Origin of the sequence: Pseudomonas sp. HB05 (genome assembly GCF_016756915.1) — a bacterium.
In the GTDB taxonomy this organism is placed as follows: domain Bacteria; phylum Pseudomonadota; class Gammaproteobacteria; order Pseudomonadales; family Pseudomonadaceae; genus Aquipseudomonas; species Aquipseudomonas alvandae.
The window spans coordinates 1-113374 of the sequence record NZ_JAESPG010000008.1 but is presented as its reverse complement, the minus strand read 5'-3'; the positions used below and the strand labels follow the sequence as shown (position 1 = coordinate 113374).

General features: G+C 62.1%; 100 protein-coding genes and 1 pseudogene (1 of these 101 cut by a window edge). 56 read left to right on the top strand and 45 right to left on the bottom strand.

Annotated elements, in window-relative coordinates:
* The 3 genes from JMN22_RS09860 to JMN22_RS09850 all read right to left on the bottom strand — a co-directional run.
* Nucleotides 1-522 carry the 5' portion of an oxidoreductase gene (locus JMN22_RS09860; RefSeq protein ID WP_198796710.1) on the bottom strand. 120 nt of this gene lie to the left of the window's left edge, so the window shows 522 of its 642 coding nt (coding positions 1-522); it begins with the start codon at nucleotides 520-522; its stop codon lies beyond the left edge, outside the window.
* A gap of 27 nt (nucleotides 523-549) precedes the next feature.
* On the bottom strand, nucleotides 550-2268 hold the full coding sequence (locus JMN22_RS09855) for a C13 family peptidase (RefSeq protein WP_198796711.1): 1719 nt from the start codon (nucleotides 2266-2268) through the stop codon (nucleotides 550-552).
* A gap of 93 nt (nucleotides 2269-2361) precedes the next feature.
* Complete coding sequence (locus JMN22_RS09850; protein WP_030140387.1) at nucleotides 2362-2817, bottom strand: MaoC family dehydratase; 456 nt, start codon at nucleotides 2815-2817, stop codon at nucleotides 2362-2364.
* A gap of 347 nt (nucleotides 2818-3164) precedes the next feature.
* On the opposite strand from JMN22_RS09850, the gene JMN22_RS09845 reads away from it, so the two are divergent.
* From JMN22_RS09845 to JMN22_RS09835, 3 genes are read left to right on the top strand one after another with little or no spacing between them, the layout of a single operon-like run.
* Nucleotides 3165-3530 carry a CidA/LrgA family protein gene (locus JMN22_RS09845; protein ID WP_198796712.1) on the top strand — a complete coding sequence of 122 codons (366 nt, stop codon included), beginning with the start codon at nucleotides 3165-3167 and terminating at the stop codon, nucleotides 3528-3530.
* Nucleotides 3527-4243: an LrgB family protein gene (locus JMN22_RS09840; RefSeq protein WP_030140385.1), complete on the top strand. Its 717-nt coding sequence runs from the start codon at nucleotides 3527-3529 to the stop codon at nucleotides 4241-4243. The genes JMN22_RS09845 and JMN22_RS09840 overlap by 4 nt, the downstream gene beginning before the upstream one ends.
* 10 nt (nucleotides 4244-4253) lie before the next feature.
* Nucleotides 4254-4844 (top strand): LON peptidase substrate-binding domain-containing protein, encoded by a 591-nt coding sequence (locus JMN22_RS09835; RefSeq protein WP_198796713.1) that lies wholly within the window; start codon nucleotides 4254-4256, stop codon nucleotides 4842-4844.
* Nucleotides 4845-4984: 140 nt separating this feature from the next.
* Here JMN22_RS09835 and JMN22_RS09830 read toward each other — a convergent pair whose 3' ends face one another.
* A complete protein-coding gene (locus tag JMN22_RS09830) occupies nucleotides 4985-6301 on the bottom strand; it encodes a bifunctional DedA family/phosphatase PAP2 family protein (RefSeq protein ID WP_198796714.1) in 1317 nt (438 codons plus the stop codon).
* Nucleotides 6302-6500: 199 nt separating this feature from the next.
* The gene (locus JMN22_RS09825; RefSeq protein WP_030140382.1) at nucleotides 6501-7181 is read right to left on the bottom strand and encodes a DNA-3-methyladenine glycosylase; all 681 of its coding nucleotides are present in this window, start codon (nucleotides 7179-7181) and stop codon (nucleotides 6501-6503) included.
* Between the two features lie 198 nt (nucleotides 7182-7379).
* Between JMN22_RS09825 and JMN22_RS09820 the strand changes: the two genes are divergently transcribed.
* The 13 genes from JMN22_RS09820 to JMN22_RS09760 all read left to right on the top strand — a co-directional run bounded on the left by JMN22_RS09820 (nucleotide 7380) and on the right by JMN22_RS09760 (nucleotide 20655).
* On the top strand, nucleotides 7380-8651 hold the full coding sequence (locus tag JMN22_RS09820) for a glutamate-5-semialdehyde dehydrogenase (RefSeq protein WP_198796715.1): 1272 nt from the start codon (nucleotides 7380-7382) through the stop codon (nucleotides 8649-8651).
* A gap of 1 nt (nucleotide 8652) precedes the next feature.
* Complete coding sequence (nadD, locus tag JMN22_RS09815) at nucleotides 8653-9351, top strand: nicotinate-nucleotide adenylyltransferase (protein ID WP_030140380.1); 699 nt, start codon at nucleotides 8653-8655, stop codon at nucleotides 9349-9351.
* A gap of 71 nt (nucleotides 9352-9422) precedes the next feature.
* Nucleotides 9423-9917, top strand: a complete 495-nt coding sequence (gene rsfS, locus JMN22_RS09810) for a ribosome silencing factor (RefSeq protein ID WP_030140379.1) — start codon at nucleotides 9423-9425, stop codon at nucleotides 9915-9917.
* A gap of 9 nt (nucleotides 9918-9926) precedes the next feature.
* Nucleotides 9927-10394, top strand: a complete 468-nt coding sequence (gene rlmH / locus JMN22_RS09805; RefSeq protein WP_007937439.1) for a 23S rRNA (pseudouridine(1915)-N(3))-methyltransferase RlmH — start codon at nucleotides 9927-9929, stop codon at nucleotides 10392-10394.
* A 10-nt stretch (nucleotides 10395-10404) separates the two neighbouring features.
* Nucleotides 10405-12300: a penicillin-binding protein 2 gene (gene mrdA / locus JMN22_RS09800; protein ID WP_030140378.1), complete on the top strand. Its 1896-nt coding sequence runs from the start codon at nucleotides 10405-10407 to the stop codon at nucleotides 12298-12300.
* 31 nt (nucleotides 12301-12331) lie between these two features.
* Nucleotides 12332-13435 (top strand): rod shape-determining protein RodA, encoded by a 1104-nt coding sequence (gene rodA / locus JMN22_RS09795; RefSeq protein WP_051065975.1) that lies wholly within the window; start codon nucleotides 12332-12334, stop codon nucleotides 13433-13435.
* A gap of 17 nt (nucleotides 13436-13452) precedes the next feature.
* Entirely contained in the window at nucleotides 13453-14463 is a 1011-nt protein-coding gene (gene mltB / locus JMN22_RS09790) for a lytic murein transglycosylase B (RefSeq protein ID WP_198796716.1), read from the top strand.
* Nucleotides 14463-15488, top strand: coding sequence for a septal ring lytic transglycosylase RlpA family protein (locus JMN22_RS09785; protein WP_030140375.1), 1026 nt, complete (start codon nucleotides 14463-14465; stop codon nucleotides 15486-15488). Before mltB ends, JMN22_RS09785 begins: the two co-directional genes overlap by 1 nt.
* Before the next feature lie 167 nt (nucleotides 15489-15655).
* Nucleotides 15656-16813, top strand: coding sequence for a D-alanyl-D-alanine carboxypeptidase family protein (locus JMN22_RS09780; RefSeq protein WP_030140374.1), 1158 nt, complete (start codon nucleotides 15656-15658; stop codon nucleotides 16811-16813).
* 82 nt (nucleotides 16814-16895) lie between these two features.
* Entirely contained in the window at nucleotides 16896-17171 is a 276-nt protein-coding gene (locus JMN22_RS09775; RefSeq protein WP_030140373.1) for a DUF493 domain-containing protein, read from the top strand.
* On the top strand, nucleotides 17171-17818 hold the full coding sequence (gene lipB, locus JMN22_RS09770) for a lipoyl(octanoyl) transferase LipB (RefSeq protein WP_198796717.1): 648 nt from the start codon (nucleotides 17171-17173) through the stop codon (nucleotides 17816-17818). Before JMN22_RS09775 ends, lipB begins: the two co-directional genes overlap by 1 nt.
* A 1-nt stretch (nucleotide 17819) precedes the next feature.
* Nucleotides 17820-18842, top strand: coding sequence for a lipoyl synthase (lipA, locus tag JMN22_RS09765; protein WP_024776648.1), 1023 nt, complete (start codon nucleotides 17820-17822; stop codon nucleotides 18840-18842).
* An 886-nt stretch (nucleotides 18843-19728) separates the two neighbouring features.
* Nucleotides 19729-20655 carry a S66 peptidase family protein gene (locus JMN22_RS09760; protein ID WP_198796718.1) on the top strand — a complete coding sequence of 309 codons (927 nt, stop codon included), beginning with the start codon at nucleotides 19729-19731 and terminating at the stop codon, nucleotides 20653-20655.
* A 106-nt stretch (nucleotides 20656-20761) separates the two neighbouring features.
* Here the strand turns inward: JMN22_RS09760 and JMN22_RS09755 are convergent, their stop codons facing one another.
* The 5 genes from JMN22_RS09755 to leuS form a co-directional block, all read right to left on the bottom strand.
* Nucleotides 20762-22084, bottom strand: a complete 1323-nt coding sequence (locus tag JMN22_RS09755; RefSeq protein WP_198796719.1) for a lytic murein transglycosylase — start codon at nucleotides 22082-22084, stop codon at nucleotides 20762-20764.
* Nucleotides 22085-22156: 72 nt separating this feature from the next.
* Nucleotides 22157-22321 carry an alternative ribosome rescue factor ArfA gene (arfA, locus tag JMN22_RS09750; protein WP_003205882.1) on the bottom strand — a complete coding sequence of 55 codons (165 nt, stop codon included), beginning with the start codon at nucleotides 22319-22321 and terminating at the stop codon, nucleotides 22157-22159.
* 178 nt (nucleotides 22322-22499) lie between these two features.
* Nucleotides 22500-23537 (bottom strand): DNA polymerase III subunit delta, encoded by a 1038-nt coding sequence (holA, locus tag JMN22_RS09745; RefSeq protein ID WP_181289421.1) that lies wholly within the window; start codon nucleotides 23535-23537, stop codon nucleotides 22500-22502.
* A gap of 39 nt (nucleotides 23538-23576) precedes the next feature.
* Nucleotides 23577-24182 carry an LPS-assembly lipoprotein LptE gene (locus tag JMN22_RS09740; RefSeq protein WP_030140366.1) on the bottom strand — a complete coding sequence of 202 codons (606 nt, stop codon included), beginning with the start codon at nucleotides 24180-24182 and terminating at the stop codon, nucleotides 23577-23579.
* 90 nt (nucleotides 24183-24272) lie between these two features.
* Nucleotides 24273-26879 carry a leucine--tRNA ligase gene (leuS, locus tag JMN22_RS09735; protein ID WP_030140365.1) on the bottom strand — a complete coding sequence of 869 codons (2607 nt, stop codon included), beginning with the start codon at nucleotides 26877-26879 and terminating at the stop codon, nucleotides 24273-24275.
* Between the two features lie 302 nt (nucleotides 26880-27181).
* On the opposite strand from leuS, the gene JMN22_RS09730 reads away from it, so the two are divergent.
* A complete protein-coding gene (locus JMN22_RS09730; protein ID WP_198796720.1) occupies nucleotides 27182-27502 on the top strand; it encodes a hypothetical protein in 321 nt (106 codons plus the stop codon).
* A 103-nt stretch (nucleotides 27503-27605) separates the two neighbouring features.
* Nucleotides 27606-28367, top strand: a complete 762-nt coding sequence (locus JMN22_RS09725; protein WP_198796721.1) for a YdcF family protein — start codon at nucleotides 27606-27608, stop codon at nucleotides 28365-28367.
* A 141-nt stretch (nucleotides 28368-28508) separates the two neighbouring features.
* On the opposite strand, the gene lnt is transcribed toward JMN22_RS09725, so the two are convergent.
* From lnt to miaB, 5 genes are all read right to left on the bottom strand, one after another.
* Nucleotides 28509-30032 carry an apolipoprotein N-acyltransferase gene (lnt, locus tag JMN22_RS09720; protein WP_198796722.1) on the bottom strand — a complete coding sequence of 508 codons (1524 nt, stop codon included), beginning with the start codon at nucleotides 30030-30032 and terminating at the stop codon, nucleotides 28509-28511.
* Between the two features lie 27 nt (nucleotides 30033-30059).
* Nucleotides 30060-30899 (bottom strand): HlyC/CorC family transporter, encoded by an 840-nt coding sequence (locus JMN22_RS09715; protein WP_030140361.1) that lies wholly within the window; start codon nucleotides 30897-30899, stop codon nucleotides 30060-30062.
* Nucleotides 30900-30938: 39 nt separating this feature from the next.
* Entirely contained in the window at nucleotides 30939-31397 is a 459-nt protein-coding gene (ybeY, locus tag JMN22_RS09710) for an rRNA maturation RNase YbeY (RefSeq protein ID WP_030140360.1), read from the bottom strand.
* Nucleotides 31390-32400, bottom strand: a complete 1011-nt coding sequence (locus JMN22_RS09705) for a PhoH family protein (protein WP_030140359.1) — start codon at nucleotides 32398-32400, stop codon at nucleotides 31390-31392. The genes ybeY and JMN22_RS09705 overlap by 8 nt, the downstream gene beginning before the upstream one ends.
* 217 nt (nucleotides 32401-32617) lie before the next feature.
* A complete protein-coding gene (miaB, locus tag JMN22_RS09700) occupies nucleotides 32618-33946 on the bottom strand; it encodes a tRNA (N6-isopentenyl adenosine(37)-C2)-methylthiotransferase MiaB (RefSeq protein ID WP_030140358.1) in 1329 nt (442 codons plus the stop codon).
* Nucleotides 33947-34080: 134 nt separating this feature from the next.
* On the opposite strand from miaB, the gene JMN22_RS09695 reads away from it, so the two are divergent.
* Nucleotides 34081-34410, top strand: coding sequence for a DUF1820 family protein (locus JMN22_RS09695; RefSeq protein WP_003185742.1), 330 nt, complete (start codon nucleotides 34081-34083; stop codon nucleotides 34408-34410).
* Nucleotides 34411-34551: 141 nt separating this feature from the next.
* On the opposite strand, the gene JMN22_RS09690 is transcribed toward JMN22_RS09695, so the two are convergent.
* The 4 genes from JMN22_RS09690 to JMN22_RS09675 form a co-directional block, all read right to left on the bottom strand.
* Entirely contained in the window at nucleotides 34552-35106 is a 555-nt protein-coding gene (locus tag JMN22_RS09690; protein WP_030140357.1) for a tetratricopeptide repeat protein, read from the bottom strand.
* Nucleotides 35107-35324: 218 nt separating this feature from the next.
* Complete coding sequence (hemL, locus tag JMN22_RS09685; protein ID WP_030140356.1) at nucleotides 35325-36608, bottom strand: glutamate-1-semialdehyde 2,1-aminomutase; 1284 nt, start codon at nucleotides 36606-36608, stop codon at nucleotides 35325-35327.
* A gap of 26 nt (nucleotides 36609-36634) precedes the next feature.
* Complete coding sequence (thiE, locus tag JMN22_RS09680; RefSeq protein WP_030140355.1) at nucleotides 36635-37261, bottom strand: thiamine phosphate synthase; 627 nt, start codon at nucleotides 37259-37261, stop codon at nucleotides 36635-36637.
* 15 nt (nucleotides 37262-37276) lie between these two features.
* Nucleotides 37277-38074, bottom strand: a complete 798-nt coding sequence (locus JMN22_RS09675; protein WP_198796724.1) for a hydroxymethylpyrimidine/phosphomethylpyrimidine kinase — start codon at nucleotides 38072-38074, stop codon at nucleotides 37277-37279.
* Between the two features lie 404 nt (nucleotides 38075-38478).
* Between JMN22_RS09675 and JMN22_RS09670 the strand changes: the two genes are divergently transcribed.
* The 4 genes from JMN22_RS09670 to JMN22_RS09655 all read left to right on the top strand — a co-directional run bounded on the left by JMN22_RS09670 (nucleotide 38479) and on the right by JMN22_RS09655 (nucleotide 44970).
* Nucleotides 38479-40863, top strand: a complete 2385-nt coding sequence (locus JMN22_RS09670; protein WP_198796725.1) for a hybrid sensor histidine kinase/response regulator — start codon at nucleotides 38479-38481, stop codon at nucleotides 40861-40863.
* 74 nt (nucleotides 40864-40937) lie between these two features.
* Nucleotides 40938-42587 (top strand): acyl-CoA dehydrogenase family protein, encoded by a 1650-nt coding sequence (locus JMN22_RS09665; protein WP_198796726.1) that lies wholly within the window; start codon nucleotides 40938-40940, stop codon nucleotides 42585-42587.
* 177 nt (nucleotides 42588-42764) lie between these two features.
* On the top strand, nucleotides 42765-44264 hold the full coding sequence (amn, locus tag JMN22_RS09660; protein ID WP_187293326.1) for an AMP nucleosidase: 1500 nt from the start codon (nucleotides 42765-42767) through the stop codon (nucleotides 44262-44264).
* Between the two features lie 139 nt (nucleotides 44265-44403).
* Complete coding sequence (locus JMN22_RS09655) at nucleotides 44404-44970, top strand: pseudouridine synthase (RefSeq protein WP_198796727.1); 567 nt, start codon at nucleotides 44404-44406, stop codon at nucleotides 44968-44970.
* Here the strand turns inward: JMN22_RS09655 and JMN22_RS09650 are convergent.
* The gene (locus JMN22_RS09650; RefSeq protein WP_003185724.1) at nucleotides 44965-45174 is read right to left on the bottom strand and encodes a DUF2788 domain-containing protein; all 210 of its coding nucleotides are present in this window, start codon (nucleotides 45172-45174) and stop codon (nucleotides 44965-44967) included. The genes JMN22_RS09655 and JMN22_RS09650 overlap by 6 nt on opposite strands.
* Before the next feature lie 243 nt (nucleotides 45175-45417).
* Entirely contained in the window at nucleotides 45418-45897 is a 480-nt protein-coding gene (locus JMN22_RS09645) for an Lrp/AsnC family transcriptional regulator (protein ID WP_030140349.1), read from the bottom strand.
* 413 nt (nucleotides 45898-46310) lie between these two features.
* On the opposite strand from JMN22_RS09645, the gene JMN22_RS09640 reads away from it, so the two are divergent.
* A complete protein-coding gene (locus JMN22_RS09640) occupies nucleotides 46311-47318 on the top strand; it encodes a DUF6515 family protein (RefSeq protein ID WP_198796728.1) in 1008 nt (335 codons plus the stop codon).
* Nucleotides 47319-47454: 136 nt separating this feature from the next.
* On the opposite strand, the gene JMN22_RS09635 is transcribed toward JMN22_RS09640, so the two are convergent.
* Together JMN22_RS09635 and JMN22_RS09630 are read right to left on the bottom strand one after the other, a co-directional pair.
* Nucleotides 47455-48348 (bottom strand): cation diffusion facilitator family transporter, encoded by an 894-nt coding sequence (locus JMN22_RS09635; protein ID WP_030140347.1) that lies wholly within the window; start codon nucleotides 48346-48348, stop codon nucleotides 47455-47457.
* A 23-nt stretch (nucleotides 48349-48371) separates the two neighbouring features.
* Complete coding sequence (locus tag JMN22_RS09630; protein ID WP_030140346.1) at nucleotides 48372-48791, bottom strand: hypothetical protein; 420 nt, start codon at nucleotides 48789-48791, stop codon at nucleotides 48372-48374.
* A gap of 95 nt (nucleotides 48792-48886) precedes the next feature.
* Here JMN22_RS09630 and hrpB point away from each other — a divergent pair, with 95 nt between their 5' ends.
* The 4 genes from hrpB (at nucleotide 48887) to JMN22_RS09610 (ending at nucleotide 54921) form a co-directional block, all read left to right on the top strand.
* Nucleotides 48887-51403 (top strand): ATP-dependent helicase HrpB, encoded by a 2517-nt coding sequence (gene hrpB, locus JMN22_RS09625; protein ID WP_198796729.1) that lies wholly within the window; start codon nucleotides 48887-48889, stop codon nucleotides 51401-51403.
* A 100-nt stretch (nucleotides 51404-51503) separates the two neighbouring features.
* Complete coding sequence (locus JMN22_RS09620) at nucleotides 51504-52553, top strand: LacI family DNA-binding transcriptional regulator (protein WP_030140344.1); 1050 nt, start codon at nucleotides 51504-51506, stop codon at nucleotides 52551-52553.
* A gap of 181 nt (nucleotides 52554-52734) precedes the next feature.
* Nucleotides 52735-53895, top strand: coding sequence for an L-talarate/galactarate dehydratase (locus JMN22_RS09615; RefSeq protein WP_030140343.1), 1161 nt, complete (start codon nucleotides 52735-52737; stop codon nucleotides 53893-53895).
* A gap of 72 nt (nucleotides 53896-53967) precedes the next feature.
* Nucleotides 53968-54921 (top strand): 2-hydroxyacid dehydrogenase, encoded by a 954-nt coding sequence (locus tag JMN22_RS09610; RefSeq protein ID WP_030140342.1) that lies wholly within the window; start codon nucleotides 53968-53970, stop codon nucleotides 54919-54921.
* 231 nt (nucleotides 54922-55152) lie between these two features.
* Here the strand turns inward: JMN22_RS09610 and JMN22_RS09605 are convergent, their stop codons facing one another.
* Nucleotides 55153-56232 carry an endonuclease/exonuclease/phosphatase family protein gene (locus JMN22_RS09605; protein WP_198796730.1) on the bottom strand — a complete coding sequence of 360 codons (1080 nt, stop codon included), beginning with the start codon at nucleotides 56230-56232 and terminating at the stop codon, nucleotides 55153-55155.
* Nucleotides 56229-56888 (bottom strand): YciC family protein, encoded by a 660-nt coding sequence (locus JMN22_RS09600; protein WP_030140340.1) that lies wholly within the window; start codon nucleotides 56886-56888, stop codon nucleotides 56229-56231. The genes JMN22_RS09605 and JMN22_RS09600 overlap by 4 nt, the downstream gene beginning before the upstream one ends.
* 178 nt (nucleotides 56889-57066) lie before the next feature.
* Here JMN22_RS09600 and JMN22_RS09595 point away from each other — a divergent pair, with 178 nt between their 5' ends.
* The 5 genes from JMN22_RS09595 to JMN22_RS09575 all read left to right on the top strand — a co-directional run bounded on the left by JMN22_RS09595 (nucleotide 57067) and on the right by JMN22_RS09575 (nucleotide 61603).
* A complete protein-coding gene (locus tag JMN22_RS09595; protein ID WP_030140339.1) occupies nucleotides 57067-57822 on the top strand; it encodes a DUF2076 domain-containing protein in 756 nt (251 codons plus the stop codon).
* A gap of 128 nt (nucleotides 57823-57950) precedes the next feature.
* Nucleotides 57951-58430, top strand: coding sequence for a LabA-like NYN domain-containing protein (locus tag JMN22_RS09590; RefSeq protein ID WP_030140338.1), 480 nt, complete (start codon nucleotides 57951-57953; stop codon nucleotides 58428-58430).
* A 21-nt stretch (nucleotides 58431-58451) separates the two neighbouring features.
* Nucleotides 58452-59063, top strand: a complete 612-nt coding sequence (locus JMN22_RS09585; RefSeq protein WP_030140337.1) for a 3'-5' exonuclease — start codon at nucleotides 58452-58454, stop codon at nucleotides 59061-59063.
* 241 nt (nucleotides 59064-59304) lie between these two features.
* On the top strand, nucleotides 59305-60207 hold the full coding sequence (yedA, locus tag JMN22_RS09580) for a drug/metabolite exporter YedA (protein ID WP_198796731.1): 903 nt from the start codon (nucleotides 59305-59307) through the stop codon (nucleotides 60205-60207).
* Nucleotides 60208-60265: 58 nt separating this feature from the next.
* Nucleotides 60266-61603 (top strand): DEAD/DEAH box helicase, encoded by a 1338-nt coding sequence (locus JMN22_RS09575; protein WP_030140335.1) that lies wholly within the window; start codon nucleotides 60266-60268, stop codon nucleotides 61601-61603.
* Between the two features lie 70 nt (nucleotides 61604-61673).
* Here the strand turns inward: JMN22_RS09575 and JMN22_RS09570 are convergent, their stop codons facing one another.
* The gene (locus JMN22_RS09570) at nucleotides 61674-62921 is read right to left on the bottom strand and encodes a TIGR03862 family flavoprotein (protein ID WP_198796732.1); all 1248 of its coding nucleotides are present in this window, start codon (nucleotides 62919-62921) and stop codon (nucleotides 61674-61676) included.
* Nucleotides 62922-63202: 281 nt separating this feature from the next.
* Nucleotides 63203-64123: a histone deacetylase family protein gene (locus tag JMN22_RS09565; protein ID WP_030140333.1), complete on the bottom strand. Its 921-nt coding sequence runs from the start codon at nucleotides 64121-64123 to the stop codon at nucleotides 63203-63205.
* A gap of 73 nt (nucleotides 64124-64196) precedes the next feature.
* Between JMN22_RS09565 and JMN22_RS09560 the strand changes: the two genes are divergently transcribed.
* From JMN22_RS09560 to JMN22_RS09550, 3 genes are all read left to right on the top strand, one after another.
* Nucleotides 64197-64766, top strand: a complete 570-nt coding sequence (locus JMN22_RS09560; protein WP_030140332.1) for a GNAT family N-acetyltransferase — start codon at nucleotides 64197-64199, stop codon at nucleotides 64764-64766.
* A 101-nt stretch (nucleotides 64767-64867) separates the two neighbouring features.
* A complete protein-coding gene (gene tesB / locus JMN22_RS09555) occupies nucleotides 64868-65737 on the top strand; it encodes an acyl-CoA thioesterase II (RefSeq protein ID WP_030140331.1) in 870 nt (289 codons plus the stop codon).
* Complete coding sequence (locus JMN22_RS09550) at nucleotides 65734-66327, top strand: HAD family hydrolase (RefSeq protein ID WP_198798309.1); 594 nt, start codon at nucleotides 65734-65736, stop codon at nucleotides 66325-66327. The genes tesB and JMN22_RS09550 overlap by 4 nt, the downstream gene beginning before the upstream one ends.
* Nucleotides 66328-66471: 144 nt before the next feature.
* Here the strand turns inward: JMN22_RS09550 and JMN22_RS09545 are convergent, their stop codons facing one another.
* Both JMN22_RS09545 and ypfJ read right to left on the bottom strand, forming a co-directional pair.
* Complete coding sequence (locus tag JMN22_RS09545; RefSeq protein WP_198798308.1) at nucleotides 66472-67419, bottom strand: alpha/beta hydrolase; 948 nt, start codon at nucleotides 67417-67419, stop codon at nucleotides 66472-66474.
* Nucleotides 67420-68307, bottom strand: a complete 888-nt coding sequence (gene ypfJ, locus JMN22_RS09540; RefSeq protein WP_030140328.1) for a KPN_02809 family neutral zinc metallopeptidase — start codon at nucleotides 68305-68307, stop codon at nucleotides 67420-67422.
* A 252-nt stretch (nucleotides 68308-68559) separates the two neighbouring features.
* Between ypfJ and JMN22_RS09535 the strand changes: the two genes are divergently transcribed.
* The gene (locus tag JMN22_RS09535) at nucleotides 68560-69438 is read left to right on the top strand and encodes a DMT family transporter (protein ID WP_198798307.1); all 879 of its coding nucleotides are present in this window, start codon (nucleotides 68560-68562) and stop codon (nucleotides 69436-69438) included.
* Nucleotides 69439-69630: 192 nt separating this feature from the next.
* On the opposite strand, the gene JMN22_RS09530 is transcribed toward JMN22_RS09535, so the two are convergent.
* A complete protein-coding gene (locus JMN22_RS09530; RefSeq protein ID WP_030140326.1) occupies nucleotides 69631-70968 on the bottom strand; it encodes an MFS transporter in 1338 nt (445 codons plus the stop codon).
* 265 nt (nucleotides 70969-71233) lie between these two features.
* Here JMN22_RS09530 and quiC point away from each other — a divergent pair, with 265 nt between their 5' ends.
* Nucleotides 71234-73132 carry a 3-dehydroshikimate dehydratase QuiC gene (gene quiC, locus JMN22_RS09525; protein WP_198798306.1) on the top strand — a complete coding sequence of 633 codons (1899 nt, stop codon included), beginning with the start codon at nucleotides 71234-71236 and terminating at the stop codon, nucleotides 73130-73132.
* 101 nt (nucleotides 73133-73233) lie between these two features.
* Nucleotides 73234-73911 carry a TetR/AcrR family transcriptional regulator gene (locus tag JMN22_RS09520; RefSeq protein ID WP_198798305.1) on the top strand — a complete coding sequence of 226 codons (678 nt, stop codon included), beginning with the start codon at nucleotides 73234-73236 and terminating at the stop codon, nucleotides 73909-73911.
* Between the two features lie 149 nt (nucleotides 73912-74060).
* Here the strand turns inward: JMN22_RS09520 and JMN22_RS09515 are convergent, their stop codons facing one another.
* The 4 genes from JMN22_RS09515 to JMN22_RS09500 form a co-directional block, all read right to left on the bottom strand.
* Nucleotides 74061-74912, bottom strand: coding sequence for a shikimate dehydrogenase (locus JMN22_RS09515; protein ID WP_198798304.1), 852 nt, complete (start codon nucleotides 74910-74912; stop codon nucleotides 74061-74063).
* Nucleotides 74913-74917: 5 nt separating this feature from the next.
* Nucleotides 74918-75358 carry a type II 3-dehydroquinate dehydratase gene (aroQ, locus tag JMN22_RS09510; protein WP_198798303.1) on the bottom strand — a complete coding sequence of 147 codons (441 nt, stop codon included), beginning with the start codon at nucleotides 75356-75358 and terminating at the stop codon, nucleotides 74918-74920.
* A gap of 299 nt (nucleotides 75359-75657) precedes the next feature.
* Nucleotides 75658-76737: a tRNA (uridine(54)-C5)-methyltransferase TrmA gene (gene trmA / locus JMN22_RS09505; RefSeq protein WP_030140321.1), complete on the bottom strand. Its 1080-nt coding sequence runs from the start codon at nucleotides 76735-76737 to the stop codon at nucleotides 75658-75660.
* The gene (locus JMN22_RS09500; protein WP_198798302.1) at nucleotides 76734-78029 is read right to left on the bottom strand and encodes an NCS2 family permease; all 1296 of its coding nucleotides are present in this window, start codon (nucleotides 78027-78029) and stop codon (nucleotides 76734-76736) included. The genes trmA and JMN22_RS09500 overlap by 4 nt, the downstream gene beginning before the upstream one ends.
* Before the next feature lie 250 nt (nucleotides 78030-78279).
* On the opposite strand from JMN22_RS09500, the gene JMN22_RS09495 reads away from it, so the two are divergent.
* The 5 genes from JMN22_RS09495 to JMN22_RS09475 all read left to right on the top strand — a co-directional run bounded on the left by JMN22_RS09495 (nucleotide 78280) and on the right by JMN22_RS09475 (nucleotide 83317).
* Nucleotides 78280-78717 (top strand): DUF4879 domain-containing protein, encoded by a 438-nt coding sequence (locus tag JMN22_RS09495; RefSeq protein WP_431144455.1) that lies wholly within the window; start codon nucleotides 78280-78282, stop codon nucleotides 78715-78717.
* A gap of 145 nt (nucleotides 78718-78862) precedes the next feature.
* Nucleotides 78863-79429, top strand: a complete 567-nt coding sequence (locus tag JMN22_RS09490) for a DJ-1 family glyoxalase III (protein ID WP_198798300.1) — start codon at nucleotides 78863-78865, stop codon at nucleotides 79427-79429.
* 176 nt (nucleotides 79430-79605) lie between these two features.
* The gene (locus JMN22_RS09485) at nucleotides 79606-80130 is read left to right on the top strand and encodes a (2Fe-2S)-binding protein (RefSeq protein WP_198798299.1); all 525 of its coding nucleotides are present in this window, start codon (nucleotides 79606-79608) and stop codon (nucleotides 80128-80130) included.
* A complete protein-coding gene (locus JMN22_RS09480) occupies nucleotides 80127-81119 on the top strand; it encodes an FAD binding domain-containing protein (protein ID WP_030140316.1) in 993 nt (330 codons plus the stop codon). Before JMN22_RS09485 ends, JMN22_RS09480 begins: the two co-directional genes overlap by 4 nt.
* Entirely contained in the window at nucleotides 81116-83317 is a 2202-nt protein-coding gene (locus JMN22_RS09475) for a xanthine dehydrogenase family protein molybdopterin-binding subunit (protein WP_198798298.1), read from the top strand. The genes JMN22_RS09480 and JMN22_RS09475 overlap by 4 nt, the downstream gene beginning before the upstream one ends.
* A 138-nt stretch (nucleotides 83318-83455) precedes the next feature.
* Here JMN22_RS09475 and JMN22_RS09470 read toward each other — a convergent pair whose 3' ends face one another.
* On the bottom strand, nucleotides 83456-84694 hold the full coding sequence (locus JMN22_RS09470; protein WP_202334971.1) for an MFS transporter: 1239 nt from the start codon (nucleotides 84692-84694) through the stop codon (nucleotides 83456-83458).
* A 596-nt stretch (nucleotides 84695-85290) separates the two neighbouring features.
* Here JMN22_RS09470 and JMN22_RS09465 point away from each other — a divergent pair.
* The 3 genes from JMN22_RS09465 to JMN22_RS09455 are packed head-to-tail and all read left to right on the top strand — an operon-like array spanning nucleotide 85291 to nucleotide 87927.
* Entirely contained in the window at nucleotides 85291-86730 is a 1440-nt protein-coding gene (locus JMN22_RS09465; protein ID WP_030140313.1) for a cytochrome ubiquinol oxidase subunit I, read from the top strand.
* Between the two features lie 3 nt (nucleotides 86731-86733).
* Complete coding sequence (cydB, locus tag JMN22_RS09460; protein WP_030140312.1) at nucleotides 86734-87741, top strand: cytochrome d ubiquinol oxidase subunit II; 1008 nt, start codon at nucleotides 86734-86736, stop codon at nucleotides 87739-87741.
* Nucleotides 87742-87762: 21 nt separating this feature from the next.
* Complete coding sequence (locus tag JMN22_RS09455; protein WP_080628560.1) at nucleotides 87763-87927, top strand: DUF2474 domain-containing protein; 165 nt, start codon at nucleotides 87763-87765, stop codon at nucleotides 87925-87927.
* A gap of 6 nt (nucleotides 87928-87933) precedes the next feature.
* Here JMN22_RS09455 and JMN22_RS09450 read toward each other — a convergent pair whose 3' ends face one another.
* Together JMN22_RS09450 and JMN22_RS09445 are read right to left on the bottom strand one after the other, a co-directional pair.
* Nucleotides 87934-89058: a methyltransferase gene (locus tag JMN22_RS09450; RefSeq protein WP_030140311.1), complete on the bottom strand. Its 1125-nt coding sequence runs from the start codon at nucleotides 89056-89058 to the stop codon at nucleotides 87934-87936.
* Between the two features lie 180 nt (nucleotides 89059-89238).
* A complete protein-coding gene (locus JMN22_RS09445) occupies nucleotides 89239-89949 on the bottom strand; it encodes an autoinducer binding domain-containing protein (protein ID WP_202334970.1) in 711 nt (236 codons plus the stop codon).
* Between the two features lie 291 nt (nucleotides 89950-90240).
* Between JMN22_RS09445 and JMN22_RS09440 the strand changes: the two genes are divergently transcribed.
* Nucleotides 90241-91017, top strand: a complete 777-nt coding sequence (locus JMN22_RS09440; RefSeq protein WP_030140309.1) for a ferredoxin--NADP reductase — start codon at nucleotides 90241-90243, stop codon at nucleotides 91015-91017.
* Nucleotides 91018-91062: 45 nt separating this feature from the next.
* Here the strand turns inward: JMN22_RS09440 and mscL are convergent, their stop codons facing one another.
* Complete coding sequence (gene mscL, locus JMN22_RS09435; RefSeq protein ID WP_181289472.1) at nucleotides 91063-91476, bottom strand: large-conductance mechanosensitive channel protein MscL; 414 nt, start codon at nucleotides 91474-91476, stop codon at nucleotides 91063-91065.
* Nucleotides 91477-91788: 312 nt separating this feature from the next.
* Here mscL and katB point away from each other — a divergent pair, with 312 nt between their 5' ends.
* The 3 genes from katB to radA all read left to right on the top strand — a co-directional run bounded on the left by katB (nucleotide 91789) and on the right by radA (nucleotide 95321).
* Nucleotides 91789-93303 carry a catalase KatB gene (katB, locus tag JMN22_RS09430; RefSeq protein WP_410002290.1) on the top strand — a complete coding sequence of 505 codons (1515 nt, stop codon included), beginning with the start codon at nucleotides 91789-91791 and terminating at the stop codon, nucleotides 93301-93303.
* 61 nt (nucleotides 93304-93364) lie between these two features.
* Nucleotides 93365-93913 (top strand): ankyrin repeat domain-containing protein, encoded by a 549-nt coding sequence (locus JMN22_RS09425; protein ID WP_030140306.1) that lies wholly within the window; start codon nucleotides 93365-93367, stop codon nucleotides 93911-93913.
* 40 nt (nucleotides 93914-93953) lie between these two features.
* Nucleotides 93954-95321, top strand: coding sequence for a DNA repair protein RadA (gene radA, locus JMN22_RS09420; RefSeq protein ID WP_030140305.1), 1368 nt, complete (start codon nucleotides 93954-93956; stop codon nucleotides 95319-95321).
* Nucleotides 95322-95513: 192 nt separating this feature from the next.
* On the opposite strand, the gene JMN22_RS09415 is transcribed toward radA, so the two are convergent.
* Nucleotides 95514-95870 carry a PilZ domain-containing protein gene (locus JMN22_RS09415; protein WP_202334969.1) on the bottom strand — a complete coding sequence of 119 codons (357 nt, stop codon included), beginning with the start codon at nucleotides 95868-95870 and terminating at the stop codon, nucleotides 95514-95516.
* A gap of 159 nt (nucleotides 95871-96029) precedes the next feature.
* Between JMN22_RS09415 and JMN22_RS09410 the strand changes: the two genes are divergently transcribed.
* The 3 genes from JMN22_RS09410 (at nucleotide 96030) to yjiA (ending at nucleotide 99601) form a co-directional block, all read left to right on the top strand.
* On the top strand, nucleotides 96030-98096 hold the full coding sequence (locus JMN22_RS09410; protein WP_202334968.1) for a carbon starvation CstA family protein: 2067 nt from the start codon (nucleotides 96030-96032) through the stop codon (nucleotides 98094-98096).
* Nucleotides 98097-98111: 15 nt separating this feature from the next.
* Nucleotides 98112-98309, top strand: coding sequence for a YbdD/YjiX family protein (locus JMN22_RS09405; protein ID WP_003182142.1), 198 nt, complete (start codon nucleotides 98112-98114; stop codon nucleotides 98307-98309).
* Between the two features lie 323 nt (nucleotides 98310-98632).
* Nucleotides 98633-99601, top strand: a complete 969-nt coding sequence (gene yjiA, locus JMN22_RS09400) for a GTPase (RefSeq protein ID WP_030140300.1) — start codon at nucleotides 98633-98635, stop codon at nucleotides 99599-99601.
* A gap of 78 nt (nucleotides 99602-99679) precedes the next feature.
* Here the strand turns inward: yjiA and glyA are convergent, their stop codons facing one another.
* Nucleotides 99680-100933 carry a serine hydroxymethyltransferase gene (glyA, locus tag JMN22_RS09395; RefSeq protein WP_030140299.1) on the bottom strand — a complete coding sequence of 418 codons (1254 nt, stop codon included), beginning with the start codon at nucleotides 100931-100933 and terminating at the stop codon, nucleotides 99680-99682.
* Nucleotides 100934-101161: 228 nt separating this feature from the next.
* Nucleotides 101162-105010, bottom strand: a complete 3849-nt coding sequence (locus JMN22_RS09390; protein WP_202334967.1) for a sensor domain-containing protein — start codon at nucleotides 105008-105010, stop codon at nucleotides 101162-101164.
* A 270-nt stretch (nucleotides 105011-105280) separates the two neighbouring features.
* Here JMN22_RS09390 and ettA point away from each other — a divergent pair, with 270 nt between their 5' ends.
* A complete protein-coding gene (gene ettA / locus JMN22_RS09385) occupies nucleotides 105281-106945 on the top strand; it encodes an energy-dependent translational throttle protein EttA (protein WP_030140297.1) in 1665 nt (554 codons plus the stop codon).
* Nucleotides 106946-107125: 180 nt separating this feature from the next.
* Here ettA and JMN22_RS09380 read toward each other — a convergent pair.
* The 4 genes and pseudogenes from JMN22_RS09380 to JMN22_RS09365 all read right to left on the bottom strand — a co-directional run bounded on the left by JMN22_RS09380 (nucleotide 107126) and on the right by JMN22_RS09365 (nucleotide 110564).
* Nucleotides 107126-107616 (bottom strand): annotated as a pseudogene (locus JMN22_RS09380) (GreA/GreB family elongation factor).
* Nucleotides 107617-107686: 70 nt separating this feature from the next.
* A complete protein-coding gene (locus JMN22_RS09375) occupies nucleotides 107687-108043 on the bottom strand; it encodes a hypothetical protein (protein WP_030140295.1) in 357 nt (118 codons plus the stop codon).
* 90 nt (nucleotides 108044-108133) lie between these two features.
* Nucleotides 108134-109987 (bottom strand): Lnb N-terminal periplasmic domain-containing protein, encoded by a 1854-nt coding sequence (locus JMN22_RS09370; protein ID WP_202334966.1) that lies wholly within the window; start codon nucleotides 109985-109987, stop codon nucleotides 108134-108136.
* Between the two features lie 88 nt (nucleotides 109988-110075).
* Nucleotides 110076-110564 carry a DUF3015 domain-containing protein gene (locus JMN22_RS09365; RefSeq protein WP_030140293.1) on the bottom strand — a complete coding sequence of 163 codons (489 nt, stop codon included), beginning with the start codon at nucleotides 110562-110564 and terminating at the stop codon, nucleotides 110076-110078.
* A gap of 274 nt (nucleotides 110565-110838) precedes the next feature.
* Here JMN22_RS09365 and JMN22_RS09360 point away from each other — a divergent pair, with 274 nt between their 5' ends.
* Nucleotides 110839-113277 (top strand): Lon protease family protein, encoded by a 2439-nt coding sequence (locus JMN22_RS09360; RefSeq protein ID WP_202334965.1) that lies wholly within the window; start codon nucleotides 110839-110841, stop codon nucleotides 113275-113277.
* Nucleotides 113278-113374 lie beyond the last annotated feature (97 nt).

The window sequence follows — 113374 nt, the reverse complement described above, 5'->3', positions numbered from 1 at the left end:
TGGAATCAGCTTGGACAAGGGCCCGGCCAGTTGCTCGGCCAAACGCGGCTCTACTCGGTCGCCCAGCAGCAGGGAAGGCCGGCAGAGGGTCAGTTGCGGCCAGTCCTGGGCCTTGAGGGCCGCCTCCATTTCACCTTTGACCCGGTTGTAGAAAATCGAGGACTTGGCATCGGCCCCCAGCGCGCTGATCACGATCAGGTGCCGTGCGCCCAGCTCCCTGGCGCGTTTGGCAAATGCCACCACCAGGTCCAGGTCCACTGCGCGGAATGCCTGTTCGGAGCCGGCTTTCTTGATGGTGGTGCCGAGGCAGCAGAAGGCGATGTCCACCGGGCCTTCCAGCCGCTGCAGCAACTCGGCCGGTTCCCCGACCGGATTTTCCAGGTGCGGATGCTCGGCCAGTGGCCGGCGGGACGGCGCGAGGACCCGGGTGATGGTCGGCTCGTTGAGCAGCCGGTCCAACAGGTGTTCCCCGGTCAACCCGGTCGCGCCGGCGAGCAAAACATGCTGAGGCGTCAAGTACATAGTGTTTCCCCCTTGATACGGTTCAGCTTAGTTGCTCTTTTTGGCCTCGTCGTTCAGTGCAGCACTTTGCAATGCTTTTCGCGCCTGCTGTTTGCGGAGCAGTTGCCAGTGGGACAGGACGGTGCGAGGGGCCCAGATCTGCGGTTCCGAGGCTTCGAAGTTGTCCGCCTGTTCCCGTTCGGCGACGATGCCCTTGGCGCGCTTGAAGGCTTGTTCCAGATCATCGGTCTGGTTCAGCGCCTGGGCGAACAGAGCGTCGCCAAAGTACGTGAAGTTGGCCTCTTCCGAGCAGCCGAAGGACACCCGGTCGGCCCGCGAAGCGGTCATGACCAGGGTCCGTTCGTCCTTGAGCGCCGGAATGAAACCACCGGAATAGCAGGCGGAAATCACCACGATCTTGTCGCGGTTCTTCAGCGGCGACAGCACCGCGGCCAGTTCGTCTGCGGGCAGGTCGGCCAGTTCCATGCGCGGTTGGTCGAGGACCAGTTCATGCTCGCTGGTGCCGTGGCTGGTCAGGTAGATGAACACCAGGTCTTCCGGGCCGCTGCGCTCGGCCAGGGTGGCGACGGCGCGGCGCAGACTTTCGCGAGTGGCCATGGGACGGTCGCCGAGGTGGTCGCGGTGGTTCACCAGGCGGATCTGACCGAAGGCGCCGAAACGGCTGGCGAGCATATTGGCGACATAGTCGGATTCGCGCAGGAACACGCTTTGCTTGCCGTCGCCGCCCAGGGTCAGGCTGTACAGCTCCACCGCTGGCGTCGAGGTCGGGATGTTGGCGAGGGCGTCGTCCAGCAGGCGGCCTTGGGCCAGGATGCCGAGTTCGAGCACATCCGGCAGCAGCCTGCCATCGGCGTCGCGTATCCGCTGGCCCTTCGCCCAGGTGCCACTTTGCACGGTGCCGTCCGTCAGCACCAGGGTGCCGCGGCCGTGGTAGCTGTCGCTTTCGAACTGGCCGGTGTAGAAGCTGCCATCGGGCAGGTTCAGGCGACCCTCGCCGGTGAAGCGCCAATCGTTGAAATGGCCGAGGTAATGGCTGCCGTCGGCGCCGATCAATTCACCCTTGCCGGTCAGTGCGCCATCCTTGAACTGGCCGATCCAGACATCGCCATCGGCGTTTTCGTAGCGGCCTCGGCCATTGAGCTGGTTGTTCCTGAAACCGCCGATGTAGACATCGCCATCGGCGCTGTTGAAGGTGCCCTTGCCTTGGAGTTGGCCGTCGACGAAATGCCCGGTGAACTGGTTGCCGCTGGCGTCGAAGCGCTGGCCTTCGCCATTCGGCTTGCCGTTGACGAACGGGCCCTGGTACTGGCTGCCGTCGTCGAGTTCGAGGCGGCCGAGACCGGAATAACGGTCGGCCTTGAACTCGCCCCGGTAGGTCATGCCGTTTTCCTTGAGCGTCCCTTCGCCGTCCCGCCGGCCCTGCTTGAAGCCGCCGGTGTAGCTGCTGGTCGGCGTGGTCAGGCTGCCTTGGCCGTGGAACAGCCCATGCTCGAATTGGCCGCGATAAACCTCGCCATTGCTGCCGTGCCATTCGCCGGCGCCGTGCCACTGGCCCTTGTCGAACTGTCCGGCGTACCAACTGCCGTTGGGGTAATCGATGCGCCCCTGGCCTTGCAGCAGGCCGTCCACCAGGTCGCCGCGATAGCGCCCACCGTCGGGCAGGCGGGCATCGGGAGGCAACGGCGATTCGCCGTCGCCGCAAGCGGTGAGCAGGAGGGCCAGGGTCAGGGGGACAAGTGCGCGCATAACGGGATCCAAGTAATCAGGCGACGAGTATGCCGCAGCTATGCGCGTTGAAGCGATGCGAAACTGCATGAGCGGTTTCGCGACCGCAAGGGTCTACACGAAGCAGAGCGACAGTGGCTCGGCGATGTAGGCCGGTTTTTCCGACCCTTCGATTTCCAGGGTAGCGGTCGCCTTGAGCAGCCACTGGCCGGGTTTTTTCTCGGTGACGTCCACCAGTTCGACCTTGAGCCGGACCTTCGAGTCGACTTTTACCGGTTGGATAAAGCGCACGCTGTCCAGCCCGTAGTTGACGACCATCTTCACGCCCTCGGGCAAAATCAGGATGTCTTCCATCAGTTTGGGCATCAGCGACAGCGACAGGAAACCGTGGGCGATGGTGCTGCCGAACGGGGTCTGCGCGGCCTTCACCGGATCGACGTGGATGAATTGGAAGTCGCCTGTGGCTTCGGCGAACAGGTTGATGCGGTCCTGATCGATGGTCAGCCAATCGGAACATCCGAGTTCCTTGCCGACATAATCCTTGAGCGCTGTAACGGGAACGTAGGGCATTGAGACTCTCCTTGGTTCATCTGTCCTGCTTTTATGGAACGGGGATCTGCGCCCCCGAGAACCACTGTAGATCAACATGGCGCGCCGGGAAGGTCATCGACCATGCTTTTTACGAATGCCGAACCATAGCGCGGGCGTGCTTATAATGCCGGCGCATTCTTTGCAATTCGGTTCTTTCACGGTGGGTGTTTGATTCCGTGGCGAGGGAGCTTGCTCCCGGTGGGCTGCGCAGCGGCCCCATTTTATGAGCGCTTCGCACTCAAGCGGGAGCAAGCTCCCTCGCCACGGAATCATGCCGTGAACCGAATTGGCGCGTTCATTGGGTCTGTTGTAGAGGGAGAAAGCGGATGTTGCTAAGGGGCCTGACCTGGCTGGTGCTGTTCCAATTGCTGGGCACCGCCATCAATCATTTGTTCCTGCCGATCCTGCCAGGGCCGATCGTGGGCCTGCTGCTGATGCTGGGCTACCTGATCGCTCGCGGCGAAGTCAGCGAACCATTGAACCTCGCCGCCAGCAGCCTGTTGCGCTACCTGCCGTTGCTGCTGGTGCCGCCGGCGGTGGGCGTCATGGTCTACGCCCGGGCGATCGCCGCAGACTTCTGGGCGATTGTCGGCGCGCTGGTGCTGTCGCTGGTCCTTTCCGTGATGCTGACGGGCGTGCTGATGCAGCGCCTGGCCCGGCGCCATATCGTCGAGCCGGAGGACGCGCCATGATGTTCGATTGGCAGGGCGCCTGGACCTCAGTCATCCACCATCCGCTGTTTGGCATCGGCATCACCCTGGGCGCCTATCAATTGGTGCTGGCGGCGTTCGAAAAGACCCGCTGGGTGTTCCTCCAGCCCGTATTGATGTCGATGCTGGTGCTGATCGCCGTGCTGGTCGGCTGCGGCATCAGCTACGCCGAATACCGCAAGAGCACCGAAATCCTCAGCATCCTGCTGGGGCCGGCAACCGTGGCGCTGGCGGTGCCGCTGTACTTGAACCTGCGGCGAATCCGTCAATTGTTCTGGCCGATTTTTACTACGCTGGTGATAGGCGGGGTGTTTGCCACCGGTTCCGCCGTGGTGCTGGGCTGGGCGTTTGGCGCCGAGCACATGATTCTCATGACGATGGCACCCAAGTCCGTGACTTCGCCCATCGCGATGCTGGTGGCCGAGCAGATCGGTGGCGTGGCTGCGATGGCGGCGGTGTTCGTGTTGATCACCGGTGTGCTCGGGGCGATCCTCGGCCCGAGCATTCTGACCCGCTTGGGTGTCCACAGTCCCGAGGCCCGCGGCATGGCCCTGGGCCTGACGGCCCATGCGGTGGGTACGTCGGTGGCGTTGCAGGAAAGCGAGGAAACCGGTGCCTTCGCGGCGCTGGCGATGAGTCTGATGGGCGTGGCCACGGCGGTGCTGCTGCCGCTGGTGGTGTCGATGACGGTTTAAGGAACGAGTTATGAGCTTGCCGCTGTTTCCGCTGAACACCGTGTTGTTCCCCGGTTGCATTCTCGATCTGCAGATTTTCGAGGCACGTTACCTCGACATGATCGGACGCTGCATGAAAAAGGGCGAAGGCTTCGGGGTGGTGTGCATCCTCGATGGCGAGGAGGTCGGCATCGCGCCTGACGGCTATGCGCGGGTCGGCTGTGAAGCGCTGATCACCGATTTTTCCCAGCAGGAGAACGGCCTGCTGGGCATTCGGGTGCAGGGCGGCCGGCGTTTTCTCGTGCACAGCAGCAGCGTCCAGGCCGATCAGCTCACCGTGGCTGAAGTCGAATGGCTGGAAGACGAGCCGGAACAACCGCTGCAGGACGAGGACGCCGACCTGGTGGCGCTGCTCAAGGCCCTGGCCGAACATCCGATGGTCGAGGCGCTGAACATGGGCACCGAAGCCACCGGCCAACAGTCCCTCGCCAATCAACTGGCCTATCTGCTGCCGTTCAACGAACTGGACAAGCTCGACCTGTTGCAACTCGACGATCCGCAACAGCGGCTGGATGCGATCCAGGCGTTGCTTGATGAGTTGCAAGGCGAACTGTTTGCCTGAGGTACATCCATCGAACAACACCGGTCCCCGGTGGGAGCGAGCTTGCTCGCGATAGCGGCGGGTCAGCTTGCATCAGTATTGAATGTACAGCCGCCTTCGCGAGCAAGCTCGCTCCCACAGGGAAACACTGTGTCTCGGGATTAGTAGGCATACCGCAACATCGCATGCGGCAAATGCCGCAAGGCGAAGAAGCTGAACACCGCCACCAACGCCGGCAGAATCAGCCACCAGATTTTCGGCGGCATGGCGCGCAGCGGCTCCTGGCGTTGGCTCAACCACAGCACGGCGGCGCAGACGCTGGCGGCGAGCATGGCGCCGGCAACGACGTCGCTTGGCCAGTGCGCGCCGAGGTAAACCCGCGACAGGGCAATGGCCAACGCCGGCAACGAACCAAGCAACAGCCAGGTCAGGCGCAGGCGTGGTGGTTGGCCGCGACCGGCCAGTACGGCGAGGCTCAGGAACAGGGCAAATGCGCCGGAGGCGTGGCCGCTGGGCATGCTGTAGCTGGTCAAGGGGTCGGTGAGGATTTCCGGGCGCACGCGGGCGAAAAAGTGCTTGGTGCCGGTGTTTGCCAGGGCGGTGAGCAACATGGTGGCCCCGGCAAAAATCGCCTGCCGCCATTGGCGCGCCAATAACAGCAGTCCGGTCAGCAGCGCGCTGAAGATCAGCATGTTGCGAAATTCACCGATCAGCGTGAAGGTCACGGCGATTTCATCCAGCGTCGCGCTGCGATGTTCCTGCACCAGCGCCATCAAGCCCTGGTCGAAGGCGGCCAGGTAGCGGAAACCGATGAACAGACTGATCAGGATCGCCAGGCCAACACCGGCGATGATTGCCGAGGCATGGCGATGACGACGCAGGCTGCTGTTGACGCTCAGGCCGAGCATCAACGCGATACTGCCGATGACAACGCCGGCCTGCGGCCAGAAGCCTTCGGGCAATGGCAGGCGGAACGCCGCGCCGGTGGCCCAACCCGGCAGCAAATAGGCGACGGTCCAGCCTGACGCGGCCACCAGGCTGACGACGGCAAAACGTGGGAACGGCATGTCGCACATCCCCGCAACCATCGGCAGCATCGGTCGCAACGGGCCGATGAAGCGTCCCACCAGCAGGCTGGCGATGCCGTAGCGCTGGAAATATCCTTCCGCAGCGCTCATCCATTCCGGATGATGCCGCAGCCCCGGCAGGCGCCGGATGTTCTGGTGGAAATGCCGGCCCAGGAAGTACGACACCAGGTCCCCCAACAATCCGCCGAGAAGGCCCAGCAACAAGGTTTCACCCAAGGACAACGCACCACTACCCGCCAGCACTGTGATCGCGAACAACAGCACGGTGCCCGGCACGATCAGCCCGGCGATGGCCAGGCATTCAACGCACGCGACGACGAACACCGCCACCGCCAGCCATTGCGGGTTGACGGTCAGCCAGCCGGTGATGCTATCGAGCCATGGGCCCATAAAAACAACTCCATTCAATAGTGATGGGCATGCAATTTTTGCTGTGTGAACGAAAACTAAAGATCACAGAAGCTTCAAGCTGTGGGAGCGAGCTTGCTCGCGATAGCGGTGTGTCAGTCGCCATTTATTTCACAGGCCTGGCGCCATCGCGAGCAAGCTCGCTCCCACAAGGGGCCACAGGGTCATGCAGTGTTTATGTTCAGGACAGCAAAAAATAATCCCGGCCCTCGACCTGTCCGCGCCGCAGCGGGTTGCGGGTGCACCACGGGGCGTAGGCGGCATCGACGAAGCGGTAGGGCAGGTGTTCGTCCCGCCCCAGCGGAATGCCCAGGCGGGTGGTCTGGATCACATTGACCGTTGGTACACCGACGTCTTCCACCAATAACCGTTCCGGGTCGAAGCGCTTGGCGTCCCAATCCGGCACTTTCAGGCCCAGAGCCTTGCACAGCAAGGTCTGGCCGGCACAGAGTTTTTGCGGTGTGCGCGGCCGGCCCTGGGCGTCGGGGTTGTTCAGGAGCATCTGCGCCAGGCTCGCCGGCCCGCTGATGCTGTCCACCCACGGGTACGCGGATTTGATCAGGACCGCGTTGCCGGGGCCTTGGGCACTGAAGTTCAGGGAATCGCCGCCCCGGGCGTAGTACATATAGATGTGCCCGCCATCCAGAAACAAAGCCTTGCGCTTTTCCGTGTAGCCCAGCGAGGCGTGGCTGCCTTTTTCGGCGAAGTAATACGCTTCGGTCTCGATGATCCGCGCGCTGAGCCACAGGTCACCGACCTTGTGGCGGATGACTTTGCCCAGCAGGTCCTGGGCGAGTACCTGGGCGTCGCGGTCAAAAAAAGCGTGGGGCAAGGCGCTGGGCGTTGGAGGCGAATCGGTCATGGCAGTGGACGAGGTCAGGCCAAAGATAGCGCGATGATAACAACGGATAGCTTAATTACCGCTGAACAGTGAACGGAATGTCGGCGGTTTATGCCTGTTTTCAATCTCCGCCGGTCACTGCTGTGAGACCGCGCTGTTAGTCGAGGGTTACGACAGCTATAATCTGCCGCTTTCCTCTTTGCCAAGACCACACAGACCATGACTGAGTCCGTTCTTGACTACATGACCCGCCTGGGTCGCGCCGCCCGCGAAGCGTCGCGCATCATCGGCCGTGCCAGCACCGCGCAGAAGAACCGCGCCCTGCAGGCCGCCGCCAATGCGCTGGACGCCGCTCGCGCCGAGTTGTCCGCCGCCAACGAACTGGACCTGGCCGCTGGCCGGGCCAATGGGCTTGAGCCGGCCATGCTCGAACGCCTGGCGCTGACCCCGGCACGCATCGACGGCATGATCGTCGGTCTGCGTCAGGTCGCGGCACTGCCGGACCCGGTCGGGGCGATCCGCGACATGAGCTATCGGCCGTCGGGTATCCAGGTCGGCAAGATGCGCGTGCCCCTGGGCGTGGTCGGGATCATCTACGAGTCGCGGCCGAACGTGACCATCGACGCCGCGAGCCTGTGCCTGAAGTCCGGTAACGCGACCATCCTGCGTGGCGGTTCCGAGGCGATCCACTCCAACCGCGCCATTGCCGCCTGCATCCAGCGCGGCCTGGCCGAAGCCAACCTGCCGGCCGCCGTCGTGCAAGTGGTGGAAACTACCGATCGCGCGGCGGTCGGCGCGCTGATCACCATGCCCGAGTTCGTCGACGTCATCGTGCCCCGTGGCGGCAAGGGGCTGATCGAGCGCGTCAGTCGCGACGCTCGCGTGCCGGTGATCAAGCACCTGGACGGCATCTGCCACGTCTACGTCAGCGCCCATGCCGAATTGCCGAAGGCCCAGCGCATCGCCTTCAACGCCAAGACCTACCGCTACGGTATCTGCGGTGCGATGGAAACCTTGCTGGTGGATCAGGCGGTTGCCGAGCATTTCCTGCCGTCGATGGCGGCCCAGTTCCGCGAAAAAGGCGTCGAACTGCGCGGTTGCGAACGCACCCGGGCGATCATCGAGGCCGCGGTGGCTACCGAGGAAGACTGGAACACCGAATACCTGGCGCCGATCCTGTCGATCCGCGTCGTGGACGGGCTGGACGAGGCCATCGAGCACATCAACCGCCACGGCTCCCAGCACACCGATGCCATCGTCAGCGAACACCAGGGCGAAACCCGGCGTTTCGTGACCGAAGTGGACTCGGCGTCGGTGATGATCAACGCACCGACCTGCTTTGCCGATGGCTTTGAATACGGATTGGGCGCCGAGATCGGCATTTCTACTGATAAGCTGCACGCCCGTGGCCCGGTGGGCCTCGAAGGTCTGACCTGCGAGAAGTACATCGTGGTCGGCGACGGCCAGTTGCGCGGGCAGGAGCCGGTCTGACTTGGGCGACCTCGACCCACTGGCCCCTGTGACTAAGCCCGCTGTGACGGCGACCGCGCCAAAGCGCATCGGTATCCTGGGCGGCACATTCGACCCGGTGCACATCGGCCATTTGCGCGGTGCGCTGGAAGTTGCCGACGCCCTGGCCCTCGATGAGCTGCGCCTGACGCCCAGCGCCCGGCCGCCTCATCGGGACACGCCGCAGGTTTCGGCCCGGGATCGCCTGGCGATGGTCGAGTGCGCGGTGGCCGGTGTGGCGCCGTTGGTGGTGGATGCCCGCGAATTGCAGCGGGACAAACCGTCCTACACCATTGATACCCTGGAGCTGATGCGCGCCGAACTGGCCGCCGAAGCCCAGGTTTTCCTGCTTCTGGGCTGGGACGCATTTTGCGGCCTGCCCACTTGGCATCGCTGGGAAGAGTTGCTCCAGCATTGCCACATCCTGGTGCTGCAACGCCCGGATGCCGACAGCGAGCCGCCGGATGCCTTGCGCAACCTGCTGGCGGCGCGCTCGGTGAGCGACCCGCTGGCCCTGAAGGGGCCGAGCGGACAGATTGCATTCGTCTGGCAGACGCCGCTCGCGGTATCCGCCACCCAGATCCGTCAACTGCTGGCCAGCGGTAAGTCGGTACGTTTCCTGGTGCCCGACGCGGTCCTGGCCTACATCGATGCGCACGGTCTGTACCGTGCGTCGAACTGAACAAGGCGCGCTCCGCCGACACGGATCAACGTGTACCGAGCGCCCGAACACATGAGCAAAACGAGTTTTTTATGACTGACAAAGACCTGAACAAAGTAAAGCGCAAGGGCACCTTCAAGAGCGCCCCGCTGCCGGTAGAAGCACACACCGGCGTGGCGCTGGCCGGCGAAGAGCTGGTCAAGGTGGCCGTGGCGGCCCTGGAAGACGTCAAGGCCCAGGATATCCAAGTGATCGACGTTCGCGAGAAGCAGAGCATCACTGACTACATGATCATCGCCACCGGTACCTCCAACCGCCAGATCGGCGCGATGCTGGACAAGGTCCGCGAAGCGGTCAAGGCACAGGGCGTCAAGCCGCTGGGCGAAGAAGGCAAGGGCGACAGCGATTGGGTCCTGTTGGACATGGACGACGTCATCGTGCACATGATGACCGCGTCGGCGCGCCAGTTCTATGACCTGGAGCGCCTGTGGGCCGGTGCCGAGCAGAGCCGTTCGGCCAGCGCCGCGCACCACAGCCCGGAAAACACCCATGAGCACTTCACCAAGCTCAACAAAGACCAGCAATAAGGGATCGCTGTGCGACTGCGCCTGATCGCCGTCGGTTCTCGCATGCCCAAGTGGGTGGAAGAAGGCTGGCATGAATATGCCAAGCGTCTTCCGTCCGAGCTGGCCCTGGAACTGGTGGAAATTCCGCTCAACACCCGTGGCAAGAATGCCGACGTGGCGCGCTTTATCCGCCAGGAAGGCGAAGCCATGCTGGCCAAGGTCGGGCCGAACGAGCGCGTCGTCACCCTGGAAGTCCACGGCAAGCCCTGGAGTACCGAGCAATTGGCGGTCGAGCTCGATCGCTGGCGGCTGGACTCGCGCACGGTCAATTTCATGGTCGGTGGCCCGGAAGGGCTGGCGCCGGAAGTCTGTGCCCGGGCCGACCAGCGCTGGTCGTTATCGCCGTTGACGTTGCCGCACCCGCTGGTGCGGATCCTGATCGGTGAACAGTTGTATCGTGCCTGGACAGTCTTGTCCGGGCACCCTTACCACAAGTAATCCTGCTCTCATGCCCCAGCCGATCCGCATCAAGGACCACGAAAAAGACGCCCGCCTGGTGCGGGGCCGCGTCGTGTTCGGCGCCATTACCGTGGTGACGCTGATCGGCGTGCTGATTGCGCGGTTGTATTTTCTCCAGGTCATCCAGTACGAGTACCACTCGACCCTGTCGGAAAGTAACCGGGTGCATGTGCAACCCATTCCGCCGACCCGTGGGCTGATCTTCGACCGCAACGGCGTGGTGGTGGCGGACAACCGGCCCAGCTTCAGCCTGAGCATGACCCGCGAACGTTCCGGCGACTGGCAGAAAGTCCTCGACGTGATCGTCGAAGTGCTGCAACTGACGCCCGAGGACCGGGTCATCTTCGAGAAACGCATGCGTCAGGGCCGGCGCCCCTTCGAGCCGGTGCCGATCATGTTCGAGCTGACCGAAGAGCAGATCGCCCTGATCGCCGTGAACCAGTTCCGCCTGCCCGGCGTGGAAGTGGTGGCGCAACTGGTGCGGCATTACCCCCAAGGGCCGCATTTCGCCCACTCGGTCGGCTACATGGGCCGGATCAACGAAAAAGAGCTCAAGACCCTCGACCCGGTCAACTACAGCGGCACCCACCACATCGGCAAGACCGGCATCGAGCGATTCTACGAGGCCGAGCTGCACGGCCAGGTGGGTTACGAGGAAGTCGAGACCAACGCCCGGGGCCGGGTGCTGCGGGTGCTCAAGCGTACCGACCCGATTCCCGGCAAGGACATCGTCCTGAGCCTGGACATCAAGTTGCAGGAAGCCGCCGAGGCGGCGCTGGGCGGGCGGCGTGGTGCCGTGGTTGCGCTGGACCCGAACACCGGCGAGGTCCTGGCGATGGTCAGCCAGCCGAGCTTCGACCCGAACCTGTTCGTCACCGGCATCAGTTTCAGGGCCTATGCCGAGCTGCGCGATTCCATCGATCGGCCGTTGTTCAACCGCGTGCTGCGCGGGCTCTACCCGCCGGGTTCGACCATCAAGCCGGCCGTGGCGATTGCCGGGCTGGACTCCGGCGTGGTGACCGCGTCGACCCGGGTCTACGATCCGGGCTACTACATGCTGCCCAACTACGACCACAAGTATCGCAACTGGAACCGCACCGGCGACGGCTACGTAGACCTGGAAACAGCGATCATGCGTTCCAACGACACCTATTTCTATGACCTGGCCCACAAGCTGGGGATCGATCGGTTGTCGTCCTACATGAACAAGTTCGGCATCGGTCAGAAAGTCTCCCTGGACATGTTCGAAGAATCCCCAGGCCTGATGCCGTCCCGCGAGTGGAAACGGGCGACGCGCCGCCAGGCCTGGTTCCCCGGCGAAACCCTGATCCTCGGGATCGGCCAGGGCTACATGCAGGCGACGCCGCTGCAATTGGCCCAGGCCACGGCATTGGTGGCGAGCAAGGGCAAGTGGTATCGCCCGCACCTGGCCAAGACCATCGAAGGCGAGAAGCCGGTGGACCCGGACCCGATGCCGGACATCATCCTGCGCAACCCGTCGGACTGGCAGAAGGTCAACAACGGCATGCAGCAGGTCATGCACGGCGCCCGGGGTACCGCGCGCAAGGCAGCCATCGGCTCGCCGTATCGGATTGCCGGCAAGAGCGGTACCGCCCAGGTGGTGGCGATCAAGCAGGGCGAGAAGTACGACCGCTCCAAGGTCCAGGAGCGCCATCGCGACCACGCCTTGTTCGTCGGTTTCGCACCGGCCGACAACCCGAAGATCGTCGTCTCGGTGATGGTCGAGAACGGTGAGTCCGGTTCCGGCGTCGCCGCCCCGGTGGTGCGCCAGGTCATGGACGCCTGGCTGCTGGACGAGCACGGCCAGCTCAAGCCCGAATTCGCAAGCCCCATCAGCGCGGAGGCTACGGCCCGTGAAGAATAATTTCGACCGCATCCTCTCCAGCGAAGATGTGATGCGCCGTCGCGCCACCTTGCTGCAGCGCATGCACATCGACGGGCCGTTGCTGATCCTGCTGCTGACATTGGCGGCCGGCAGCCTGTTCGTGCTGTATTCGGCCAGCGGCAAGAGCTGGGACCTGCTGGCCAAGCAGGCCACCTCGTTCGGCATCGGCCTGGTGTCGATGATCGTCATCGCCCAGCTCGAACCGCGCTTCATGGCGCGCTGGGTGCCGCTGGCCTATGTGGTGGGCGTGGGCTTGCTGGTGGTGGTGGACGTGATGGGCCACAACGCCATGGGCGCCACCCGCTGGATCAACATCCCCGGGGTGATCCGCTTCCAGCCCTCGGAATTCCTCAAGATCATCATGCCGGCGACCATCGCCTGGTACCTGTCCAAGCGCACCTTGCCGCCGCAGCTCAAGCACGTGTGCATCAGCCTGTTGCTGATCGGCATCCCGTTCATCCTCATCGTGCGCCAGCCGGACCTCGGCACCTCGCTGCTGATCCTGGCTGGCGGCGCCTTCGTGCTGTTCATGGGCGGGTTGCGCTGGCGCTGGATCCTCAGCGTGATCGCCATCGCCGTGCCGGTGTCGGTGGCGATGTGGTACTTCGTGATGCACGACTACCAGAAGCAGCGGATCCTGACGTTCCTCGATCCGGAGAGCGATCCGCTGGGCACCGGCTGGAACATCATCCAGTCCAAGGCCGCCATCGGTTCCGGCGGCGTGTTCGGCAAGGGTTGGCTGATGGGTACCCAGTCGCACCTGGACTTTCTGCCGGAAAGCCACACCGACTTCATCATCGCGGTGATGGGCGAGGAGTTCGGCCTGGTGGGTATCTGCGTGCTGCTGTTGATCTACCTGTTGTTGATCGGCCGGGGCCTGGTGATCACGGCCCAGGCGCAGACGCTGTTCGGCAAATTGCTCGCCGGCAGCCTGACCATGACGTTTTTTGTTTATGTTTTCGTCAACATCGGTATGGTCAGTGGCCTGCTGCCGGTCGTGGGGGTGCCGTTGCCATTCATTAGCTACGGAGGAACTTCGCTGGTGACACTACTGTCAGCGTTTGGGGTTTTGATGTCGATCCATACCCATCGCAAGTGGATCGCTCAGGTTTGAATAAGGTGAAGAGTTCAATGCAAGCAATGCGTGGCTGGTCGACGCGATATGCGCCGTGGGTCGGCCTGGTCGGCTTCCTGGGCTGTGCGCCGCATGCCGTGGCAGGCGAATATGAAGGCTCGCCGCAAGTGGCCGAGTTTGTCGGTGAAATGACCCGCGACTACGGTTTTGCCGGCGAACAGCTGATGGGGGTGTTCCGCGAGGCCGAGCGCAAGCAGTCGATTCTCGACGCGATCTCCCGGCCCGCCGAGCGCGTCAAGCAGTGGAGCGAATACCGGCCGATGTTCATCACCGAGGCGCGGATCGCCCGGGGCGTGGATTTCTGGCGCCAGCACGAGGCCGCGCTGGCCCGCGCCGAGCAGGAGTATGGCGTGCCGGCCCAGGTCATCGTGTCGATCATCGGCGTTGAAACCTTCTTTGGCCGCAATACCGGCAATTTCCGGGTGATCGACGCGCTGTCGACCCTGGGTTTCGATTACCCGCCCCGCGCCGAGTTCTTCCGCAAGGAACTGCGCGAGTTCCTGTTGCTGGCTCGCGAAGAACAAGTTGATCCAATGACCCTCAAGGGTTCCTACGCCGGGGCGATGGGCCTGCCGCAATTCATGCCAAGCAGTTTCCGCGCCTATGCTGTGGATTTCGACGGCGACGGCCACATCAATATCTGGACCAATCCGACGGATGCCATCGGCAGTGTTGCCAGCTATTTCAAGCGCCATGGCTGGGAGGCCGGCGAACCGGTGGTCAGCCGTGCCGATGTGCGTGGCGAGCAGGTGGACGAGGGCCTGACCGAGGGCATCGAGCCGACGAAAACCGTCGGGGAGTTGCGAGCGCTGGGCTGGTCGAGTCATGATGCGCTGCGTGATGACATGCCAGTCACCGCAATGCGCCTGGAAGGCGAGCAGGGCCCCGAATATTGGATGGGCCTGAAGAATTTCTACGCGATTACGCGTTATAACCGCAGCGTGATGTACGCCATGGCCGTATATCAACTGTCTGAAGAGCTGGTCAAAGCACGGGGCGTCAAATAATGCGGGCAATGCCTACCTATCAACCCCTGAAAGCCAGGCCCCTCAAGCTGGTGGCATTGGCTGCGCTGTCGCTGTTGGTCGTCAGTTGTTCGACCAGCCGCGCACCGACCCAGAAGAACAGCAACGTCGTGAAAGCCACGCCGGGCCTGGACATCAACCGGGCCCACAAGGACGGCGCGCCGTGGTGGGACGTGGATGTCTCGCGCATTCCCGACGCAACGCCGACCCTGCACACCGGCCCCTACAAGGCCAACCCGTATACGGTGCTGGGCAAGACCTATTTCCCAATGGCTGATTCCAAGCGCTATGTGGCCTCGGGCACGGCGTCCTGGTACGGCACCAAGTTCCATGGCCAGAACACCGCCAATGGCGAGGTCTACGACCTTTATGGCATGAGCGCTGCCCACAAGACCTTGCCGCTGCCCAGCTATGTGCGGGTGACCAACCTGGACAACAACAAGAGCGTGATCCTGCGGGTCAACGACCGTGGGCCGTTCTATTCCGACCGGATCATCGACCTGTCGTATGCGGCGGCGAAAAAGCTCGGTTACGCTGAAATCGGCACTGCGCGGGTCAAGGTCGAAGGCATTGATCCGCAGGAATGGTGGGCCCAGCGCGGCCGTCCGGCGCCTTTGATGCTCAACGAGCCGAAAGTGGCGCAAAATGCCGCGCCGACCGTGACGGCTTCCACCGGTACGGTCGAGCAATGGACCCCACCGCCGCAGCAACATGCGGCGGCCGTGGTGCCCGTGCAGATCGACCCAAAAAAAAACGCTTCTGCAACAGCGTCTGGCCAGTATCTGCAAGTGGGCGCGTTCGCCAACCCGGACGCTGCCGAGCTGTTGAGGTCGAAGCTGAGCTCGATGGTCAGCGCGCCGGTGTTCATCAGCTCGATCGTGCGCAACCAGCAGACACTGCATCGGGTGCGCCTGGGGCCGATCGGTTCTCCGGGTGAAGTCCAGCAGGTGCAGAACAGTGTGCGCCTGGCCAATCTCGGTTCGCCGAGCCTGGTCACGGCTGAGTAGATTTGAAAGGCCCGCTTGCGGTTTGGGCGGGTCAGGTTGTTGGCTCCATCAATAACAAAAGCCCGGCAAGGGTTGTGAGTGAGCAACTTAAATACGCGGCGGCCCGTTAAGAGGCTGCCTGTTTAGTTCTGCCTTCGGGCAGTCCCATTAGCGATTTCGAGAGACGGATGAACATCACCACCTTTGCCAAACGCCTTTGCCTGCTAGTCCCGCTGCTTCTCTCTCCGGCCGCATTCGCGGTCGAGATGATGCCTTCGCCTCCACAACTGGCGGCCAAGGCCTATGTCCTCATGGATGCCAGCAGCGGCAATGTGCTGGTGGAGAACAATGGTGACCAGCGCCTGCCACCGGCCAGCCTGACCAAGCTGATGACCGCCTACATCGCCACGCTGGAGATTCGTCGTGGCCAGATTGGCGAGAACGATCCGGTCACCGTCAGCGAGAATGCCTGGCGCACCGGCGGTTCGCGGATGTTCATCAAGGTCGGCTCGCAAGTGACCGTCAGCGACCTGCTGCACGGCATCATCATCCAGTCCGGCAACGACGCCAGCGTCGCCCTGGCCGAGCACATCGCCGGCAGCGAAGATGCGTTCGCCGACATGATGAACAAAACCGTGGCCGACCTGGGCATGACCAACAGCCACTTCATGAACCCGACCGGCCTGCCGAACCCTGAGCACTACTCGTCGGCTCACGACATGGCGGTGCTGGCCCGGGCAATCATCCACGAAGACCCGGCGCACTACGCCATCTACTCCCAGAAGGAGTTCTTCTGGAACGGCATCAAGCAACCTAACCGCAACCTGCTGCTGTGGCGCGACAAGACCGTCGATGGCCTGAAGACCGGTCACACCGACGAAGCGGGCTATTGCATGGTGTCTTCGGCCGTGCGCGACGGCATGCGCCTGATCGCCGTGGTCTTCGGCACCAGCAGCGAAGTGGCTCGTGCCGCTGAAACCCAGAAGCTGCTGACCTACGGTTTCCGTTTCTTCGAAACCCAGACCTTCTACCAGAAGGGCACCGAACTGGCCCAGGCCCAGGTCTGGAAAGGTTCCACCAACCAGGTGAAGGCCGGCCTGGCCCAGGACCTGACCATGACCCTGCCGAAAGGCCAGCTCAAGAAGCTCGCCGCCAGCATGACCATGAATCCGCAACTGACCGCGCCGATCGCCAAGGGTGACGTCATCGGCAAGGTCGAAGTCAAACTGGAAGACAAGGTGGTGCACAGCGCCGACCTGATCGCGCTGGACGCGGTCGAGGAAGGTGGTATCTTCCGCCGCATGTGGGATAGCATCCGTCTATTCTTCTACGGCTTGTTCAACTGATTCCGAGTGTTGACCTGCATGGCCCCGTTCCTTTCCGGCGCGGGGCCATGTTCGTTACCACGCCTTGCGAGGCCGTTACGCCATGACAGACTCTGAAGTAAAGGCGCCAAAGATCGAATTTCCCTGCGCGGATTACCCGATCAAAGTAATCGGCGACACCGGTGTGGGCTTCAAGGACAAGATCGTCGCGATCCTTGAGAAACACGCCACCGTTGACCTCAAGACCCTGGCTGAGCGCCAGAGTACCAACGGCAAGTACACGACGATCCAGTTGCACATCATTGCCACCGGCCAGGAACAGCTCTACGACATCAACAGCGAGCTGCGAGCGACCGGTTTCGTGCACATGGTGTTGTGATGCCGGGCACGCTGGGCTTTCGCGAGCTGGGCATGATGGCTTACGAGCCGGTCTGGCATGCCATGCAGCGCTTCACCAACGAACGCGGTGACGCGGCGGCTGATGAAGTCTGGCTGGTCGAACACCCACCGGTGTTCACCCAGGGCCAGGCGGGCAAGGCCGAGCATCTATTGCTGCCGGGTGATATCCCGGTGGTGAAGGTCGACCGGGGCGGGCAGGTGACTTACCATGGTCCCGGCCAACTGGTGGCCTACCTGCTGCTGGATGTGCGCAAGCTGGGATTCGGCGTGCGCGAGCTGGTCACGCGCATGGAGACGTGCCTGATCGAATTGCTCGCCAGCTACGGTGTGGCCGCGGCGGCCAAGCCCGATGCACCGGGCGTGTACGTCGACGGGGCGAAGATCGCCTCCCTTGGTCTGCGGATCCGCCATGGTTGTTCGTTCCACGGCCTGGCGTTGAACGTGGACATGAATCTTGAACCGTTCCGACGGATTAATCCCTGTGGCTACGCAGGGCTGGCGATGACCCAGCTGCGCGATCACACAGGATCGATTGAATTTGCCGAGGTAAGTGCCCGGCTGCGCGCGCAGCTCGTCAAACACCTCGACTATGCTGAGCAGACGACCCTCACGGGCGGAATCGACTGATATGACTACTGATGCAGTGCAAACCATGATCCCGACGCAGGACGTCACCGAGCGTCCGGCCCCGCGTGCCAAGGTAGAGGCCGGCGTCAAGCTGCGCGGCGCCGAGAAGGTTGCACGCATTCCGGTCAAGATCATCCCCACCACCGAACTGCCGAAGAAACCCGACTGGATCCGCGTGCGCATCCCGGTTTCCCCGGAAGTCGACCGCATCAAGGCGCTGCTGCGCAAGCACAAGCTGCACAGCGTCTGCGAAGAAGCCTCCTGCCCGAACCTGGGCGAATGCTTCTCCGGCGGTACCGCGACGTTCATGATCATGGGCGACATCTGCACCCGTCGCTGCCCATTCTGCGACGTCGGCCACGGTCGTCCGAAGCCATTGGACGTCAACGAGCCGGAAAGCCTGGCGATCGCCATTGCCGACCTGAAGCTCAAGTACGTGGTCATCACCTCGGTGGACCGCGACGACCTGCGTGACGGTGGTGCCCAGCACTTCGCCGACTGCATTCGCGAAATCCGCAAGCTGTCGCCGAACGTGCAGCTGGAAACCCTGGTGCCGGACTACCGCGGCCGCATGGACATCGCCCTGGAAATCACCGCTGCCGAGCCGCCAGATGTGTTCAACCACAACCTGGAAACCGTGCCACGCCTGTACAAGGCCGCGCGTCCGGGTTCGGACTACCAGTGGTCGTTGACCTTGCTGCAGCGCTTCAAGCAGATGATGCCGCATATTCCGACCAAGTCTGGCTTGATGCTGGGCCTGGGTGAGACCGATGAGGAAGTTATCGAGGTCATGAAGCGCATGCGTGAGCATGACATTGATATGTTGACTCTCGGCCAGTACCTGCAGCCTTCGCGTAGCCACTTGCCGGTGCAGCGTTTTGTACACCCGGATACCTTTGCCTGGTTTGCCGAGGAGGGATACAAGATGGGCTTCAAGAATGTGGCTTCGGGGCCGTTGGTGCGGTCTTCGTATCATGCTGATGAGCAGGCTAAGTTGGTCAAGGCTGAGCTTTTGGGTAGCTGATCCGTTTTTTGCGTAACGGCGGCTGATGGTTCCGCCCTTACGGCGGGTCACTTTTTTCAGACGCCAAAAAAGTAACCAAAAAGGCTTTGCCCCACCACTCGGTGCCTCGCCTAGGCTCGGCATGCCTGAACGAAGGCATCGCTCCGTGGGCCCGCCGCGATGGGCCATCCATGGCCCAGCGCGGCTAACCCGGCATCCATGCCGGGTTACCCACTGCGCAATACCTTCGTTCAGCCATCGTGGTTAACGGGGCGCTTCAGATCAAAAGCAAAAGCAAAAGCAAAAGCGAGGTGGCCTTAAGGGTCGACCTGGTTTCTGGTGGATTGCATATCTCCTATGGGAGCGAGCCTGCTCGCGAAGGCGGTGTGTCAGTTTGCGCTGATGTTGGGTGTACCGGCCTCTTCGCGAGCAAGCTCGCTCCCACCCGGGTTTCGCGGTGAATGTGCATTGGATGGCTGCCGAAAATCCAATGTGGGAGCGAGCTTGCTCGCGAAAGCGGTGGTTCAGCCAAATAAATCCTGGCTGATGCCCCGCTCTTGCTCTTGCTCTTGCTCTTGCTCTTGCTCTTGCTTTGGATCTTGATCTTGATCTTGGCGCCCCGTTAAACCACGCTGGCCGAACGCAGGCATTGTGGAGTGGGCATCCCGGCATGGATGCCGGGATAGCCGCGCAGGGCCATGGATGGCCCATCGCGGCGGGCCCACGGAGCAATGCCGGAGTGAGGGCACACCGAGCCTAGGCGAGGTGCCGAGTGGTGGGGCAGAGCGTTTTTGGTTACTTTTTTGGCGTTTGAAAAAAGTGACCCGCTGTAAGAGCGGAACCACCAGCCGCCGTTACAAAAAAACGGATATACACACGATCAGACGATCAAAAACCCGGAAACCCCATGACCCCACACCACCCCGTCCCAGCACTCCCGCACGAAGGCCTGATCGCCGTGATCGCCCCCGCCGGCCCCGCACCCCTGGACACGGAAAAAGCCATCCAATGGATGCGTGCAAGGGGCCATGAACTGCGAATCTTCCCAGGCGTCTACGAAAAAGACGGCTACCTCGCCGGCCCCGACGAAATCCGCCTCAATGACCTCCACGCCGCCTTCGCCGACCCAGAAATCAACGCTATCATCTGCCTACGCGGCGGCTACGGCACCCCCCGGCTGCTGGATCGCATCGACTTCGACCTCATACGCCGCAACCCCAAGCCATTCGTAGGCTACAGCGACATCACCGCCCTGCACCTCGCCATCAGCCGCTACGCAGGCTTCGTCACCTTCCACGGCCCGCTGCTAAACGCCGACCTCCTGGGCGACAAGGAACCCCCAACCGTCACCTCGTTCTTCAGCCTGCTACGCGGTCAATTGAAGGCCGGCGACGTCCTGAGCCATCCCGCAGCGTACCCGCTGACCACCGTCGAGCCGGGCATCGCCCATGGACGTCTGCTGGGAGGCAACCTCTCGATGATCGCCGCGACCATGGGCACGCCTTACCAGATCGACGCCGAAGGTGTGATCCTGTTCATCGAAGACGTCAACGAACCCCTGTACCGCATCGATCGCCTGCTGACCCAATTGCGACTCGCGGGCACGCTGGCGAAGTTGCGCGGTGTATTGGTGGGGGACGTGGCCGGGGTGGATGTCGAAGCGTTGAACCGGTTGCTCAAGCAGACCTTCGCGCCGTTGCGCATCCCAGTGTTGTCTGGCTGGCGCAGCGGGCACTGCGATCCGAACCTGACCTTGCCCATGGGGGCGTTGGTGACGCTGGACGCGGGGGAGAAGAAGTTGATGTTGGAGCAGGATGTGGTGGTCAGTCTTTAGTTCTTTATTGCCTGATAGTCAGTCATCGCGAGCAAGCTCGCTCCCACAGGTTGACCGAGAACACCTGTGGGAGCGAGCTTGCTCGCGATGGCATCAGCCGCCAAATTCAACGGCTACGCAACGCCTCCAGCAACTGATGGGTCGGATACCCATCCGCCGGCCAGCCAAACGATTGCTGCGCACTGCGGATCGCCTTGCGGGTGTTGGCGCCGATGATGCCGTCGGGGTTGCCCGCGTCGTAGTTGTGCTTGCCGAGCAGCACCTGCAATTCGATACGTTCGCTGCGGCTCAGCGGCAGGTCTTCCTTGGGCCACTGACCGTAGACCAGGCCTCCACCGGTGAAGCGCTCCGACAACAGCCCAACCGCCAGCGCATAGGACGACGAATTGTTGTACTTGAGGATGGCGCGGAAGTTATCGAAGATCAGGAACGCCGGGCCACGATGGCCTGCCGGCAGGAGGAGGGACGCCGAGAGTTGCTTGTCATCCGGCGTTATCGGCAGGCCACCATATTCTGAAACGCCCAGTCGCTCCCATTCAGCGACAGGCTTGCGGATCGTGCCATCGGCCAGCGTGTAGTCGAAGCCCTCGTTGAGCGAGACCTCGAATCCCCATCGTTGGCCACGCTGCCAGCCGGAGCTCTGCAGATAGTGCGCGGTCGACGCCAGGGCATCGGTTGAGCTGCCCCAGATGTCGCGGCGACCGTCGCCGTCAAAGTCCACCGCATGGGTGTTGTAGGTGGTCGGAATGAACTGGGTCTGGCCCATGGCCCCAGCCCAGGAACCGAGCATTTTTTCCGGTGTGATATCGCCCTGTTGCAGGATCTGCAGCGCGGCGATCAGTTGGGCATGGGCAAAGGCCGGACGCCGTCCCTCATAGGCCAGGGTTGCCAGGGAGTTGATGACGGACTTGGTGCCCTGGAACTGACCGAAGTTGCTCTCCATGCCCCACACCGCCACCAGCGCCGCGCGATCGACGCCATAACGCTGCTCGATGTTTTGCAGGACCTGGGCGTTCTGTTGGATCAGGCTCTTGCCTTTATTGACCCGCAGCGGCGACAGCGCGCCGTCGAGATATTCCCACACGGGGCGGGTGAATTCCGGCTGGCTGCGATCGGCCTTGATGACGCTCATGTCCGGGCTGACACCGATGAACGCGCGATCGAACAGATCACCGCGGATCCCGGCGGCCAGCGCCTCTCGGCGAAACCCGGCCTGCCATTCGGCGAAGGTCTGGGTCGGTACGATGTCCAGGTCGTCACTGGTCGGCATGACCGGCGGCACGATGGCGGGGGCGGTCACGGCGGGTGCGGGCTGCAGCGGTTGGGCGTCGGCGGCGGTAGGTTTTTCGGCGCAGGCGACAAGCAGGGCGACGCTTGTGGCAACAATCATTTGGCGCAGTGGCCAACGATGGGAAAGACAGAAGGGCATGCACGGGTCCAGAAATACAAATCAGGTGCCGACCTTAACATGCGAAAGGGGCGTAGGGCTTGTCTGGGTGTTTCAAGCCGCCAGAAAGCAAGAAGCCTCCCAGTTATCAGACTGGAAGGCTTCGCGGCGGTAGCTGCCCTTGCCCTTGGCGGGTCGTTCCTGGCGGCTGCGGAACAGGGGTTGGGCGACGATGGACTTGGCCTTGTTGGGGCCATGCTTGGATGGCTTTTTGCTCATGGTCGGATCTCTCGTGGGGTGGTTTTGCGGGGGAAATCATGGGGCAGGACTGGGGCGTTGTCCATAGGGTAAATGGAGGCAATATTTGTAGGATCAAGGGCGGAAAAGATCGCAGCCTTCGGCAGCTCCTACAATGAAATGCATACCTCTGTAGGAGCTGCCGAAGGCTGCGATCTTTTTATTCAGCGGGTAGTGGCAGTCGTTGTCCGGCCATCAACAACGACAACCGACTGAGGCTCATCCACGGCGAGCCGGCAGCCTGGCCCTTGATCTGCGCATCGATGCGCTGGGCTTCCAGCAGCAGTTGTGCCCAGCGTGACGCCGAGTACCGCTGCAGGGCTTTGCTCATCAGCGGTTTGCGTTTATCCCACACGGGCGGACGGGCCTGGCTGAAGGCCTTGTCCAGGGGCACGCCCTGGCTGTATTGCAGCGACAGGTTGGCCAGCAGCCGCAGCTCCCGGGCCAGGGCCCAGAGGATCACCGGTGGCTCGACGCCTTCGCCCCGCAGGCCTTCGAGCATGCGCAAGGCATGGGCGGCTTCGCCGTTGAGGATCGCATCGGTCAGCCCGAAGACGTCGAAGCGGGCGCTGTCGGCTACGGCGGCCTGGACCGTTTCCACGGTGATCTGCCCGCCTTCGGCCATCAGCTTGAGCTTTTCGATTTCCTGGGCGGCGGCCAGCAGGTTGCCTTCGACCCGGGCGGCGATCAATTCCACCGCGTCCTGGCTGGCCGACAGCCCGGCCTGGGACAGACGCTGGCGGATCCAGCTCGGCAACTGGCTGACGTCCACCGGCCAGATCTGCACGAACTGGGTCTGCGGCCCTTCGACCAGGGCCTTGCCCCACTTGGTTTTCTGCGCACTGCCGTCGAGTTTCGGCAGGCTGATGAGCAGTACCGTGTCTTCGGCCGGTCGCGAGCAATATTCGATCAGTGCGGCGGCACCTTTGTCACCGGGTTTACCTGAAGGCAAACGCAGTTCCAGCAGGCGTTTCTCGGCAAACAGCGACATGCTTGCCCCGGCCTGCAACAACGTACCCCAGTCAAAACTGGCGTCGGCGGCGAACACCTGGCGTTCGTCGAAACCTTGCTGGCGAGCGGCGGAGCGGATGGCGTCGGCGGCTTCCTGGCACAGCAGCGGGTCATCGCCGCTGATGATATAGACCGGCGCGAGGGCGCCTTGCAGGTGTTTGCCGAGTTGCGCGGGAGCGAGCTTCATAAGGGTAGGCGAGCGGGGCGCCAAGGCGCCCCGCAAGGCTTATTGAGCTGGAATTTGCATCGGCGACTGTTGCGGGGTTTCCGCCTCAGCCTTGCGTGCCGCTTCCAGTGCGTCGGCTTCTGCCTTGGCCTTGGCGTCGGCGGTCTGCTGCAATTGCTCCAGCTGGGCGGGTGTCAGTTGCTGCAGGCGCAGCATCATGCGCTGAACCATGTCGCGGCGCATTTCTTCGCGTACTTCGCTGGATTCCTGATCGGAACCCACGATGTTGTTGCCGTCATGCAGATAGACTTTTTGCACCTGGAGCTTGTCGTCCATCAACACAAGGTCGTTCTGGCCGCGGATTTGATAGTTCAGCACGTTGTTCAGCTCATATTCGGCTGAACGACCGGCACCGGCATAGCTCAGGCTGCGCTGGTTTTGCTGCTCGCGGGTCAAGACCAGCTTGTACGGCGCACCGCTGTGGACCTTCACGCCGCTGTTTTCCAGCGCATCGCGCAATGCTTTTACTGTTTCGCCATAAGCATCGCGTGCGCTGAGGTCCAGCTCGGTGATGGCCAGGTCGGTGCTGCCGGTACCGCGCAGTTGGAAGCCGCAGGCACTCAGCAGGACCGCGAGGCCCATAACCAGCAGATTACGTTTGATCATCTTGTTGCTCCCCTTGAAACCCATGGGCCGAGCGTGCGGCCCCGCAGGTCATGTTCGGCGCCGGGCCCCTGGCCCGGTCGCCTGATCCAATTAGCTTGCGACGATATTGACCAGCTTGCCGGGCACGACGATCACTTTACGGATCGTCAGGCCATCGACAAAGCGCAGCACGTTCTCATTGGCACGCGCCGCGGCTTCGACTTCTTCGCGAGTGGCGGCGGCCGGCATTTCGATCTGGCCGCGCAGCTTGCCATTGACCTGGATGACCAGGGTCAGGCTGTCCTGCACCAGCGCGGTTTCGTCCACCAGCGGCCAACGGGCGTCGATCACCGGGTCGGCGTGACCCAGTTGATTCCACAACTCGTGGCTGATGTGCGGAGTGATCGGTGCCAGCAGCAGCGTCACCGCCTCCAGGCCTTCATGGATCAACGCGCGATCCTGCTCGGTGCCTTGGGCGGCTTTTTCCAGTACGTTCATCAGCGTCATCACCTGGGCGATGGCGGTGTTGAATTTGTGGTTCTGGCCGACGTCATGGCTGGCCTGCTTGATGGCCAGGTGGATCGCGCGGCGAACGGCTTTCTGCTCGTCGTTCAGGCTGGCCACGTCCAGTTTGCCCGGCAGGCCCTGGGTGACGTGGGCCTGGGCCAGGCGCCAGACGCGCTTGAGGAAGCGGTGCGAGCCCTCGACGCCCGAGTCGGACCATTCGGCGCTCATGTCGGGCGGCGAGGCGAACATCATGAACAGGCGGCAGGTGTCTGCGCCGAACTGGTCGATCATCGACTGTGGGTCGACGCCGTTGTTCTTCGACTTGGCCATTTTCTCGGTGCCGCCGATTTCCACCGGCAGGCCGTCGGCGATCAGCTTGGCGCTGATGACCTTGGCCTTGCTGTCGCGTTCGAGTTCGACGTCGCTCGGGTTGAACCAGGTGTAGGCACCGTTGGCTTCGCGACGATAGTAAGTCTCGGCGATCACCATGCCCTGGGTCAGCAGGTTCTTGAACGGCTCGTTGGAGCTCACCAGGCCTTCGTCGCGCATCAGCTTGTGGAAGAAACGCGCGTAGAGCAGGTGGAGAATGGCGTGTTCGATGCCGCCGATGTACTGGTCCACCGGCAACCAATGGTCGGCCGCGGATTTTTCCACCAGGCCGCCTTCAAAGTGCGGCGAGGCGTAGCGCGCGTAGTACCACGAGGACTCGACAAAGGTGTCCATGGTGTCGGTTTCGCGCTTGGCCGGTGCACCGCATTTCGGGCAGTTGCACTCATAGAACTCGGGCATGCGCGCCAGGGGCGAACCGGCGCCGTCGGGTACGACGTCTTCCGGCAGGACCACGGGCAGTTGATCTTCCGGCACCGGTACGTCGCCGCAGGTGTCGCAATGCACGATCGGGATCGGGCAGCCCCAGTAGCGCTGGCGACTGATGCCCCAGTCACGCAGGCGGAACTGGGTGCGCGAGGCACCGAGGTTCTTCTTGATCAGGGCCACTTCGATGGCATCGAACGCGCCGGCGAAATCCAGGCCGTTGAACTCACCGGAATTGATCAGCTCGCCGTGCTCACCGTAGGCGTCTTGCCAAGGTGCCGGGGTCTGGTCGCCGGCGCTGGTGCGCACGACCGGTTTGACCGGCAGGTTGTACTTGTGGGCGAACTCGAAATCGCGCTCGTCGTGGGCTGGCACGGCCATGACCGCGCCGTCGCCGTAGTGCATCAGCACGTAGTTGGCGACCCACACCGGCAGTTTCTCGCCGGTGAGCGGGTGCTCGACGAACAGTGAAGTCGGCAGGCCTTTCTTCTCCTGCGTGGCAACGTCGGCTTCGGCGACGCTGCCGCCCTTGCATTCGGCGATGAACGCCTGCAGCTCGGGGTTGTTCTGCGCTGCCAGGGTCGCCAGCGGATGCTCGGCGGCCACAGCGACATACGTCGCGCCCATCAGGGTGTCCGGACGGGTGGTGAAGACTTTCAGGGTGCCGGCTTCGCCAATGGAGGCGACGTCGTACGGGAACTGCACTTCCATGCCCCGGGACTTGCCGATCCAGTTGCGCTGCATGGTCTTGACCTGCTCGGGCCAGCCGGTCAGCTCGTCGAGGCTCTCCAGGAGTTCATCCGCATAGGCGGTGATCTTGAAGTAATACATCGGGATCTCGCGCTTTTCGATCAGCGCGCCGGAGCGCCAGCCGCGGCCGTCGATCACTTGCTCGTTGGCCAGTACGGTCTGGTCCACCGGGTCCCAGTTCACGGTGCCGTTCTTGCGGTAGATCACGCCTTTTTCGAACAGGCGGGTGAACAGCCATTGTTCCCAGCGGTAGTAATCAGGCTTGCAGGTGGTGACTTCGCGGGACCAGTCCACCGCCAGGCCCAGGCTGCGCAGCTGGGACTTCATGTAGGCGATGTTTTCGTAGGTCCACTTGGCGGGGGCCACGTTGTTCTTCATCGCGGCGTTTTCCGCCGGCATGCCGAAGGCGTCCCAGCCCATGGGTTGCAGGACATTTTTGCCTTGCATGCGCTGGTAGCGGGAGATCACGTCGCCGATGGTGTAGTTGCGCACATGCCCCATGTGTAGCTTGCCGCTGGGGTAAGGGAACATCGACAGGCAGTAGTACGTCTCCTTGCCTGGCTGTTCACTGACTTCAAAGGACTTTTGCTCGTCCCAGAACGACTGGGCGGCGGCTTCGATTTCACGGGGCTGGTAGTGTTCGTGCATGGCTACTTTTGTACTGAATGGGGTGGCCCAATCCTCTTCGTTGCCATGCTGGACGCGGACGACGCCGAATGCGGCGTTCTCAATGCCCAGCCAAGCTGGAAGTGGAGTTACAGGAAGCGCCGTAGCATACATGACCGCGCTCTGCCGAGGGAAACCCTGATTGCTGCCGAACCATTGCCGAGCCTTGCAGACCTTCGCCGACGACCGGTGTTCAGGGCCGTTGGTCGCGGCGCGCTGCCGGTTTGCCCAGCGAAGCTAAGCTTCTCAATGGGGAGTGAGTCTTATCTTCAATGAGGTGAGGGATGGTTGAATCACAACGAAAAGTCGCTACACCTGAGTTATACGAAAAACTGATCGATCGTCTCGGGGTGGCCCTGGACGCTGCAAGAACCGCCGGTCGCTTGCGTGATGAACGCCCGGCAGAGCTGGAACTGCGCGGCTTGAGCCCCGCAGAGTTCGAACTGGTCAAGGCCTACCTTGAGCAGGTCGGGCACCAGGGACCTGCAAGCGGGGCCCAGGCAAACAAGCGTCTCGATGCGCCCCGTTCGGCCAAAGTTGTCTGGCTAAAGGACCGGACGCCCGACAAGGATGCTGTAAAGGTCCGGTCATTGCAGTTCAAGTAACGCCGGATTCACGCGTGTCGCTTTTTTTTGATTCGATGTTTTTGGAATCTGTTGTCGCTTTGCGTCAACCCACCTAGGCTTCGGGCATCTATGGAGATGCCCGATGCCGTTTCGCTATTTCATCAAACAACTTTTATTGCCGCCCGGCATTCTTCTACTGCTGTTGGCGCTTGCCTGGTGGTGGCGTCACTCCCGGCCGCGCCTGGCCCGGGTGTGTTTCGCCGCGGGGTTGGGGGGCTTCTGGCTATTGAGCCTGCCGGTGGTGGTGCAATGGAGCGCCTGGACATTGGAGCGCGAGGCGCCGCTACTGCGCAGCGAATGGGCGACCCTGGCCCAGCGCGCCGACGCCATTGTGGTGCTGGGTTCGGGGCGTGAGCGCGGCGACCTGGCGTGGGGCGCCGACCAGCCCACCGGTATCGGCCTGGAGCGCCAGCGTTATGCCGCGCGGCTGGCCAAGGCGTCCGGTTTGCCGGTGCTGACCACCGGTGGCCTGCACTACGGCACTCCGCCCAGCGAGGCGAAGCTGATGGCCGACTCGATGCTCGACGACTTCGGCGTGACCGTGCGTTGGCAGGAGGAGCGCAGCCGCACGACATGGGAAAACGCTCAGATGAGCGCGCAGATTTTGCTGCCCGAAGGGGTGAAGCGCGTGGTGGTTGTGACCCAGGCCTGGCACATGCCACGCGCGGTCTGGAGTTTCGAACGGGCAGGTTTCGAGGTAATCCCGGCGCCGGTGGGCTTCCTGGGCCAGGATAACGCCCGGCCACTGGGCGGCTGGATACCGGAATTCAAGTCGATCTGGCAGTCGGGGCAGCTGATGAATGAAGCGGTGGGACTGGTGGGGTATTGGTTGTTCTACCGCTGATTTATCAAGGTGAACGCTATTGTGGCGAGGGAGCTTGCTCCCGCTGGGGCGCGAAGCAGCCCCTAAAAAGCGGGGCCTGCTGCGCAGTCCAGCGGGAGCAAGCTCCCTCGCCACAGGTTTTTCATCCACATGGGGAAGGAATCAAACGGTCTTGGCCATCCGTCCCGCCATCAGCGCCCAGCCCAGCAGCAACACGCACAAGATGATCAGCGGCCACGAGCGCCATTGCAGGTAAGGCGTCAGGTCGTGCATCGGCACCACGTCGCCATAGAGGATGCCGCGTTCGAATTGCGGGATGCTGGCGGTGATCTGGCCAAACGGGTTGATCAGGCCGGTGACGCCGTTGTTGGTGGCGCGAATCATCCAGCGACCCGCCTCCAGCGCACGCATCTGCGCCATCTGCAGGTGTTGCAACGGGCCGATCGAGGTGCCGAACCAGGTGTCGTTGCTGATGGTCAGCAACAAATCACTGCGCGCCGAAAGGCTGGCGGCGAATTCCGGGTAGACCACCTCATAGCAGATAAAGGGCGCGATCTGGTATCCCTTGGCCTGCAGCAACGGCTGGTCAGCCGGGCCACGGGCAAAATCCGACATGGGCAGGTCAAAAAACGCGATCAGCCCGCGCAGCAGGTCCTGCAGCGGCACGTACTCGCCGAAGGGCACGAGCTTTTGCTTGAGGTAAGTCCCGTCGCCTTCACCCGTTACGGTGATGCCATTGAAGTAGCGTTTTTCGTGGCGCACCAGTTGGCGAATCGGCACGCCGGTAATCAGCGCCGAGTGCCGCTCGGCGGCAAAACTGCCCATCATGTCCAGGTAGCCCTGGGCGGACTCCTTGAGCACGGGCACGGCGGTTTCCGGCCAGATCAGCAGGTCGACACGCTTGGAGGTGAAACTCATGTCGCGGTACAGCGCCAACTGGGCGTTGAGCTGTTCCGGGTCCCATTTCATGCTTTGTTCGATATTGCCCTGGATCGCGGCGACGCTCAGCGGATCGCCCGAAGGACTGGTCCAGGCATGCCCTTTAAGCGCCATGCCGGCGAGCCATGGGCCAACCAACAGCGCCACGCCCGCGACGATGAAGCCTTTGCGCCCGGACCCCACCAGCCGGGGCGCGTTGTACAGCAGCGCGGCGGTCAGGGCCAGGGTGAAGGAAATCAGCCACATCCCACCCAGCGGCGCGAGGCCGGCCAGTGGGCCGTCGAGCTGGCTGTAGCCGGAGTAAAGCCAGGGGAAACCGGTCAGGAACCAGCCGCGAAACGCCTCCTGGCCCAGCCACAGCGCGGCGAACGCCAGGGCATCGGCCAAGGGCGCTTCGCTGCGCCGCAGCCAACGTGCCCAGAGCCAGGCGGGCAGGGCAAAGAACCAGGCGATGGCGGCGATGAACAACAGCATCAGCAACCCGGCGAGCAACACCGAGGCGCCACCGAAGTTATGGATGCTGACATAGATCCAACTGGTGCCCGCGCCAAACAGGCCGAAACCGAAACACCAGCCACGTCCCAGCGCCTGGCGTGGCGAGAGCTCGCGCAAGCCCGCATAGAACAGCCCGACCGCCAGCAATGCCAGCGGCCAGATATTGAAGGGCGCCAGGGCCAGGGTGGTGATCGCGCCGGCCGCCACGGCCAGCAGGTTACCGGGCCAGCCGGGGCGGGTTATCCAGCGCATTTGAATCCTTAGCGGGTCTCGCAGGGTTTAACGGGCAATGGGTGACAGGCGCAGCAGATGAATCCGGCGGCTGTCGGCATTCAGGATGCGGAAGCGCCAGGAACCGATCTCGGTGGTTTCGTTGCGCTTGGGCAGGTGTCCGAAAGCACTCATCACCAGGCCGCCGACGGTGTCGAACTCATCGTCGGAAAATTCGCTGTCAAAAAACTCGTTGAAGCTATCGATCGGCGTCAGCGCCTTGATCAGGAAGTCGCCGCTGGGCAGTGGCTTGATGTAGCTGTCTTCCTCGACGTCATGCTCATCCTCGATGTCGCCGACGATCTGTTCGAGCACGTCTTCGATGGTGACCAGCCCAGCCACGCCGCCGTATTCGTCGATGACGATGGCCATGTGGTTGTGGTTGGCGCGGAATTCACGCAACAGAACGTTCAGGCGCTTGGACTCGGGCACGAAGGTGGCCGGACGCAGCAGGTCCTTGATGTTGAAGCTGTCGCCGTTCTCCTGGAGGATCAGCGGCAGCAGATCCTTGGCCAGCAGCACGCCCATGACATCGTCATGGCTTTCGCCGACGACCGGGTAGCGCGAGTGGGCGGAGTCGACCACGGCGGGCAGGAACTCGCGGGGTGTCTGGGTCGCCTTGATGCTGATCATCTGCGAGCGCGGGACCATGATGTCCCGCACTTGCAGGTCAGCGACCTGGATGGCGCCCTCGACGATGGCCAGCGCTTCGCTGTCCAGCAGTTTGTTCTGGTGTGCATCGCGCAGCAGCTCAAGCAGCTCCTGGCGGTTTTTCGGCTCATGGGCAAAAGCCTGGGTGAGCTTGCCCAGCCATGACTTATGCCCGTTGGTCGATCGATCTTCGCTCATAGCGATTACTCTGAATCCTTTGTCGTTACAGTTGATGTATCAATGTTCGTCGTCGGCGTAAGGGTCGGGATGCCCCAGTTCGGCAAGCAACGTCCGTTCCAGTCCTTCCATCTCCTCGGCTTCGTCATCTTCTATATGGTCGTAACCCAATAGATGCAAGCAGCCGTGAATGACCAGATGTGCCCAATGGGCTTCCGGGGACTTGCCTTGCTCGGCGGCTTCACGCTCCACCACCGGGACGCAGATCACCAGGTCGCCCAGCAATGGAATGTCGAGCAACTCGTCGGGAACGTCGGCGGGGAAGGACAGCACGTTGGTGGCGTAGTCTTTCTGTCGCCAGGTGCGGTTGAGCTCACGGCCTTCGGGTTCGTCCACCAGGCGAATGGTCAGCTCCGAATCGGCGCTGCGCTGGCGCAGGGCCAGCTCGCACCATTGGCGGAACAGGGCCTCGCTGGGGGCAGTGTGGTCGCTGGCCAGTTGCAGGTCGAGTTCAAGCATTGCGGCCATTGCCTTTGCTGTCGGCCAGCTCTTCCTCGGCGCGATGCTCGAAACGCTCGTAGGCTTCGACGATGCGCTGCACCAACGGATGGCGCACGACGTCCTTGGGCATGAAATGCGTGAAGCTGATGCCCGGCACGTCCTTGAGGACCTGGATCACGTGGTTCAGTCCGGACTTGGTGCCACGGGGCAGGTCGACCTGGGTGATGTCCCCGGTAATGACGGCGGTGGAGCCGAAGCCGATCCGCGTCAGGAACATCTTCATCTGTTCGACCGTGGTGTTCTGGCTTTCATCGAGGATGATGAAGCTGTTGTTCAGCGTGCGACCGCGCATGTAGGCCAGCGGCGCGACCTCGATGACCTGGCGCTCGATCAGCTTGGCGACGTATTCGAAACCGAGCATTTCGTACAGCGCGTCATAGAGCGGACGCAGGTATGGGTCGATTTTCTGGGCCAGGTCGCCGGGCAGGAAGCCGAGCTTTTCGCCCGCCTCGACAGCCGGACGCACCAGCAGGATGCGTCGTACCTGTTCGCGCTCCAGCGCATCGACGGCGCAGGCCACGGCCAGGTAGGTCTTGCCGGTACCGGCCGGGCCGATGCCGAAGTTGATGTCGTTGGCCAGGATTTCCTTCACGTAGCGCTGCTGATTCAAGCCGCGTGGGCGAATCATGCCTTTTTTCGTGCGCAGGGCCACGGCAGGTTCGGAAGGGGCGTGGTTGTCGAGTTCTTCGACCGCCGATTCCTGCAGGAACAGGTGGACCATGTCCGGAGACAGCTCGCTCGCCTTGGTTTCCCGATAGAGGCGGCGCAGCAGGTTTTCCGCGGAGGAGGTGTGCTTGGGTTCGCCGATCAGCTCGAACTGGTTCCCGCGGTTGCGGATCTCGATGGCCAGGCGCTGTTCGATCAAGCGTAGGTGCTCGTCGAATTGCCCGCACAGATTGGCGAAGCGGCGAGCCTCAAAGGGCTCGAGTATGAAACGATGAGGTTCGATGGGTGCGTTCAAGGTCGTTTTTAGCCGCCCAGGGGCAATTAAGGTGAAATCAAGGATAACGCCAGTAGGCTGGGTGCGAAAGCTCTTAAACAGTCGAATCTGATGACAGGGTTTGGCACGATCCACTGTGGGAGCGAGCTTGCTCGCGATGGCGGCCCCACATTCAACCTGAGTATTGGCTGTGATACCGCTATCGCGAGCAAGCTCGCTCCCACAGGGGATTGTGTTGTTACTGGACCAGCGAACCGCGCAGCGAGTGCGGTTGCGCGGCGTCGATGTGCACGTCGGCGAACTGGCCGATCAAGGCCGGTGTGTCGCAGCGGAAGTTGACGATGCGGTTGTTCTCGGTGCGGCCCTGCAATTCGCCTGGGTCTTTTTTCGAGTAATCGGTGACCAGGATCCGCTGGACCGAACCGACCATTTGTCGGCTGATCTCGAAACCCTGTTGGTTCAGGCGGTGCTGCAAGGCGTTGAGTCGTTCCTTTTTGACTTCTTCCGGGGTTTCGTCCGCGAGATCGGCCGCCGGGGTCCCGGGGCGTTGGCTGTAGACGAAAGAATAGGAGAAGTCGAAGCCCACGTCTTCGATCAGCTTCATGGTCTGCTGGAAGTCTTTCTCGGTTTCGCCAGGGAAGCCGACGATAAAATCCGAGCTGATGCAAATGCCCGGCACGGCGGCGCGCAGCTTGCGCAGTTTGGATTTGTATTCCAGCGCCGTGTGGTTGCGCTTCATGGCGGCGAGGATCCGGTCGGAGCCCGATTGCACTGGCAGGTGCAGGTGCTTGACCAGCTCCGGGACCTCGGCGTGGGCCTGGATCAGGCTGTCGGAAAATTCCAGCGGATGGGACGTGGTGTAGCGGATTCGGTCGATACCGTCCACCGCCGCCACCACGCGGATCAGCTCGGCGAGATCCGCCAGGCGCCCGTCATGGGTCAGGCCGCGATAGCCATTGACGTTCTGCCCCAGCAAGGTCACTTCGCGCACGCCGTTTTCGGCCAGGTGGATGATCTCTGCGATCACGTCGTCGAACGGCCGGCTGACTTCTTCGCCGCGGGTATAGGGCACTACGCAGAACGTGCAGTACTTGCTGCAGCCCTCCATCACCGAGACATAGGCGCTGGGACCGTCGATACGCGGCTCGGGCAGGTGGTCGAATTTTTCGATCTCGGGGAACGAAACGTCGACTTGCGGCAATTTGGTTACGCGCGCGGCGTCGATCATTTCCGGCAGGCGGTGCAAGGTCTGCGGGCCGAAGACTACGTCCACGTACGGTGCACGATCGCGAATCGCCGCGCCTTCCTGGCTGGCCACGCAACCGCCCACGGCGATGACCATCTCCGGGTTGGCGAGCTTCAGTTCGCGCCAGCGGCCCAGTTGGGAGTACACCCGGTCCTGAGCACGTTCGCGGATCGAACAGGTGTTGAGCAGGATCACGTCCGCGTCTTCGGCGCGGGCGGTGACTTCCAGGGCCTGGTGTTCGCCCAGCAGATCGACCATGCGCGAGCTGTCGTACTCGTTCATCTGGCAACCGTGGGTTTCGATGTAAAGCTTCTTGGCCATGGACGGGTTCATCACGTGATTCAAAGAACCGCGCATTATAGGGAACAAGTCCCGCTGTTCCTACCGCTGTGCGAGCAGTGGCTATGCTATAGTTCGCGCCCTCATTTTTTACCCGCCGATGTGTTTCGCCAGCCATGACCAAACGTGAAGCTCCAATCTACAAGGTGATTTTCCTCAACCAGGGCCAGGTGTTCGAAATGTACGCCAAGCAGATCTATCAAAGTGATCTGTGGGGTTTCCTGGAAGTCGAGGAATTCGTCTTTGGCGAGCGCACGCAAGTGGTCGTCGACCCGAGCGAAGAAAAGCTCAAGGCACAATTCGAAGGCGTGGTGCGCAGCTTCGTGCCAATGCATTCGATCGTGCGCATCGATGAGGTGGAGCGCCTCGGCACGCCAAAAATCAGCGAAGCCCGCGGCGCGGTCGGCAATGTGATGCCGTTTCCGATGCCGATGCCTGAGAAGTAGGATTCAAGATCGGGTTGCTCCCAATCGCGAGCAAGCTCGCTCCCACAGTGGGGGCTTTGTGAACACAAGATTTGTGTACACCAGCGATCCAGTGTGGGAGCGAGCTTGCTCGCGAAGGGGCTGGCAAGGTCAAAGCAAAAATCAGGGCAATGGCGAGAACGGCGTGCGCCCATCGGCGTTCTGCAATTCCATCAGGTATTTGCGAAAGATCTGCCCCAGCACCTGGGTCGCCACTTCGAGTTCGTCGCGGGGCATCTGCTCGGCGACTTCATCAGCGGTGTCCAATGCCTCTTCAGCGCCGTTGACCGCCGCCATCTTCAAGACGATATAAGCCTGGACATTGTTGGCCGGCACGCCTTCACCATGGAAGAACATGCCACCCAGCTTGTATTGCGCCTGGGCATGGCCTTGCAGCGAGGCTTTTTCGAAGTAGCTGAGGGCTTGCTTGAGGTCGCGGGGCGCGGCCTTGCCGTCGTAGTAGAACTCGCCCAACTCGTATTGCGCTTGCGCGTCGCCCGCGTCGGCCGCTTTTCGACAGGCGTCGAGTGCCGGTGCGAGATCTTGTGGCTGGGTGTTGAGCGTGCAACGGCCCATCGCCGGGATCAACAACGAGTTACCGCCTGCCTGTGCATTCGCGAGCAGGGGCTGAAGGAGCAACAGGCAGCCCAGGGCAAGGGTGCGGCCGGTGCGGTTCATGGGAATCGACTTACCTCTGAGGGGCGCGTGGACCCTCCGGGGGATCCAATAAGCGCGCATTATGAAATAAGCGGGGCCATCCTTACAAAGTCTTTACTCGTTTTTCTGCTGCGATGGAACGGCAGGAACGGCTTATGGGGCAAATATGTAGGAAAACAACGCGGGTTACATGGGCAATCGCTGACGCTGGTGTGAGCCAGCGTCAGTTATCCACAGGCTTATTTCAGCGCCGCGAAGGCGCGCTCGGCCGCGTCGAGTGTGATCTTCAACTCGGCGTCGCCATGGGCGATGGAGGTGAAGCCGGCTTCGAACGCGCTCGGCGCGAGGTAGACGCCACCTTCGAGCATCAGGTGGAAGAAGCGCTTGAAGCGGTCAGAGTCGCTGGCCATCACGTCGTCGAAGGTCACGATGTCATCGGCGCCACTGAAATACAGGCCGAACATGCCACCGGCCTGGGTGGTGACGAACGGAATGCCCGCCGCATCGGCACGTACCTGCAAGCCATCGAGCAGGCGCGTGGTGAAGTCGGTCAATTCGGCATGGAAACCCGGGCGGCTGATCAGGCGCAGGGTGGTCAGGCCGGCAGCCATGGCCAGCGGGTTGCCCGACAGCGTGCCGGCCTGGTAGACCGGGCCCAGCGGTGCGATGCACTCCATGATCGCGCGCTTGCCGCCGAAGCAGCCCACCGGCATGCCGCCGCCGATGATCTTGCCGAAGGTGCTCAAGTCCGGCGTCACACCGTAATGGGCCTGGGCGCCGCCGAGGGCGACGCGGAAACCGGTCATCACTTCATCGAAAATCAACACCACGCCATGCTGGTCGCACAGGCTGCGCAGGCCTTCGAGGAAGCCTGGCGCCGGCGGCACGCAGTTCATGTTGCCGGCCACCGGCTCGACGATGATGCAGGCCACTTCCTGGCCGACTTCGCCGAGCATCTTCTCGACTTCTTCAAGATCGTTGAACGGCAACGTCAGGGTGTGCTTGGCGAACGCCGCCGGCACGCCCGCGGAGCTGGGCACGCCTTGGGTCAGCGCGCCGGAACCGGCCTTGACCAGCAGGCTGTCGGAATGGCCGTGATAGCAGCCTTCGAACTTGATGATGCTGTCGCGGCCGGTGTAGCCGCGGGCCAGGCGAATCGCGCTCATGGTCGCTTCGGTGCCGGAGCTGACCATGCGCACCATTTCCATCGACGGCACGATGGAGCAGACCAGGTCGGCCATTTCGGTTTCCATCGCCGTCGGCGCGCCGTAGGACAGGCCGTGTTCCAGCTGCTTGCGCACGGCATCCAGCACGTCAGGATGGCTGTGGCCGAGGATCATCGGACCCCACGAACCCACATAGTCGACGTAGCGCTTGTCGTCTTCGTCGGTGACGTATGCGCCTTCGGCATGCTTGAAGAACAGCGGGGTGCCGCCGACGCTCTTGAACGCACGAACGGGCGAGTTCACGCCGCCGGGGATGTGTTTCTGGGCGTTGGCAAACAGGGTTTCGGAACGGGACATGGTTGGGCTCTCGAAAACGGAAATGACTATTTGATGAGCAGCAGGTCGTTGAAGGCGCGGGCGCGGCGCGTCACTTCAGCGGTGCTGTCGGCGCCGAACAGGCCATGGACCACCGCGAGCAGATCGACCCCGTGGGCCACCAGAGGGGCGGCGTTTTCCAGGGTGATGCCGCCGATCGCGCAAATCGGTACATGCAATTTGATGCGGGCCTGTTCGAGCAGTTCAAGGTTTGCGCTGGGCGCGCCGGGCTTGGTGCTGGAGTTGAAGAAGCGCCCGAACGCGACATAGCTGGCGCCTTCGTTGACGGCCTGTTCGGCCAATTCCAGGCTGGCGTGGCAGGTGGAGCCGACGATTGCCTTGTGGCCCAGCAACGCCCGCACCGGTGCCAACGGGCCATCGGTCTGGCCCAGGTGGACGCCGACGCCGAGGCGCGCGGCCAGTTCGGCGTCATCGTTGATGATCAGTTGGGTCTTGTAGCGCTCGCACAGGTTGCGCAGGGCTTCGGCTTCCCGCAGGCGCCGGGCCTCGTCGCTGCTTTTGTCGCGGTATTGCAGCAACGTCACGCCGCCTTCCAGCGCCGCTTCGACATAAGCGAGGAATTTGCCGGCCAGCAACTGGCTATCGGTGACGGCATAAAGGCCACGTAATTTCATTCCAAGGCTCCTGTGCTACGAGCAGAAATCCAGCGGCAGGCGACGCGGTACGAACTGGCCTTTGCCCAGTTGCTCGGCGTCGCGCAGGGTGCGCCAGGTGTAGTCCAGCGCTGTCTTGACCGCGCTGGCGAGCTGTTCGCCCTGGGCCAGCCTGCCGGCAATGGCGCTGGCGAGGGTGCAACCGGAACCGTGATAACTGCCAGGCAAGCGCTGGCAGGTGAACGTTTCGCGGCGTCCGTCGCGGCTGTACAGGCGATTATGGACTTCATGCTCGTCGCCGTGACCGCCGGTGATCAGCAGGTGCTTGACGAAGGGCAGCAGTTTTTCGGCGCATTCATCGGCGCTGCCTTCTGGCAGTTCGGCGAGGATGCGCGCTTCAGGCAGGTTGGGCGTGGCGATGATCGCCAACGGCAGCAGGCGCTCGCGCATGGCGTAGCCGACTTCATCCTTGCCCAGCCGTCCACCGCCACCGGCGCGCAGCACCGGGTCGCAGACCATCGGCAGATGCGGGTGCGCCTGGAGCAGCTCGACCACTGTGTCGACCATTTCCAGCGAGCCGAGCATCCCCAGCTTGACCGCCGCCACGGGCGAATCGTTGAGCACGGCATTGGCTTGCGCCAGCACCCACTCGCGATCGAGTACGCGGAAATCGCTGACGTTGACAGTGTCTTGCACGGTCAACGCGGTAACCGCCGGGGCGGCATGACAGCCCTGGGCGAGCAGGGCTTCGATATCTGCCTGCAAGCCGGCGCCACCACTGGGGTCGTGGCCGGAGAGACAGAGGACAACGGGGCGAGAGCTGTAGATATTCATGGTGCGCGAGCTTATCACCAAACCTCTTTTATTGGTGATCAGGCTCAGAGGGTTTTACACGACGTGTCTGCTGGCGATTGCTTGTGTGGCGAGGGAGCTTGCTCCCGCTGGGGCGCGAAGCGCCCCCCGGTTTTTGGGAGTGCTGCGCACTCCAGCGGGAGCAAGCTCCCTCGCCACAATGGCTCTCCAGTACCAACCTGACCAAAGCAACAGCTCTATCTCAATGCTTGGCGCTGAGACGCCCGTCCTAGAGCCTTTTGTCGGAAAAATTTCCATGGTGCAAATTGGCCATCAACGGCTATGCTAGGGATGGATCCAACCAATAACAGGTAATGCCGGTGTTACGTCTACTCAGGGAATGGGGGGCTTCCTGACTCAACCGGACAGGCCACGCTGGGGCTTAAATGCGCTATTTGCTGATGTTGCTGTTGTGCTTGTCCCCCTTGGCAAGCGCCCTCGAATTCGATGAATTTACCCAGAGCCTGCCCTTGGGCAACGCCCTGCAAGTCTTTGAAGACGCCAGCGGCACGGATTCCATCGATGACGTCCTGGCCCAGGCTGCGGCCGGTCGCTTCAAACCCCATGACAAAGCCACGTTGAACGCCGGTTATTCACGCTCGGCGTTCTGGCTGAAAATCGACTTGCACTATCGTCCGGGCAATCCCGGCGCCCAGCGGACCTGGCTGTTGGAGCTGGCATATCCACCATTGGATCACCTGGACCTGTATCTGGCCGATGGCACCGGAGCGTATCGCCTGGTCCGCCAGACGGGCGATGCGCTGCCGTTCGCCCGTCGCGAGATTCGCCAGAACAATTACCTGTTCAGCCTGGACTTCCAGCCCGATCAACGTCAGACCGTCTACCTGCGGCTGCAAAGCGAGGGCTCGATCCAGGCGCCACTGACGCTGTGGTCGAGCACCGCTTATCTGGAACAACAGCCGTTGCGCCTGTATGTGCTGGGGATCATTTATGGCGTGTTGCTGGGCATGCTGGTCTACAACCTGTTCATTTACCTGAGCGTGCGCGACACCAGCTACCTGTATTACATCTTCTACATTGCCTCGTTCGGCCTGTATCAATTGTCGGTCAATGGCGCGGCGGTCGAATATTTCTGGCCGGACAATCCCTGGTGGGCCAACGCCGCGACGCCGTTCTTCATCGGCTGCGCGGGCCTGTTCGGCAGCCAGTTCGCCCGCAGCTTCCTGCAGACCGCGCAACACAGCCGCTGGCTCGACCGGTTGCTGCTGGCGCTGATTGCCTACGGCGCGGTGGTGGTGGGCTTGTCATTGATGACCAGCTACGCCCTGGCGTTGCGCCTGGCAACCGCATTGGCGCTGGTGTTCACCGTGGTGATTTTCGCCGCCGGGCTGTTCGCCTGGTGGCGTGGCCTGCGGGTCGCGCGTTATTTCATCATCGCCTGGTCGGCGTTCCTGCTGGGCGGCATCGTCAACACAATGATGGTGCTCGGTTATCTGCCGAACATCTTCCTGACCATGTACGCCAGCCAGATTGGCTCGGCCATCGAGGTGGCGCTGTTGTCCCTCGCCCTGGCCGACCGCATCAACGCCATGCGCGAGCAGCAGGCCCAGACGCTGTTCGACGCCGGGCAGAAACTGGAAGTGCTCAACCAGCAACTGGCCCAGGGCAACAAACTCAAGGATGAATTCCTCGCCACCTTGACCCATGAGTTGCGCACGCCGATGAACGGCGTGATCGGCTCGCTGGAATTGATGGAAACCGTCGAAATGGACGAGGAGTTGACCCAGTACCAACAGACCGCCGCCGGTTCGGCGCGGGACATGATGCGCATGGTCAACGGCATCCTTACGCTCACCGAGTTGCAGGCCGGCAAACTCAAGGTCTACCCGGCGCCGTTCAGCCTGCGCGGTGTGATTGACGCGTTGCAGGTGCAGTTCGGTGCCAACGCGGCGGCCAAGGGCCTGGATTTCAAGGTCGACATAAACCCCGGCCTGGCAGACCGGCTGTTGGGTGACAGCGGCAAACTGGCCCAGTGCCTGGAATGCCTTCTGGACAACGCCATCAAGTTCACCCGCTCAGGGGGCGTCGCGTTGCGGGTCAGCGGGCGTCCGTCGGAGCTCGATCGCCTGGTGTTGTCCTTCGCCGTGATCGACACCGGCATCGGTTTTACCGACCTTGGCGAAGCAACCTTGTACCAGCGCTTTTTCCAGCTCGACGGTTCGATGACCCGCGAATACGGCGGCCTCGGCGTGGGCCTGGCGATCTGCCGACAGCTGGTCGAATTGCTCGGCGGTCGCCTGACCCACACCTCCGAGCCGGGGCGCGGCAGCCGTTTCCAACTGGACGTGGCGTTCGATCTCGCGCTGCCGGCGGGTGTCCCGAGCCCTTTTTCGTTCAGCGGGCGCCGGGATTCGCGTGAGCCCCAGGATTGCACGGTGCTGTTGGCGGATGACAACAACATCGATCAGTTGGTCATGCGCGGCATGTTGCTCAAGCTGGGCTACCGGGTGCGTACCGTCGACAGTGGTCGGGCTGCCTTGGATGTGCTGCAGGTCGAAAGTTTTGACGCAGTGCTCCTCGATTGCCAGTCATCGCCCCAGGATGGCGTGTCAGTCGGCTGCCAGATTCGGGCGCTGGCCGGTTGCGAGGATTTGCCCGTGCTGGTAGCCAGTCCGCGTCATGATGCAGCTTGCTGCCCTTCGGGAGCCTTGATCGACTATCTGGGCAAACCGGTGAAATTCGAGGTGTTGCAAGCCGTTTTGCAGCGGCGAGTACTTTGTCCGAAACAGGGTGAAAGCGCCGATATTTAGGCGGGTATGCCACTTTGATCGATCAGGAGGCGATGCTTAACTGAATCCCTGCTGGCCGACCAAGGAGCCCCGTCATGAACCTGCACCAGTTCGCCGAAACCCACGACGTCACCAATCAGCCGCCGTCCCTGGACGGTGCCAACCTGTATCGCATCGACCTGCCGCTGCAACAGTGGTCGCAGCGTTTCGGCGCCGGTTGGGCGCAGGGGCGGATCGATGCCTACGGTGCGCTGGCGGGTGGGCCGCTGATGGAGGCCGGGTTCCTGGCCAACCAGAACAAACCGGTGTTTTCCAGCCATGACCGCTACGGCCATCGCATTGACCTGGTGGAGTTTCATCCCGCGTATCACCAGTTGATGCGCACCGCCATCGAGCATGGCCTGCCCAGCCTGCCGTGGGCTCATCCGCAACCCGGCGCCCATGTCGCCCGCGCTTCCATGACTTACCTGCACAGCCAGGCCGAAGCCGGCACTGGTTGTCCCTTGACCATGACCTTCGCCAGCGTGCCGGCGCTGCGCCTGCAGCCGGACCTGGCCGAGCGCTGGGTGCCGAAGGTGCTCGCCACCGAATACGACCCGCGTAACGTCGGCATGGCCCACAAGGCCGGCGTCACGCTGGGCATGGCGATGACCGAAAAACAGGGTGGCACCGACGTGCGGGCCAATACCACCAAGGCTTTTCCAGTGGGCGCCAGCGGGCCGGGGCAGGCCTATGAACTGGTCGGCCATAAATGGTTCTGCTCGGCACCGATGTGCGATGCGTTCCTGACCCTGGCCCAGACCGACAAGGGCCTGACCTGTTTCCTGCTGCCGCGCCATCGCCCGGACGACACGCGCAATCAGTTCTACATCCAGCGGCTGAAAAACAAGCTGGGCAATTGTTCCAATGCGTCCAGCGAAGTGGAGTTCCGCGGAGCCCTGGCCTGGATGGTCGGGGAAGAGGGCCGGGGCGTGCCGACAATCATCGAGATGGTCGCCATGACCCGCTTCGATTGCATGGTCGGTTCCAGCGCCCTGATGCGCCAGGCGCTGACCCAGGCCAGTCACCACTGCGCGCACCGCAAGGTCGGTGGCAAAGTCTTGAGCGAACAGCCACTGATGCAGAACGTGCTCGCCGACCTGGCGCTGGAAAGCGAATCTGCATTGGCCCTGAGCCTGCGCATGGGCCGGGCGCTGGACCATCTGGACGACGAGCACGAAGCCAAGTTCGCCCGACTGGTGACGGCGGTGGGCAAGTACTGGATCTGCAAGCGCGCCCCCGCAATGATCAACGAAGCCGCCGAATGCATGGGCGGCGCCGGCTACGTCGAAGACAGCATCCTGCCGCGCCTGTATCGGGAGGCACCGGTCAACTCGACGTGGGAAGGTTCAGGCAACGTGCAATGCCTCGATGTATTGCGCGCCTTGTCCAAGGAGCCAGGCGTGCTGGAAGTGCTGTTCAACGAACTGGGCGACGGTCATGGGGACAAGCGCCTGGCCACCCATATCGACCAATTGCACGCGGCGTTCAAGGACACCGACGACATCCAGTACCGCGCCCGGCAATTGACCGAAGACATCGCCGTAGGCCTGCAAGCGAGGTTGCTGCTCGAAGCGGGGAACAGTGATGTCAGCGATGCCTTTATTGCCAGTCGCCTTGGATCCGGCGCCAGGGTCTACGGCGCATTGCCCCGTGGCTTGAATGTAGAGGCGATCATTGCGCGCTCGAGTCCGCAGGGTTTCTAAGAAGGTTCAGGTCGGCACATGCCCCTGTGGGAGCGGGCTTGCTCGCGAAAGCGTCGGTACATTCAACCTCTGTGTTGTCTGACACACTGCTTTCGCGAGCAGGCTCGCTCCCACAAGAAGCTCCGCGAAAGATCAACCAATACGCCACTGTTCCCGTCGGACCACGATGCAGGCAAGATGAAGGCCTGCAAGTCAGAACACAGGAAGCTGATCGTGACCGAAGCGTTTATTGTCGTTCAAACCGCCGAACAAGCCGTGGATCGTCTCGCGGCCCTGCATGAGCGTGCGACCACCGCGCTGAACCAGGCGCTCAAGCGCTACCTCAAGGACCGCATCGAGCCGGATGCCGAGCAACGGGCCTTGTTTCGCTACCCGGCCCTGCGCCTGACCTACCATTGCCACGGCGAAGTCCCGCAAACCACCCGCGCCTACGCCAAGGTCCAGTTGCCGGGCACTTACAGTGTCACCGTCACTCATCCATCCGCGTTCCGCAAATACCTGCTGGAACAGCTCGTGCCGTTGATGCACGACTTCACCGTCACGGTCGAGGTGGGCGTCAGCGAGCAGAACATTCCTTACCCGTACGTGGTTGAGCAGGGCGATGAGCTCGCTGGCTCCGGTGTCACCGCCGCCGTGCTGGCGCGGGTGTTCCCGAGCACCGACTTGTCGGCCGCCACCGATGGCATCGCCGATGGCCTCTACGATTGGGAAAACACCGACCCGTTGCCCCTGGCGCTGTTCGACGCCGCCCGGGTGGATTTCTCCCTGCGCCGGTTGGTGCACTACACAGGCAGCGACTGGCGCCATGTGCAGCCGTGGATCCTGCTGACCAACTACCACCGCTATGTCGACCAATTCATCGTCCATGGCCTTGAGCAATTGCGCAGCGACCCGCGTTTCGTGCGCATGGTCTTGCCGGGCAACGTGATCATCGACAAGAACATGGACCACGGCGAAGCCTCGGCCATCGCCGCCGGCGTGGTCTGGCACCGCTACCAGATGCCGGCCTATCACTTGCAGGCCAGCGACGGCCACGGCGTGACCCTGGTGAACATCGGCGTCGGCCCGTCCAACGCCAAGAACATCACCGATCACCTGGCCGTGCTGCGCCCGCATTGCTGGCTGATGATCGGACACTGCGGCGGCCTGCGGCAGTCCCAGACCATCGGCGATTACGTGCTGGCCCACGCCTACATGCGCCGCGATGGGATTCTCGACCGGGTGGTGCCGCCGAACATCCCGATCCCGGCCCTGGCCGAAGTGCAACTGGCGCTTCAGCAGGCGGCAGCGAACGTGACTGGCGAGAAAGGCGACGAGCTGAAAAAGCGCCTGCGCACCGGCACCGTGCTGACCTACGACGACCGCAACTGGGAGCTGCGCTGGGCCCAGGAGCGCCCGTTGATCAACCTGTCCCGCGCGGTGGCGGTGGACATGGAAAGCGGTACCATCGCCGCCCAGGGTTATCGTCTGCGGGTACCTTATGGCACGTTGCTGTGCGTTTCGGACAAGCCGCTGCACAGCGAGATCAAGCTGCCGGGTTCTGCCAACGCTTTTTATGAGCGGGCGGTCAACCAGCACCTGAAGATCGGGATCGCGGCGGTGGACCTGCTGCGCACCGAGCTCAATTCGTTGCACTCGCGCAAGCTGCGCAGCTTCGACGAGCCGCCGTTCCGCTGATCGGATGGTGGTCATTTAACGGTCGGGCCACTAGCATGGTCGGCCCTGACCGTTAGATGTTGTCGCTGCCATGCCTCGTCCTCCACGTCCCGTTTCCCGCCGCCCTGGCGCGAAGCCTCCAGCCTCCGCCCCGCGCCGTGTGGCCAAGGCGCCTCCGGCCGAGCCGAAGCTGATCCTGTTCAACAAACCCTTTGATGTGCTGACGCAATTCAGCGACGGCGAAGGGCGGGCGACGCTCAAGGATTTCATCGACGTGCCCGGCATCTACCCGGCCGGTCGACTGGACCGCGACAGCGAAGGGCTGCTGTTGTTGACCAATGACGGACAACTGCAGGCGCGCATCGCCGATCCCAAGCACAAGCTGGCCAAGACGTACTGGGTGCAAGTCGAGGGGGAGCCGAACGACGAACAGCTGCAGCGCCTGCGCGATGGCGTGGAGTTGAACGATGGCATGACGCTGCCGGCCGAGGCCCGCCCAATGGAGGAACCGCAATTGTGGCCGCGCAACCCGCCGGTGCGCTTTCGCAAAAGTGTGCCGACGAGCTGGCTGGAGCTGGTCATACGCGAAGGACGCAACCGCCAGGTACGACGCATGACCGCCGCGGTAGGCTTGCCGACCTTGCGCCTGGTGCGTGTCAGGATTGGCGACTGGACGCTCGAAGGGCTCGACCAGGGCCAGTGGAAGGAAGTGCCGGCGCGCTTATAACGCGCCGGATTCGATCAGGCCGATCACCACGCTCTTGATGACGAATGCCGCGACGCCGAGGCCCAGCACGAAAAACAGGATAAACGAGCCAAAGCGCCCGGCCTTGGACTTCTTCGCCAGGTCCCAGACGATGAAACCCATGAAAATGATCAGGATGCTGACCAGGCCGGTCATCATCCACTCTTCGAAAACAGCAGGATCCATCGGGGCACTCCGGCGTTGGCGGGGTTGGAAAGGCGGGGCGAGTATAAGGCATGGGGGCGGGGCGCAGGATTGGGCTGCGGCGGTGTGTCGCAGCTGTTCATCTGAACTCGGACTCAGCAGCGCTTGAATTGACTGTGGGAGCGGGCTTGCTCGCGAAAGCGGTCTGTCAATCAGCAAAAATGTTGAATGTGCCGTCGTCTTCGCGAGCAAGCCCGCTCCCACAGTAGATGGGCATGAAAGCGGTTAGCTACGCAGATGCGTCAACGGTAATTCAGTGCTGTTTAGCACCTGGTTCAACACAAAACTCGAGCGCACGCTGGTGACCCCTTCGATTCGGGTCAGGTGCCCCAGCAACAGTTTCTGGTAATGGTCCATGTCCGGCACCACCACCTTGAGCTGGTAGTCCGCGTCGATGCCGGTCACCAGGCTGCACTCCAGTACTTGCGGCAGGCTGCGGATCGCGGCTTCGAAGGTCTCGAAGCGATCGGGGGTATGGCGGTCCATGCCGATCAGCACGTAGGCCGTCAGGCTCAGGCCCAGCATCTTGCGGTCGAGCAGGGCGACCTGGCGGGTGATGTAGCCGTCGTCCTCCAGTTGCTTGACTCGCCGCGAGCACGGGGAGGGCGACAAGCCGATGCGCTCGGCCAATTCCTGGTTGGAGATACGCGCGTCGCGCTGCAATTCCGCCAGAATGCTCAGGTCGTAACGGTCGAGTTTGCTCATCGAACGGGCCTTTATTCGGTTAATTGCGGAAGATTATCCATCCAAGGGTAAAAATTGCGCAAGTGGTGTTTATTCAAGCAATCTTCGCAATCCCCTGCCGGCGCCCCGGGCTTATGCTTACCACCAAGATCACTGCTCGGACAAACAGTCCAGTGCAGCCCGCCCAATCCGGCCGGCTGCGGTCGCAGTACCCACCGGTACTGGCAGACCCCCGAGCTGCACACTGTCCAGAAGACGGCGTGAGGTGAGCCGACGTCATAAGCGTCGCGCACGGACGAAGTTCTCAAGGGGAGGCCGACGGGCCTCCCTTTTTTATGCCTGCGAAATAAACCTCGCGCCTGATAACCTGTCGCAGAACCGGCCTGGGCTTTTCCAGTCTTATTTGCAGGCCCCGAACCGTTGTGAGGAATTTCATGAAGTCGCGCATCTGGCGTTTGGCAGGTGTTGGTCTGTTGTGGGCAAGTGTCAGTGCGCAGGGAGTGGCCGACGATCAGCAAAACCGTGGCGGCCCCGACGGTGGTCACGGCCAGGACGGGCGAGGCGGCAACGGCCAGGGTTATTCAGGCCAACCCAGGCAGCAAAGCAACGAGATCATCCGGGGCGACAACAGCCGACAGTTCGAGGTCAAGCCGCAATACCAGGGCGGACAACGCTACGAACGGCCGCCGCAGGACCCCAACGTCCAAGGTCGCCCGCCGCAGCAGCCACCGGGCAATCATTTGCCGATCCAGGGGCGGCCCGACAGCGTGACCCAGACCCGTGAACCGCAACCGGGGTACTACCGCGATATTCCGCGCCGCAACGACGGCTATCCGAACGGCGGGCCTCGTCCTGGTCATGAGGGGCGTCCCGAGCAACATTGGCCCGGTCGGCCGGACGGGCATGGCAATGGCTGGGGCCCGGGGCCGCAGTATCGGCCTGGGTATGTGATCGATCGTTTCCCGGATCGCAACTACCGCGTGCCTTATCGCGGCCAGGATTATTTCTATTCCGGTGGCTACTGGTATCGCCCGCAAGGCCCGCGTTATGTCGTGGTCCAGCCGCCACGGGGGATTCGCACGCGCTATCTGCCGGACTATGCCCGTGAGGTCTGGGTCGGCAGTTCGCTGTTCTTCCTTGCCGCCGGCGCGTATTACATCTACGAAGCCAATACCCGGGATTACGTCGTGGTCGAGGCGCCAGCCGCCAACCCGCAGCCACAACCCCAGGGCAACAGTTTTGACGTGGTGGCTTACCCGGCCAACGGCCAGTCTCCCGAGCAGGTCAACCAGGACGGCTACGATTGCTATCGCTGGGCGGTGCAGCAGAGTGGTTTCGATCCGCGCAACTACACCTACCCACCGGCGCCGGAGGTGGTGCAGACCTATCGCCAGGCAGAGGGGAGTTGCTTGAGTAGCCGTGGGTATCAAGTGACGTACTGAGTTCTGATGGAGCCGGTATTGCTCTTGTGGCGAGGGAGCTTGCTCCCGCTGGCCTGCGCAGCAGGCCCTGTATTTTACGGTCGTTGCGCAACCGAGCGGGAGCAAGCTCCCTCGCCACGGGGCCCGGTGCTCGGCATCAAGCGCTGGTGGGCTTCACCACTTCCAGCGGATCGGCATGCACCAGCACTTCGGCCTTCGGATACGCGCGGTGAATCGCGTCGGCGGCCTGGTCGCTGATGCCGTGGGCGACTGACAAGGTCAGTTCCCCCGGCAATTCCAAGTGCAACTGCACGAACCAATGGTTGCCGGAGATCCGCGTGCGCAGGTCATGGGCACCGACCACGCCGGGTACGGCGCATGCCAGTTCCAGCATGTGCTGGCTGACGTCCGGTGGCAGTTCTTCATCCATCAGCACCGCGAAGCTTTCCCGGGCGATCTGCACCGCGCTCCACAGAATATAGAGGGCGATCCCCAGGCCGAACCAGGCGTCGAGTTGATACCAACCGAACCCGGCCAGGACCAGCGCGACCAGGATGCTGCCGTTGAGCAACAAGTCCGAACGGTAATGCAGCGAATCGGCGCGCACCGCGTTGGAGCCGGTGGCGCGCACGACCCGATGCTGCAACGCCAGCAGCGCCAAGGTGAGCACCAGGGAAAACACGATCACGCCGACGCTCAGCCAAGGCGCTTCCACGGGCAACGGGTTTTTCAGCCGCTCGAAGGCCTGCAAGGCAATCAGCACCGCACTGCCGCCGATAAACAGCGCCTGGGCCATGCCCGCCAAGGACTCAGCCTTGCCATGCCCGTAGCGGTGATCGTCGTCGGCAGGGCGCAGCGCGTAATGCACCGCCAGCAGATTGAGCAACGAAGTGACGCCGTCCAGCGCCGAGTCGGTCAGGCCGGCGAGCATGCTCACCGAACCGCTCAACCACCAGGCCAGCGCCTTGGCGGCGACAAGGATAAGCGCCACGGCCACCGACGCCCGGGTGGCCAGGCGTAGCAGGCGAGCGTGTTCGGCACCAGTGGTCATGACGCGATCATCCTTGGGTTGCTTCAAGCAGCGGGTTTCAGACCGAGGGTGGCCAGTTGTTGAACGTTGCCCTTGTGCTGGATCAGGCGTGGATCGTCCAGCGGGAAGCTGCGGCCCAGTTCGCTTTCAAGGATGGCTTGCAGCTTGTGATTGTTGACCGTGCCGTCGGGGTTGATGGCTGGCTTGAGTTTCTCCGGGTCGATCTGGACGCTCTTGCCCGGCTCGAAATAAATCGCGCCGGTGGCGAAGTCCACGGCAAAGGCGATCAGGCCGGGGATGATGTAGAACAACAGGCCGACGGCATCGAGCGCGGCGATGGCCGGGTCGATCTTGCCTTCGATCTGGCCGCGACGGTCCGGGTAGAAGATCGAGCCACACGCGCTGATCTGGGTCAGCAGGGTGGCGACCAGGACGCCGCCGATCACGCGAAAGGGAATACGCATAGCAATCTCCTGAGCAGGTATGGGCGTTGCTGGTTGGAGTCCAGACCACGCTAAACAGTTCGCCGTTATACTCGGCCCTCTGTTTTGGAGCCAGCATGATTTCCTTGCCGATTGATGAAGTTTTACCCGCGCTGCGCCAAGCCCTGGCCAAGCGCCACGAAGCGGTGCTCGAAGCGCCCCCTGGCGCTGGTAAAACCACCCGTGTTCCCTTGGCCCTGTTGAACGAGTCCTGGCTGGCCGGGCAGACCATCCTCATGCTCGAACCCCGACGCCTGGCGGCACGGGCGGCGGCCGAGCGGCTGGCCAGCGAACTCGGGGAAAAGGTCGGTGAAACCGTCGGCTACCGGATTCGCCTCGACAGCAAGGTGGGGCCTCATACGCGCATTGAAGTGGTCACCGAAGGCATCCTCACCCGTCGCCTGCAGGACGATCCGGCATTGGAAGGCGTTGGGCTGCTGATTTTCGATGAATTTCACGAGCGCAGCCTTGACGCCGATCTGGCGCTGGCCCTGAGCCTCAATGGCCGGGAGCTGTTTCGCGAAGAGCAGCCGCTGAAGATCCTGTTGATGTCCGCGACCCTGGAAGGCGAGCGTCTGGCCGGACTGCTGGACGACGCGCCGATCCTGCGCAGCGAAGGGCGCATGTTCCCGGTGGCGGTGCGCTGGGGCCGGCCATTCCAGCCTGGGGAATTTATCGAGCCGCGACTGGTGCAGACCGTGCTCGAGGCGCTGCACGATGAAACCGGCAGCGTGCTGGTGTTCCTGCCTGGGCAAGCGGAAATCCGTCGCGTTCATCAACAATTGGCCGATGCCCTCGGCGACGGCGGCAACGTGTTGCTGTGCCCGTTGCATGGCGAACTGGACCTCGCTGCCCAGCGCGCCGCCATCGATCCGGCGCCGCCCGGCCAACGTAAAGTCGTGCTGGCCACCAACATCGCCGAGACGAGCCTGACCATCAACGGTGTGCGGGTAGTGGTGGACGCCGGGCTCGCCCGCGTACCGCGATTCGATCCGGGCAGCGGCATGACCCGTCTCGATACCCAACGCATCTCCCGGGCTAGCGCGACCCAACGGGCCGGTCGAGCCGGGCGCCTGGAACCAGGGGTGTGCTATCGGTTGTGGTCCGAAGACCAGCACGAACAGTTGGCCGCCTACGGCAGCGCCGAGATTCTTTCGGCGGACCTGGCCGGGTTGGCCCTGCAATTGGGGCGTTGGGGCGTGACGCCGCAGCAGTTGGTGTGGCTCGACGTTCCGCCGACCGCCGCGTATGCCCAGGCCCAGGATCTGTTGCAACGTCTCGGCGCACTCGATGGCGGCCAACTGACCCGCCACGGCCAGGCCATGGCCGAGCTGCCGGCTCATCCACGTATCGCACACTTGCTGTTGCGTGGCCAGGCGCTGGGGTTGGCGGACATGGCTTGCAACGTGGCGGCGCTGCTTGGCGAGCGCGACATCCTGCGCGGCGCCGGCGCAGATCTGCACAGCCGTCTGGTCTTGTTGTCCGGCGAGGAGCGAGCGGCACGCGGCGCCCAAGGTGGCGTGCAGCGGGCCCGGCAATTGGCCCGGCAATATCGCGGCTATCTACGGGGCAAGGCCGGGGAAGCCGTCGCCGATCCCGATCATCCACGCTGGCTCGGTGCATTGTTGGCGTTGGCCTATCCGGATCGTGTCGCCCAGCAACGGCGCCCCGGCGGTGCGGAGTATCGCCTGGCCAATGGTCGTGCGGCGCTGTTCGCCGAGGCGGATAGCCTGATGAAACAAGCGTGGCTGGTGATCGCCGAATTGGGCAGTCGCCAGGGCCAGCGGGAGGAGCGGATTTACCTGGCGACGGATTTCGACCCGGCGCTGTTCGATTCAGTGCTGGCCGAGCAGGTGCAGACGGTCGATCAACTGGACTGGGACGAGCGCGAAGGCGTGCTGCGGGCCGAACGCCAGCGCAAGGTCGGCGAACTGGTGCTCAGCCGCGAGCCGCTGGCCGGGCTGGATGAAGCAGCCCGCAGCCAGGCGCTGGTCAACCTGGTGCGGCGCAAGGGCCTGGAGCTGCTGCCGTGGACGCCGGAGTTGCGGCAATGGCAAGCGCGCGTGGCGCTGTTGCGCCGGCTCGACCTGGAGGCCAAGGGCGAAAGCGAATGGCCGGATGTCAGCGACACGGCATTGCTGGGCAGTCTCGAGGATTGGTTGATGCCGTATCTGGGACGCGTCTCTCGACTCAGTCATTTCGCGAACCTGGATTTGTCGAGCATCGTCCACAACCTGCTGCCCTGGCCTTTGCCGCAACGCCTGGACGAACAGGCGCCCCACCATTTGAACGTGCCTTCGGGATCGTCGATTCGCCTGGATTACAGCGAGCATCCGCCAATCCTTGCCGTGCGCTTGCAGGAGCTTTTCGGCTTGGCCGATACCCCGCGCATCGCCGGCGGACGGCAGGTGGTCAAGCTGCACCTGCTGTCGCCGGCGCGTCGGCCGGTGCAAGTGACCCAGGATTTGGCGAACTTCTGGCGCAGCACCTATGCCGAGGTGAAGAAGGATCTCAAGGGGCGCTATCCCAAGCATTACTGGCCGGATGATCCGTTGGTGGCGGAAGCGACGGCGCGGGTCAAGCCGCGCAAGTGAAAATCCCCGGCTTGGCCAGGGTCGCAGATGGTAAATTCACCGACGGATAAGCTGCTTTTCCACGCAGCCTCGGTTACTCAGCTCCAGATTTGGACATGTCATGGCAAAGAAACCCGCAACGCCCACCACTGAAGCATCGATGACAGCGGCCAACAAAGGGGCCAGCTTGACATTGATCGATGTGGCAAAGATTGCCGGGGTCTCGCCAATGACCGTTTCCAGGGCCTTGCATCGACCGGAGCTGGTGAGCGAGAACACGCGGGAAAAGGTCCGGGAGGCGGTGCGCCAGTCGGGTTATGTGCCAAACATGCTGGCCGGTGGCTTGGCGAGCAACAAAAGCCGCCTGGTGGCGATTTTCCTTCCCACTATCGCTAACTCCATTTTTGCAGACACCGTGCAATCGTTGATGGACCGCCTGACCCAGGCGGGCTATCAGACCCTGCTGGGCCTTACAGGCTATAGCGCAGAGCAGGAAGAAAAACTGTTGGAGGCGGTACTCGGCCGGCGTCCGGATGGCATCGTACTGACCGGTACGCTTCACACCGAATCAAGCCGCTTGCGCCTCGCTCAGGCGGGTATTCCCGTGGTTGAGGCCTGGGACTTGAGTGAGGACCCTTTGGACATGCTGGTGGGTTTTTCCCACGAAAAGGTGGGGGAGGAGACCGCGCGACACCTGGTGAAAAAGGGTTACAGGCGATTTTCCGTGGTGACCATCAGCGACCCCCGGGGTCTGCGCCGTTGCAACAGCCTTATCGCCGAGCTGAAACGCCAGGGAATCGAGCAAGTGCCCATGGAAATCCTGGCGCCACCTGCCACGCTCGAAGTCGGGCGAGAGGGGCTTCGGCGACTGCTGGACCAATCACCGCGGCCCGACATCGTGGTGTGCAGCTCGGACACCGTGGCTCAAGGCGTTTTGGCCGAAGCCGCCAGCCAAGGCTTGAATGTGCCCGGCGACCTTGCCGTCATGGGGTTCGGGGATCTGAGCAGTGCCGCGCAGGTCTACCCGGCGTTGTCGACTGTCAGCGTCGACGGCAAGCGCATCGGCTTGCAAGTGGCCGAGGCGCTGCTTGAGCGATTCGAAAACCCTTTGGCCCAGAAAACGGTGCGGATTGACACCGGTTTCACCTTGATCGACCGCGCGAGCACCTGAATTGAAAATCTGTTTATCGGTTGCCTTCGGTTGAATGATTGCGCAATCAGTGTAGTATCCATTCAAAGGTCTTCGGTTTTATCGAGCGAGGGCTTTTTTTTGATCAGCCTATGATTGCGCAATCATAGGCTGGCAGGAGCTTCCACACCTGAACGCTTTTCAATGTCCAAGGAGCGCACACATGTTCGTATCAAAAGACCTCCCCAAGTCCTCCGATGACGACCGTATTGCCTGGGTTCGTGTCGCTTCGGTGATCTTGCCGCTGGCCAATCCGATCAGTGATGCCAAGGTGCTTACCGGGCGGCAGAAACCGATGACCGAGATCGCCATCCTCTTCGCTGAAATTGAAACCCTCGAGGGGCATCGTGGCCTCGGCTTCAGTTACTCGAAACGTGCCGGCGGACCGGGGCAATTCGCCCATGCCAAGGAAATCGCCCCGGTGCTGATCGGCGAAAACCCGAGTGACATTTCCAAGCTCTGGACCAAACTCTGCTGGGCTGGCGCCTCGGTGGGCCGCAGTGGCATGTCGACCCAGGCCTTGGGGGCGTTCGACGTGGCGTTGTGGGACCTGAAAGCCAAGCGCGCCAACTTGTCGCTGGCCCGTTTGCTCGGCGCCCAACGCGATTCGGTGCGTTGCTACAACACCTCGGGAGGCTTTCTCCATACCCCGCTGGATCAACTGATGAAAAATACCGACGTGTCCCGCGAAAAGGGCATCGGTGGTATCAAGTTGAAAGTCGGACAACCGGATTGTGCCCTCGACATTGAGCGGGTCAGCACGGTGCGCAAGCACCTGGGTGACAACTTCCCGCTGATGGTCGATGCCAACCAGCAATGGGATCGGCCGACGGCCCAGCGCATGTGCCGCCAGTTCGAGGCGTACAACCTGATCTGGATCGAGGAACCCCTGGACTGCTATGACGCCGAAGGCCACGCCGCGTTGGCACAACAATTCGATACGCCGATCGCCACGGGTGAAATGCTCACCAGCGTCGCCGAGCACGCCGAATTCATCAAGCTGCGCGGCGCGGACTTCTTGATGCCGGACGCGCCACGAGTGGGCGGCATCACCCCTTACTTGAAGGTCGCGTCGATGGCTGAGCAAGCGGGCCTGATGCTGGCCCCGCATTTCGCCATGGAACTGCACGTTCACCTGGCGGCAGCCTATCCGACCGAACCCTGGGTCGAGCACTTCGAATGGCTTGAGCCTTTGTTCAACGAGCGCCTGGAGACCCGTGACGGCCGGATGCTCGTCCCCACCCGTCCCGGTTTGGGGCTGACGCTCAGCGAACAAGTCAAGCCGTGGACGGTTCAGGAAACCGAGGTGGGTGCCCGTCCCTGAGGAATCTCCTCGGTTCGGCAGTGGATAGGTTAGCGAGGCTCTATCCAGAGCCTCCTTGAAAGGGGAGCTACCGTGATCGATCTCAAAATGGACGTGCTGGTATGGGGGCCCATGCACCCATCCTTGATGCAGTCGTTGGAAGAACACTACAGCGTCCACAAGCGCTGGGAGATTGCCGACTTCACCCACTGGGTCGCTTTACATGGCGATTCTATACGCGCGGTTGTAACCAGTGGTGTGTACGGGGCTGACCATCAGGTCCTGGAACAGCTGCCCCATCTCGAGGTGATTACCAGTTTCGGTGTCGGTTATGACGCTCTCGATACGGCTTACCTGGCCCGTCGTGGTATCCAGTTGAGCAATACGCCGGACGTGCTCAACAACAGCGTGGCCGAAACGGCACTGGCGTTGATGCTTTGCGTATCCCGTAGAGTCTGCGAGGCCGAGCGCTTCGTGCGGGCCGGCAAATGGCGGGAGGCAAAATTCCCCTTGGGCAATGACCTGCACGGTAAAACCTGCGGCATCGTAGGCTTGGGCAAGATCGGCAAGACGCTCGCCAGACGGGTCTCGGCCTTCGACATGAACGTCGCGTATTATCGACCCAATGGGCCGTATGCCGAGGTTTCCTATACCCATTACGCCGACCTTCAAGCATTGGCCACTGCCGCGGACTACCTTGTTGTTCTCGTTCCTGGCGGCCCGCAAACCCGGCATCTGATCAATCGACAGGTCATGCGCGCGCTCGGTCCCAAATCCTTTCTGATCAATGTGGCCAGGGGCAGTGTCGTCGATGAGGCGGCGTTGGTCACGGCCCTCCTTGAGTCGGAAATCGGCGGTGCCGCCTTGGACGTGTTCGAGGACGAGCCCCATGTTCCGGCCGCGTTACTGGAAATGGATAACGTCGTATTGCTTCCACATATCGGCAGCGGTACTCACGAGACCCGCCAAGCCATGGCGGACCTGGTTCTCGAAAATCTCGATACCTATTTCGAAGAGGGGAGGCTGGTTACGCCGGTGGCGCTGTAATGCGTTTTGGCGCCGGCAGGCCTGTGGGAGCGTTGATCGATCTGTGGCGTGATGCTTGAGAGCTTTTGTGGCGAGGGAGCTTGCTCCCGCTGGCGCGCGCAGCGGGCCCCAAAAGCAATGAGCGCTGCGCACTCAAGCGGGAACAAGCTCCCTCGCCACAGGGCCGTGCTGCTCTCGAAATCCTTGTGGGCCGAGCCAGCTTGCTCCCACAGGTGTTTGGCGGTGAGTCGGCTAAGGCGCTGCCGGCAACAAAAACCGCGCAATCACCGGCAAATGATCGGAGATGCGCAAGGTGTCGTCCTGCCGGACCTGGGCTTCGACCCGCTTGAGGCGTGGGCTGTAGAACAGGTAGTCGACGGTGCGGTCGGGGCCGTTGAGGCCCGGGTCGTTCGGGTAGTGGGTGAGCCAGTGTTCGCGGTCGATGCCGCTGGCCTCGTTGTTGGTCGGGATCATCGGGTATTTGTCCCACAACAGATGCAGCTCGCTGTCGGCGGAGTAGGGCGAGCGCTGTTCGGCCGGCAGGCGCCGGTATTGGCCCAGGGGCAACAGGTTGAAATCGCCACCGATCAGCCAGGACGTGCTGGCGGATTCGAGCTTGTCCAAAGCCCTGGACACGGCATCGATCTGTTTCTGCGCGGTGTCGTCCGGCCGTGCCGCCCGCTCCAGGTGTGTATTGAGCACCGCCACTTGGCCGCCGCCGCTCAGTGGCAGGTAACTCACCAGCAAGGCGTTTTTCGGCTGGAACTGACGACTGATGAAACTCCCATCCGCCACGGGTAATTGCACCCGCTCGGCATGGTCGATGCGGTAGCGACTCAGCGTCGCCAATTGCCGGCCAACGCTGCCAAAGATGCGCGGGCTGGGGATGAAATCGGCTTTCCAGTCGAAGGCGCTGGTGCCGCATGGGTAGAGGTCGGCCAGGCGCTCCTGCAGCAGCTTGAGTTGTTCCTGGTAATGGCTGGCCTTGGCACCGTTGTCCAGTTCCTGGAGCAACACCACGTCCGGCTGTTCATCGCGAATGACCCGCGCCACTTCGTCGAGGCTAAAGGCCATGTCTTCGAGGGTCGGGCTTTCATCGTCGCCCTGGGCCAGGTCGTGCCAGAACACGTAGCGCTTGCCGGCCAGGAACTGGACGTTCCAGGTCATCACCTTCAACGCCTGGCCGGGCATCAGCGGCGCGGCGTCCGCGGCACAACTGACGGGCAGCGCTTCCCGGGCCTGGGGACGCCAGGTCAGCCCATAGATCGAGAAGACGCCGATGCCGACGATCAACAACAGGCCCAGCACGGTGTATCGCAGCAGACGGCTCATGGCTCGGGTTTTTCGGCAATCAGCATGAACATTCGGAACAACACCACAGTGGTGAACAGTTGCAGGAAGCTGTGAATGCTATCGATCAGCAGACTGATCAAGGGGTTCTGCGGTGCAGGGTACACCGAGACGCTGGCGCCCTTGAGCAGCCACAGCGGGACCATTACGGCCAGGATGCACAGCAGGATTCGCCAGAAATGGCCTCGACTCAGGCGCGCGCTTTCCTTCATGGCGGCCAGAGGCGACATACCCCTCAACACCAACAGGTATTCACCAAAGGCCAGGACCACCATCAGCCACAACCCCGGCAGGAAATACAATGAGATGCCAATCAGGATCAGCAGCGTATTGAGGGCGGTCAGCAAGGCGAAGCGTGGCCATTGAAGCAGGGCGGCCGCGAGCAGGTCGCGCGCCCGCGGGGCTTCGCCACGGCTGCGGGCATCGAGGAACAGAATCAACGCTGCGGTATACAACGGGTACACCAATAGACCGACGATCACGCTGTAGCCGGAAAAACCGTCGGCCCCGAAGGCGTTGTCCACTCCTTGTTGCAGCACCGCTTCAATGATCACCAGCGGCAGGCACAACTGGGCGATGCGGCCCAGATGGCGTTTGAAAAAATACAAGGAGTCACGCAGTACTTCTAAGGGATTCATGGGTCGGTATCGCAGTTCAAAAAAGCGGTCCGACACTTTACCCATCAGGTGACCGCATAAACAAACGTAAACATCAGGTAAAGACCATTGAAAGGTTCCTGGCGGACCCCATTACTGACGGGCACCGGTCTTTTGTGGACCGGCTTGGTTTTTTATCCGGCAATCTGATGAGGTCGCCATGAACAGCGAAGAACAAACCCTGATCGATGGACTGTTTTCACGGCTGCAACAGGCCGAAAAGGAATCAGCCCCGCGCGACGCCCAGGCTGAGGCGCGGATCAAGGAACACTTGGCCAACCAGCCTGCGGCGGGCTATTTCATGGCCCAGGCGATTCTGGTGCAAGAGGCGGCGATCAAGCGCCTGGACGAGCAGAACAAGCAACTCGCCCAGCAGGTCGAGCAATTGCAAGCCGAGTTGCAGCAGGCTCGCAATCCGGCTTCGGCGCCCAGCGGCGGCGGTGGTTTTCTCTCGAGTATTTTTGGTGGCGGCAACCGCGATTCGCATCCTGCAAGTACACCAGCGCCCAGCGGTGGCGGCTGGCGTGAACCGGGACGGCCGTCGTTCAACGCGCCGGCCCAGCAAGGTTTTGGTGCCGCGCCCGGCAACTATGGCGCGCCGCAACAGCCGGCCCCGGCGGCCAGCAGCTTCCTCGGTGGCGCCTTGAAAACCGCGGCGGGCGTGGCCGGTGGCGTGATGCTGGCCCAGGGCATCAGCAGTCTGTTCCACAGCAATCAGCCTCAGGAAATCGTCGAGATCCTCAAGGAAGAACCGGCCCAGCCCGTCAACGATACGGCCAACAGCGGCGACAACGGCTGGGGCGATGACCAGCGCGTGGCCGACAACGGTTCCTACGACAACGACCCGGGCGGTGTCAGCGACGCGGACTACGGCGACGATTCGTCCTTCTTCGGCGACGACGATTCCTTCGTCTGACCTGCCATTCGTCCGAGGCGCCCGGGCGCCTCGGGCCGATTATTCGCGGAACATTCCTCGAGGCTGGCATACTGGGCGACTTTTCGGGCCGGGTGGCCTGCACGCGTGTGCATTCATGAGGAAACGCGGTGAAAAAAATCGCAGTGTTCGCCGATGTCCAGAACCTCTACTACACCGTGCGCCAAGCCTATGGCTGCCATTTCAACTACGCGGCGCTGTGGGCTGACGTCAGCAAACAGGGCCAAATCGTCGAGGCCTATGCCTACGCGATCGATCGCGGCGACAGCAAGCAACAGCAGTTCCAGCAGATCCTGCGCAACCTCGGCTTCACCGTGAAGCTCAAGCCCTACATCCAACGCAGCGACGGTTCGGCCAAGGGCGACTGGGACGTGGGCATCACGCTCGACATCATGGACGCTGCCGACCATGTCGATGAAGTGGTGCTGGCCTCCGGCGACGGCGATTTCGACATGCTGCTCGAACGCATCATCAGCAAGCACGGCGTGCAAGCGGTGGCCTACGGTGTGCCGGGGCTGACCGCTAACTCGCTGATCCGCGCCGCCAGCCGCTACGTGCCCATCGAAGGCGCGTTGCTGCTCAAGAATTGATCTTCAAGGAGCCCCACAGGTTTGGAACGCATCGCAGTCATCGACTTTGAAACCACCGGCATCACCCCGAGCAGCAGTTGCCGGGCCACGGAAATCGCCGTGGTGATCCTTGAACAAGGCCGGATCGTCGACCGTTACCAGAGCCTGATGAACGCCGGTGTTCGCGTGCCGGCCTTCATCGAACAACTGACCGGGATCAGCAACGCCATGCTGCGCAGCGCTCCCCCTGCGGAAAAAGTGATGAACGAGGTCAACGAGTTTGTCGGCATCACGCCGCTGCTGGCGCATAACGCCGCGTTCGACCAGAAGTTCTGGGACTTCGAACTGGGGCGCATCAAGCGCACCCGCCTGCAGAACTTTGCCTGTTCGTTGTTGCTGGCCCGGCGCTTGATGCCATCGGCGCCGAACCACAAGCTTGGCACGCTCAACGCATTCGCCGGCCTGCCCCACACCGGCCAGGCTCACCGGGCCATGGCCGACGCCGAAATGGCCGCCAACCTTACCGCGCACCTCGCTGCGGAATTGCGCCAGAAGCATGGGCTGCGGGAGCTGTCCCACGACCTGCTGTGCAGTTTGCAGAAAGTGCCAGCGGCGAAGATCAACGAACACCTCAAGCGCCACCGCGGATTCTGAACGCACCGCGAAACCTTTTGTGGGAGCGAGCTTGCTCGCGATTGCGGTGTATCAGTCAATGTTATGTTGGCTGATCCAAAGCTATCGCGAGCAAGCTCGCTCCCACAGGGTTGGTCTGTGTTCAGTCGTATTGGTCGTGCCTTGAAAAGTGTATGGCTCGGATAAACAGATTTTGTAACTTAATTTCTGCCGAGCGCCTTTTTAGAATGATGGGTTTCATCGTCCTGACTTCGAGTTGAACATGCCTGGCCCACGCCGTTTTCCGTTGCCGTTGATCGCTGCCTTTTTCGCCTTGTATGTCATCTGGGGTTCGACCTACCTGGTGATTCGCATCGGCGTCGAGCATTGGCCGCCGTTGCTGCTGGCCGGGATTCGCTTTGTGATCGCCGGGTCGTTGATGTACGGCTTCTTGCGGTGGAAGGGCGCGCCGGCGCCGACCTGGGCGCAATGGAAGGCCGGGGCGCTCATTGGCGTGTTGCTACTGACCTTCGGCAATGGTGCGGTGAGTATCGCCGAGCATACGGGCGTGGCTTCGGGCGTGGCGGCGCTGGCCGTGGCGACGGTGCCGTTGTTTACCTTGCTCTGCGGATATTTCTGGGGCGCACGCAATACCCGTCTCGAGTGGGCGGGGATTGTGCTGGGATTGATCGGCATCGCCATGCTCAACCTGGGTTCGAACCTGCAATCGAGCCCGTTGGGAGCGGCTTTGCTGGTGTTCGCCGCCGCCTCGTGGGCCTTCGGTTCGGTGTTGAGCAAACATCTGCAACTGCCCGCAGGCGCCATGGCCAGCGCGGTGGAAATGCTGGTGGCTGGCGTGGTGCTGTTGATCGGCAGCTTCGCCAGTGGCGAACGCCTGGACCACGTGCCGCCGCTGGAAGGCTGGTTCGCGTTGGTCTATCTGATCGGGTTCGGTTCGATCATCGCCTTCAATGCCTACATGTACCTGCTCAAGCATGTGCGTCCGGCGGCGGCCACCAGCTATGCCTACGTCAACCCGGCGGTGGCGGTGTTGCTGGGCATCGTCTTCGCGGGAGAAACCATTGGCATCGAAGAAGCCTTGGCGATGCTGGTGATCATCAGCGCCGTGGTGTTGATCGGCTTGCCGCAGTGGCGCAAGCCCAAGCCTGCACCGGCCGAATCCTGATTTAGGGTAAACTGCCGCGCATTGCACACCCTGCGCTGATTTTTCCTACGGTACCTCCATGACTTTCGCCACCCTTGGCCTGATCGAACCCCTGCTGCGCGCCCTCGAGACGCTCGGCTACCAGACTCCGACGCCGGTCCAGGCCCAAGCCATGCCGGCCGTGCTCGCCGGGCGCGACCTGATGGCCGCGGCCCAGACCGGTACTGGCAAGACCGCCGGTTTCGCCGTGCCGCTGTTGCAGTTGCTGACCACCGAAGGGCCGAAAGTCGCCGCCAACTCGGTGCGTGCGTTGATCCTGGTGCCGACCCGCGAGCTGGCCGAGCAGGTCCACGAAAGCGTGCGCCAATACGCGCAGAACCTGCCCTTGAGCACCTACGCCGTGTACGGCGGCGTCAGCATCAACCCGCAGATGATGAAGTTGCGCAAAGGCGTCGACTTGCTGGTGGCGACGCCGGGCCGCTTGCTCGACCTGTTCCGCCAGAACGCGCTGAAGTTCAACCAGTTGCAGACCCTGGTGCTGGACGAAGCCGACCGCATGCTCGACCTAGGGTTCTCCGAGGAACTGGCGAACATCTACAAGGCGCTGCCGAAGAAGCGCCAGACGCTGCTGTTCTCGGCGACCTTTTCCGATGCGATCCGCCTGTTGGCCGGGCAGATGCTCAACGATCCGCTGAGCATCGAAGTGAGCCCGCGCAACGTGGCCGCCAACACCGTCAAGCAATGGGTGGTGACGGTGGACAAGAAGCGCAAGCCGGAGCTGTTCATTCATCTGATGCGCAAGCACAAGTGGAAACAGGTGCTGGTGTTCGCCAAGACCCGCAACGGCGTCGATGCGCTGGTGGAAAAACTCCAGGGGCTCGGTGTCAATGCCGATGGCATCCACGGTGACAAACCCCAGGCGACCCGCCAGCGCGCGCTGGATCGCTTCAAGGCCAGCGAAGTGCAGATCCTGGTGGCCACCGACGTCGCCGCCCGTGGCCTGGATATCGAAGATTTGCCATTGGTGGTGAACTTCGACCTGCCGATCGTCGCCGAGGACTACATCCACCGCATCGGCCGCACGGGCCGGGCGGGCGCCACCGGGCAGGCGATTTCCCTGGTCTGCGCCGATGAAGTGAATCTGCTGTCGGCCATCGAGACCTTGACTCGTCAGACATTGCCCCGGCAGATGGAGCAGGATTTCGAGCCTGAGCACCGCGTGCCGGAGACCGATGCCAGCGGCCAGGTGATCAAGAAACCGAAGAAGCCGAAGAAACCGAAAACCCAGGGCAGTGGCGGCAAGCGCAACCTGGGCAAGTGGGTGGACAGTGGCGATTCGGGGCCGGTGGAGCCTTCAGTCAAGCCGGTGCGAAAAGTGCCGGTGTTCAATACCGGGCCGCGTAAGCGTAAGCCTTGACGGCAGCTGCAAGTTTCAAGCTGCAAGCCGCAAGTTGTATGTCGATGGTCTTCAGCTTGCAGCTTGCAGCTTATAACTTCCCGCTGTTTCGTAGAAACTCCACCATCCCCAACCCCGCCGCCCGGCCACTGGCAAAGCACGCCGTGAGCAGGTAGCCACCGGTCGGCGCTTCCCAGTCGAGCATTTCCCCGGCGCAGAAAACCCCGGGTAACTGCTTGAGCATCAGCCGTTCGTCCAGGGCTTCGAACGTCACGCCGCCGGCGCTGCTGATCGCTTCGTCCAGCGGACGGGTTTTCACCAGCGTGACCGGCAAGGCCTTTATCGCTTCCGCCAGCCGCGCCATGTCGGCGAAGCAATCGACGGATGTCAGCTCGCGCAACAAGGCTGCCTTGACCCCGTCGATCCCCAACTGGCTGTGCAAGTGCTTGGCCATCGAGCGCGACCCGCGTGGCTTGTTCAGGGCCTGGAGGATTTTATCCACAGGCCGGCCCGGCAACAGGTCCAGATGAATGGTCGCGCGGCCGTGCTGGTTGATGGCCTCACGAATCGCTGCCGACAGCGCATAGATCAGGCTGCCTTCGATGCCGGTGGCGGTGATGACGCATTCGCCCAGGCGAGGCACATCGTCGTTGAGGCCGATGGCGATGTTCTTCAGCGGGGCGCCGGCGAATTTGCTGATCATCAGGTCGCTCCAGGCCGTCACGTCGAATCCGCAGTTACTCGGCTGCAGCGGCGCAAGGGCCACGCCGCGCTGTTCCAGCGGCAGCATCCAGGCACCATCGGAGCCCAGGCGCGACCAACTGCCGCCGCCCAATGCCAATAATGTCGCGTCGGGCGCAAGACTCTTTTCTCCCTCCGGGCTGGCGATGCGCAGGCTGCCGTCGGGGTTCCAGCCGAGCCAGCGGTGGCGGGTGTGGATCACCACCCCGGCCTCACGTAAACGCTTGAGCCAGGCGCGCAGCAGCGGGGCGGCTTTCATGTCGGTTGGAAATACCCGTCCCGAGCTGCCGACGAAGGTGTCGATGCCCAGGCCGTGAATCCATTGGCATAACTCATCCGCGCCGAATGCTCGCAGCAGCGGGGCGATATTCGACGCGCGTTCGCCGTAGCGGGACAGGAAGGCCGGGAAGGCTTCGGAGTGGGTGATGTTCATGCCGCCGACGCCGGCCAGGAGAAATTTCCTGCCCACCGAGGGCATGCCGTCGTACAGATCGACCCGGACACCGGCCTGGCTCAACACCTCGGCCGCCATCAGGCCAGCAGGGCCGCCGCCGATGATGGCGATGTTTGGGATGGGAGGCTGGGTGGTCGAGGTCATGGTGTGAACTGCGGAAACGAGGAATAGCGCGGCATTCTATCAGCACAAATTCCTGTGGGAGCGGGCTTGCTCGCGAAAGCGGTGTGTCAGTGAGGCAAATATCGACTGACACACCGCGTTCGCGAGCAAGCCCGCTCCCACAAGGTAGGTGGCGTTCTTAAATTAAGGTGATCAAAAAACAACCAAGCCCCTGCGAGCCATAGGCAACACAGGCTGCGAGCCGTTTCGCTCAGGTTATCCACAGGCCGCTCCACAGGCATTGTGGGTAACGCGCCCAGCGTTCAATGACAGCCTGATGACATCCAGACCTTTTGCGCGCTGTGGTGCAGGATCCCGTGGCGTCGGGCCAGGGCCTTGCGGTCCTTGCTGTAGCCACCACCGATCACGCCGACGACGGGGATGTCCCGCCCGAGGCAATGACGCATCACGCTCTCGTCCCGGGCGGCGAGGCCTTCGTCGGTCAGTTTCAGGTAACCGAGGGCGTCGTCCTTGTGCACGTCGACGCCGGCGTCATACAGCACCAGGTCCGGCTGGTAGAGCGGCAGCAGGTAATTGAGCGCATCGTCCACGACTTTAAGGTAAGCGGCATCGTCCATGCCCATCGGCAGCGGAATGTCCCAATCGCTTTGCGCCTTGCGTGCCGGAAAATTCTTTTCGCAGTGCAGGGAAACTGTCACGGCGTCCGGGGTGTCATGGAGTATTCGAGCAGTACCGTCGCCCTGGTGCACGTCGCAGTCGAAAATCAACACCCGCGAGACGCGACCGCTGGCCAGGAAGTAGCGGCTGATCACCGCCAGGTCATTGAAAATGCAAAAGCCGGCCGGGTGATCGTAGTGGGCGTGATGGGTGCCGCCGGCCAGATGACAGGCCAACCCGTGTTCGAGGGCCTTTTCGGCGGCCAGGAGCGAGCCACCCACCGCGCGTACCGTTCGCCGGGCCAGGGCTTCGCTCCAGGGCAGGCCAAGTCGCCGTTGGTCTTCGCGGGACAACTCGCCGCCCATGTAGCGTTCGATATAAGCGCGGTCATGGGCCAGGGCGAGGATATCTGGTGGGCACAGGGCGGGGCGCAACAGGTCCGCATCTGTCGTCAGGCCACTTTCTACCAGGTGGTCGCGCAGCAGGCGGAACTTGTCCATGGGGAAGCGGTGATCCGCTGGGAACTCGGGGCTGTAGTCTTCGTGGTAGATCAGCGGCAAAGGCATAGTGTTTTCAGCAGCGAATGAGTGAAGGATCCTACCAGCGATGTAGACTCTGGGGCATGGAAAGGGAGTGAAGATGGAGCCGATACTGGAACTGGAAAGCGCACGGCTGATATTGCGGCAGTGGCGCGACGATGATTTGCCGGCGTTTGCGGCCATGTCCGCCGATCCGCAAGTGATGCGTTATTTTCCGGCACCCTTGAGTCGCCTGGAAAGCGCTGCGTTGATCGGCCGCGTGCGCGGGCATTTTGCCGAGCATGGTTTTGGTTTGTGGGCACTGGAGCGCAAGGACACTGGCGCTTTCATTGGCTTCACCGGGCTGGGCGTGGTCGGGTTCGACGCGCATTTCACCCCGGCGGTGGAAATCGGTTGGCGCCTGGCCCGCGAACACTGGGGGCTCGGTTATGCCAGCGAAGCGGCGTGGACGGCGTTGCGCTGTGCCTTCGACCGCCTGGGGCTGGACGAAGTGGTGGCGTTTACCGCTGTGGATAACCTGCCGTCGCAGAAGGTCATGCAGGCCATCGGCATGCAGCATGATCCGGCGGATGACTTCGAACACCCCAAGCTCGCGGTTGATCATCCATTGCGTCACCATGTGCTCTATCGCATCGATCGTGAGCAGTGGTTGCAGACGCTGCACGGTTAGCCGACACGGACGTTACAATGCCCGCCAAAATGGCCCGGGCCAATTATCGATCCGCCGCAGCACAGACTGCGCGGTTTTTGCGCTGTGTGAGGAAAGTCTGAATGAGCCACGTGTTGGAAGATCTGGTCGACCTGCTGACCCTGGAACCGATCGAAGAGAACCTGTTTCGCGGTCGTAGCCAGGACCTCGGGTTTCGCCAGCTGTTCGGCGGCCAGGTACTGGGCCAGTCATTGTCGGCGGCCAGCCAGACCGTGGAAGAGGCGCGCCACGTGCACTCGATGCATGGCTATTTCCTGCGTCCGGGGGATGCGGCGTTGCCGGTGGTCTACCAGGTCGATCGCGTTCGCGATGGCGGCAGCTTCAGCACCCGGCGGGTCACGGCGATCCAGAAGGGCAACCCGATCTTCACCTGCAGCGCCTCTTTCCAGTACGACGAGCAGGGTTTCGAGCACCAGAGCAGCATGCCGCAAGTCGTCGGGCCGGAAAACCTGCCTTCCGAGCTGGAGCTGACCCAGCAGCGCGCCCATCTGCTGCCGGAGCACATGCGCGAAAAACTGCTGTGCCCCAAGCCGATCGAGGTGCGCCCGGTCACCGAAAAAGATCCTTACAACCCGCAACCGGCCGATCCGGTCAAATACGTGTGGTTCCGTGCCGATGGCGCCTTGGCGGACATTCCGGCCCTGCACAAATACCTGTTGGCCTACGCGTCGGACTTCGGCCTGTTGACCACCTCGCTGCTGCCCCACGGCAAATCGGTGTGGCACAAGGATATGCAGGTCGCGAGCCTTGACCACGCGTTGTGGTTCCACGCGGACCTGCGCGCCGACGACTGGTTGCTCTACGCCATGGACAGCCCGTGGGCTGGCAATTCCCGTGGTTTTTCCCGGGGCAGTGTGTACAACCGCGCCGGACAACTGGTCGCGTCGGTGACCCAGGAAGGCTTGATCCGCCATCGCAAGGACTGGGCATGAGCCTGGCCGATGTGCGGCATTGGGTGTTCGACATGGACGGCACGCTGACCATCGCCGTGCATGACTTCGCCGCGATCCGCGTAGCCCTGGCGATTCCGGCCGAAGACGACATCCTCACCCACCTGGCGGCCCTGCCCGCTGCAGAAGCCGCCGCCAAGCACGCCTGGCTGCTGGAACACGAACGGGACCTGGCGCTGGGCTCCAAGCCCGCGCCGGGCGCGGTTGAGCTCGTGCGAGAGTTGGCGGGACGCGGCTATCGCCTGGGCATCCTGACCCGCAACGCCCGCGAGCTGGCCCATATCACTCTGGAAGCCATTGGCCTGGCAGATTGTTTTGCAGTGGAGGACGTGTTGGGCCGCGACGAAGCACCGCCCAAGCCGCATCCCGGTGGCCTGTTGAAACTGGCCGAGGCATGGGACGTGGCCCCGGGCTCGATGGTCATGGTGGGTGACTACCGTTTCGACCTGGACTGCGGTCGCACGGCAGGGGCGCGGACGGTGTTGGTGAACCTGCCGGATAATCCCTGGCCGGAGCTGACGGATTGGCATGCGCGGGATTGCTTTGAGTTGCGGCGGATGTTGTCGGCTTGAGAGGTCGGTTGGCTGATTGACCGTCATCGCGAGCAAGCTCGCTCCCACAAGGGGATTTTTGTCGAGCGCAAGATTTGTGTCTGCACCAGGCCCACTGTGGGAGCGAGCTTGCTCGCGATGAGGTCCGATAAGCCGCCACAAGACTTACTGCCCAAACAACACCCTCAACCCCTCCGGCGAATTGAACATCCCATCCCCATCATGCCCAACCCCGGGCACTTCGATCAGTCGCTGATTCAGCCCCTGCGGATGGCGTCGCGTCAGGTAGTCGAAAAAGAAATGCCCGCGCAGCAGTCGGTACGCCCCTTGGGTCTGCGCCTCGCAGCCTTTGTCCAGGGCCGGATGCTCCGGATCAATGTCCTGTTGTCCCAGCAAATAAGTGATGTCGCGCTTGATGTAGTTATCTTCGAGTTGCGTCGGCGTTTGCCCGGCGGCGTAGGCGGGCAGGTGCTCCAGGCCGTATTTCCAACGGTTGAAGGACGGGCAACTGGCGAGGGCGAACGCCATGGGCCGTTGCGCGTCGAGGTAGGCATATGAGGATGGATTGGCAATGACGAACCGTGGCGCGATGCGGTAGGTGCCGTGGGCGAGCAGGGCATAGCGCTGCACCACTTGTGCGCCGCCGGAGTGGCCGGCGATGACGATCTCCTTCACCTCAGGGAACTGCTGTCGATCGCTGACCCGCGCAATGATGTCATCCAGCACTTGGAAGGAACTGACTGGATTCGGCCCTATGGACAGCCCTCCCGCCATCCAGTCGTTGCCTTGCCAACGCAGGAGGTCGGCGGGCAGTTGATGGCGCGCCACGTCCTGTTCGTTGAGGAATTGCGGGGCGATGATCAGCGTGGTTGTCGTTTGACCGGCCTGCGCGGCGGCCTTTTCGCCACTGCGAAGATAAGTGTCGGCATTGCGCAGCCGACCGTGGACGATGATCAGCACCCGCTGGATCGACGCCGGCGGCGGGCTCACGGCAACGGCCATGACCCCGTCCTTGAGCAACAGGCGACCTTGGGCGACTGCCTTGACGGCGTGTTCCTCGGCCTGGGCAACTGCGCAAACGAGCACCAGCCAGATCAACGTCGCCCACTTCATCTACAGGTTTTTCGCCGCGAAGGTGTCGCACTGGCTGACCTGGCCCTGGGCGAAACCGGTCTTGAACCAGCGCACCCGTTGCGCCGAGGTGCCATGGGTAAACGAGTCCGGCACCACGCGGCCCTGGCCTTGCTGCTGCAGGCGATCGTCACCAATGGCATTGGCGGCGTTCAAGGCTTCTTCGATGTCCCCCGGCTCAAGCCAGTTCAGGCGTTTTTGCGCGTGGTTGGCCCAGACGCCGGCGAGGCAATCGGCCTGCAATTCCTGGCGCACCAGCAAGCCGCCGTCACCTTCCATTTGCCGGCCTTGCTGGCGCGCCTCCTGGACTTTCGCCGAGACGCCGAGCAGCGTTTGCACGTGGTGGCCGATTTCGTGGGCAATGACGTAGGCCTGGGCGAAGTCCCCGGCGGCCGAAAAACGCTGGGACATTTCCTGGAAGAAACTCATGTCCAGGTAGACCTGCCGGTCCGCCGGGCAATAGAACGGGCCGGTCGCCGAGGAGGCCAGGCCGCAGGCCGAGTTGACCCGACCGCTGAACAGCACCAGCTTCGGTTGCTGGTATTGGCGACCGGCCTGTTGGAAGACCTGGCCCCAGGTGTCTTCGGTATCGCCGAGGATGGCGCGCACGAATTCGGCCTGTTCATCATTGGCCGGCGGCGCCTGGCGGGTTTGAGAAGAGGTGGGCGCGGCCCCTTGGTCCATCTGCCCGGCCAATTGCCCAAGGATCTGCATGGGGTCCTGGCCGGTGATCCAGCCGATGCCGACGATCAGGATGATCGCCGTCAGGCTCAACCCCTTGCCGCCGCCGAAACGCATTCCACCGCCGCCCCCACCGTCATCACGGGCATCCACCACGTTGTCACTGCGGCGACCTTTTTTCCATAACATGTGGGAAGTCCTCTGAATGGCCCTGCGAAGAAATGACTGCTGTGGCGGTGAGTCTAGCTTCCGGGCGCCCAAGGCGCGCGGCGTGCTTGAGCAGTGAGGCAACGGACGAGGATTTTGGTTCATCGGCGAGCCAATCCTGTCCGGCCGCCGAATTTTCATTACACTTGGGATCCAGAACTATCGGAACCCTCGCTGGCCCAATAACTGCACTGTGCATCACGGCCTCAATATCAAGCAACGCAGGTTTCCTTCATGACCATCAGCACTCCGCTCTCCGGCGTCAATCAGGCTTTCAAGGGCATCGTGCTTATCCTGGTCGCAACGTTCCTGTTCTCCAGTCACGACGCGCTGTCCAAATACCTCTCGGGTTTCTATCCGATCATCATGGTGGTCTGGGCCCGTTACGTGGTGCACACCTTGTTGATGGCGGGTATTTTCCTGCCGCGCTCGGGGCTGCGCGTGCTGCGCACCAAGCGCCCGTTGTGGCAGGTTGCGCGGGCGTTGTGCCTGTTGGGCACCAGTCTGTTTTTCACCACGTCGCTGATGTTCATCCCATTGGCAGAGGCGACGGCGGTCAACTTCCTCGCCCCCGTGCTGGTCACGGCATTGTCGGTACCGCTGCTGGGCGAGCACGTGACGCGCGGTCAGTGGATTGCGGTGATCTTCGGGTTCATCGGGGTGTTGATCATTGTTCATCCCGGTGGCGATCTGTTCACGCCGGCGGTGCTGTTGCCGTTCTGCTCGGCGCTGTTTTTCTGCTTCTACCAGCTGCTCACGCGCAAACTCGCCGAGATCGACAGCCCCACGACCAGCAATTTTTTCGCCGGGTTGTGCAACACGTTGGTGATGAGCGCCTTGGTGCCGTTCTTCTGGCAGGTGCCCAGCGTGTCCCACGGCTTGATGATGCTAGCGCTGGGGGCCTGCGGGATGACCGCGCACTTGATGCTGACCCAGGCCTTCCGTTTTGCCGCCCCGGCGCTGCTCGCGCCGTTCGGGTATTGCCAGATCATCTTTGCCGGGTTGCTGGGCTGGTTGTTTTTCAGCCATACGCCGACGCTGACCACGGTGGTGGGGATTACCTTGATCTGCTTGAGTGGGTTGGCGGCGGCGTGGCAACAGCGGCGCAAATAACCGCTACACAGAACCCCTTGTGGCCTGCGCGGTCCCTGTGGCTAGCACAGCCCTCTGTGGCGAGGGAGCTTGCTCCCGCTGGGCTGCTCCGCAGCCCTCGCTTTTTTTGCGATTGCTGCGCAATCGAGCGGGAGCAAGCTCCCTCGCCACAGATCCACTATGTCCCCGGACAAACAGGGATGTTTAGCCGCATCAGTTTTCCAGCGTAGGCACCTTGCGCGGTGCCATGAAGTACATCCAGGTCAGCGCGATGAAGTACATCGCCGGGATCAGGGTGAACAGCACGGTGTAGTTGTTGTTCGTGATCGTGAGGATGTGCCCCACCAGCTGCGTCATGAACATCCCGCCGATGGCCGCGCACATGCCGCCGAAGCCGAACACCGTGCTCATCATGTGCTTGGGCGTGTAGTCCATCACCAGGCTCCAGATGTTGGCGGTCCAGGCCTGGTGTGCACCGATGGCCAGGGAAATCGCAAACACCGCGACCCAGAGGCTGCTGGAACCGGCCGCCATGATCACCCCGACGATGCAGCAGGCGAACAGCAACATGGACATCAGTCGCGCCTTGATCGGATTGACCCCGCGGCCAATCAGGAATGAAGACAGGATCCCGCCGCCGACGCTGCCGAAATCGGCGGTCAGGTAGATGATGATCAGCGGGATGCCCATCTGGGTCACGTTGATGCCCAGGTTGTATTGCTGGTTCAGGAACGGCGGCAGCCAGTAGAGGTAGAACCAGAACACCGGCGCAGTGATCGAGTAGGCCAGGGCGAACGCCCAGGTGCCGCGCATGCGCAGGATACGAGAGAAGGGCACGCGGGCCTGGTCCGGTTCGTCCTGGGCCTGGATGTAGTCCAGTTCCGACTGTTTCACGCTCGGGTGGTCTTCGGGGTTGAAGTATTTCAGGCCCCAGAACAGCAACCAGATCCCACCCAGCGTCGCCATGCACAGGAACGCGGCCTGCCAGCCCCAGACGTGCAGGACCAGTGGCAGCAGCATCGGGGTAAACATCGCACCGACGTTGGTTCCGGCGTTGAAAATACCGGTGGCCACGGCCCGTTCGCCGGCCGGGAACCACAGCCGCGTGGTTTTCACACAGGCCGGGTAGTTGGCGGCCTCCGTGAGGCCGAGGATAAAGCGGCAAACCATGAAGCCCACTGCCGAGGTGGCCAGGCCGTGGGCGCCGGTCGCCAGGCTCCAGAGCAGCACGGCGCAGAAGAACACGCGCTTGACGCCGATCCGGTCGATCAATCGGCCCTGCAGCACGAAGCCGACCGCATAACCGACCTGGAACCAGAAGTTGATATTGGCGTAGTCCATCGCCGTCCAGCTCATTTCCTTGGCCAGGATCGGCTGCATGACGCCGAGGGCAGCGCGGTCGATGTAATTGAGTGTGGTGGCGAAAAACACCAGGGCGAGCATGCCCCAACGGGTCTTGCCCACGGCCATCGCGCCACGGATCTTGTCGCCGATGCCACCGCGGGTGGCAACCGGGCCGGGGGCCAGGCGGGAACTTTGGGAAGGAATCATAAGGTGCACCCGTTCTTGAAATTCTTATGGTGTGGTCTGGGTCTGCATTGAACCCGAACTCCGGCGTCAATGCGGGGCCGATGGTGGGCAGTGGACAAAAAATCGTCAATTCGCTGATCGGGCATTGTGTTCGATAATCGCCCTAAAAACTAACCAGACGGTACATATTAAATTGCCCAAAGAAACCGGCAGCTCAATAATCCCCTGACTCTTTTAAAAAGCGGCGCACTTTTTGTAGCCGACGCCTGTCCCGGGAGCCGAAGTCATGCAGCGTTCCATTGCCACCGTTTCGTTGAGCGGTACCCTGCCGGAAAAACTCGAAGCCATTGCCGCCGCCGGTTTCGACGGCGTGGAGATCTTCGAGAACGACCTTCTCTACTACGATGGCAGTCCTCGGGAAATCCGGCAGATGTGCGCCGACCTGGGCGTCGCCATCACGCTGTTCCAACCCTTTCGTGATTTCGAAGGCTGCCGCCGCGATCGCCTGGCGCGCAACCTGGAACGTGCCGAGCGCAAATTCGATTTGATGCAGGAGTTGGGCACCGACCTGGTGCTGGTGTGCAGCAATGCCTCGGCTGACAGCGTTGGCGATGAACAGATCCTGATCGACGACCTGCGCCTGCTGGCCGAGCGGGCTGGCGCGCGGGGCTTGCGCATCGGTTATGAGGCGTTGGCCTGGGGCCGGCACGTCAATACGTACCAACAGGTCTGGAACATCGTGCGCCAGGCTGATCATCCGAGCCTCGGCGTGCTGCTCGACAGCTTTCACACCTTATCCCTCAAGGGCGACCCGAGCGCGATCGCCGAGATTCCCGGCGACAAGATCTTCTTTGTGCAAATGGCCGATGCGCCGATCCTGGCAATGGACGTTCTGGAGTGGAGCCGGCACTTCCGCTGTTTCCCGGGCCAGGGCGAATTCGACTTGCCAGGTTTCCTCGCGCCGATCATCCAGAGTGGCTACACCGGACCGCTGTCGCTGGAAATCTTCAACGACGGTTTTCGCGCCGCGCCACCAAGGGCCAACGCTGCCGACGGTTTGCGTTCGCTGTTGTATCTGGAAGAAAAGACCCGTCAGCGCCTGGCCGAACAAGCGCCCGCGCAGAAGCCCGACATTCTTTTTGAAACAGCGCTGGCCAGCGAGTACGACGGCATCGAGTTCCTGGAGTTCGCTGTCAACGATAACCTGGGGGCCAAGCTCGCCCATTGGTTGGAGCGCCTGGGTTTCGTCAAGGCTGGCCAGCATCGCTCCAAGAACGTCAGCCTGTTGCGCCAGGGCGATATCAACCTGATCCTCAACTGCGAGCCGTATTCCTTCGCCCACAGCTTTTTCGAAGCCCATGGCCCGTCGCTGTGCGCCATGGCGGTTCGGGTCAAGGACAGCGCCAGCGCCCTGAAACGGGCCGTGGCCTTTAAAGGCCAGCCTTATCGCGGCCTGGTCGGGCCCAACGAACTGGAACTGGCGGCGGTGCGCGCGCCGGACAGCAGCCTGATCTACCTGGTGGATCGGGACGCCGATGTCTATGGCACCGATTTCCACCTGCAACCGGCTGCCGCCGTCGGCGCCGGGCTCAAGCGCATCGACCACATGGCGATGGCGTTGCCGGCCGACAGCCTCGACAGTTGGGTGCTGTTCTACAAGAGCCTGCTGGATTTCGAGGCTGACGACGAAGTGGTGCTGCCTGATCCATATGGCCTGGTGAAAAGCCGTGCCCTGCGCAGTCGTTGCAGTTCGATTCGCTTGCCGTTGAACATTTCCGAGAACCGCAACACCGCTATTTCACACGCGCTGTCGAGTTATCGCGGTTCCGGCGTGCATCACATTGCCTTCGATTGCGATGACATCTTCGCCCAGGTCAGTCGAGCCAAGGAGGCCGGGGTGCCGTTGCTCGACATTCCGCTCAACTATTACGACGACCTGGCGGCGCGTTTCGATTTCGACGACGAGTTTCTCAGCGAACTGGCCTATTTCAACGTGCTGTATGACCGTGATGCCCAGGGTGGTGAGCTGTTCCACGTCTACACCGAGCCGTTCGAAGGGCGGTTCTTCTTCGAGATCATCCAGCGCAAGAACGGTTACGCTGGTTACGGCGCGGCCAACGTCGCGGTGCGCCTGGCGGCCATGGCCAAGTCCCGCAGCGGCGGCGTGCGACACGCCAAGTTGTAGGGAAATCGTAACCGTGGCGGTAAAGGGCAGTGCCTTGGCTTCCTTCACTGCCCGGTGCAGCCCATAATCGCCCACCTGTGCAGTGACGGCCTGAGCCCGCAATGACTATGAATCCAGAGCTTCCCGCAGCCCTCGACGAGCCTGTCGCCGCGCCGCGCAAGAGTCGCAAGAACAACCCGGAGAAAACCCGGGAAAATATTCTCCAGGAAGCCATCGTCGAGTTCGTCCAGCAAGGCCTGGCCGGCGCCCGGGTCGACGCCATCGCCGAGCGCATCCACACCTCCAAGCGCATGATCTATTACTACTTCGGCAGCAAGGAGCAGTTGTACGTCGAGGTGCTGGAGAAACTCTACGGTGATATCCGCACCACAGAAAGCCGCCTGCACCTGGCGGAACTGGCGCCGGTCGAGGCGATCCGGCGCCTGGTGGAATTCACCTTCGATCACCATGATCGCAACGTGGATTTCGTGCGCATCGTCTGCATCGAAAACATCCACAACGCCGAATACGTGAAACAGTCCGGTGCGATCAAGGCGATGACCAACACCATCCTCGATTCCCTGGGCGTGATCCTCCGTCGTGGCGCCGAAGAAGGCATATTCCGTGCCGGCCTCGAACCGCTGGACGTACATTTGTTGATCAGCTCGTTCTGCTTCTATCGGGTATCCAACCGCCAGACATTCGGTGAAATCTTCCAGATCGACCTGTCGGACGAAGCGGTCAAGCAGCGGCATCGGCAGATGGTGTGTGAGTCGGTGTTGCGTTACTTGCGGGCCTGACACCGAACCTGACGTGCAAGCAATCCTATGTGGGAGCGAGCTTGCTCGCGATAGCGGTGGATCAGCCAACCTCGATGGTGACTGGTGTACCGCAATCGCGAGCAAGCTCGCTCCCACAGTTCATTCCTCGCAGGGATTTTCACTCGGCTTTAGTGATTCATGCTCTGGAAATGCGCCAGCATCCGCTGCGCATCCGGCGCCACGCCGCTGAACAGTTCGAACGCCTTGACCGCCTGGAACACCGCCATGGTGCCGCCGTCCAGCGTGCGGCAGCCGAGGGCGCGGGCGTTGCGCAGGAGTTCGGTTTCCAACGGGAAATAAACGATCTCCGCCACCCACAGGTCGCCCCGCAACAACTCGACCGGCACCGGCATGCCCGGCAGTTTCGCCATGCCCATGGGTGTGGTGTTCACCAAACCGTCGGCCTCGGCCATGGCAATTGCAAGGTCATGCCCGGCACGAGCGCGGCCGGCGCCGAAGTGTTGATTCAAGTTGTTCGCCAATGCCTCGGCACGGCTGACCTCGACATCAAAAATGCTCAGCGTCTCCACGCCTTCCACCAGCAACGCATGGGCCACAGCCGCGCCGGCGCCTCCTGCGCCCATCTGGACCACGCGCTTGCGCGCGACATCACCCAAGCCACGACGAAAACCTTCGGCGAACCCCAGGCAGTCGGTGTTATGGCCGATGCGCTTGCCGTCCTTGAGCACCACGGTATTCACCGCCCCGATGCCCCGCGCCTCGGCCGAGAGTTCATCCAACAGCGGGATGATCGCCTGCTTGCAGGGAAAGGTGATGTTCAGGCCAGTGAAGTCCATGCGCTCGGCGGCCAGCAGCAAGTCGGGCAGGGCGCTGCTGTCGAGCTTCAGGGCATCGAGATCGATCAGTCGATAGAGGTAGCGCATGCCCTGGGCATCGCCTTCGCGCTCATGCAGCGCCGGCGTGCGCGACGCCTGGATGCCCGCGCCGATGAGCCCGGCCAGCACAGTGATATTCGACATGCGTATCAACCCTTCAACCGCTGACTGAAATGTTCCAGGGCCAGGCGATAACCATGGCTGCCGAACCCGCACATCACGCCGATGGCCACCGATGAAACAAAGGAGTGGTGACGGAACGTCTCGCGGGCGTGGACGTTGGAAAGATGGACTTCGATGACTGGCACTTCACTCGCCACCAGGGCGTCGCGGATTGCCACGGAGGTGTGGGTCCAGGCCGCCGGGTTGATGATGATGCCGGCGCATCGGCCACGGGCGCCGTGAATCCAGTCCAGCAATTCACCTTCCTGGTTGGTCTGGCGAAACTCCACGGCAAGGCCCAGCTCCTCGGCGGTGCGGGCACATAACGCAGAAATATCAGCCAGGGTTTCGTGGCCATAGGTTGCCGGCTCGCGGGTGCCGAGCAGGTTCAGGTTCGGGCCATTGAGCACCAGAACGATCGGAGGCATCGCACATTTCTCCACATTTTTTATTGTTGGTGTCGGCGGGGATCCAGCCGGTGGAGATAAATTGTACTAGATGGTTAATTTGGTCAAATAAAGCAGCGGTCGACGGGCAATAAGTGTTCGATGATCGAACATTGCATCAGCCGAGAGATTGGGGAAGGCAATTGTGGCGAGGGGATTTATCCCCGCTCGAGCGCGCAGCGCTCGCAAACTGTTGGCACAGACAGGCATGGGGCTGCTCCGCAGCCCAGCGGGGATAAATCCCCTCGCCACAAGGTAATCCTTTACCCCAAAAGGCGGGTTCAGCGCCGCGTCAACAACACCCCGGATTCCATGTGATGGGTCCAAGGGAATTGATCGAACAACGCGCAACGCGTGATGCGGTGGGTGTCGTTCAGTTGCGCGATGTTCGCGGCGAGGGTCTCGGGGTTGCAGGAGATGTACAGGATGTTGTCGAACCGCCTCGTCAGTTCGCACGTGTCCGGGTCCATGCCGGCGCGAGGCGGGTCGACGAAGACGCTGCCGAATTCGTAGCTTTTCAGGTCTATGCCCTGCAAACGACGGAACGGCCGGACTTCGTTCAAGGCTTCGGTCAGCTCTTCGGCGGACAGGCGCACCAGCGTGACGTTATCCACAGCGTTCTCGCTGAGGTTGCTCAGCGCGGCGTTGACCGAGGTCTTGCTGATTTCGGTGGCGAGGACTTTGCGCACGCGGGTTGCCAGCGGCAGGGTGAAGTTGCCGTTGCCGCAGTACAACTCCAGCAGATCGTCAGCACGATCGCCCAGGGCTTCATAAGCCCAGTTGAGCATCTTCTGGTTGACCGTGCCGTTGGGCTGGGTGAAGGCGCCTTCGGGTTGGCGATAGCTGAAGGTGCGACCGCCCACCTCAAGTTTCTCCACCACGTAATCGTGGCCGATCACTTCGCGCTTGCCCTTGGAGCGACCAATGATGCTGACGCCCAAGTCGGTCGCCAGTTTCGACGCCGCGGCATGCCAGTGTTCATCCAACGGGCGGTGGTAGCACAGGGTGATCATCGCGTCGCCGGCCAGGGTGGTGAGGAATTCCACCTGGAACAACTTGTGGCTCAAGGGCGCGCTGGCCTGCCAGGCGGCCTTGAGCTGCGGCATCAACTGATTGATGCGCAGGCTGGCGATGGGAAACTCTTCAATCAGGATCGGCGTGCGCTTGTCGTCCTGGGAGAACATGGCGTAATGCCGTTCGCCAGCCTCGCGCCACAGTCGAAATTCGGCCCGCAGGCGGAAGTTGCCCAGGGGCGAGTCGAATACGGCAGGCTCCGGCGCCTCAAAAGGGGCCAGAAGGTCACGCAAGCGCGTGACCTTGCCCTGCAACTGGGCGGCGTAGGCTTGGGAATCAAAAGTCATGCGTTGAACCAACCCAACTTGATAACGAACAGAATCGACAGGATCACCAGCGCCGGGTTCAGCTCACGGCCACGACCGGAGACCAGCTTGATGGCGGTCCAGGCGATGAAGCCGAAGGCAATGCCGTTGGCGATGGAGTAGGTGAAAGGCATCGCCAGGGCAGTGATCACGACCGGGGCGGCGACGGTGATGTCGTCCCAGTCGATTTCCGCCAGGCCCGAAGTCATCAACACCGCCACGAACAGCAGCGCCGGCGCGGTGGCGAAGGCCGGGACGCTGGCGGCCAGCGGCGAGAAGAACAGCGCCAGCAGGAACAGGATCGCCACCACGATGGCCGTCAGGCCAGTGCGGCCGCCGGCACTGACGCCCGCCGACGATTCGATGTAGCTGGTGGTCGTCGAAGTGCCCAGCAGCGAACCGGCCATGGCGGCGGTGCTGTCGGCGATCAGTGCGCGGCCCATCTTTGGCATGTGCCCGTCCTTGCCCATCAACCCGGCGCGCTTGGCGACGCCGATCAGGGTGCCGGAGTTGTCGAACAGATCGACGAACAGGAAGGCGAAGATCACGTTCACGAGACCGATGTCCAAGGCGCCCATGATGTCCAGTTGCAGGAAGGTCGGGGCCAAGGATGGCGGTGCGGAAATGACGCCGTTGAACGGGGTGAAGCCCATCAGGATCGAGACGATGGTGACCGCGAGGATGCCGATCAGCACCGCACCACGTACTTTCAGGGCTTCAAGCGCAACGATCAGGACAAAGCCGAGGGTGGCGAGGATCGGTGCCGGTTGTTTCAGGTCGCCGAGGCCGACCATGGTCGCCGGGTTTTTCACCACGATGCCGGCATTGCTCAGGGCGATCAACGCCAGGAACAGGCCGATACCGGCGGCAATGGCCGAGCGCAGCGGCAGCGGGATGCTGTTGATGATCCATTCGCGGATGCGGAAGATCGATAGCAGGAAGAACAGCACGGCGGAGACGAACACCGCCCCCAGCGCCACTTGCCACGTGTGGCCCATGTGCAGGACCACGGTGTAGGTAAAGAAGGCATTCAGGCCCATGCCCGGCGCGAGGGCGATCGGGTAGTTGGCAATCAGCCCCATCACGGTCGAGCCGATGGCCGCCGCCAGGCAAGTGGCGACGAATACCGCGCCCTTGTCCATGCCGGTTTCACCGAGAATGCTCGGGTTCACGAACAGAATGTAGGCCATGGCCAGGAAGGTCGTGACGCCCGCCAGAATCTCGGTCCGCACGTTGGTGTTGTGTGCCTTGAGTTGAAACAGCCTTTCCAGCATGTCTGCTCCCCGTGGCGCGCCCGGCGCCGTGAATGTATCGACCTCAACAGCAAAGCACAGCACACCCATGGCGGCCGGGATTTTCTGTGGGTCGGAAAAAGCCGCGCATCATAACAGCGCGGCGATGTGGCTGCGATCCTCTGTCTTCAGTCGCAAAGGTGTTCAGTCGCGAAGTGTGCAGTTGCAAAAGTGTGCAGTCGCAAAAGTTGGGCCATACTGCGCGCGGTTCCGGGAGGTCGGTATGTATTGCATGAAAAAATTTGCCTCGGTCTGCGCATTGAGCCTCTGGCTGTCCGTGCCGGCTGCCCATGCCGCATCGGCGCCGCCGCTGAGCGAGGTCAAGGTGCTCAAGGTCGAATCGCCGGCCTGTGGTTTCGAGGACATCGCCCCAGGTCAGGCGCAGACCCGTTGCGACCACGGCGGCCCGAACATCAAGGTCTACGTGCTGGAGGTCGGTTACGGCCACCAGCCGAACGTCACGCTGGACGGCTTCGAAGTCGACGGCACCCGCTCGCCCGTGTGTGCGTACAGCAATGGCAACCTCAATGATTGCTCGAAGACAACCAGGACGGTTGGCTACGTGTACATCTTCGATCTGAAGGGCAAGCAAGAGGGGACCTTCAGTTTCAGCAACGTCTCGATCAACGCGCCGGGCAACCGGATGACCACGCAGCTGTACATCAAATAGCCGATGCCCCTGCGGGCGCGGCGTAGGAGCTGCCGAGCGCAGCGAGGCTGCGATCTTTACCCTGACTTGAATCTCAAGCGCCTATCAAAAGATCGCAGCCTTCGACAACTCCTACACTACAAGCATCACCCAGTGGAGAGCGCCCATGATTCCTGGAACCAAGATCCCCCGAGCCCTGATCGCCGTGGCCGAAGGCGTCGATGACTTGCAGGCGGTGACGCTGATCGACGTGTTGCGTCGCGCGCAGCTTGAAGTGGTGGTGGCGAGTATCGAAGGTCGTCGCATGCTGACTTGCGCACGCGGCACGCGCCTGACCGCCGACGGCATGCTGGTGGACGTGCTGGTGCAGGATTTCGACCTGATCGTCCTGCCCGGCGGCATCATCGGCGCGCAGCACCTGGCCGCCCATCAGCCCTTGCAGCAGTTGGTCAAGGACCAGGTCGCGGCCGGGCGCTTGTTTGCCGCCATCGCCGAAGCCCCGGCGTTGGTGCTCCAGGCATTCGGCGTCCTGCGCCAGCGTCGCATGACCTGCCTGCCTGCGGTCAGTCAGCAACTGTCCGGGTGCAGCTTCGTCGATCAACCGGTGGTGGTGGACGGCAATTGCATCACCGCCCAGGGTTCCGCCGCCGCCCTGGTGTTCGCCCTTGCGCTGGTGGAAGCACTTGCCGGTAAAGGGGTGAGGAGCGTGGTAGCGGCTGAACTGTTGGCCTGACACTTCAAAAACCTGCGCAGTCTCGTGGCGAGGGAGCTTGCTCCCGCTCGGCTGCGCAGCAGACGCCGGTGTTTCGTCATTCAATCGCCTTGAACGCTCACCACACCCCGAAGTCGTACCCCTTATGACGGTGGTTTCCCAAAACGCCGCGTGTACGACTAACCGTGAGGTGTTCCATGAGCGCGACTTTGTCCGAAGCGACGCCGGCGTCCTTCGTCCCTCATCCCATACGTCTGACCCTCAATGGCGCGGTGCGCGAGTTGCAAGTGTTGCCCTGGACCACGCTGCTGGACCTGCTGCGCGAGCAGTTGGACCTGGTAGGCAGCAAGAAGGGCTGTGACCACGGCCAGTGCGGTGCCTGCACGGTGCTGCGCGACGGCAAGCGGATCAACGCCTGCCTGACCCTGGCGATAATGTGCGATGGCGCCGAGCTGACCACTGTCGAGGGCTTGGCGGATGGCGATGAATTGCATCCCATGCAACGTGCATTCATCAAGCATGACGCCTTCCAGTGTGGTTACTGCACGCCAGGGCAGATCTGTTCGGCGGTGGGCTTGGCCAACGAGGGCAGGGCGCAGGGCTCGGCTGAAATCAGCGAGCTGATGAGCGGCAATCTCTGCCGGTGCGGTGCCTATAACAACATCCGCGATGCCATTGAAGAAGCCCTGCCGCTCTGCCAGCAGACGGGAGGTGAGTCGTGAATCCCTTCCGCTACAGCAAGCCCGATACGCTGCGGGCGGCCGTGGAACTGTCGAGTGCCCATTCGCGCTTCATCGCTGGCGGCACCAATCTGCTGGACCTGATGAAGGAAAACCTCACCCGCCCCGAGCATCTGATCGATATCACCGGTCTGCCCTTGGCCGACCTCAGCGAAACGCCCTCGGGCGGGGTGATGATCGGCGCGTTGGTGAGCAATGCCGACCTGGCCTGGCATCCTTGGATCGAGCGCCGTTATCCGTTGCTTTCCCAGGCCATCCTCGCCGGTGCTTCGCCGCAGTTGCGCAACATGGCCAGCACGGGTGGCAATCTGTTGCAGCGCACCCGTTGTTACTATTTTTACGACGCCAGCGTGCCCTGCAACAAACGCAGGCCCGGCAGTGGCTGCCCGGCCCGAAGCGGCTTGAATCGGATACACGCGATCCTGGGAGCCAGTGAGCAGTGCGTCGCGACGCATCCCTCAGACATGTGCGTGGCCCTGGCGGCCCTTGATGCGGTGGTCCATGTGCTGGGGCGCGGTGGTCCACGGACCATCGAATTCGCCGACTTCCATCGCCTTCCCGGCGACGCTCCGGACCGGGACAATCAACTGGCCGATGACGAGCTGATCACCTACATCGAGCTGCCGCCCGCCGGTTTCGCCGAACACAGCCATTACCTGAAAATCCGCGACCGGGCGTCCTATGCTTTCGCGCTGGTGTCGGTGGCGGCGGCGCTGGAGCTGGACGGACCGGTGATCCGACAGGCGCGCCTGGCCCTCGGCGGCGTGGCACACAAGCCTTGGCGCGACCGGGCGGTGGAGAGCTGGCTGGCGGGCCAGGCCGTCAGCCGTGAAACCTTCACGGCGGCTGCGGATGCACTGTTGCAGGACGCTGAACCGCTGGCGCACAACGGCTTCAAGGTCAAACTGGCGCGACGGGCGATCGTCCGCGCCTTGAGCGAAGCGGCACTGGTGGGAGGGACCGCCCGATGAACGCACAGAGCAAAATCATAGGGCAACCGCTGGACCGGGTCGATGGCCTGCTCAAGGTGACCGGTCGCGCCCGTTATGCCGGTGAATACCCCGAGCGTGGCTTGTTGCACGGCAGCGTGGTGTCCAGCGCGATTGCCCGCGGCCGCGTTGTGCGCATCGATGCCTCCCGGGCCTTGGCGCTGCCGGGCGTCGTCGCGGTGATCGACCACACCAATCGCCCGAGAATCGCCAGTTACGACGAGCCCTACCAGGATGCCGATGCGGCGGAGGGCTCACCGTTCAGGCCGCTGTTCAACGAGCGGATTCTCTACAGCGGCCAGCCGCTGGCCCTGGTGGTGGCCGAGAACCTGGAACTGGCCCGTTATGCCGGCTCGCTCGTGGACATCGAGTACGAAGCCGAGGCGCATCAGACCGACCTGACCATCCAGCAAAACGAAGCCCATCCGGCGCCAGCCGAATTGCCCAAGCCCCGTGGGAATTTCCAGGGCGAGTACGCCAGTTCGGCGTTGAGCGTGGATGTGTCCTACAGCACCCCGGTTGAGCATCACAACCCGATGGAGCCTCACGCCTCCACCGTGCTGTATCAACCCGACGGCAGCCTGAATATCCACGACAAGACCCAAGGCGCGCAGAACTGCCAGCAGTATGTGCAAAAAGTGTTCGGCCTGGAGAAGGAACACGTGCGGGTGTTTGCCGCGTTCGTAGGCGGCGCCTTCGGTTCCGGACTGCGGCCGCAATACCAATTGCCGCTGGCGGTGATGGCCGCGCTGGCGCTGAAACGCTCGGTACGCGTGAGCCTGACGCGCCAGCAGATGTTTACCTTCGGCTATCGGCCACGAACCTTCCAGCGCCTGCAACTGGGCGCCGCCGCCAACGGCAGGTTGCTTGCCGTGGCGCACTCCGCCATCGGCCAGACCTCGCGTTTCGAAGACTTCACCGAACACGTCGTGGAGTGGAGCGGCATGCTCTATCACTGCGACAACGTGACGTTGACCTACAAGCTGGCGCCGCTGGACGTCTACACGCCGCTGGACATGCGCGCGCCGGGCGCGGCCCTTGGGTTGATCGGCCTGGAATGCGCCATGGACGAGTTGGCCTGTGCCTTGGCAATCGACCCGGTGCAGTTGCGCCTGATCAACTACGCCGAGCGCAACGAAAACGAGGACAAGCCGTATTCCAGCAAGGAACTGCGGGCCTGTTACGCCGAAGGTGCCAAGCGTTTCGGCTGGGACAAGCGCAACCCGGAACCGCGCAGCATGCGCAAGGACCGGCAATTGGTGGGCTGGGGCATGGCCGGCGGCGTGTGGGAAGCCATGCAGCAGAAGGCCAGCGCCCGGGCATCGCTGGACGCCGATGGCAAGTTGACCGTCAGCAGCGCGACCACCGATATCGGCACCGGTACCTACACGGTCATGACTCAGATTGCCGCCGAGGCGTCAGGCGTTTCCCTTGAGAATGTCACCTTTGTTCTGGGTGACTCGTCGCTTCCGACGGCCCCACTGCAGGGCGGTTCGTTTACCGTCTCGTCCGTGGGGACGGCGGTGCAGCAGGCCTGTGAAGCGCTCAGGGAAAAACTGCTCGCTGTGGCCCGGCAGTCCTGCCCTGAGTTCAGCGCCGCGACCCTTGAACAGGTCACGTTTGCCGACGGTGAGCTGCGCATGGGCGCGGCCCGTGTCGCGCTGTCGGAGCTGGCGCGCAAAAGCGGTGAAATGCCGTTGCAGGCCGAGGTCTCCGCCGGGCCGGACGAGAAACGCCAGGCCTACGCCACCGCGACGCACTCGGCCGTATTCGTTGAGGTGCTGGTGGACGAAGACCTCGGCACGGTGAAGGTCAATCGGGTCGTCAGCGCGATTGCCGCCGGACGGGTAATCAATCCGAAAACCGCCCGCAGCCAGATCCTCGGTGGCGTGGTCTGGGGCGTCGGCATGGCGCTGCATGAAGAAACCCTGACTGACCACGCCCTGGGCCGCCACATGAACCACAACCTGGCCGAATACCACGTGCCGGTTAACGCCGATATCGGTGACATAGACGTGATTTTTGTCGAGGAACATGACGAGATCGTCAACGCCCTCGGTTCCAAGGGTGTCGGCGAGATTGGCATTGTCGGTGTGGCCGCAGCGGTGGCGAATGCGATCTACCACGCCACGGGCAAGCGGGTGCGGGAATTCCCGATCACCCTGGACAAGTTGCTCTAGGCTCTGTACGAAATGTGTTCGCGCGAAGGCCAGACAAGGCGAAACGGGGCGAGGAAGCGCAGTGTACTGGAGTACATGAGCATTCCGAGCCCCGTTTCAACGCAGTATGGGCGAGTGCGGATACATTTCGTACCGAGCCTAGGCTTTTGCGTCGTCCACCGGTTCGTGCATCCGGTCGCGGTGGGCCAGGGTCGGGAACAATTTGATCCAGGCTCCCGTCACCAACAGCGTGCCGACGCCGCCCATGACCACTGCCGGCACGGTGCCGAACCAATGGGCGGTGAGGCCGGATTCGAATTCGCCCAACTGGTTCGACGCGCCGATGAACAAGCCATTCACTGCGCTGACCCGTCCGCGCATCTCGTCCGGCGTTTCCAGCTGTACGAAGGAGGCGCGGATCACCATGCTGATCATGTCGGCCGCGCCCAGCACCACCAGCACCGCGAGGGAAAACCAGAATGACGTGGAGAGGCCGAACGCGATGGTGGCGACACCGAACACCCCCACGGCGGTGAACATCACCCGGCCGACCTTGCGCTCTACGGCGAAGCGCGCCAGCCACAGCGACATCAGCAGGGCACCGACCGCTGGCGCCGAACGCAACAGGCCCAGGCCCCAGGGCCCGGTGAGCAGGATGTCCTTGGCGAATACCGGTAGCAACGCGGTTGCGCCCCCCAGCAGCACCGCGAACAGGTCCAGGGAGATCGCCCCGAGGATGTCCGGGCGGCTGCGAATGAAGCGAATACCGGCCAACAGCGAGTCGAGGGTCGCCTTGCCTTTGTTCAGCGGCGTCTGCCTGGCAGGCAGGTTGAGCATCAGGCAACAGGCAATGATGTAGAGCAGCACGGTCGGCCCATAGACCCAGACACTGCCGAAGGCATACAGCAGACCGCCAAGGGCCGGGGCGATGATGGTCGCCGATTGCTGGGCCGATTGCGCGGCGGCCACGGCCCGGGGAAACAGCGCAGCCGGGACAATGCTCGGCAGCAAGGCCTGGGTGGTTGGCATTTCGAACGAGCGAGCGGCGCCGAGCAGGAAGGCGAGGATGAAGATCATCTCGCGCGTGACATTGTCGGTGGCGCTGCCAATCGCCAGGGCCAGGGCGATCATCGCCTGCAATGATTGGCAGATCGCGGCGACTTTGCGTCGATCGTATCGATCCGCCACATGCCCGGTGTGAAGCATGAACAGTACGCGCGGGGCGAATTCCACAAGGCCGACCAGCCCGAGGTCGAGGACGTTGCCGGTCAGTTGATAAAGGTTCCAGCCGATGGCCACGGTGAGCATCTGGAAACCGCTGGCGGTGAATATCCGGGCCAGCCAGAAGGCGATGAAGGGACGATGGTGACGGAGCAGCAACGGTGCTTGGCTGGGCATCTGTGACGGGGTCCGGTGATGAAGGCCACGAGATTATCACCGAGCTGTAACTGGAAGTTGCGGTGGTTGGAAAAATAGTTAGCCAAACATCAATTCAAACTGATGCGGGCTTTTGTGGCGAGGGAGTCCCCGCCGCGTCTCCGACGCTGCGCTGTCGCGCAGGGAATAGGTCTTGTGGCGAGGGGATTTATCCCCGTTGGGCTGCGCAGCGGCCCTCAACCAGATAACTCGGTGTGCCAGTAAGATCGGGGCCGTTGCTTTTGGGGCTGCTGCGCAGCCCAGCGGGGATAAATCCCCTCGCCACGGGGTCCCTGCAGGTTCGGGAAATCTGGATTTGGGGCTGGGTTTTGGCACTGAGACAACCTGTCACGCGACAAAAGACCACGCCGTCCATCGGTCGATATGCGACTACTCTTTGAGCATTGCTTGACCCAGGTCAATTCCCTTTCGGGGCGTTGTGCTGGCGGCCATCCGGCCAGAGTCCTGCGTTGTGACGGTTTAAAAAAGAACGATTTTAAAAGCATCGCACTCCATATCCCTGGGGGCTGTGGTGCAAGCCCCGCCCGCAGCCGGTTTTACCTGACAGAGGAAGACTTATGTTCGGTTTGGAGGCGCTCGATCTCGCCCGAATCCAGTTTGCGTTCACGATCTCGTTCCACATCCTGTTCCCGGCCATCACCATCGGCCTGGCGAGTTACCTGGCGGTACTCGAAGGCCTGTGGCTCAAGACGCGGGACGATACCTACCGCGACCTGTACCACTTCTGGTCGAAAATCTTTGCCGTCAACTTCGGCATGGGCGTGGTGTCCGGGCTGGTCATGGCGTATCAGTTCGGCACCAACTGGAGCCGTTTCTCGGACTTCGCCGGTGCTGTAACCGGGCCGCTGCTGACCTATGAAGTGCTCACGGCGTTCTTCCTCGAAGCGGGTTTCCTCGGTGTGATGCTGTTCGGCTGGAATCGCGTCGGCCGCGGCCTGCACTTCTTTTCCACCGTCATGGTGGCGATCGGCACGCTGATCTCGACGTTCTGGATCCTGTCCTCCAATAGCTGGATGCAAACCCCGCAGGGCTACGAAATCGTTGATGGGCGGGTCATTCCGGTGGACTGGCTGGCGGTGGTGTTCAACCCTTCGTTCCCGTTCCGGCTGATGCACATGTCGGTCGCGGCCTTTGTGGCCACGGCGTTTTTCGTCGGCTCATCGGCGGCCTGGCACTTGCTGCGCGGCCGCGACAATCCGGCCGTGCGCCGCATGTTGTCGATGGCCATGTGGATGGCCTTGCTGGTGGCGCCGGTACAAGCGGTCATCGGCGACTTCCATGGCCTCAATACCCTCAAGCATCAACCGGCGAAAATTGCCGCGATCGAAGGCCACTGGGAGAATGTCGGCGACGAGCCCACGCCGCTGATCCTGTTCGGCTGGCCCGACATGAAGGCAGAAAAAACCAAATACGCCGTGGAGATCCCGTACCTGGGCAGCTTGATCCTGACGCACTCCTTGACCGATCAAGTGCCGGCCCTCAAGGAGTTCCCGCCTGAGGACCGGCCGAATTCGACCATTGTGTTCTGGTCGTTCCGGGTCATGGTGGGCCTGGGTTTCCTGATGATCTTCACCGGCCTGTGCAGCCTCTGGTTGCGTCGCGGTCACCGGCTCTATCAGTCCAGACCCTTCCTGCATTTGGTGCTGTGGATGGGGCCGTCCGGACTTATTGCGATTCTGGCGGGCTGGTTCACTACGGAGATCGGGCGTCAGCCGTGGGTGGTCTACGGCTTGATGCGCACCGCCGATGCTTCGTCCGGCCATAGCTTTGCGCAAATGAGTTTCACCCTGGTCATGTTCGTGGTGGTGTATTTCGCCCTGTTTGGCGCGGGCCTGAGCTACATGATGCGCCTGGTGCGCAAGGGCCCGGTGGCCCACGAAGCCGAGCCGACCGATGGTGGCCCTGGCCAGAAACGCACCCCGGCCCGTCCATTGTCGGCGGCCAACGAAGGCGACGACGAAGTGGACCACAACGACAGCTCGCACAAGGGGAATTGAGTCATGGGTATTGATCTTCCGCTGATCTGGGCCGTGGTCATCATCTTCGGCATCATGATGTACGTAATCATGGACGGCTTCGACCTGGGCATCGGCATTCTCTTCCCCTTCGTCAAGGGCGAGCGCGACCGCGACGTGATGATGAACACCGTCGCGCCGGTCTGGGACGGTAACGAAACCTGGCTGGTGCTGGGCGGCGCCGGGCTGTTCGGGGCGTTCCCGCTGGCCTATTCGGTGGTGCTCTCGGCGTTGTACCTGCCGCTGATCCTGATGCTCATCGGCCTGATCTTCCGGGGCGTGGCGTTCGAGTTTCGCTTCAAGGCCAGGGCCGAGAAGCGGCACTTGTGGGACAAGGCGTTCATCGGTGGTTCGCTGACGGCGACGTTCTTCCAGGGCGTTGCGCTGGGGGCGTTCATCGACGGCTTCGAGGTGGTCAATCGCCAATACGCTGGCGGCTCCCTGGACTGGTTCACGCCATTCACGATGTTCTGTGGCCTGGCGCTGATTGCCGCCTACGCCTTGCTCGGCTGTACCTGGCTGATCATGAAGACCGAAGGCAAATTGCAGGAACAGATGCACGATCTGGCGAGGCCGCTGGCCTTCGTGGTACTGGCGGTGATCGGCATCGTCAGTATCTGGACGCCGCTGGCCCACGCCGATATCGCGGCCCGCTGGTTTACCCTGCCGAACCTGTTCTGGTTCCTGCCGGTACCGATCCTGGTGCTCGTGACCATGTACGGGTTGTTCCGCGCCGTGGCCCGCAATGCCAACTACACGCCATTCATCCTGACGCTGGTGCTGATTTTCCTCGGCTACAGCGGCCTGGGCATCAGCCTGTGGCCGAACATCGTGCCGCCGTCCATTTCGATCTGGGACGCCGCGTCACCGCCACAGAGCCAGGGCTTCATGCTGGTCGGCACGTTGTTCATCATTCCGTTGATCCTGGTGTACACCTTCTGGAGCTACTACGTGTTCCGCGGCAAGGTGACCCATGACGACGGCTACCATTGATCGACCTGCGAGGTGCCGAGCATGGCCAAGCCTGACTTGAAGGACATCGAGGCCGCTGAGAAAAAACCGTTATGGCAGCGGCTCGGTTGGCTGGCGGTGATTTGGGCTGGCAGTGTGCTGGCGCTGTTTGTGGTCGCCAGCCTGATGCGGATGTTCATGAACGCAGCGGGGCTGACGACTCACTGATCCAGCCTATTTGCGAGCCTTGAGAATCACGAACTTCGGCGTGGCGGCCACTTGCTCGACGCCCCGAAACAGGCGCGCCAGCTTGCTGTGGTAGCCCAGGTGCCGGTTGCCGACGATGTACAGGGCGCCGCCGACCACCAGCGCTTCGCGGGCTTGCTGGAACATGCGCCAGGCGAGGAAGTCGCCCACCACTTGCTGCTGGTGGAAGGGCGGGTTGCACAGCACCACATCCAGGGACTGCGCTTCTTGCCCGGCCAAGCCGTCTCCCGCCCTCACGACAACTTCGCGCTCACCCAGGGCGGCCCGCCAGTTTTCGGCGGCCGATTGCACGGCCATGTATGACTCGTCCACCAGGGTGTAGCGAGCGTCCGGGTTTGCCAGGGCGCTGGCGATGGCCAGCACGCCGTTGCCGCAACCCAGGTCCGCGACCCGCGCCGAGCCCAGGTTTTTTGGCAGGTGCGGCAGGAAGGCACGGGTGCCGATGTCCAGCCCTTCGCGACAGAACACGTTGGCGTGGTTGAGCAGCTCGATTTTCGGCTCGTCCAAGCCATAACGCGTGGGATAAGGGGAGGTGGCCGGTGGCTTGGCTTGTGGCGTGGCAATCAACAGGCGAGCCTTCTTGACCGCCAGCGAGGCCTGGACCGGGCCGATGTAACGTTCCAGCAACTCACCGGCGGCCCGGGGCAGATGCTTGACCATCGCCGCGGCAATGACTTGCGCACCTGGCGCCAGTTGGCCTTGCAGCCGGATCAGTTGTTCCTCCAGCAGGGCCAGGGTCTTGGGGACTTTCACCAGCACTCGGTCGAAGGGGCCGGCCACCGGTTCACTGGCGGGTACGGTCGGCACCGCATCGAAGGGCAGGCCGTTGCGTACCAGGTTTTTCTCCAATGCCTGGAAGGCCAGGAACGAGTCCCCGCTGCTGGTGACCTGCACTTTGCCGGTAAGGCTGGCAGCCAGGGCGCCGAAGCTGTCATTGAGTACCAACACGTGGGTACCGGCGCACGGTTGTTGCTCGGCCAGGTACGCAAGCAGGTATTCGTCGGCCGCGTCGAAAGCCTGCAGCGGTTCGTTCTGCTGTTCGGGCTGGCGGATCAGGTCGAGTTGGGCGAAGGGACTGTCAAGCAAAGGCATGGCTGGGACTCTGGCAAATCAACGAATGTCCCGCTGCCTGGTGGCAGGTGTGTCAGCGGGGCCGCCTGAATGAACTGCGTCGCGTGGTAGGCGCGTCATCATTCAAGTGGAGCCGCGAATGTTACGTTTTTTCGCAAGGCATTACTCGCGGGTTTTCAGGTTCGCAACCTGACCCGCTGTTCAAATCACGTGAATATGGGCCGCCTTGGCCACCGCCGAGATTTTATTGGTCACGTTCAATTTGCGCATGCAGCTACAAACATGGAAGTTCACGGTGCGTTCGGAAAGGCAAAGGATCCTGCCGACTTCCGAGGCGGTCTTGCCTTCGGCGGACCATCTCAATACTTCAATTTCGCGAGGCGAGAGAGGACATGTCTTTGGCGAAGGCAGCCTGGCCAATTTTTTGCTCGCCAGCGTATGCAGCTTCTGGCTGGCAAAAATGGCGTAGCCGAGGTTCCCATAATGCTCTTCTGCGTCAATACGGCAATGAGTCCTAGCGAGGCTGAACAAGCTGTAGCAAGAACTCTTTTCATCATGGACAGCTTGGGTCCAGCCATACCTGAGGCCCTGTCGAACTAAGTCCTCCCGCAACTTGGGGGCTTCGGAAAAAACATGTTCGTCCCATAGAATAGGCAGAGCGGATTGATTGCAGTGCGCCACTAGTGGATCGTTAGCAGCGTAACCATTTTGTTCATAGAGCCTGTCCCATCCATAAGGATAATTATTGAGGTTTATCTTGCTGGCACATCGACCTGGCAGTCCTGAATAAGCTGTAAAGGCACAGTATTCAAAGCCCTGATTATTAAAGAAATTCATGACCAGGCGATAAGCTTTTTGCAAGTCCTGTTCACACGATAGTTTTCTTAGTTGCAAATCTTTCCATTCGTCCATCGCATTCTCCTGGGGTGACATACCGCGAAGCGGATCCAATCGGTGATGCGAGAAAGAGTGTAGGACTTATCCTTCGCTCTAGTTAGAATTTTTTCTTTTCACTTGTACTTGTTGCTATTAAATAACTCACGGCTATTTCGTTTTTTCGATACATGATTTTAGTTCTGTATAACTCTGCTAGAAGATTTTTCCCGGCAGGACCTGAGTTGATAGCTTAATGCTATCCTTCTTCTCGGTGGTTAACGTGGCGACTTTGCGGGACACTAGAGTCTTGTCCCATTGGAGTCGCCCATGACTGACAGCGCAGAAAAGTTTACCCGCCAGACGCTGATCGACGTGCAACCCCTGACGCCTCATCTGTTTACATTGCGTACCACCCGAGATCGCGGCTTTCGCTTTCGGGCAGGCCAGTTCGCCCGGCTTGGGGTCGTCAAGGCGGACGGTACGACCGTGTGGCGCGCCTATTCCATGGTGTCGTCACCCTTTGACGAATTCCTCGAGTTTTTTTCCATCGTCGTCCCGGACGGAGAGTTCACCAGCGAGCTCAGCCGCCTCAAGCCCGGTGATTGTCTATTGGTCGAACGCCAGGCCTTTGGTTACCTGACCCTGGACCGTTTCGTGGATGGACGGGACTTGTGGCTTTTGTCCACGGGCACCGGCGTTGCGCCGTTTCTCTCAATCCTCCAGGACTTCGAGGTCTGGGAAAAATTCGAGCGAATCATCCTGGTCTATAGCGTTCGCGAAGGACGGGAGCTGGCCTATCAGGCGTTGATCGAAGGGTTGACCCAGCGTGATTATCTTGCCGAATACGCCCATAAGTTTCGGTTCATTCCAACGGTCACCCGCGAGCAGCATCCGGCCGCGTTGAATGGGCGAATCACCACGCTGATTGAAAATGGCGAATTGGAGCGAGCCGCCAATGTCACGCTGACGCCGGAGCACTCGCGCGTCATGCTGTGCGGCAATCCGCAAATGATCGACGACACACGCAAGCTGCTCAAGGCCAAGGGCCTGCAACTGAGCCTCACTCGCCGGCCTGGGCAGGTGGCGGTGGAAAACTACTGGTAAGGAAAATGGCGTCCAGTGGACGCCATTTTTTATTTGCGTGAATGCTCAGGGCCGTTCGTTTTGGGCCTTGAGCAGGTCGCGAATTTCGCTCAGCAATTGTTCTTCCTTGGTGGGGACGGGGGGCGCGCTCGGGGCAACGGCCTCTTCGCGCTTGAGGCGGTTGATGGCCTTGACGCCCATGAAAATGGCGAACGCGACGATGATGAAGTCCACCATGCTCTGGATGAACTTGCCGTAGGCCAGCACGACGGCCGGCGTATCGCCTTGGGCGGCCTTGAGTGTGATGGCCAGGTCGCTGAAGTCCACCCCGCCGATCAAAAGGCCGATCGGAGGCATGACCACGTCACCCACGAATGACGAAACAATCTTGCCAAAAGCGGCACCGATGATAATCCCGACGGCCATGTCGACGACATTGCCTTTGACCGCGAAGGCCTTGAACTCGCTTAGCACGCCCATGAGTTATTCCTTGTGACAGATAAGTAGGTACCCGCAGTGTAAGCCAGCCAAACGTGGATCGCTCGACATGCCTGCTTACATTTGCTGGCCTGTTTATCGACTCGGCAGCCTGTGAAAAGTTTACAAAGTGCCACCAATCGCGCGTGATACGCGGTTTCAGCCCGATTCCCTACACCGTTTTTTCTATCAATGCGGTATGGCATTTCTATTTAGGTTTTGGATTTTCGGGCACTAGCCTCTGAAAGGCGCACATGGATGCGCTCTATAAAATCAGAGGAAACGCCAATGAACATTTCCCCAGGCCTCGGCGCCATGTCCGGTCGTCGCTCACTTGTTGTGCTCACCGCCAGCCTGTTTTCCCTGTCCGTCAATGCCGCCACCTTGACCCGCGACAATGGCGCGGCGGTAGGCGACAACCAGAACTCGCAAACCGCAGGCCCCAATGGCCCGACCTTGCTGCAGGATGTGCAACTTATCCAGAAGCTCCAGCGTTTTGACCGTGAGCGCATCCCCGAGCGTGTCGTGCATGCCCGTGGTACCGGGGCCCATGGCGAATTTACTGTCTCCAATGACCTGAGCGACTTGACCAAGGCGAAGGTCTTCGCCGCTGGGCAAGTCACGCCGGTGTTCGTGCGCTTTTCCGCCGTGGTGCACGGCAATCATTCGCCGGAGACGTTGCGCGACCCTCGTGGCTTTGCCACCAAGTTCTATACCGCCGATGGCAACTGGGATCTGGTGGGTAATAACTTCCCGACATTCTTCATTCGCGACGCCATCAAGTTTCCCGACATGGTGCACGCGTTCAAACCTGACCCGCGAACTAACCTGGACGATGACTCCCGTCGTTTCGATTTCTTTTCCCATGTCCCGGAAGCGACTCGCACGCTGACAGAGCTGTATTCCAACTCCGGCACGCCAGCCAGTTATCGTGAAATGGACGGTAACGGCGTGCATGCTTACAAACTGATCAATGCCAAGGGCGAGATCAGTTATGTGAAGTTTCATTGGAAAAGTTTGCAGGGGCTGAAGAATCTCGACCCGAAAGAAGTCGTGAAAGTACAGGGGCAGGATTACAGCCACATGACCAATGACTTGGTCAGTCATATCAACAAGGGCAACTTTCCCAAGTGGGACTTGTACGTCCAGGTACTCAAGCCGCAGGACTTGTCCACGTTCGACTTCGACCCACTGGACGCCACCAAGATCTGGCCGGATGTGCCTGAGCGAAAAGTTGGACAAATGGTCTTGAATCGCAACCCGGCAAATGTATTCCAGGAAACCGAACAAGTGGCGATGGCGCCCGCCAACCTGGTGCCGGGCATTGAACCTTCGGAAGATCGCCTGTTGCAGGGCCGGGTGTTTTCTTATGCCGATACGCAAATGTACCGGGTCGGGCCGAACGCGTTGCAATTGCCCATCAACGCCCCCAAGGTCGCCGTCAATAACGGTAACCAGGACGGCGCGATGAATGCTGGCAGCAGCAGTACCGGCGTGAATTATCAGCCGAGCCGGCTGCTGCCACGTGAAGAGCAGTCCGCTGCGCGCTATAGCCAGACCGAGCTGACCGGCAGTACCCAGCAGGCGAAAATCCAGCGTGAGCAGAATTTCAAGCAGGCCGGTGATCTGTACCGTTCGTTCGGCAAGAAAGAGCGTGATGACCTGATCGAAAGTTTCGGCGGGTCATTGGCGACCACCGACGATGAGAGCAAGCACATCATCCTGTCGTTCCTCTACAAGGCTGACCCTGAATACGGCACCGGCGTGGCCCGTGTCGCCAAGGGCGATCTGGCGCGGGTCAAGGCGTTGGCCGAGAAGCTGAACGACTGATCCACCGGGGGGAGACGAGCTGGTCGGCTCCCCCTGTCTGGAATCGTATGGAGAGGCCACGATGCGTAAATTCCTTTTACTGATATTCGCCACTGGGTCATGGGCTGTGCTGGCTGATCAGGTTCCGCCCGCCGACACGGCCGGGGTGCGGGAACAGTTGCAAGACTATTATTTCGACGCCGCCCGCCGGGGCGATGTGCCGATGCTCAATACGTTCATAGAGGCCGGCTACTCGCTCGATACTCGCGACGAAAAGGGCTACACCGCGCTGATCCTGGCGGCTTATCACGGCCACGGGCCGGCGGTGGAACGGCTGCTGGCTGCCGGGGCGGATGCCTGCGCCCAGGACAAACGTGGCAACACGGCGCTGATGGGCGCCATTTTCAAGGGCGAAGTGCAGATCGCGCGGCGTTTATTGTCGACCGACTGCAGCCCCGACCAACGCAACGGTGCCGGACAGACTGCGGCGATGTATGCCGGCCTGTTCAAGCGCGATGAGTTGCTCGACGCCCTGAAGGCCAAGGGCGCCGACCTGGATGCCAGGGATCCGCTGGGCAATACCGCGGCTGGCCTGGCAAAGGGTGAAATCAGAATGCCGGCCCCGCAGTAAAGCCCGGCTGTTATCATCGCGGTTTTTACCCGGAGTTCAGATGGCCAAGGCAAAGCGCATGTACGGCTGCACCGAGTGCGGCTCGACCTTTCCCAAATGGGCTGGCCAATGCAGCGAATGTGGGGCCTGGAACACCCTGACCGAAACCATGGTGGAGAGCGGCGGGGCGGCGGCGCCTACCGGCCGCACCGGGTGGGCCGGCCAACAAGCGCAGATCAAGACCCTGGCCGAAGTCAGCGTCGAGGAAATCCCGCGCTTCTCTACCGCGTCCGGCGAGCTGGACCGTGTGCTGGGCGGCGGCCTGGTGGACGGTTCGGTGGTGTTGATTGGCGGCGACCCTGGCATAGGCAAATCCACCATCCTGCTGCAAACCCTGTGCAACCTCGCCACGCGCATGCCCGCCCTTTACGTGACCGGCGAAGAATCCCAGCAACAAGTCGCCATGCGCGCCCGGCGTTTGGGCTTGCCCCAGGATCAACTGCGGGTGATGACCGAGACTTGTATCGAAACGATCATCGCCACGGCGCGCCTGGAAAAACCCAAGGTCATGGTGATCGACTCGATCCAGACCATTTTCACCGAACAACTGCAATCGGCTCCGGGCGGCGTGTCTCAGGTACGCGAGAGCGCGGCGTTGCTGGTGCGCTACGCCAAGCAGAGCGGCACGGCGATCTTCCTGGTAGGCCACGTCACCAAGGAAGGCGCGCTGGCGGGGCCGCGCGTGCTGGAGCACATGGTGGACACGGTGTTGTATTTCGAAGGCGAATCCGATGGGCGCCTGCGTTTGCTGAGGGCGGTGAAGAACCGTTTTGGCGCCGTCAACGAGTTGGGCGTTTTCGGCATGACTGACCGGGGCCTGAAGGAAGTATCCAACCCTTCGGCGATTTTTCTGACGCGAGCCCAGGAGGAAGTGCCAGGCAGCGTGGTCATGGCCACCTGGGAAGGCACCCGCCCGATGCTGGTGGAAGTGCAGGCGTTGGTGGATGACAGCCACCTGGCGAACCCGCGCCGGGTCACCTTGGGGCTGGATCAGAACCGGCTGGCCATGCTGTTGGCTGTCCTGCACCGGCACGGCGGGATTCCTACGCATGACCAGGACGTATTCCTCAACGTGGTGGGCGGGGTCAAGGTGCTGGAGACCGCGTCCGACCTGGCATTGATGGCGGCCGTCATGTCCAGCCTGCGCAATCGACCGCTGCCCCATGATCTGTTGGTGTTTGGCGAAGTGGGGCTTTCGGGCGAAGTGCGGCCGGTGCCCAGTGGGCAGGAGCGGCTCAAGGAGGCGGCCAAGCACGGCTTCAAGCGCGCCATCGTGCCCAAGGGCAACGCGCCGAAGGAAGCACCGGCGGGGTTGCAGATCATTGCGGTGACACGCCTGGAGCAGGCGTTGGATGCGCTGTTCGAATAATGTCGAGACGGATGCAGGCCTCTGTGATGAAGGAATTTTATCTGTGGCGAGGGGATTTATCCCCGCTGGGCTGCGGAGCAGCCCTGAACCTGACAACTCGGTGGATCAGTTAGATTGGAGTTGCTTTTCTGAGGGGCTGCTGCGCACCCCAACGGGGATAAATCCCCTCGCCACAGGAGGGCAGCGGCGTATTCAAATCTGGATCAGCGCCGCCAGTTCCCGCTCCAGTTCATCATGATCGGCCAGGTTCAGTTCTACCAATCGACGCAGGTGGGCGATGGAATCCAAGTCGATGTGTTCGCAGACGAAGCCCAGGTGGCCGTGATCATCGTGGGTCAGGCGGACTTCCATCCTGACCTCGGCCTCAGGGCTCAGATGGATGTCAGCCATGAAAGGCTCCTCGGGATTGCCGAGCCAAGGCTGGGGCTTTTCGATCAGTAGCCCCTTGAGGGACAGATCCAGCAACTTCACCGGCCAGATGAACGGCCCCTGGCTCAGCTCGGTCTTGGCATGGAATTCAATTCGTACGAAGCGGCGGCGTTCGCTCATTACTCATTCCCCCTGATGATCCACTGACTATAGACCCAACTGGCGCGCCGTCGTTGCCGTTCGGTCAGTGGCCGACAAATGTCGGGGTATGGCCTTTGCGCGGGTTAGCGCTAAACTCCAGTGGCTGTCTTTCTTGTCCACCCTGGCCGGAATATAAAAATGAAAAACAATAATAGCCTGCTACGCCATCTGCCCTGGCTACTGCTGGCCGTCTTAGGAGCGTGCGCCTTGGGCGTCGTGGCCTTGCGCCGCGGAGAGCCGATCAACGCCCTCTGGATCGTCGTCGCGGCAGTCGCCATCTACTTGGTCGCCTACCGCTACTACAGCCTCTTCATCGCCAACAACGTGATGCAACTCGATGCGCGCCGGGCCACGCCTGCCGTGCTCAACAACGATGGCCTGGACTACGTCCCGACCAACAAACACATTCTTTTCGGCCACCACTTCGCGGCCATTGCTGGCGCGGGGCCGCTGGTCGGGCCGGTGCTGGCGGCGCAGATGGGCTATTTGCCCGGCACGCTCTGGCTGATCGCCGGCGTGGTGCTGGCCGGTGCGGTGCAGGACTTCATGGTCCTGTTCCTCTCCACCCGGCGCAACGGGCGCTCCCTGGGCGACATGGTGCGCGAGGAAATGGGCCGCATTCCCGGCACCATCGCGCTGTTCGGCTGCTTCCTGATCATGATCATCATCCTCGCGGTGCTGGCGCTGATCGTGGTCAAGGCCCTGGCCGAGAGCCCGTGGGGGATCTTCACGGTGATGGCGACCATCCCGATCGCGATGTTCATGGGCGTCTACATGCGCTACATCCGCCCGGGCCGCATCGGTGAGATCTCGATCATCGGCGTGCTGTTGCTGCTGGGCTCGATCTGGCTGGGCGGGCAAATCGCCGCCGACCCGGTCTGGGCCAAGGCCTTCACTTTCACCGGGATCCAGATCACCTGGATGCTGATCGGCTACGGTTTTGTCGCGGCGGTGCTGCCGGTGTGGCTGATCCTCGCGCCACGGGACTACCTGTCGACCTTCCTGAAGATCGGCACCATCGTCGCCCTGGCGATCGGCATCCTGGTGACCATGCCCGAGCTGAAAATGCCGGCGCTGACCCAGTTCACCGACGGCACCGGGCCGGTGTGGAAGGGCGGCCTGTTCCCGTTCCTGTTCATCACCATCGCCTGTGGCGCGGTCTCGGGCTTCCACGCGCTGATCTCCTCGGGCACCACGCCCAAGCTGCTGGATAACGAAACCAACGCTCGCTACATCGGTTACGGCGGCATGCTGATGGAATCCTTCGTGGCCATCATGGCGATGGTTGCTGCCTCGGTGATCGAACCGGGCGTGTACTTCGCCATGAACAGCCCGGCGGCGATCGTCGGCGGTGACGTGGTGGCCGTGGCCCAGACCGTCAGCAGTTGGGGTTTCGCAATCACCCCCGACGCGCTGCAAGCGGTGGCCAAGGACATCGGCGAGACCACCGTGCTGGCCCGTGCCGGCGGTGCGCCGACCCTGGCGGTCGGGATCGCGCAGATCCTGCACTCGGTGCTGCCGGGTGAAAACACCATGGCGTTCTGGTACCACTTCGCGATCCTGTTCGAAGCGCTGTTCATCCTCACCGCGGTGGACGCCGGCACCCGTGCCGGGCGCTTCATGCTCCAGGACCTGCTCGGCTCGTTCGTGCCTTCGCTCAAGCGCACCGAATCCTGGCCCGCCAACCTGATCGCCACCGCCGGCTGCGTCGCGCTGTGGGGCTACTTGCTGTACCAGGGCGTGATCGACCCGCTGGGCGGCATCAACACCTTGTGGCCGCTGTTCGGCATCTCCAACCAGATGCTGGCCGGTATCGCCCTGATGCTCGCCACCGTGGTGCTGATCAAGATGAAGCGCCAGCGCTACGTCTGGGTCACGCTGCTGCCGGCGAGCTGGCTGCTGATCTGCACCACCACCGCGGGCCTGATCAAGCTGTTCGACGCCAACCCGGCGATCGGCTTCCTGGCCCTGGCGCGCAAATACAACGATGCCCTGGCCGCCGGCCAGATCCTGGCCCCGGCCAAGAGCATCGAGCAGATGCAGCACGTGGTGTTCAACGCCTACACCAACGCAACGCTGACGGTGTTGTTCCTGTTCGTGGTCTTCAGCATCCTGTTCTACGCGCTCAAGGTCGGCATCGCCGCCTGGGGCACGAAAGAACGCACGGACAAAGAAGCGCCATTCCAGGCCCTGCCGGACGCTTGATCGAGGATTGCAACGATGTTCAATGACTTGAGTCGCCTCGGTAAATACCTCGGTCAGGCCGCCCGCCTGATGGTCGGCATGCCCGACTACGACAACTACGTCGAGCACATGCAAACCAAGCACCCGGACAAGCCGATGATGGACTACGAGGCGTTCTTCCGCGAACGCCAGGAGGCCCGTTACGGCGGCAAGGGTGGGCCGAAGTGCTGTTGAACTGAGTCTATCCCACAGTTGTTTTGGGCTGGTCTCAAGATTTGTGTACACCACCGTTCCCCTGTGGGAGCGAGCTTGCTCGCGAAAGCGGAGTGTCAGTCAACGATGATTCGGCTGACCTGACGCCATCGCGAGCAAGCCCGCTCTCACAGTTGTTTTTGGGTGGTTTCGAGATTTGCGTGCACACCGATTCCCCTGTGGGAGCGAGCTTGCTTGCGAAAGCGGTGGGTCAGTTAGCGATGATTTGACTGATCCACCGCTTTCACAAGCAGGCTCGCTCCCACAGGATCAGCTTTCTTTTCAGGTATCAAAGGAGATCCAGTTTGTCCTCTCCCATCCCGGTCACGATCCTCAGCGGCTTCCTCGGTGCGGGCAAGACCACATTGCTGCGTCATCTGCTCAAGGCCGAGCACGGCTTGAAAATCGCAGTGATCGAGAATGAATTCAGCGATGCCGGCATCGACACCCAACTGCTGGGTGACGAGCCGGTGCAAGTCATGACGCTGGCCAACGGCTGCGTGTGCTGCACCATTCACACCGACCTGACCAAAGCCCTTTACCTGTTGCTCGAACGGCTGGACAGCGGCGAGATCCACTTCGATCGTTTGGTGATCGAATGCACCGGCCTGGCCGATCCGGCCCCGGTGGCCCAGACATTTTTCATCGACGAAGACCTGCGCGAGCGTTACATCCTCGACGGAATCCTGACCTTGGTGGATGCCGCCCACGCTGATGTCCACCTGACCCAAACCATCGCCCAGGCCCAGGTCGGATTCGCCGACCGTCTGTTACTGAGCAAAACCGATCTGGTGGACTCAAGCCAGGTCGAGGCACTCGGTGAGCGCCTGGCTCGAATCAACCGGCGGGCACCGATCCGGGTGGTCGAGCATGGCAAGATCGATCTGGCCGAGTTGCTCGACATTCGTGGATTCAATCTCAATGCGGACTTGGGCGCCGGCTTCAGCTTGCGACCGGTCGGCAAGGCAACCACGGGCGATCGCATCAGCAGCCTGGTGCTGCGCACTGACAGGGCGCTGGATATCGACAAGCTCAGCGAGTTCATGAACCAGTTGCTCGAAGAGCACGGCAAGCAACTGCTGCGCTACAAAGGTGTGTTGAACATTGAGGGCGAGCCCCGTCGATTGGTGTTCCAAGGTGTGCTCAAACTGTACGGTTTTGATTGGGACACCGAATGGGCGCCGGGCGAAACCCGGGAAAGCGTGATGGTGTTCATCGCCGACGAACTGCCTGAAGAAAAGATCTGCGCCGGCTTCGAAGCCGCGCTCCGCTGAAAGCCAGCGCCTGCGGCATTCGTTTTCCAACGACAAAAAAACCGGCCACTAGGGCCGGTTTTTTTGTTGCAGCTGCTGTTAAGCGCCGTACACCGGCAGCTTCTTGCAGATGGCCTTGACCTTTTCACGCACGGCGTCGATCACCGCTTCGTTGTTCAGGTCGGCCAGGATGTCGCAGATCCAGCCGGCCAGTTCCTTGCACTCGGCTTCCTTGAAGCCACGAGTGGTCACGGCCGGGGTGCCGAAGCGCAGGCCCGAGGTGACGAACGGGGAGCGTGGATCGTTGGGTACCGAGTTCTTGTTGACGGTGATGAACGCTTTGCCCAGCGCTGCGTCAGCGTCTTTGCCGGAGATTTCCTGCTTGATCAGCGACAGCAGGAACAGGTGGTTCTCGGTGCCGCCGGACACTACGTCGAAGCCGCGTTCGATGAACACACCGGCCATGGCCTTGGCGTTCTTGACGACTTGCTGCTGGTACGCCTTGAACTCAGGTTGCAGGGCTTCCTTGAAGCAGATTGCCTTGGCGGCGATCACGTGCTCCAGCGGGCCACCCTGGGCGCCCGGGAAGACAGCGGAGTTCAGCTTCTTCTCGATGTCGGCGTTGGCGCGAGCCAGGATCAGGCCGCCACGTGGACCGCGCAGGGTCTTGTGGGTGGTGGTGGTCACCACGTCGGCGAACGGCACCGGGTTCGGGTACACGCCAGCGGCGACGAGGCCGGCAACGTGGGCCATGTCGACGAACAGGTAGGCACCGACCTTGTCGGCGATTTCACGGAAACGTGGGAAGTCGAGGACCTGGGAGTAGGCGGAGAAACCGGCCACGATCATTTTCGGCTTGTGCTCGAGGGCCAGGCGCTCGACTTCGTCGTAGTCGATCAGGCCGTTGCCGTCGATACCGTATTGGACGGCGTTGTACAGCTTGCCGGAGGAGGAAACGCTGGCGCCGTGGGTCAGGTGACCGCCGTGGGCCAGGCTCATGCCCAGGATGGTGTCGCCGGCCGACAGCAGCGCCAGGTACACGGCGGCGTTGGCTTGGGAACCGGCGTGTGGCTGGACGTTGGCGTAGTCGGCGCCGAACAGCTCCTTGGCGCGGTCAATGGCCAGTTGCTCGACCACATCGACATACTCGCAACCACCGTAGTAGCGCTTGCCTGGGTAGCCTTCGGCGTACTTGTTGGTCAGTACCGAGCCTTGAGCTTCCATCACCGCGGGGCTGGTGTAGTTTTCCGAAGCGATCAGCTCAATGTGCTCTTCCTGGCGCTGAGCTTCTTGCTCCATGGCGGCAAAGAGATCGGCGTCGTACTTGGCAATAGTCAAATCACGGCTGAACATGGCGGTCCTCAAGGATCGGGGCAGAAAAGGGGGGCATTCTACCTCAACCGGTTTTGGAAGGCATATGAAAGGGCGTCATGTCTTGGACGAATGGGGTTCATGCGGCTTTCAGCGGTGTCCAGACCGGCCCTATCGCGAGCAAGCTCGCTCCCACATTTGGACCTGCGTACACATAACCCTGTGGGAGCGAGCTTGCTCGCGATGGGGCCAGTCCAGGCAGCCGAGATTTCAATCGATCATGAACAACGCATCATTGCTGAACTGCGCTTCGAACCGATTCGCCGGCATCGGGCGGCCGAACAGGTAGCCCTGGACCTCGTCGCAGCCGTGCTCGCGCAGGAAGTCCAGTTGCTCGTGGGTCTCGACGCCCTCGGCGATCACCGCGAGGTTGAGGCTGTGGGCCATGGCGATGATTGCCCGGGCGATCTGTGCGTCCTGCTCGCCGGACGGCAGGCCGTCGACGAAGGTGCGGTCGATCTTCAGCACGTCGATGGGGAATTGCTTGAGGTAGTTGAGCGACGAATAGCCGGTGCCGAAGTCATCCACAGCGATGCTCAGGCCCAGGTTCTTCAAACCGGCGAGGATCTGCATCGCTTCGCTGACTTCGCGCATCAGGATACTTTCCGTCAGTTCCAGCTCCAGGCAGGCCGGCGGCAGGCCGGTATTGCGCAGGATAGTGGCGATGCGCGTGCCCAACTGGCCGTCGGAGAACTGCCGGGCGGAAATGTTGACCGAGACCTTTGGCACCCGGACCTTGGCCTGGTGCCAGGTCCTGAGTTGCCGACAGGCTTCGGTGATGACCCAGTCGCCGACGTCCACCACCAGCCCGAGCTCCTCGAGTACGGGAATGAAGTCTCCCGGCGGCACCAGCCCGCGTCGCGGATGTCGCCAGCGCAGCAGGGCCTCGGCACCGGTCAGGCGTTTGCCATCGCCGCTGAACTGCGGTTGGTAATACAGCACGAACTCGTTCTGCTCCAAGGCATGGCGCAGGTCGCTTTCCAATTCCAGGCGCTCCAGGGCGCTGGCGTTCATGTCGGCCTGGTAGAACTGGAAGTTGTTCTTGCCGCGTTCCTTGGCGTGGTACATGGCCGTGTCGGCGTTCTTCATCAACTGGCTCAGTTCGTTGCCGTCCTGGGGACTCAGGGCAATACCGATACTGGCGGTGACGAAGAATTCCCGGCCTTCGAGCACGAACGGCCGGACCAGGCTGGCGAGGATCTGCTCGGCCACGGTGATGGCCCGGTTCAAGGCCATTTCGCGGCTGGCGCGCGGTTGCAGCAGCAGCGTGAACTCGTCGCCGCCCATGCGCGCCACGGTGTCGTCGTCGGCCACGCAGCCGAGCAGGCGCGTGGCCATTTCCTTGAGCATGCGGTCGCCGGCGGCGTGGCCGAGGGAGTCGTTGATCGGCTTGAAGCGGTCCAGGTCGAGGAACATCAGCACGACCCAGGTCTTCTGCCGCTCCGCCGATTGCAGCGCGGTGTGCAGGCGATCCTGGAACAGCGTGCGGTTGGGCAGGTGGGTCAGGGCGTCATAATAGGCCAGGCGATGAATGCGCTGCTCGCTGGCCTTGCGCTCGCTGATGTCGCTGAAGAAGCACACGTAACTGGCCAGGTCGCCTTCGTCGTCCAGCACTGCCGTGATGCCGACCCAGGCCGGATAATGTTCGCCATTGCGGCGTTTGAGCCAGACTTCGCCTTCCCAGGTGCTGTGCTGCTGCAACTGCTTGAGCACGTAGCGCAAGTGGGCTTCCTGTTGGTCGTCGACGGTGAGCATGTTGGGCAACTGGTCCAGGACCTGCGAGACGGCATAACCGCTGACGCGGCTGAATGCCTCGTTGGCCTGGACGATATAGCCGGCAGGGTCGGTGATCAGGATCGCCGAGGTCGAATGTTCGAATACGGTGGCGGCCATGCGCAGGTCTTTTTCGGCTCGACGCTGTTGGCTGATGTCGCGGCCGACGCCGAGCACGCCTTCGAACGCGCCATGGTCGTCCCACACCAGCACCAGCCGCAGTTCGATTGGAATCTTGCGCCCATCGGCGCGCAGGCAGTCGAACAAAAACAGTTGGGTCTGCATCTGGTTGCGCAGTTCGGCCAGTTGGTCGGGCTTGTCGAGGGCCTTGCTGACCCGGTCCATCAGGCTATAGATGCCCGTCAGCTGCTGCGGATTGGCGATGGTCGATTGCCAGCCGTTCTGGAAAATCCAATCGGAGGTGTAGCCCAGCACCGCCTGGACCGACGGGCTGACATAGTTGAGCGAGAGCTTGCTGTCGGTGGAGAAAATCACGTCGCTGATGCTTTCGGCGAGCATCCGGTAGCGTTGCTCGCTGTCGCGCAGGGATTCGCTGGCCTCGATCTGCTCGGTGATGTCTTTTGCCACACCGATGATGCGTGTCACCTGGTCGTAGCGGTCCCGGGCCAGGGCTTGCTCACGAACCTCGAAGCGTCGCCATTTGCCGTTGCGATGGCGGAAGCGCAATTGGCATTGCAACAGTTGCGTATAGCCGCCGCGTCGCTGTTGCTGGCGCAGAAAGTGGTACTGGTCGGCGTCGTCGCTGTGCAGCAGGATTTCCCAGAAGTACTCGCCCATCTGGTGCAACTCGGTGCGGTCGTAGCCGAGCGTCTGCCCCAGGTGGTGGTTGCTGAAGATCATCCGCTGGCTGATGACGTCCTGTACATAAAGATGATCCGGAACGGTGCGTACCACATCGGACCAGAAACCTTCGCGTTCGAGCAGCGAGAGTTCGACCAGCTTGCGGCTGGTGATGTCGTTGATGCTCAGGATGACGGCGTTATAGTCGCGCTGTGTTTCCGGCAAGCGCAGGACCAGCCATAAATGCTGGTCTCGACCATGGGCGTCCTGCAACTTGATTTCCAGTTCCAGCTGCTTGTGCTCGTCGAGCAGTGCTTCGAGCAGTTTCGAACCGATGGGATTGTTGTCCCTCGGGCCGTTGCCGACCAGCAGTTGCCAGGCTTGTTCGCAGGAATCGACATTGAGCAGCTTCAAGGCCATCTGGTTGACTTCGGTGACGTGCACCTGCTGCTGCAACTGTCCGAGGTGCTGCGGGTCCTGCAGCCAGGCGCGCAACTGTTCGCCGTCCTGCAGGCCGGTCCGGGTAAAGAATGCCTTCAGGCCGGACAGGTCGAGCACGCAGAGGGCCACGCCGGTGCCCTCGAAAATGTCCTGGTAGCGACGGCGGCCTTCGTGCAATTGCCGCTGGCGTCGTCGCATGTTCAGCAGGGCGATCACCGGGAGCATCGAGAACGCCAGGCCCAGCAGGCATTTGCCGATGAAGGCCGGGAGCAGTTGTTCAAGCACCTGGCGCCGATCGAACAACCCGCGCAGTTGCCAGTCGCTGCTGCTCAGGGGCACGGTCAGCACGGTGTCGCTCAGGTCTTGGGAGGTCAGTTGGGTCGGGGTGGTCGAGGGCCGGCTTTCGTCGCGGCTGATGATTTGCTGGTTGAGACGGTTCTCCACCAGCCACAACGGTCGCAGGCCCGTGTCGGCCTGTTTGGTCAACGTCGAGAAGAAGCTCGGCGTCAGGCGCAGCGCCCAGTAACCACGACTGCTGCCGCTGGCCTGGTGCAGCAACAGGTGCACCACGGAGCCATCTTCGGCATTGCTGAAGTAGTGCGCCTGGGCACGGCTACGTCGTACCAGCTCGGCCAGGTAGTCGGCGTCCTGGCTGTCGGCATCGCTGTCACTGAGCACCCTGCCCGATGGGCTCAGCAACGCCAGGCTGCGCAATTGGGGCAATGATTGCTGAAGCTTGCGCAGCAGGGCCTGCTGTTCGTCGGCGGTTTGCGGTTGTTCGACGATCGGTAGCAGGTTAAGGGCGATTTGCGCGTTCAAGGCCATGTTCAGGCTGACTTGCGCGGCCAGGTCGGCGGTGTAGTCGATGGTGTATTGACGTTGTTGCTGCTGGGTTTCACGCAGCTGATCAAGCAACTGCCAGAAGAGCAGGCCCAGCAATAACAGGACCAGCGAGGCCAGCGCGCCCTTCAATGTTCCGCGCAGGGGGAGGCCAGGCACAGCTGTCGGTGCGCGTGGGGACGGAGGCGGCGTGACATTGGACAAGCTGTAATCCTGCGGTTTGCTGGACTGGCGCGACGGGCACTATAAGCCGGACGCCCGAAGGGCGGCTAGCATGCCTTGACTTGTGGCAAAGTGCCAGCCCTTGGCGGCTGGACCTGGACCGACGGTTGAGGTAGCTTTGCCGGTCAAACAAGAGCGTTCCAGCTCCAGCTTCCCAGGCGCCATCCGCCCGCAGGCATTGATAGCATCAAGTGCCGGTGCCGCGCATGGCCTGGCTCGTTCTTTTCACTTGTCACTGACGCTAGGTTCACCATGGCTCAATACGTCTTCACCATGCATCGGCTGAGCAAAGTTGTTCCGCCGAAGCGGGAAATCTTGAAAAACATCTCCTTGTCTTTTTTCCCCGGCGCCAAGATCGGCGTACTGGGTCTCAACGGCTCGGGTAAATCCACCCTGTTGAAGATCATGGCCGGCGTCGATAACGAATTCGACGGCGAAGCCCGTCCGATGCCAGACCTGAACATCGGCTACCTGCCGCAAGAGCCTCAGCTGGATCCGACCAAGACCGTCCGTGAAGTGGTCGAGGAAGCGGTCAGCGTCATCAAGGACGCCCAGGCGCGCCTGGACGAGGTCTATGCCGCCTACGCCGACCCGGATGCCGACTTCGACAAGCTGGCCGCCGAGCAGGCCAAGCTCGAAGCGATCCTGCAGGCCAGCGACGGTCACAACCTGGACCGCCAACTGGAAGTCGCCGCCGATGCGCTGCGCCTGCCAGCCTGGGACGCGAAGGTCGAACATCTCTCCGGTGGTGAGAAGCGCCGCGTGGCCCTGTGTCGCCTGCTGCTGTCGGCCCCGGACATGCTGCTGCTCGACGAACCGACCAACCACCTGGACGCCGATTCCGTTGCCTGGCTCGAACACTTCCTGCACGACTTCCCGGGCACCGTGGTTGCGATCACGCACGACCGGTACTTCCTGGACAACGTCGCCGGCTGGATCCTGGAACTCGACCGCGGCGCGGGCATTCCATACGAGGGCAACTATTCGGGCTGGCTGGAAGCCAAGTCCGATCGTCTGGCCCAGGAATCCAAGCAGCAATCGGCCCATGAAAAAGCCATGAAGGAAGAACTGGAGTGGGTGCGCAAAGGCGCCAAGGCCCGCCAGTCCAAATCCAAGGCTCGCCTGCAGCGCTTCGAGGAAATGCAGTCCCAGGAATTCCAGAAGCGCAGTGAAACCAACGAGATCTACATCCCGGCCGGTCCGCGCCTGGGTGACAAGGTCATCGAGTTCAAGAACGTCACCAAGGGCTACGGCGATCGCGTGTTGATCGACAACCTGTCGTTCTCCATGCCCAAAGGCGCCATCGTCGGTGTGATCGGTGGTAACGGCGCAGGTAAATCCACGCTGTTCCGCATGCTGATGGGCAAGGAAACCCCGGATTCGGGCAGCATCGAGATCGGTGAAACCGTGCAACTGGCCTGCGTCGACCAGAGCCGTGAGGACCTGGACGGCAGCAAGACCGTGTTCCAGCAGATCTCCGACGGTTCCGACCAGATCCGCATCGGCAACTATGAAATCCCGTCGCGCACTTATGTCGGTCGCTTCAACTTCAAGGGTGGCGACCAGCAGAAGTTCGTCAAGGACCTCTCCGGTGGTGAGCGTGGTCGCTTGCACCTGGCGTTGACGCTGAAGGAGGGCGGCAACGTCCTGCTGCTCGACGAACCGTCCAACGACCTCGACGTCGAAACCCTGCGCTCCCTGGAAGAAGCCTTGCTGGACTTCCCTGGCGCCGCCATTGTGATCTCCCACGATCGGTGGTTCCTCGATCGTGTGGCGACTCACATCCTGGCGTACGAAGACGACTCGCAAGCGGTGTTCTTCGAAGGCAACTACACCGAGTACGAAGCCGATCGCAAGAAGCGCCTCGGCGAAGCCGCTGCCCAGCCGCATCGCGTACGGCACAAGAAACTGGCCTGATTGGGTCGGTTGCATGAACAACGGAGCCTTCGGGGCTCCGTTTTTCATGGAACAGCTTATCGAAGCGAAGACCGTGGCGAGGGAGATTGCTCCCGCTCGGTTGCGCAGCAACCGCAAAAAAGCGAGGGCGGCTGTGCCACCCAGCGGGAGCAAGCTCCCTCGCCACGAACGCCTCGGGTTTTACTCCAATTCAATCGACACCACCTCGATCGCCACATCCCCCGCTGGCCGCTTCCACACCACCTCATCCCCCACCTTGGCCCCAGCAACGCCCGCCCCAGTGGCGAGCCCCAATTGATCAATCCTTTGGCCGCATCGGCCTGGTCTTCACCCACTAACTGCACTCGCTGTTCGTGATCCTGTTCATCGACAAAGGTCACCCAGTGCCCGATTCGCACTTGTTCGGACGAAGTCGGCGCAACGACCTGGGCGCTTTGCAGGCGCTGCTTGAAATAGCGCAGATCCCGTTCAAGGTCGGCGATCCGCTGCTTGTCCGCCAGATCCCCTTGGATCGCCTGCTGGCTGTGCAAGGCCTGCAACTCAGCGACCCGGGCCTGGAGCTGGACAAGCCCGGTGGGTGTGACGTAGTTGGGTTGCGCACTGATCTGGCGTTCGACCGGTTGATCGGCCTGGGCGGCGGCGTTGTCTTCGTTGACGAAAGCGCGACTCATAGGGTTCTCCTCTGTTGGAGTTTGGGCCATGGTCGCAAGGTTTTGGTTTCGACGAATGTCTCTGGGCGACTCACTGCGAGCGATAAGCCCGGGCGGCGTCGCGATCTTTTTCCTGTTGCCAGGCACGTTCGCGGTCGTCCCAGTGGCGTTCGCGATAGGCGTCACGTTCTTCACTCTCGCGCATGGCCTGGCATTGGCGAAAGCCGTCGCTCCAGCCCTCGGCGTAGCGCGCGTCCTTGAGATAACGCGGCACGTCCTTCCTGAACTGGCCGGTGATCGCGCCGGCGGCTTGTCGGCCGCTGCTGCAACCATCGTCGAAACCGTCAGCGAAGGCCGGCGGATAACCTCGGGCAATCAGATCTTCGTGGGTGGTTTCACAGCCACCGAGCAACACCAACACACCCAGTACCACCGCCGCGCGCCACATGTTTTGCGTTCCTGCCCGATCCACTCATGACAGAAGTCTAGAAGCGGATTCGTCAGAACGGTGTGAAAGCGCGGTGATTAATCCGTTCGCTCAGTAGTGATACCACTTCACTTCAAGCATTACCTCATTCTCCGGCGAAGCCAGTTGGCTGAATTCGCGCTGGGCACTCAGGCGCAGGCCGAGGTTGCGGGACAGTTCCCACTGCTGGTTCAGGCTCAGGCTACGGCGAACTTCGCCGTTGAAGAAATAATCGCCCTTGGCTTCCAGGCTCAAGTTGCCCAGCGGGTTTTTCCACAGCACACCGCTGTTGAATCCGGCGGCCGGGGCGATGAATTGGGCGAAATCGTTATTGTGCTCGACCCGTACGGTGCCCAGGGCAAAGCCCAACACATCGTCCCCCAACGCCCAAGTGCCGCCGCCACCACCATTGACGTGACTGACCAGCGTTTCATCGTCGTGCTTGCCTGGCACGCGTTCCAAGCCGCCAGTGACTTGCCAGGACAACGGCTGCAACAGCTCGTTGCGTGGGGTCAAGGAGCGAATGGTCGCCAGGTCCAGTTGCTGCACTTGCCAATCGTTGCCCTCGTATTGGCGCAGTTTCAATTGGAGGATTTCGATCTGCGCCCCTAGCGGGAAACTCTCTGCGTTGTCATTGAGGTCGTGATAGGCCATGCGCAGGCCATACTCGCCAAACGCCCGGTCACCCCGCGAGCCCAGGCCGGCTTGCCAGGTGCGCGATTCGTGGCCGTCTTCGGGCAGGCCCGGTTGCGCGATGTCCAGTTCCGGCGCGGGGTTCTGGTTGATCGCCCGCAACAGTTCGAAGCTGCGTTGGGCACGCTGGGGATCACGCTCCTGGCCGTTGGCGCGATAACGCTCCAGGCGGTAGGCTGCGTCGATGATCAGCGCCTGGCGATCGCGCGGCAGCGCCTTGAATTCAGGTCGTTGCAGCTGCTGCTGGTCGGCGCTGACCTGCAGTACCCATTGTTGTTCGTCATCGCTGAGCGGTTCGGCGCGGCTGAGCAGCTCTCGTTCGCGGGACGGTCGATACTGGATGCTTTCCACCAGCCCGGCTTCTTTCACTGCCTTGACGGTGTCGGTGGGAATCGCCGTCAGCGGGAACTGTTCGGTCAAGCGCAGGCTGGGGCGCGCGACTTGCAGCAGTTCAAGCAGGCGATAGGAGCAGTTTTCGTCGAAGAAGAAGTAGTCGAACTGGATCTGCTTGAGTTCCCACACATGCTCGACCATGCGTTCGGTTTCCGCCTGGCTCAGGTTGAGGCGGTATTCCCACAGGTCGCGGTTCTCCAGGCTACGGTATTCGGAGAGTTTCTCCTGGTAGGGCACCAGGGCGAACAGGCCGGGATAACCGCCCATCAGACCCTTCCAGGCGTAAAGGATGCTGTTGTCCGAGCCTTCGATGTAGGCGCCGAAGTTGATCGCGTAGCTGAGCAGCGAGGTCTTGTCGCTTTGCACGTCGGCCTGGTCGATACGCAATAAGGTGTGACCGAACATCGAGGACGGGCTGTTCAGGTAGGCAGCGGGGAAGATCATCACCGCGCTGTGGGGCGAAACGTCCTTGAACCACTGGGTGTAATCGCTGCAGTTGACCGCAGGCAGGTTCGTCAGGCCGAGCTGCGCCTTCAGCCAGCGGGTGCGCGCCGGGTACACGCATTGGGCGTGTTGCTGACCAGCGCTGGCCGGGCCGTACAGGGCTTGCAGCGTGGCGGTCAGCTCGCGGTCGGGATGTTCGTTGCCGTCGGGTGCGAGGAAGAATTTCTTGTCGCTGATGTAACTGCGCCAGCCACCGAGCTTGGCGGTTTCGTAGTGACCCAGGGAAATCCAGAAGCGGTCATTGGCCAGTTGCTGCAAACGTTGAGGGTCGACATGAGGCGCGGCGGACAGCGGGGCGCACACACAGAGCGCCAGCCAGGCAAGGCGTTTGAGCATAGTCGGCTACTTGGAAAGTCGAAAAATAAAGACCGGAGGGGCCCCAAAAAGAAAACCCGCTCCCCGAAAGGAGCGAGTGGTGTCGAGCTTAAGCTTGAGTTGCGTACTTGGCCAGGCGAGGGTCGTTTTTCAGCACGGCCAGGGTATTGGTATGCACGTCTTCTGCCGTCACGTCAGCCTTGCTGAAGATCTGCTGGAAGTGCTCGTGGGTCACAGCGGAGAAGTGTGCGCGATCTTCCGGCGCCACACCCAGTACCACGGCGTAGGTGGTCAGCGCTTCGCCCTGACCCTTGGCCATGTCTTCGGACAGCTCGTTCATCATGCCATTCATGGCCAGCCAGGACTTGCCACCGTAGGTCAGCGCTGCGTTGGTCGAGCAGCCGTTGGTGCCGGAGGTCATGCCGAAGGTGGCGTTGCCGGAAGTGCCGTTGGTGGTGGATGCGAGGAAGTGGGCCGGAGTGCCACGCTGACCTTCGAACAGCATGTTGCCCCAACCGCAATCCGGGCCGCCCGGCGCCTGAGCCATGGCGTTGATGGATACAGCGGTGAAGAGAGTACCGAGAAGAATCCGTTTCATAGCTATGTTCTCTTTATGTGCATACCAATGGACAGGGTCTGGCCCCTACAGCAGCCAGTGGGCCGGTTATTGTTCCAGCCGCGCAGTTTGGAGTTTAGGCACGATCCGAGGGTTCCGTGGCATTTTGCAAAAACATTACTGCAAACCCGTTGCTTGCGGGGCTCTGCCCTGGGTTGGTCCCTCGACTATGCTTTGGCCTCAGGCGCTCCTTGCCAGTCAGGTACGGGCAGCGCCAGAATGCCGCTATCTGCCCCGCCTGATGTAAGGAAGCCCGATGCCTGATCCTGTTGCTGCCAGCTTGCGTCTAGCGCCCGAAGCGCTGACCCGTCCGTTTTCCGCTGAACAGTTCAGCTTCTCTACCACCAATGATCTGGAGCCCTTCCGCGGTGTGCTTGGCCAGGAACGTGCGGTCGAAGCATTGCAGTTCGGTGTGGCGATGCCACGCCCCGGCTACAACGTATTTGTCATGGGGGAGCCCGGCACCGGCCGGTTCTCGTTCGTCAAACGCTACCTCAAGGCCGAAGGCAAGCGCATGCAGACCCCGTCGGACTGGGTCTATGTCAATAACTTCGATGAACCCCGCGAGCCGCGCGCCCTGGAACTGCCGTCGGGCACCGCCGGCACCTTCATTGGCGATATCAATGGCCTGATCGACAACCTGCTGGCGACGTTTCCGGCGGTGTTCGAGCATCCGTCCTATCAACAGAAAAAAAGCGCCATCGACCGCGCCTTCAACCAGCGCTACGACCGTGCCCTCGATGTAATCGAGCGGCTGGCGCTGGAAAAAGATGTCGCGCTGTACCGTGACAGCAGCAACATCGCCTTCACCCCGATGAGCGAAGGCAAGGCCTTGGACGAGGCGGAGTTCGCCCAGCTGCCGGAGGCCGAGCGCGAGCGATTCCATGAGGATATTTCCGGCCTGGAGGAGCGCCTGAACGAAGAACTCGCCAGCCTGCCGCAGTGGAAACGCGAGTCCAACAACCAGTTGCGTCACCTCAACGAAGAAACCATCACCCTGGCCTTGCAACCATTGCTGGCGCCGTTGTCGGAGAAATACGCCGAGAACGCCGCCGTGTGCGGTTACCTGCAAGCCATGCAGGTCTATCTGCTCAAGACAGTGGTCGAGCAGTTGGTGGATGACAGCAAGACCGACGCCGTCGCCCGCAAGCTGCTGGAAGAGCAATACGCGCCGAGCCTGGTCGTCGGCCATCCGGCGAGCGGTGGCGCCCCGGTGGTGTTCGAGCCGCACCCGACCTACGACAACCTGTTTGGCCGAATCGAGTACAGCACCGACCAAGGTGCGCTCTACACCACGTATCGACAGTTGCGTCCGGGTGCCCTGCACCGTGCCAACGGCGGTTTCCTGATCCTCGAAGCGGAAAAAATGCTCGGCGAGCCGTTCGTGTGGGATGCGCTCAAGCGCGCCCTGCAGTCGCGCAAGCTGAAAATGGAATCGCCGCTGGGCGAGCTGGGTCGCTTGGCCACGGTGACCCTGACGCCGCAACACATTCCGTTGCAGGTCAAGGTCGTGATCATCGGCGCGCGCCAGCTCTATTACGCTTTGCAGGACCTGGATTCGGATTTCCAGGAGATGTTTCGCGTGCTGGTGGATTTCGACGAAGACATCCCGATGGGCGACGAGAGCCTGGAGCAGTTTGCCCAGTTGCTCAAGACCCGAACCTCGGAAGAGGGCATGGCACCGCTGACCGCTGATGCGGTGGCGCGCCTGGCCACCTACAGTGCACGCCTGGCCGAGCATCAGGGGCGCTTGTCGGCGCGGATTGGCGATCTGTTCCAGCTGGTCAGCGAGGCGGATTTCATTCGCCAACTGGCCGGTGACGAGATGACCGACGCCGGCCACATCGAACGTGCGCTCAAGGCCAAGGCCACCCGCACCGGGCGCGTTTCGGCGCGAATCCTCGACGACATGCTGGCGGGGATCATTCTCATCGACACCGACGGCGCGGCCGTGGGCAAGTGCAACGGGTTGACGGTGCTGGAAGTGGGCGACTCGGCGTTTGGCGTGCCAGCGCGGATTTCCGCCACGGTGTACCCGGGCGGCAGCGGTATCGTCGACATCGAACGAGAGGTCAACCTAGGCCAGCCGATTCACTCCAAGGGGGTGATGATCCTGACCGGATACCTGGGCAGCCGGTATGCCCAGGAGTTCCCGCTGGCGATTTCAGCCAGTATCGCCCTGGAGCAATCCTACGGTTATGTGGACGGCGACAGTGCGTCCCTTGGGGAAGCTTGCACGCTGATCTCGGCCTTGTCGAAGACCCCGTTGAAGCAATGCTTCGCCATCACCGGCTCGATCAACCAGTTCGGTGAAGTGCAGGCGGTGGGCGGGGTCAACGAGAAGATCGAAGGCTTCTTCCGCCTCTGCGAAGCCCGCGGGCTTACGGGCGAGCAAGGGGCGATCATTCCCCAGGCCAACGTCGCGACCCTGATGCTCGACGAGAAAGTGCTGGCGGCCGTGCGCGCCGGGCAGTTCCATGTCTATGCCGTGCGCCAGGCCGACGAAGCCCTGAGCCTGCTTGTGGGCGAGCCCGCTGGCGAACCGGACGAGAACGGCGAGTTCCCGGAGGGCAGCGTCAATGCCCGCGTGGTGGAACGGCTGCGGGTCATCGCGGAAATGATCAGCGAGGACGATATCAAGGAAGCGGAAAAGGAAATGGCGCAGCAGGCGCTGGTGGAAGCCAAGCCGGCTTGATGTTCTGATGGCGATCTAATTGTGGGAGCGGGCTTGCTCGCGAAAGCGGATTGTCAGTCGACATTGTCGTTGGCTGACACACCGCTTTCGCGAGCAA

Excerpts from the sequence above, each read along its gene's own strand:
- JMN22_RS09425 (WP_030140306.1), top strand. The coding sequence starts at position 93,365 with ATGCGTAAATTCCTTTTACTGATATTCGCCACTGGGTCATGGGCTGTG.
- JMN22_RS09550 (WP_198798309.1), top strand. The coding sequence starts at position 65,734 with ATGAGCCTGGCCGATGTGCGGCATTGGGTGTTCGACATGGACGGCACG.
- JMN22_RS09595 (WP_030140339.1), top strand. The coding sequence starts at position 57,067 with ATGAACAGCGAAGAACAAACCCTGATCGATGGACTGTTTTCACGGCTG.
- ybeY (WP_030140360.1), bottom strand. The coding sequence starts at position 31,397 with ATGCTTGAACTCGACCTGCAACTGGCCAGCGACCACACTGCCCCCAGC.
- JMN22_RS09855 (WP_198796711.1), bottom strand. The coding sequence starts at position 2,268 with ATGCGCGCACTTGTCCCCCTGACCCTGGCCCTCCTGCTCACCGCTTGC.
- JMN22_RS09545 (WP_198798308.1), bottom strand. The coding sequence starts at position 67,419 with ATGAAGTGGGCGACGTTGATCTGGCTGGTGCTCGTTTGCGCAGTTGCC.
- JMN22_RS09630 (WP_030140346.1), bottom strand. The coding sequence starts at position 48,791 with ATGCGTATTCCCTTTCGCGTGATCGGCGGCGTCCTGGTCGCCACCCTG.
- katB (WP_410002290.1), top strand. The coding sequence starts at position 91,789 with ATGTCCGGTCGTCGCTCACTTGTTGTGCTCACCGCCAGCCTGTTTTCC.
- aroQ (WP_198798303.1), bottom strand. The coding sequence starts at position 75,358 with ATGCCTCCGATCGTTCTGGTGCTCAATGGCCCGAACCTGAACCTGCTC.
- JMN22_RS09520 (WP_198798305.1), top strand. The coding sequence starts at position 73,234 with ATGACTATGAATCCAGAGCTTCCCGCAGCCCTCGACGAGCCTGTCGCC.
- JMN22_RS09675 (WP_198796724.1), bottom strand. The coding sequence starts at position 38,074 with ATGAATATCTACAGCTCTCGCCCCGTTGTCCTCTGTCTCTCCGGCCAC.
- arfA (WP_003205882.1), bottom strand. The coding sequence starts at position 22,321 with ATGAGCAAAAAGCCATCCAAGCATGGCCCCAACAAGGCCAAGTCCATC.
- JMN22_RS09620 (WP_030140344.1), top strand. The coding sequence starts at position 51,504 with ATGGCAAAGAAACCCGCAACGCCCACCACTGAAGCATCGATGACAGCG.
- quiC (WP_198798306.1), top strand. The coding sequence starts at position 71,234 with ATGCAGCGTTCCATTGCCACCGTTTCGTTGAGCGGTACCCTGCCGGAA.
- JMN22_RS09740 (WP_030140366.1), bottom strand. The coding sequence starts at position 24,182 with ATGATCAAACGTAATCTGCTGGTTATGGGCCTCGCGGTCCTGCTGAGT.
- JMN22_RS09455 (WP_080628560.1), top strand. The coding sequence starts at position 87,763 with ATGGCCAAGCCTGACTTGAAGGACATCGAGGCCGCTGAGAAAAAACCG.
- leuS (WP_030140365.1), bottom strand. The coding sequence starts at position 26,879 with ATGCACGAACACTACCAGCCCCGTGAAATCGAAGCCGCCGCCCAGTCG.
- glyA (WP_030140299.1), bottom strand. The coding sequence starts at position 100,933 with ATGTTCAGCCGTGATTTGACTATTGCCAAGTACGACGCCGATCTCTTT.
- JMN22_RS09575 (WP_030140335.1), top strand. The coding sequence starts at position 60,266 with ATGACTTTCGCCACCCTTGGCCTGATCGAACCCCTGCTGCGCGCCCTC.
- miaB (WP_030140358.1), bottom strand. The coding sequence starts at position 33,946 with ATGGCCAAGAAGCTTTACATCGAAACCCACGGTTGCCAGATGAACGAG.
- rsfS (WP_030140379.1), top strand. The coding sequence starts at position 9,423 with ATGACTGACAAAGACCTGAACAAAGTAAAGCGCAAGGGCACCTTCAAG.
- JMN22_RS09365 (WP_030140293.1), bottom strand. The coding sequence starts at position 110,564 with ATGAAACGGATTCTTCTCGGTACTCTCTTCACCGCTGTATCCATCAAC.
- JMN22_RS09665 (WP_198796726.1), top strand. The coding sequence starts at position 40,938 with ATGAACCTGCACCAGTTCGCCGAAACCCACGACGTCACCAATCAGCCG.
- mltB (WP_198796716.1), top strand. The coding sequence starts at position 13,453 with ATGCAAGCAATGCGTGGCTGGTCGACGCGATATGCGCCGTGGGTCGGC.
- tesB (WP_030140331.1), top strand. The coding sequence starts at position 64,868 with ATGAGCCACGTGTTGGAAGATCTGGTCGACCTGCTGACCCTGGAACCG.
- JMN22_RS09850 (WP_030140387.1), bottom strand. The coding sequence starts at position 2,817 with ATGCCCTACGTTCCCGTTACAGCGCTCAAGGATTATGTCGGCAAGGAA.
- JMN22_RS09845 (WP_198796712.1), top strand. The coding sequence starts at position 3,165 with ATGTTGCTAAGGGGCCTGACCTGGCTGGTGCTGTTCCAATTGCTGGGC.
- JMN22_RS09840 (WP_030140385.1), top strand. The coding sequence starts at position 3,527 with ATGATGTTCGATTGGCAGGGCGCCTGGACCTCAGTCATCCACCATCCG.
- rodA (WP_051065975.1), top strand. The coding sequence starts at position 12,332 with ATGCGCCGTCGCGCCACCTTGCTGCAGCGCATGCACATCGACGGGCCG.
- JMN22_RS09650 (WP_003185724.1), bottom strand. The coding sequence starts at position 45,174 with ATGGATCCTGCTGTTTTCGAAGAGTGGATGATGACCGGCCTGGTCAGC.
- radA (WP_030140305.1), top strand. The coding sequence starts at position 93,954 with ATGGCCAAGGCAAAGCGCATGTACGGCTGCACCGAGTGCGGCTCGACC.
- JMN22_RS09820 (WP_198796715.1), top strand. The coding sequence starts at position 7,380 with ATGACTGAGTCCGTTCTTGACTACATGACCCGCCTGGGTCGCGCCGCC.
- JMN22_RS09445 (WP_202334970.1), bottom strand. The coding sequence starts at position 89,949 with ATGGACGAATGGAAAGATTTGCAACTAAGAAAACTATCGTGTGAACAG.
- JMN22_RS09695 (WP_003185742.1), top strand. The coding sequence starts at position 34,081 with ATGACCAAACGTGAAGCTCCAATCTACAAGGTGATTTTCCTCAACCAG.
- trmA (WP_030140321.1), bottom strand. The coding sequence starts at position 76,737 with ATGACTTTTGATTCCCAAGCCTACGCCGCCCAGTTGCAGGGCAAGGTC.
- JMN22_RS09370 (WP_202334966.1), bottom strand. The coding sequence starts at position 109,987 with ATGCTCAAACGCCTTGCCTGGCTGGCGCTCTGTGTGTGCGCCCCGCTG.
- JMN22_RS09465 (WP_030140313.1), top strand. The coding sequence starts at position 85,291 with ATGTTCGGTTTGGAGGCGCTCGATCTCGCCCGAATCCAGTTTGCGTTC.
- hemL (WP_030140356.1), bottom strand. The coding sequence starts at position 36,608 with ATGTCCCGTTCCGAAACCCTGTTTGCCAACGCCCAGAAACACATCCCC.
- JMN22_RS09635 (WP_030140347.1), bottom strand. The coding sequence starts at position 48,348 with ATGACCACTGGTGCCGAACACGCTCGCCTGCTACGCCTGGCCACCCGG.
- amn (WP_187293326.1), top strand. The coding sequence starts at position 42,765 with ATGAAGGCCTGCAAGTCAGAACACAGGAAGCTGATCGTGACCGAAGCG.
- JMN22_RS09775 (WP_030140373.1), top strand. The coding sequence starts at position 16,896 with ATGACAGACTCTGAAGTAAAGGCGCCAAAGATCGAATTTCCCTGCGCG.
- JMN22_RS09500 (WP_198798302.1), bottom strand. The coding sequence starts at position 78,029 with ATGCTGGAAAGGCTGTTTCAACTCAAGGCACACAACACCAACGTGCGG.
- JMN22_RS09570 (WP_198796732.1), bottom strand. The coding sequence starts at position 62,921 with ATGACCTCGACCACCCAGCCTCCCATCCCAAACATCGCCATCATCGGC.
- mrdA (WP_030140378.1), top strand. The coding sequence starts at position 10,405 with ATGCCCCAGCCGATCCGCATCAAGGACCACGAAAAAGACGCCCGCCTG.
- JMN22_RS09715 (WP_030140361.1), bottom strand. The coding sequence starts at position 30,899 with ATGAGCGAAGATCGATCGACCAACGGGCATAAGTCATGGCTGGGCAAG.
- JMN22_RS09825 (WP_030140382.1), bottom strand. The coding sequence starts at position 7,181 with ATGACCGATTCGCCTCCAACGCCCAGCGCCTTGCCCCACGCTTTTTTT.
- JMN22_RS09360 (WP_202334965.1), top strand. The coding sequence starts at position 110,839 with ATGCCTGATCCTGTTGCTGCCAGCTTGCGTCTAGCGCCCGAAGCGCTG.
- JMN22_RS09730 (WP_198796720.1), top strand. The coding sequence starts at position 27,182 with ATGGTTGAATCACAACGAAAAGTCGCTACACCTGAGTTATACGAAAAA.
- thiE (WP_030140355.1), bottom strand. The coding sequence starts at position 37,261 with ATGAAATTACGTGGCCTTTATGCCGTCACCGATAGCCAGTTGCTGGCC.
- JMN22_RS09835 (WP_198796713.1), top strand. The coding sequence starts at position 4,254 with ATGAGCTTGCCGCTGTTTCCGCTGAACACCGTGTTGTTCCCCGGTTGC.
- JMN22_RS09755 (WP_198796719.1), bottom strand. The coding sequence starts at position 22,084 with ATGCCCTTCTGTCTTTCCCATCGTTGGCCACTGCGCCAAATGATTGTT.
- JMN22_RS09490 (WP_198798300.1), top strand. The coding sequence starts at position 78,863 with ATGATTCCTGGAACCAAGATCCCCCGAGCCCTGATCGCCGTGGCCGAA.
- JMN22_RS09725 (WP_198796721.1), top strand. The coding sequence starts at position 27,606 with ATGCCGTTTCGCTATTTCATCAAACAACTTTTATTGCCGCCCGGCATT.
- holA (WP_181289421.1), bottom strand. The coding sequence starts at position 23,537 with ATGAAGCTCGCTCCCGCGCAACTCGGCAAACACCTGCAAGGCGCCCTC.
- JMN22_RS09415 (WP_202334969.1), bottom strand. The coding sequence starts at position 95,870 with ATGAGCGAACGCCGCCGCTTCGTACGAATTGAATTCCATGCCAAGACC.
- JMN22_RS09515 (WP_198798304.1), bottom strand. The coding sequence starts at position 74,912 with ATGTCGAATATCACTGTGCTGGCCGGGCTCATCGGCGCGGGCATCCAG.
- JMN22_RS09495 (WP_431144455.1), top strand. The coding sequence starts at position 78,280 with ATGAAAAAATTTGCCTCGGTCTGCGCATTGAGCCTCTGGCTGTCCGTG.
- JMN22_RS09615 (WP_030140343.1), top strand. The coding sequence starts at position 52,735 with ATGTTCGTATCAAAAGACCTCCCCAAGTCCTCCGATGACGACCGTATT.
- cydB (WP_030140312.1), top strand. The coding sequence starts at position 86,734 with ATGGGTATTGATCTTCCGCTGATCTGGGCCGTGGTCATCATCTTCGGC.
- JMN22_RS09375 (WP_030140295.1), bottom strand. The coding sequence starts at position 108,043 with ATGTGGCGCGCGGCGGTGGTACTGGGTGTGTTGGTGTTGCTCGGTGGC.
- JMN22_RS09690 (WP_030140357.1), bottom strand. The coding sequence starts at position 35,106 with ATGAACCGCACCGGCCGCACCCTTGCCCTGGGCTGCCTGTTGCTCCTT.
- JMN22_RS09475 (WP_198798298.1), top strand. The coding sequence starts at position 81,116 with ATGAACGCACAGAGCAAAATCATAGGGCAACCGCTGGACCGGGTCGAT.
- JMN22_RS09440 (WP_030140309.1), top strand. The coding sequence starts at position 90,241 with ATGACTGACAGCGCAGAAAAGTTTACCCGCCAGACGCTGATCGACGTG.
- JMN22_RS09640 (WP_198796728.1), top strand. The coding sequence starts at position 46,311 with ATGAAGTCGCGCATCTGGCGTTTGGCAGGTGTTGGTCTGTTGTGGGCA.
- lnt (WP_198796722.1), bottom strand. The coding sequence starts at position 30,032 with ATGCGCTGGATAACCCGCCCCGGCTGGCCCGGTAACCTGCTGGCCGTG.
- JMN22_RS09600 (WP_030140340.1), bottom strand. The coding sequence starts at position 56,888 with ATGAATCCCTTAGAAGTACTGCGTGACTCCTTGTATTTTTTCAAACGC.
- JMN22_RS09485 (WP_198798299.1), top strand. The coding sequence starts at position 79,606 with ATGAGCGCGACTTTGTCCGAAGCGACGCCGGCGTCCTTCGTCCCTCAT.
- ettA (WP_030140297.1), top strand. The coding sequence starts at position 105,281 with ATGGCTCAATACGTCTTCACCATGCATCGGCTGAGCAAAGTTGTTCCG.
- mscL (WP_181289472.1), bottom strand. The coding sequence starts at position 91,476 with ATGGGCGTGCTAAGCGAGTTCAAGGCCTTCGCGGTCAAAGGCAATGTC.
- ypfJ (WP_030140328.1), bottom strand. The coding sequence starts at position 68,307 with ATGTTATGGAAAAAAGGTCGCCGCAGTGACAACGTGGTGGATGCCCGT.
- JMN22_RS09405 (WP_003182142.1), top strand. The coding sequence starts at position 98,112 with ATGTTCAATGACTTGAGTCGCCTCGGTAAATACCTCGGTCAGGCCGCC.
- lipA (WP_024776648.1), top strand. The coding sequence starts at position 17,820 with ATGACTACTGATGCAGTGCAAACCATGATCCCGACGCAGGACGTCACC.
- lipB (WP_198796717.1), top strand. The coding sequence starts at position 17,171 with ATGCCGGGCACGCTGGGCTTTCGCGAGCTGGGCATGATGGCTTACGAG.
- JMN22_RS09830 (WP_198796714.1), bottom strand. The coding sequence starts at position 6,301 with ATGGGCCCATGGCTCGATAGCATCACCGGCTGGCTGACCGTCAACCCG.
- JMN22_RS09785 (WP_030140375.1), top strand. The coding sequence starts at position 14,463 with ATGCGGGCAATGCCTACCTATCAACCCCTGAAAGCCAGGCCCCTCAAG.
- JMN22_RS09470 (WP_202334971.1), bottom strand. The coding sequence starts at position 84,694 with ATGCCCAGCCAAGCACCGTTGCTGCTCCGTCACCATCGTCCCTTCATC.
- JMN22_RS09605 (WP_198796730.1), bottom strand. The coding sequence starts at position 56,232 with ATGAGCCGTCTGCTGCGATACACCGTGCTGGGCCTGTTGTTGATCGTC.
- JMN22_RS09530 (WP_030140326.1), bottom strand. The coding sequence starts at position 70,968 with ATGATTCCTTCCCAAAGTTCCCGCCTGGCCCCCGGCCCGGTTGCCACC.
- JMN22_RS09645 (WP_030140349.1), bottom strand. The coding sequence starts at position 45,897 with ATGAGCAAACTCGACCGTTACGACCTGAGCATTCTGGCGGAATTGCAG.
- JMN22_RS09560 (WP_030140332.1), top strand. The coding sequence starts at position 64,197 with ATGGAGCCGATACTGGAACTGGAAAGCGCACGGCTGATATTGCGGCAG.
- hrpB (WP_198796729.1), top strand. The coding sequence starts at position 48,887 with ATGATTTCCTTGCCGATTGATGAAGTTTTACCCGCGCTGCGCCAAGCC.
- JMN22_RS09780 (WP_030140374.1), top strand. The coding sequence starts at position 15,656 with ATGAACATCACCACCTTTGCCAAACGCCTTTGCCTGCTAGTCCCGCTG.
- JMN22_RS09450 (WP_030140311.1), bottom strand. The coding sequence starts at position 89,058 with ATGCCTTTGCTTGACAGTCCCTTCGCCCAACTCGACCTGATCCGCCAG.
- JMN22_RS09760 (WP_198796718.1), top strand. The coding sequence starts at position 19,729 with ATGACCCCACACCACCCCGTCCCAGCACTCCCGCACGAAGGCCTGATC.
- yedA (WP_198796731.1), top strand. The coding sequence starts at position 59,305 with ATGCCTGGCCCACGCCGTTTTCCGTTGCCGTTGATCGCTGCCTTTTTC.
- JMN22_RS09535 (WP_198798307.1), top strand. The coding sequence starts at position 68,560 with ATGACCATCAGCACTCCGCTCTCCGGCGTCAATCAGGCTTTCAAGGGC.
- JMN22_RS09670 (WP_198796725.1), top strand. The coding sequence starts at position 38,479 with ATGCGCTATTTGCTGATGTTGCTGTTGTGCTTGTCCCCCTTGGCAAGC.
- JMN22_RS09410 (WP_202334968.1), top strand. The coding sequence starts at position 96,030 with ATGAAAAACAATAATAGCCTGCTACGCCATCTGCCCTGGCTACTGCTG.
- JMN22_RS09565 (WP_030140333.1), bottom strand. The coding sequence starts at position 64,123 with ATGCCTTTGCCGCTGATCTACCACGAAGACTACAGCCCCGAGTTCCCA.